Raw genomic sequence first — 112,809 nt, 5'->3', positions numbered from 1 at the left:
GACCAGACCGAGCAGCTCGCCCGCCGTGGTGCAGGCGTCGAACGGCTCGCCGTTGACGCCGGAGTCGATCAGCTGCAGCAGCACCTCTTCCTTGGAACGGAAGTGGACGTACAGGGAGCCGACCGACAGGCCGGCCTGGGTGCTGACGTCGCTCATTGTAGCCGCGTGCACGCCCTTTTTCTCGAAGACGATCTGGGCCGCAGTGAGTATCTGTTTGCGCATCGAGGCCATATGGCGCTCATCTCTTTTGGGCATGGCTGACATTAAAAATGAATGATTATTTATTTTACTTTGAAAGAGTATGCAATGGCTAACACTGAAATCGAAAAACTGGCAGCTGTGATGAACGACTTCGCCGGCGCTGGCGCCGGTGCACCTGGCGCCATCGTCAGCGTGCGGCGCGGCGGCAAATCGCTGCTGCGCGGCGGCTTTGGGCTGGCCAGCCTGGAATCGGGCCTGGTCAACACGCCGTCGACCAAGATGCGGATCGGCTCGACCACCAAGCATCTGGCTTGCACGCTGGCGCTGCTGCTGCGCGACCAGGGCAAGTTGTCGATCGACGAGCCGGTGTCGCGCTGGTTGCCGGAACTGCCGCCGTCCCAGGGCCGGCGCACGCTGCGGCAATTCATGAACCACACCGGCGGCACCCGCGACTACCTCGACCTGTCGCTGCTGTCGAATGGCATGGTGCTGGCGCCGGGTGAGGCGGCGTTCGACTACCAGTGCCGCCAGCACGACGACAACTTCGCCGCCGGGGCCCAGTTCATCTACAACAACGGCGGCTATCGCATGCTGTCGATGGTCATCGAACGGGTGCTCGACATGCCGCTGGCGCAAGCCATGGCCGAGCACCTGTTCGAGCCGCTGGGCATGCACGACACCTCGCTGTGGAGCAGCGATCTCGATCCGCTGCCTGGCAGCGCGGCCACCCACATCGCGCGGCCGGACGGCAGCTTCGGCAAGGGCATCTTCCCGTCGGTGATCCTGGGCGAGGGCGGGGTCGCCTCCACGCTGGACGACATGCAGCGCTGGCTGGCGCACCTGCTGGCGCCGACCTTGTGGCCGGCCTCGCTGTCGATGGAAATGCTGGCGCCAACCGAACTCAACAATGGCCATGTCACCCCCTACGGTTTCGGCCTGATCCGCGAGCAGTGGCGCGGCGTGACGCTGGTGCACCACGCCGGCGGCGTGGTCGGCGGCAGCTGCCAGATGCTGGCGGCGCCCGAGCACGACATCCAGATCGTGGTCATCACCAACCGCAGCGACAAGGCGGCCCCGGCGCTGGCGGAGCAGTTGCTGGCGGCCTTGCTGGACGAGACGCTGGAGGCGGCCGCGGCGCCGGCCGACCCGGCGCTGATCGACAGCTACGGCGGCGACTACTACTGCCGCGCCAGCGGCCGCCACTTTGCCATCGTGCTGCAGGACGGCGTGCTGTGCCTGAAGGACTTCGGCATGCCGCTGCCGCTGCAGCAGGGCAGCGGCGATACCTTGCGCATCAATCTGCTGTCGGTGATTGTGCTGGAAGTGACGGCGCTGCGCGACGCGGAAGGCAAGGTCCACGCCATCGACGTCACCCAGCAGGGACAGCGCATGCGCTGCGAACGGGTGGTTGCCGAGGACCGGGCCGCGCTGACGCTGGCGCCGTTCGCGGGCAACTGGGTCAGCACGGAACTGGGCGCCGACATCGTGATCAAGTCCGAACCGGGCAGCATGCGGATTGCCGGCCTCTACGGCCGCAACAGTTACAAGCTGGAGCCGCTGCTGGCCGACGTCTGCCTGCTCAGCTGCGACGATCCGGCGGTGCCGCTGGCGGGCACGCTGCGCCTGGACGGCGCGGCGGGCGAACGCCGCCGGCTGGTGCTGGATACCGCGCGCACCCGCGGCCTGAACCTGGCCGAGGGGCGCGTCCATGGCTGAGCTACGTCCGCCTGCGCGCCTGATGGCGGCCGGCTTCGGCGCCGGCCCGCTCGGCGCGACGCTGGCCTCCGGCGTGGTGCCGCTGCTGTTCCTGTACTACCTGACCGAGTACGCGCAGGTGCCGGCCGGCGTCGCCGGCGTGCTGCTGGCGCTGCCGAAGTTCGCCGACCTGTTGCTCGACCCCTGGCTGGGCCGGCGTGCCGATGCCTGGGCGCGCGCACTGGGCAGCCGCAGTCTGCTGCTGATGCTGATCGCGTGTGCGCTGCCGGTGCTGAGCGTGTTGATGTTCCTGCCGATGACCGACCTGGCGCTGCCGTTGCGGGTGGCGGCGTTTGGCGTGCTGCTGGTGCTGCAATCGCTGATGCTGACGGTGTTCGCGGTGGCCCACACGGCCATCGCCGGCGACATCGCCGCCGACATGGCAGGCCGCAGCACGCTGATGTCGGCGCGCGCGCTGGGGCAGACGGTGGCGGGGCTGGCGGTGTCGGTGCTGGCGCCGCAGCTGGTGTCGGGCTTCAAGACCTTCCATGGTGGCTACCTGGGCATGGCGCTGGTGCTGGGCCTGGCCTCGATAGCCGCCAGCGGCGCCTGCTGGCTGGTGGTGCGTCGCGTACCGATGCGCGATGGTGCCAGCGCGGAAGCGTCGCTGTCCCTGCTGCCGGCGCTGCGGCGCACGCTGCGCAACCGCGCCTTTTATTGCGTCGTGATGCTGCTCGTGCTGCTGGGCGCCAGCGGCACGGCGCTGTTCGCGGCGCTGCCGTACGCCAACCAGCACCTGTTGCGGGCGCAGCCGGACAACCTGTCGCTGCTGCTGACGCCGATTTTCCTGTCGGTGCTGGCCGGTGTGACGGCGGCGCCGTGGCTGACGCGGCGCGTGGCGCCGCAGACGGTGCTGGGCGGCGCGCTGCTGGCGGCGTTGGCCGGCGTTGCGTGGCTGACGGCGGTGGCACGTAGCAACGGACCAATGATCGCCGCCTCGGTCGTGTTCGGGCTGGCGTTCGGCGTGCTGACCGTGCTGATCTCGACGCTGGCGATGGAAGCGGCCACCAAATCCTCGGGCGAGGGCGAGAGCCTGGGCATGTATCTGGGCATATTGTTTTCGGCGGAAAAACTGGGCCAGTCCCTGGGCGGCATCGTGGTTGGATTCGGCCTGGACTGGGTCGGCGGACTGGGCGTGGACGCACCGCCCGCCGCGCTGTCGCGCCTGGTGGTGGTGTGGATCGGCGCGCCGGTGCTGCCGCTGGTCGCCGCGCTGCTGATGCTGTTGTTACTGACTTCGCGCCTGCGCGCGTTCTGGCATAAGGAAGCTGTTCAATGAAAATCTTCACCTCCGCACTGGTCACAGAGACCAACACGTTTTCCACCTTTCCCACCACGATGGCGGCGTTCGAGGAGCTCGGCATCGTGCGCGGCCCCATCACGTCCGCCGCCTTGACCGAGACCGGCGCGATCGGCGGCCAGTGGCGCCGTCTGGCGCAGCACTACGGCGACGAATTGCACGAGGGCTTGTACGCGATGGCGCAACCGGCCGGCCGCGTGCCTGCGGCCACGTATGCCCAGTTGCGCGACGAACTCGTCGAGCGGGTCCGGCAGGCGATGCCGCTGGACATGGCACTGCTGTTCTTGCACGGCGCCATGGCCGCCGAAGGCGTGGACGATTGCGAAGGCGACTTGTTGCGCGCGGTGCGCGAGGTCGTCGGCGCCGGCTGCGTGATCGGGGTCGAACTGGATCCGCACTGCCATCTCAGCGCCGCCATGACGACGCACGCCGATGCGATCGTGCTGATGCGCGAGTATCCGCATACCGATTTCGAGCAGCGGGCGATTGAATTGTTCGAACTGTGCCGCGCTGCCGCCAGCGGCGCGACCAAGCCCGTCATGGCCGTGGTCGATTGCCGCATGGTTGGTTTTTATCCCACCACATCGGAACCGATGCGTGGACTGGTCGCCGCCCTGTACGAGGCGGAGCGCCGCCCCGGCATCCTGTCGGCCAGCCTGGTGCATGGCTTCCCGTGGGGCGATGTGGCCGACGCCGGCAGCAAGGTGCTGGTGGTGGCCGATGGCGACAGCGCGCTGGCCGCCAGCGTGGCCCAGGAGCTGGCGCAGCGCTTCTACCGCTTGCGTCACGCGTTGCGGCCTACGCTGCAGAGCATCGATCAGGCGCTGGCGGCGCTGCCCGCCGGCGCGGCGCCGTTGATCGTTGCCGATGCGGGCGATAATCCGGGCGGCGGCGCGCCGTGCGACCACACGGTTTTGCTGGCGGCCCTGCTGCAACGGCCCGCGCTGCGCAGCGCGGTGGGCATGCTGTGGGATCCCGAGGCGGTCGAGCTGTGCCATGCGGCCGGCGTCGGCGCGCACTTGCATCTGCGCATAGGTGGCAAGGCTGGCCCTGTATCGGGCCAGCCGCTGGAAGTGGCGGTGGTGGTGCGGGCGATCGCCGTGCGTCATGCGCAACAGACCGCCGGCATGAGCGACCCGCTGGGACGGGCGGCATGGGTGCGCGCTGGCGCCACCGACATCGTGCTGATCAGCCGGCGCCAGCAAACCCTGTCGCCGAGCGCGTTCACCGGACTGGGCGTGCCGCTGCACGAGGCGCAGGTGATCGCCGTGAAATCCAGCCATCACTATTACGCGGAATTCCAGGCGCTGTCCACCGACTGCCACATCGTCGAAACCGGCGCGGCGCTGTCGATGGATTTCGCGCATCTGCCGTATCGAACGCGCGGCCGCGACTATTTTCCCGCGGTCGAGAACCCGGCGCCGGAGCTAGCATGAGCGCGGCCTCTGCAATGAAGACGCGGGAACAGGCACAGGCATGGGACCGCGACGATGCGCTGGCGGGCCATCGGGCGCTGTTCGATTTGCCGCCCGGCCTGATCTACCTCGATGGCAATTCGCTGGGCGCGCTACCCCGCGCCACGCCGGAGCGCGTGAGCCAGGTCGTGCGCGGTGAATGGGGACAAGGCTTGATACGCAGCTGGAACAAGGCAGGCTGGGTCGACCTGCCGCGACGCGTGGGCGACAAGATCGCGCGCCTGGTGGGCGCCGAGGCCGGCGAACTGGTTGTGGCGGACTCGACCAGCGTGAACGTCTTCAAGACGCTGCATGCCGCGCTCGCCATCGCCAGGCTGGATCATCCGGGCCGCCGCCTGATCGTCTCGGAGCGGGATAATTTTCCCACCGACTTGTACATCGCCGACAGCCTGGCCCGCGAGCAGGGCTGCACGCTATTGCTGGTCGACGCCGTCGAGCAGCTGGGGCCGTTGCTGGACGATGGCGAGGTGGCGGTGTTGATGCTTACCCACGTCAACTATCGCACCGGCCGCATGCATGACATGGCGGAGCTCAACCGCCGCGCCCATGCACAGGGCACGCTGGTGTTGTGGGATCTGGCGCATTCAGCGGGCGCGGTGCCGCTGGACCTGCATCGCGACGACGCCGATTTCGCGGTCGGCTGCGGCTACAAATATTTGAATGGCGGCCCCGGCGCGCCGGCCTTCGTGTGGGTCCATCCGCGCCATGCAGAGCGTTGCAGTCAGCCGTTGTCCGGATGGTTCGGCCATGCGGCGCCGTTCCAGTTCACGCCGACTTACACGCCGGCGCCTGGCGTGGGGCGTTACCTGTGCGGCACGCCCGCCGTGCTGGGCATGGCGGCGCTGGAGTGCGGAGTCGACACATTGCTGGCGGCCGGCGATATGCAGGCGCTACGCGCCAAGTCGCTCGCCTTGACGCAGCTGTTTATCGAGCTGATCGATCAACGTTGCGCGGGACATGGCCTGGCGTTGGCGACGCCGCGCACGGTGCATTTGCGCGGCAGCCAGGTTTGCCTGTCGCACCCCACCGATGCCTACGCCATCATGCAGGCGTTGATCGCGCGCGATGTCATCGGCGATTTTCGCGCGCCCGATATTTTGCGCTTCGGCTTTACGCCGCTGTACACGCGCTTTGTCGACGTGTGGGATGCGGTCGACAGGCTGGAACAGGTGCTGTCGTCCGGCGCCGCGCGCGAGGTGCGCTTCCAGCAGCGCGAGGTGGTGACATGAGGGCGACAGAACGCATCGTGCATGAGGAGCGGGCACGGCTCGATTTCTCCAGGGAGATGAGCTACGCGGATTATCTGCATCTGGATCAGTTGCTTGACGCGCAGCGTCCCTTGTCGCCGGACCACAACGAGCTGCTGTTCATCATCCAGCACCAGACCAGCGAGTTATGGATGAAGCTGTTGCTGCACGAGTTGAAAGCGGCCATAGGCTGCGTGGCGAACAACGAGCTCGATAGCGCGTTCAAGATGCTGGCCCGCGTGCGTCAAATTCTGCGGCAGCTGGTGGATGCCTGGAATGTGCTGGCGACGCTGACGCCACCCGAGTACAGCGCCATCCGGCCCTATCTGTCGAACAGCTCAGGCTTCCAGAGTTGGCAGTATCGTTGCGTGGAGTTTTTATTGGGGAACAAAAATGCCGCGATGCTCAAGCCGCACGCGCATCACGCCGGCCGCCTGCTCGAGGTCGAGCTGACCTACCGTCAACCATCGCTCTACGACGAGACCTTGCTGCTGCTCGAACGCCGTGGCTTTGCCATTCCCGCCGAGCATACCCAGCGCGACTGGACCGAGCCTCATGTGGCGAGCCAGGCTGTCGAGCAGGCCTGGCTGGAGGTGTATCGTAGTCCCGAACGGCACTGGGATCTTTACCAACTGGCCGAGGTGCTGGTGGATGTCGAAGAGGCATTCCGGCTGTGGCGCTTCCGTCACGTCAGCACGGTTGAACGCGTGATTGGTTTCAAGCGCGGCACGGGGGGCACTTCGGGCGTTTCCTATCTACGCAAGATGCTTGACGTGGTGCTGTTCCCGGAGCTGTGGACACTGCGCACTGTGATGTAATGAAATACCTTTCAAACCAAAGGAGTTTTCCATGTCGTTAAATACAAGCCTGCCGTTTTCCAGGATCCGGCGTGCGGGCGGTCTGGTGTTCCTGTCCGGCGAGTTGCCGCTGAACGCGGACGGTTCGATCCCCGAGGGAATCTCGGCGCAAACCGAGCTGACCTTGCAGCGCATCGGCGCCACGCTGGCGGACGCTGGCCTGACCTTGGCGGACGTGGTGCAAGTGACGGTGTACCTGAGCCATCAGGAAGACTTCGCCTCATTCAACGAGATCTATCGCCGGCATTTCAGTGCTCCCTTTCCGACGCGTACCACGGTGGTGGCCGCGTTGGTTGTGCCGTCGGCACGCGTCGAGCTGACAGTGGTCGCGGCCGAGCCAACCCCAAGCTGAGCGCGGCCGATGGCACAGGAGATATTGGTGTTGGGCGCCGGCATGGTCGGCGTCAGTGCGGCGCTGGAACTGACGCTGCGCGGTCATGCGGTCACGCTGGTGGACCGGCGCGCGCCTGGACAGGAAACCTCGTACGGCAACGCCGGCGTGATCCAGCGCGAGGCGGTGGAACCGTATGGCATGCCGCGCGATATAGGGACTTTGCTGTCGGTCGCGTTGCGGCGTTCGTTGGACGTGCATTACCACGTCGGTGGATTGTGGTCGGCGTTGCCGCAGTTGTTTAGATACTGGCGCGCGTCGGCCCCGGAGCGGCATCGGCAAATCAGCCGCGAGTACGCCAGCCTGATCGCGCACGCGACCAGTGAGCATGAGCGCTACATGGCGTTGGCCGACGCGCAGGATCTGGTGCGCAAGGATGGCCTGCGCCTGGTCTATCGCACGCCGCAGGCATTCGACCAGGCCTTGCTGGACTCGGAGCGCCTGCAGCGCGAGTACGGAATCGTGTTTGCGCCGATGGATGGCGACGCGCTGTCCGCAGCCGAGCCAGCATTCCGCATTGCGCTGGCTGGTGCGGTGCACTGGCTGGATTCCTGGAGCGTCAGCGATCCCGGCGAGTTGGTGGAGCGGTATGCGCGGCTGTTTCAGCAGCAGGGCGGGCGTCTGCTTGTCGGGAATGCGGAGAGCCTGCGCGCAACCGCCTCTGGCTGGCAGGTCGACACCGTGCAAGGGACGGTAGGCGCCGCGCAGGCGGTGGTTGCGTTGGGCCCGTGGGCCGCGCAGTTGACGCGTCGCTTAGGCTATCGGCTGCCGCTGTTTGTCAAACGTGGCTATCACCGGCATTACACCGGCGGTGACAGCATCAGGCTGCCGATGCTGGATGCCGAGCGCGGCTACGTGCTGTCGCCGCAGCGACGCGGCCTGCGCCTGACCACCGGCGCTGAAATCGCCCATCAGGACGCTCGTCCGACCCCGCACCAGCTGACCGGCGCGGAAGTGGAAGCGCGAGGCTTGCTGGCGCTGGGCGAGCCGGTGGAGGCCGATCCCTGGCTGGGGAGTAGGCCTTGTTGCGCCGACATGAAACCGGTGATCGGCCGGGCGCCGTTGCATAGGGGCTTGTGGTTCAATTTCGGCCATGGGCATCAAGGCTTTACGCTGGGTCCGGCCAGTGGCCGATTGCTGGCCGACCTGATCGAGAACCGCGCACCCTACACCCACGGACAACCGTTTTCGCCAGCCCGATTTGGCGCTTGATGCCGTCCGTCTAGACAAAATGCAAAAAGCCCAGCCGGTAAGGGCTGGGCTTTTTGCTTGGTATTGCTGGTGCCGACTGCCGGTTTCGAACTGGCCACCTGATGATTACAAATCAACTGCTCTACCAAATGAGCTAAGTCGGCGAAACTTGTACGGGGCGAATTATACGCTATTTAATTCGCGTAAGAGTAGGCCGGCCGCCCTTTTTTGGCGGCTCGTTATCGTCGTCCGGGGCGCTTGGCGCCTCGCTCTTGGCTTCCGCAGCAGGGGCCGGAACTGCCGCCAGCACCGGCGCCGGTGCGCTGGTTTCCTGCTCCGTCGGCGACTCGGCAAAGCCCAGTTGCGGTTCGAACGCCATCCCCTGGCCGTTCTCGTTGGCATAGATCGCCATCACGTTGTTGACCGGGACGTAGATCTCCCGCGACACGCCACCGAAGCGCGCGTGGAAGCGGATGCTGTCGTTGTCCATCTTCAGGCCCGAGGTGGCGCCGAAGCTGATGTTGAGGACGATTTCGCCTTTTTTCACATATTCCATCGGCACCGTGGTCGAGGCGTCGACCTTGACGGCGAGGTAGGGCGTATAGCCGCTGTCCGTGCACCACTCATAAATGGCGCGCAGCATGTAGGGCTTGGTTGAGATTTCAGACATGGTATTCCAGACTGCAGTAAAACCCGGCGCGCCGCCCGCTAAGGCAGGCAAACGCGCCGATGGACTTCAAGTAAAACGGTGTGCGTCCGACGAGCGCGCTACGCGCGCTCAACAACTTAACGGCGCATCACCTTTTCCGACGGCGTCAGCGCTTCGATGTAGGCAGGGCGAGAGAAGATGCGCTCGGCGTACTTCATCAGCGGGGCTGCGGTCTTCGACAGTTCGATGCCGTAGTGATCCAGACGCCACAGCAGCGGCGCGACCGCCACGTCCAGCATCGAGAACTCGTCGCCCAGCATGTACTTGTTCTTCAGGAACAGCGGCGCGAGCGTGGTCAGGCGGTCGCGGATTTCTGCGCGGGCCTTGTCGTGGCTCTTGTCGTTGCTCTTGGCGCGTTCGCTTTCCAGCACGTGCACGTGGACGAACAATTCTTTTTCGAAGTTGAACAGCATCAGACGCGCACGGGCGCGCATCAGCGGGTCGGCCGGCATCAGCTGCGGATGCGGGAAGCGCTCGTCGATGTACTCATTGATGATATTCGATTCGTACAGGATCAATTCGCGTTCGACCAGGATGGGCACTTGACCATAAGGATTCATGGTCGAGATGTCTTCCGGCTTGTTGAACAAGTCGACATCGCGCACTTCGAAGTCCATGCCTTTTTCAAACAGGACCAGGCGGCAGCGTTGCGAGAATGGGCAGGTTGTACCCGAGTAGAGAACCATCATTTTTATAGTTCCTTAGAAGAACAAAGGGGGTGACGCCGCGAACGGATCACCCCGGATCGATCGCCCGCCAGCGCGGGCATCGCAAAACAAGCGCCGGCCAGCCGGCGCTCTCGATTATTTAACTTCTTTCCAGAACGACGCGTTCAAGCGCCATGCCAGGAAGGCGAACAGGGCCATGAACAGCACCACCGCTACACCCAGTTTTTTGCGGGTCTGCGCTGCAGGCTCCGCCATCCACTCCATGTAACCGACCAGGTCGGCCACCGCAGTGTCATATTCCAGCTTCTTCATCGTGCCCGGCGTGACTACTTCGAAGCCGTCAAACTGATGAATCTTCTTGCCTTCCTCGTGAGGATCGGCCACTTCCTTCATCTTGACCTTCTGTATGCCCTGCAGTTCCCACAACACATGCGGCATCGCCACATTGTTGACCACCAAGTTGTTCCAGCCGGTCGGGCGGGTGTCATCCTTGTAGAAGGTGCGCAGGTAGGTGTACAGATAGTCGCTGCCGGTGCCGGCGCCCGACGCTTTCGCGCGCGAGATCACCGACAGGTCCGGCGGCACCACGCCGAACCATGCTTTCGCATCTTTCGGATTCATGGTGGTGGTCATCATTTCGCCGACCTTGTCGCCGGTGAACAGCAAGTTCGCCTTGATTTGCTCTTCCGTCAAGCCCAGGTCGCGCAGACGGTTGTAGCGCATCGAGGACGCATTATGGCAGTTCAGGCAGTAGTTGACGAACAGTTTGGCGCCATGCTGCAGCGCGGCCATGTTGTTCGAACGGTCCGGCGCCTTGTCCAGCGCGATGCCGCCTTCGTTGGCCAGTGCCAGGCCCGGCAGCAATGCCAGGATAGCGAGCAGTTTTTTAGGAAAATTCATGTAATGTCCTTTGTGTACTTTAGCCGAGTGGTCGATCAGTGCGCGTGGAACACTACGCGGTCCGGAACCTTCTTGAACGTGCCCATGGCGCTCCACCATGGCATGAACAGGAAGAAGCTAAAGTAAAGCAGGGTGCATACCTGCGAGAACAGCGTGCGGCCTTCGGTCGGCGGCAGGGTACCCAGGTAGCCCAGCGACAGGAAGCAGAAGAAGAACACGCCGTACACGTATTTGTGCCAGCTTGGACGGTAGCGGATCGACTTGACCGGCGACTTGTCCAGCCAAGGCAGGAAGGCCAGGATCACCACCGAACCGCCGAAGAACACCACGCCCCAGAACTTGGCGTCCAGCACCTGCGGCAGCATGCCGACGATGGCCACCAGCGCGATCACGGCGATCGCCGTTTTCACCAGGCTCGACAGGCGCGACTTCAGCCACACGAACACCACGTAGGCGGCGACGAAGAACATCAGCACCCACATGAAGTCGGCGGTGGTGGCGCGCAGCACCGAGTAGAACGCGGTGAAGTACCAGGTCGGCGCGATGTGCAGCGGGGTCTTCAGCGAATCGCCCGGCAGGAAGTTGTTATATTCCAGGAAGTAGCCGCCCATTTCCGGGGCGAAGAACACCACGGTGCTGAAGATCAGCAGGAATACCGACACGCCGAACAGGTCGTGCACGGTGTAGTAAGGGTGCGAAGGAATCGAATCGACCGGGTGGCCGTCGGCGCCCAGGTTTTCTTTCACTTCGATGCCGTCCGGGTTGCTCGAACCGACTTCGTGCAGTGCGATCAGGTGGGCAGCCACCAGACCCAGCAGAACCAGCGGAATCGCGATCACGTGGAAGGCGAAGAAGCGGTTCAGGGTAGCGTCGGACACCACGTAGTCGCCGCGTATCCACAGCGACAGGTCAGGGCCGATCAGCGGAATCGCGCCGAACAGGTTGACGATCACTTGTGCGCCCCAGTACGACATCTGGCCCCATGGCAGCAGGTAGCCGAAGAACGCTTCGGCCATCAGGCACAGGAAGATGGCGAAACCGAACAGCCAGATCAGTTCACGTGGCTTGCGGTACGAGCCGTACAGCAGGCCGCGCGTCATGTGCAGGTAGACGATGATGAAGAAGGCCGAGGCGCCGGTCGAGTGCATATAGCGCACCAGCCAGCCCCACGGCACTTCGCGCATGATGTATTCGACCGAACCGAAGGCCAGGTTGGCGTCCGGCTTGTAGTGCATGGTCAGGAAGATGCCGGTGACGATCTGCAGCACCAGCACCAGCATGGCCAGCGAGCCGAAGATGTACCAGAAGTTGAAGTTTTTCGGAGCGTAGTATTTGCCCCATTGGTCATTCCACAGCTTGGTGAGCGGGAAACGGTCGTCGACCCAGCCCAGTGCTTTTTGTGCGGCCGGAGCATCGGCCGGGAATTTTGTCTCTTTGAAAGCCGCCATGATTTACGCCTCGCCTTTCTCGTCTTTACCAATGACCAGCTTGGTGTCGCTCAGGAACATATGACGCGGGACTTGCAGATTGTCCGGCGCCGGCTTGTTCTTGAACACGCGGCCGGCCATGTCGAAGGTCGAGCCATGGCATGGGCACAGGAAGCCGCCTTCCCAGTCGTCCGGCAGCGAAGGCTGCGGGCCTGGGGTGAATTTGGACGAGGGCGAGCAGCCCAGGTGGGTGCAGATGCCGACCGCGACCAGCAGCTCGGGCTTGCGCGAGCGCCATTCGTTGCGGGCGTACTCGGGGGTGAATTCTTCCGGATTGCGCTTGGAATCGGCGTCGGCCACTTTGCCGTCGGTCTTTTTCAGCGAGGCCACCATTTCAGGGGTACGCTTGATGATCCAGACCGGCTTGCCGCGCCATTCGACGGTTTTCATTTCGCCTGGATTGAGGCTGGAAATATCCACTTCCACCGGCGCACCGGCGGCTTTTGCGCGCTCGGACGGTTGGAACGTGCTTACCAGTGCCCCGGCGGTTGCCAGGCCCACTACACCACCCGCCGCGCCTGTTGCGACGAGCAATCCGCGTCGGCCGGAATCGACCTGCTTTTCGATACTCATACAAACCCCAATCAGTCAAAGTGCGAACAAAATCCGAGAACCGAGAACAAAACCTGAAACTTGTTGAAGCACGAATATAGCTTCTAGCAACCTTAAATTATAAGGTAAGCGTGATACGAATTAAAGCAAAAACGTTGCCGTAACCCCAATTGGCGCGTTTTGCGCACCGTTTTGGACTTGATTTTTTGCGCCCCATGCCCTACTGGCGGAGCGCAAGCGATAGATATTGATGCAAGACAAATTTATAGCGTAATTTGGCGTCCAAATGCGCATGCGGCTAGCGTGTTTGGAATCTAATTGAAAGAATAGTATGATTCAGACGCAGTTTTGTTCACAAATGACCACAGCGAGGATAGTAAAATGGCAATGATGCAGGAATTCAAAGAATTCGCGATGAAGGGGAATGTGGTCGACCTGGCTGTCGGTGTGATCATCGGCGGCGCCTTCGGCAAGATCGTCGATTCCTTGGTCGCCGACATCATCATGCCGCCCATCGGCAAACTGTTCGGCGGCCTGGATTTCGCCAACTACTACATCGGCCTGAACGGACAGGATCCTCACCTGAGCCTGGTCGAAGCGAAAAAGCTGGGCGCGGTGTGGGCCTACGGCAATTTCGCCACCATCCTGCTGAACTTTGTCATCCTGGCCTTCGTGATCTTCCAGATGGTGCGGCTGATGAACAAGGCGCGCACGCTGAGCAGCAAGGAAGTGGCGGCGGCCGAAGCCGCGGCGCCGGCGCCGACGCCGGAAGACATCGTGCTGCTGCGCGAGATCCGCGACTCCCTCAAGAAATAACAAGGCAGCCGTCCACCGGGCGGCGGACTCAAGGCTATGCGACGACTCTGGTTATTGTTTGCGCAAACGGTGACTGTCGTACTGGCACTGTATTTTGTCTACACGGCCGTGGGGCCGGAGCGGCGGGCGCCGGTGCGGGCCCAGCAGATCGGCAGCGCCGACCATCCGGCCGTGATGCTGGAGGCGGCGCCGGGCAAGGCGCCCGGCATCGCGGTCGGCTCCTACCGGGCGGCGGCCGGGCGGGCCATGCCGGCCGTGGTCAACATCATCACCAGCAAGAAACCCAAGCGAGGCAAGCATCCGCTGCTGCGCGACCCCTTCTTCAAGAAATTCTTCGGCGACCGCGACCATGACGGCGAGGGCGACGACGACGAGTCCAGCCTGGGCTCGGGCGTCATCGTGTCCGGCGAAGGCTATATCCTGACCAACAACCACGTGGTCGAGGCGGCCGACGAGATCGAGGTGGTGCTGGCCGACGGCCGCAAGGCCGCCGCCAAGGTGGTCGGCACCGATCCCGAGACCGACCTGGCCGTCATCAAGATCACGCTCGACAAGCTGCCGGTGATCGTGCTGGGCCAGGCCGAGCAGGCGCAGGTGGGCGATGTGGTGCTGGCCATCGGCAACCCCTTCGGCGTCGGCCAGACGGTGACGATGGGCATCATCTCGGCGCTGGGGCGCAACAACCTGCACATCAATCACTTCGAGAACTTCATCCAGACCGACGCCGCCATCAACTTCGGCAACTCGGGCGGGGCGCTGGTCGACGCCAACGGCAACCTGCTGGGCATCAATTCGGCGATCTATTCGCAGTCGGGCGGCTCGGTCGGCATCGGCTTCGCGATTCCGGTGTCGACCGCCAAGTCGGTGATGGAAGCCATCATCAAGTCCGGCCACGTGGTGCGCGGCTGGATAGGCGTGGAGACGCAGGAGATCACGCCGGAACTGGCGTCGAGCTTCGGCCTGAAGCGGCAGAGCGGCGCCATCATCGCCGGCGTGGTGCGCAACGGCCCGGCCGACAAGGGCGGCATGAAGCCGGGCGACATCCTGCTGTCGGTGGATGACCAGCCGGTGGCCGACACCAACCAGATGCTGAATGTGATCGCCCAACTCGTTCCCGGCGGAAAAGCTAAAATGACGGTCTTGCGCAAGAGCCGCGAGACCACGCTGGACATCACGGTCGGCAAGCGTCCGGCCGGCGCCAAATAAGGAACCTTAATGCATCTGCGCGACCTGACTCAATTCCTCAAGGAGCTGGCGGACAATAACAACCGTCCCTGGTTCATCATGAACAAACCGCGCTACGACATCCTGCGCGAAGAATTCCTGCAAGTGGTGACGGACATGATCGTCGAGCTGGGCAAGTTCGATGCGGCCGTCAAGTTCTGCAACCCGAAGAAGGCCATGTTCCGCATCAACCGCGACGTGCGCTTCGCCCACGACAAGAGCCCGTACAAGACGCGCTTCTCGGCCGCGGTGGCGCCGAACGACCTGCGCCGTCCGAGCAAGGCCGGCGGGCCGACCTACTACATGCAGATCGATGGCTCTGGCCGCCTGCTGTTCGGCGCCGGCGAGTACATGCCGCCGCCGTCGCGGCTGAAGGCGCTGCGCCTGCACATGGTCGACGACGCGGCCGGCTTCAGCAAGGTGTTGAAGAACAAGAAGTTGAAAGCCACCTTCGGCGACATCCAGAACGAAGGCAAGCTGATGCGCCCGCCCAAGGGTTTCGACCCCGAGCACGAGCATATCGAGTACATCAAGCTGAAGAGTTTCTTCGTGTGGACCGAGATCGACCTGCCGCTGAACCAGCCGGAGTTGCTGGTGCCGATGATCGCCAGCGGACTGAAGGATGCGTTCCCGCTGGTCGAGTGGATGCGTGCCGCGAAGGAAGAGGAAGAAGAAGCTTAAAAAATCGGGGTCAAGTCTGACATTTGGACACGGCCTCTGCCGTAACAGCCGTTACGGCAGAGGCCGTGTCCAAATGTCAGACCTGACCCCGGCTTATTTTTCGCCGCGCGGGTCGCGCGCCAGCAGGCGCGAGACCATTACCTGCGGCTGGTCGCCGTCGAACAGCACGCCGGCCACCGCGTTGGTGATCGGCATGTCGACGCCCATGCGGGCCGCCAGCTCGCGCACCGCCTTCGAACATGGCACGCCCTCGGCCACATGGCCCAGCTCATGCACGATGACGTCCAGCGGCTTGCCCTGCGCCAGCCCGAGGCCGACGCGGCGGTTGCGCGACAGGTCGCCGGTGCAGGTCAAAATCAAATCGCCCATGCCGGTCAAGCCCATGAAGGTCTCGGTATGCCCGCCCAGCGCGGTGCCGAGCCGGGTGATTTCCGCCAGGCCGCGCGTGATCAGCGCGGCGCGCGCGTTCAAGCCCAGGCCCAGGCCGTCGGCCACGCCGGTGGCGATGGCCAGCACGTTCTTCACCGCGCCGCCCACTTCCACGCCGACCAGGTCCTCGCTCGAATACACGCGGATATTGCCGCCGTGGACGGCCGCCACCACGCAGTCGCGCAGGGCGGCCGAGTCGGAGGCGATGGTCAGCGCGCACGGCAAGCCTTTCGCCACTTCCTGCGCGAACGACGGTCCCGACAGCGCGCCGCCGGCCACGTCGGCGCCCAGCACTTCGCGCACGATCTGGTGCGGCAGCAGGCCGGTGCCGTATTCGAAGCCCTTGCACAGCCAGACCACGTTGGGAATCGGGCGCGACTTCAATTGCTCCAGCAGCGGCCGCAGGCCGGCCACCGGGCAGGCGGCGATCAGCAGGCTGTCCGGGCCGGCCACATGGGCCAGCGCGGCGTCGAAACCGGCCGCCACTTGCAGGCCGGCCGGGAAGGGATGGCCGGGCAGGTAGGCGGTGTTTTCGCGGGCGCGCGCCATGTCCTGCAGGGCGTCGGGATTACGGCCCCACAGCATCACATCGTGGCGCTGCGCCAGCGCCATGGCGACGGCCGTGCCCCAGGCGCCGGCGCCGAGCACCGCCACCTGGCGGACGCCGCCAGCGGTTTTGTTTGGATTATCTTGCATGGGACCTCATTCGGCGCCGGGATGCGCCGCTACGGCAATTATATGCCCCAGACTTCGGAATTCTTGACGTAACCGACCAGGCCGTCGCGATGGCGCACCTTGAGCCAGCCGCCGGCGGCCGCTTCGGTCACTTCCAGCAGCACGCCCTTGTCGGCGGTGAATACGGGCGCGGCGCTGTCTTCCGGCGTGGCGCGGATCTTCAGATTGGGCGTGCGGATGATGACGTTGCGCTTGGCGGTCAGGCCCTTGGCCTCGGTCCAGGCCAGTTCGCCGTTGACGTCGCGCACCTTCAGCCATTCGCCATAGGCCAGCACCACTTCCAGCGGTGCGCCGCGCGGCACGACGAACAGCTTGCCGCCCTTGGTCGATGGCGCGTCGTACAGAATGACGGGTGCGGCGCCCACCGTTTTGAAGTCGAACGCGTGGCTGGCGCCAACGGCCAGCAGCATGGTCAGACCAGCGATCAAACGGGGAAATGTCATGGCTTACCTTGCAGATGGACAGCGCGCAGCAGGCGCGGCATGTCGGGGTGATACCGCTGCCGGACATGGCGCCCGGCAGCGAAGTACTTCGTAACGCTTAGTGCGTGGTCGCGGCGCCGTCGGCGGCTGCTGGTGCCTTGGCGGCATCGGCGATGGCTTGCAGACGCTGCTGGTAGAACACTTCGAAGTTGATCTCGGCCAGGTGCACTGGCGGGAAGCCGGCACGGGTGATCACGTCGGCGATGTTGGCGCGCAGGTAAGGGTAGACGATGTTCGGGCAACCGATGCCCAGCAGCGGATCGAGCTGCTCTGCAGGGATGTTGCGTGCCTCGAAGATACCGGCTTGCTTGCCTTCAACCAGGAAAGCGACTTTGTCCTTGACCTTGGCGGTCACGGTGATGGTGACGGTCGATTCGAACACGCCATCGGCCAGCGGCTCGGCGCCGACGTCCAGTGCGACTTCGATGGTTGGCGCTTCCTGTTCCAGGAAGATAGCCGGGGAGTTCGGTTGTTCCAGCGACATGTCTTTCAGGTAGACGCGTTGGATTTGGAATACTGGTTGCAGGTTTTCGTCAGACATGGAACGCTTTCGTTATAGTGAAAACGAGCGGCATCAGCCGCTCAGAATAAGTTTGCTTGGTATGAAGCTCAAATCAAACGCGAGGGCAATTGTATCAAAACCATTATGGTTTCAAACTATTTCTGCGGCCCTCTCGTTGTATTTGGGGGTGATTAGCCATTTAACAAGGGGGACAGGCCGCCAGCTTGATCCAGCGCATACAAATCGTCGAAACCGCCGACATGGGTGTCGCCGATGTAGATCTGCGGCACGGTGCGGCGGCCGGTCTTCTGCATCATCAGCACGCGCTGCTCCGGGTCGAGGTCGACGCGGATCTTTTCCAGGCCGGTCACGCCTTTCGATTCCAGCAGGCGCTCGGCGCGCACGCAGTAGGGGCAGACGGCGGTGGTGTACATGATTACTCGGGCAGTCATCTCGCGCTCCTTATTTGGCCAGCGGCAGGCCGGCTTTTTGCCATGCGGCAATGCCGCCGTCCAGGTTGACGACGTCGGTGAAGCCGGCTTGGGCCAGTTTGGCGGCCGCCGACGAGGCGCGCGCGCCGGTCTTGCAGACCACGACCACGCTCTTGGTCTTGAACTTCGCCAGCTCGCCTACGCGCTCGGACAACTCGTTCAGTGGGATATTCTTGGCTTCTGGCAAGTGACCAGTGGCAAATTCCGCCGCATCGCGTACATCTACAATGGTGGCTTTGCTGCGGTTAATCAACAGCGTCACCTCTTGCGCCGAGGCGCGTTTGCCGCGCTGCGTCAGTACCGGCCACAGCAGGGCGCCGCCCGAGAGAACAGCGATGGCGATGAAGAAAATATTGTCAATGAAGAATTTCACGGGGTTCCAATGGTTTAAGTCAATGCGCGCATTATAAAATAGAAGCTGGAAGAGTTCTCGCAGTACCGGTATTCCGTTTCGTTCAATCCTTTTTTGAAGATAGTTCACATGTATAAAATCGTATTCATGCGCCATGGCGAGTCCACCTGGAACCTCTCGAACCGCTTCACCGGCTGGACCGACGTGGACCTGACCGAGAAGGGCATCGCCGAAGCCAAGGCCGCCGGCAAGGTGCTGAAGGAGTCCGGCTACACCTTCGACCTGGCCTACACCTCGGTGCTCAAGCGCGCGATCCGCACGCTGTGGCTGGCGATGGACGAGATGGATATGATGTACCTGCCGGTCAAGAACGACTGGCGCCTGAACGAACGCCACTATGGCGCGCTGCAAGGCCTGGACAAGGGCGAAACCGCCGCCAAGTACGGCGACGACCAGGTGCTGGTCTGGCGCCGCAGCTACGACACGCCGCCGCCGGCGCTGGAAGCGGGCGACGACCGCGCCTCCTTCAACGACCCGCGCTACGCCGGCCTGGACAAGTCGCAGATCCCGCTGACCGAATGCCTGAAGGACACTGTGGCGCGCGTGATGCCGGTGTGGGACGAGGAAATCGCCCCGGCCATCCGCGCCGGCAAGAAGATCATCATCTCGGCCCACGGCAACAGCCTGCGCGCGCTGATCAAGATGCTCGACGGCATCAGCGACAACGACATCGTCGGCCTCAACATCCCGAACGGCCAGCCCCTGGTCTACGAGCTGGACGAGAACCTCAAGCCTATCCGTCACTACTACCTGGGTGACGCCGACGCCATCGCCGCGGCCCAGGCTGCCGTCGCCAACCAGGGCAAGGCCAAGTAATTTGTCGCATTCATCCTTCCGAGGCTGGCGCGGCGCCGCCACCAGTGCGGCGCTGCTGCTGACATTGATGCTGAACGGGGCGCAGGCCGCGCCGTTCAGCAAGACCACCGAGCGCAGCAAGCAGAAAGCGGCGGCCGAGGCCGAACGCGCCAGCCTGCAGCAAAAACTCAGCGCGCTGAAAAAAGACATCGGCAAGACCGAGAGCGCCAAGGACGACGCCGCCGACACGCTGGCCGCGTCCGAACAGGCGATCTCCGACGCCAACCGCTCGCTGCGCGACCTGGCGCAGGAGCAGGGCGACACCAACACCAAATTGCAGCAGCTGTCCGTCGAGCACGACAAGCTGGCGGCCACGGTCGCCACGCAAAAGCAGCAGCTGGCCAAGCTGCTGCGCGAGCAATATGTGGCCGGCAACGAGGACCGCATCAAGCTGCTGCTGTCCGGCGACAACCCCAACCGCATCAACCGCGACCTGCAAATGATGTCCTACGTGTCGCAGGCCCAGGCCCGGCTGCTCGACTCGCTGCGCGCCAACCTGAAGGCGGTCGAGGTCAACCAGGCCGAGGCGCAGAACGCCAAGGACGAGCTGCAGGAAATCGCCGCCGAGGAAATGGAGCAGAAGGCCAGGCTGGAGCAGGAAAAGACCCGCCGCGCCGCGCTGCTGGCCTCGCTGTCGAAAAAACTGGCGGCCCAGCGCAAGGAAGCCGGCAACGTCGAGCGCGACGAACAGCGCCTGACCGGCCTGGTCGACAAGCTGGGCAAGCTGATCCAGGAGCAGGCGATCGCCGCCGCTGCCGAGAAAAAACGCCAGGAGCAGTTGGCCGCCGCCCGCGCGGAGGCCAAAGCCAAGGCCGACGCCGAAGCGCGCGCGCTGGCCAAGGCCAAGGCGGCCGAAGCCGAACGCCAGCGCCTGGCCAAGGCCAACGCCGCCAAGTCCGGCACCATCAAGCCGGTGCCGACCAAGCCCGACGCCATCGACGCCGACGAGCCGAAAGTGGCGCAACAGCCGCCACCGAAAGCGGTGGAGCCGGCCAGACCGGCGCCGCGCGACGAGGAGCCATCCAAGCCTGCGGCCAGGGCGGCCGACATCGCGCTGGCGCCGTCGGTGCCGTCCGGCGCGCCGTTCGTCAGCCTCAAGGGCCAGCTGCGCGCCCCCGTCAGCGGCAAGATCGCCGCCAAGTTCGGCACCAAGCGCGGCGAGGGACCGACCTGGAAGGGCGTGTTCATCCGCACCGGCGAAGGCGCCGAGATCCGCGCCGTCGCCGGCGGCAAGGTGATCTTCTCCGACTGGCTGCGCGGCTTCGGCAATATGATCATCGTCGACCACGGCGGCCAGTACTGGAGCATCTACGGCTATTGCGAGTCGCTGCTGAAACGCGTGGGCGACCCCGTCAAACCCGGAGACTCGATCGCCAGTGCAGGTAACAGCGGCGGTAACGAAGAATCGGGGCTATACTTTGAGCTTCGCCATCAGGGCACAGCATTCGATCCGGCTGGCTGGGTCAAGTTTTAAGGTTCGCGGAAAAAATGGGCAACAAAGTCAAGAGCATCGGCCTGATCGGCCTGGGTATGGTGGCTGGTGTCGCCGTCTCCTTGCAGTTTTCCGCCATCGCGCAAAAAGTCACCGGCTCGCCGCTGCCGCTCGAAGAGCTGCGCCAGTTGTCCGACGTGTTCGGCCTGATCAAGACCGACTACGTCGAAAACGTCGACGACAAGAAGCTGCTGACGGAAGCCATCTCCGGCATGGTGTCCTCGCTCGACCCGCACTCGGTCTACCTCGACAAGAAAGCCTTCCGCGAAATGCGCGAGACCGTCGCCGGCAAGTTCGTCGGCATCGGCATCGAGGTCGGCATGGAGGACGGCTACATCAAGGTGGTCTCGCCGATCGAGGATTCGCCCGCCTTCAAGGCCGGCGTCAAGACCGGCGACCTGATCACCCGCATCGACGGCACGCCGGTCAAGGGCCTGTCGCTGGACGAAAGCGTCAAGAAGATGCGCGGCGAGCCGCACTCCAAAGTCACCATCACCATCAGCCGCAAGGACGAGGACAAGCCCGTCATCCTGAGCATCCTGCGCGAGGAAATCCGGGTCCAGAGCGTCAAGGCCAAGATCGTCGAGCCGGGCTACGCCTGGCTGCGCATCTCGCAGTTCCAGGAGCCGACCGTCGAGGACATGGCCAGGAAGATCACCGCCCTGTACGCGCAAGACCCGCACATCAAGGGCCTGGTGCTGGACCTGCGCAACGATCCGGGCGGCGTGGTGCCGGGCGCGATCGGCGTCTCGTCCGCCTTCCTGCCCAAGGACTCGGTGATCGTCTCGACCAACGGCCAGCTGCTCGACTCCAAGCAGACCTTCTACGGCCGCAGCGAGTTCTACGCGGTGCGCGGCAAGGGCGACCCGCTGGCCAAGCTGCCGGCGGCATTGAAGGACGTGCCGATGGTGGTGCTGGTCAACGCCGGTTCGGCGTCGGCCTCGGAAATCGTCGCCGGCGCGCTGCAGGACTACAAGCGCGCCACCATCATGGGCACGCAGACCTTCGGCAAGGGCTCGGTGCAGACGCTGCGCCAGCTGACCGCCGACACCGCCGTCAAGCTGACCACGGCGCGCTACTACACGCCGCATAACCGCTCGATCCAGGCGCGCGGCATCGTGCCGGACCTGATGGTCGACGAGACCGCCGACGGCGACGGCTTGAACAGCCTGCGCCTGCGCGAATCCGACCTGCAAAAGCACCTGAACAACGACAAGGATCCGGCCGGCGACGGCGCCGTGCAGAAGGCCCTGAGCGCGCAGCGCGACGAGCTGGAAGACGAGCAGCGCCTGGCCAGCGCGGCCAAAAAAGCCAAGCCGGTGGAATTCGGCTCCAAGGACGACTTCCAGCTGGCGCAGGCGATCAACCATTTCAAGGGCTTGCCGGTCAAGCTGTCGAAAGTGGAGGCGACGCCGGCCCCGGGCGGCGACGTCGGCGAGATCAAGTCGGACAGCAAGGCGGAAAAAAGCGTCGACAAGGGCGCCGCCAAACCCGCCGTCAAGCCCGACGTCAAACCCAAGGCCGGCGACAAAAAGCCCGCCTTGAAACAACCCCTTACCCAGTAACGGCGCGCGCCGCCGCCGGCCCAGGACGATGAACGACACGCAACTGCTGCGCTATTCGCGCCATATCCTGCTCGACGAAATCGGCATCGAAGGCCAGCAGAAGCTGCTGGCCGCGCAGGCGCTGGTGATCGGCGCCGGCGGCCTTGGTTCGCCGGCCGCCATGTACCTGGCCTCGGCCGGCGTCGGCCACATCACGCTGGTCGACAACGACACCGTCGACCTCACCAACCTGCAGCGCCAGATCGCCCACACCACGGAGCGGGTCGGCCAGTCCAAGGCCGCCTCGGCGCGCATCACGCTGCAGCAGATCAATCCCGACATCACCGTCACCGCGCTGAACGAACGCGTGGACGACGCCCGCCTGGCCGAACTGGTCGCGCAGGCCGACGTGGTGCTCGACTGTACCGACAACTTCGCCACCCGCCACGCCGTCAACCGCGCCTGTGTCGCGCTGGGCAAGCCGCTGGTGTCCGGCGCGGTGATACGCTTCGACGGCCAGGTCAGCGTGTTCGATCCGCGCGGCGGCGCGCAGCCCTGTTATTCCTGCCTGTTCCCGCAGGACCAGCAATTTGAAGACGTGGCCTGTTCCACCATGGGCGTGTTCGCGCCGCTGGTGGGCGTGGTGGGCGCGATGCAGGCGGCGGAGGCGCTCAAGCTGTTGATGGGCGTGGGCGCCTCGCTGGCCGGGCGCCTGTTGATGTTGGACGGTCTGCACATGGAGTGGACCAGCATAGCGGTGGGGCGCAACGGCGATTGCCCGGTCTGCGCGACGAAAAAAAACTAACCCGAGGAGAAGGTCTTGTTGATGAAACGCTGGTCGATGAAACGATACGCTGTACTGCCGCTGGCATTGGCCGCGGCATTCGCTGCGCAGGCAGCCACCACCACCAAGTACCTGATCATCGCCGAAAACGGCAAGCAGATCGGCGAGCAGGTGGCCGAGCACCAGGACGACGGCCTGACCAAGGTGCGCTTCATCTACAAGAACAACGGCCGCGGCCCGGAACTCACCGAGCAGTTCCGCATGGGCGCCGACGGCCTGATGACCGAATACAGCGTCAAGGGCAACTCCACCTTCGGCGCCGTGGTCGACGAGCGCTTCGAACGCAAGGGCGGCCAGGCCGAGTGGAAGTCGACCTCGGAGCAGGGCAGCAAGGCCGTCAGCGGCCCGGCCGGCTACCTGCCGCTCAACAGCTCCTTCGAGATCGTCTCGGCCTACATCACCGCGCTGGCCGCCGCGCCGGAACACAAGCTGGCGCTGCTGCCATCGGGCACGCTGTCGCAGACCGTGCTCGATACGCTGGAGATCAGCAGCGCCACCGGCGCCAAACAAACCGTGCAGCTGGTGGCGCAGACCGGCGTCGGCCTGTCGCCGGCGTTCTACTGGGCCACCTCCGGCGCCGCCCCGCGCCTGTTCGGCGTGATCATCCCCGGCTTCGCCAACATGCTGGAAGAGGGCTGGCAGGGCGCCGCCCCGGCCCTGGCCGCGCGCCAGAAGCAGGCCGAGAGCAAGATGCTGGAAAGCCTGGCCGCCAAGCTGCAGCATCCGCTGAGCGGCGTGACCCTGGTGCGCAACGCCCGCGTGTTCGACAGCGACAAGGCCACCGTCGGCGCACCGTCCGACATCTACATGCTGCGCGGCCGCATCACCGCCGTGCTGCCGGCCGGCTCGCCGTCGCGCGGCGCCGACAACACCATCGACGCCGCCGGCCGCATCGTGCTGCCTGGCCTGTTCGACATGCACGGCCACGTCGACCGCTGGTCCGGCGCGCTGAACATGTCGACCGGCGTCACCAGCGTGCGCGACATGGGCAACGACAACAAGCAGCTGCAGGCGATGCTGGACGAAACCGCCGCCGGCAAGCTGCTGGCGCCGCAGGTGGTGCCGGCCGGCTTCCTCGAAGGCGAGAGCCCGTTCAGCGCCAACAACGGCTTCGTCATCAAGGATCTGCAAGGCGCCAAGGATGCGGTGGACTGGTACGCGCAGCGCGGCTATCCGCAGCTGAAGATCTACAACTCCTTCCCGAAAGCCATCCTGAAAGACACCGTGGCCTATGCGCACAGCCGCGGCATGCGCGTGTCCGGCCACATCCCGGCCGGCCTGCGCGCGCAGGAAGCGCTGGACGCCGGCTACGACGAAATCCAGCACATCAACCAGGTGCTGCTGAACTTCCTGGTCAAGCCGGACACCGAAACCCGCAACCTGAACCGCTTCCTGCTGCCGGCTGAAAAAGTCGCCGACATGGATTTCAACTCCAAGCCGTTCAAGGACTTCGTCGCCGGCCTGGCCAGGAAGCAGATCTCGATCGACCCGACCATGTCGGCCTTCGCCTTCATCCAGCAGAAGGACGGCGACGTCAACCTGCCATACGCCGCCTTCGCCGCCAACATGCCGCCGGACGTGGCGCGCAGCTTCGCCGTGGGCGGCATGAAGATCGAGGGCGACGCCACCCTCAAGCGCTACCAGAAGTCCTACGCCAAGATGGTGGAATTCGTCGGCATCATGTACAAGGCCGGCGTGCCCATCGTCGCCGGCACCGACGACATCCCCGGCTTCACGCTGCATTCGGAGCTGGCGCTGCTGGTCAAGGCCGGCCTGACGCCGGCCCAGGCCTTGCAGGTGGCCACCCGCAACGGCGCCCGCTACACCCGCACCAGCAATGACCGCGGCAGCATCGCGGCCGGCAAGCTGGCCGACCTGGTGCTGGTGGACGGCGACCCGACCAGGGATATCGCCGACCTGCGCAAGGTGTCGGCGGTGATCACGCGCGGCTACGTCATCTATCCGCAGGAGATCGACGCCGCGCTGGGCATCGCACCCTTCGTCAAGGATGCGCCGCAGGCCGCCAGAACCTCCCCGGCCGTGGCGGACATGAACGGCGGCGGCAACGACGGCGCGCTGCGCCGTATCGACGCCACCGCCCGCCAGCGCGACTGAGCCACGTAAAACGCGGTAAAAGCCGGGCGCGCGGAGCGCCCGGTTAAGCCCTGGTTAAGCCTCCCGGCGCAAAAATCGTATTGGGGTGTCGCTGGCACCGATTCGGCCTTATACTCTGCACTCATTTAAATTTGTTATCGAATATGAAAAAACTCTCCATCCCTCGCCGCGCCGCCGCGCGCGGCTTCACGCTGATTGAAATCATGGTGGTGGTGGTCATCATGGGTGTGCTGGCCGCGCTGGTCGTGCCCAAGCTGCTCAGCCGCACCGGCGAGTCGAAAGTGGCCGCCGCCAAGGTCGATATCGCCACCGTGATGCAGGCGCTGAAGCTGTACAAACTCGATAACCAGCGCTACCCGACCACCGAGCAGGGCCTGCAGGCGCTGCTGACCAAGCCGACCGCCGGCCCGGCCGCCAGCGGCTGGAAAGCCGGCGGCTACCTGGAAAAAATGCCGAAAGACCCTTGGGGCAATCCATACCAGTTCCTGTCGCCCGGCATCAAGGGCGAGATCGACGTGTTCTCCTATGGCGCCGACGGCGCCCCGGGCGGCACCGGCGATGACGCCGACATCGGCTCCTGGGACAACTGATCGCACGGGGACCACGGCTCATGCGCGCCGGCCGCGGGCGTGGCTTCACGCTGATCGAACTGCTGGTGGTGATGGTCATCCTGGGCATCACGCTGGGCCTGGTGTCGCTCAACGCGCTGCCGGGCCAGAAGCAGTTCCTGCGTGAGGATGCGCAGCGCGTCGCCTTGCTGCTGCAGCTGGCGCGCGACGAGGCCATCGTGCGCAACCGCCAGATCGCCTTCGAGGCGGGCACCGACGGCTACCGCTTCCTGATCCGCAACGACAAGCAATGGGACCTGGTGGTGCAGGACGACCTGCTGCGCGAACGCGAATTCAAGCACGCCCCCGTCACGCTGATACTGGACCCACCGCCCAGCGTGCCGTCGGCCAACCTGCGCATCGTCTTCGGCCGCGAGCCGGTCGACAAACCTTTCGTGCTGACCCTCAGCGGCGGCGACGCCAGCGTCGCCATCCGCGCCGACGGCATCGGCCATTTCACGGTGGACTAGATGCGCACATCCCGACAACGCGGCTTTACTTTGCTGGAAGTGCTGGTGGCCTTGGTCATCGTCGGCACCGCGCTGGGCGCATCGCTGCGCGCGGTCGGCAGCCTGGCGTCCAACAGCAGCGGCCTGCGCAGCGCCATGATGGCCACCTGGTCGGCCGAGAACCGCCTGGTGCAGCTGCGCCTGACGCGCCAGTTCCCGGCGGTCGGCAAGCAGACCTTCGAATGCCCGCAGGGCGACATGAAGCTGATGTGCGAAGAGGAAGTGATCGCCAGCCCCAATCCGCGCTTCCGCCGGGTGGAGGTCAGCGTCTACGACCAGGCCGCGCCGGAGCGCCGCATCATCAAGCTGGTCCAACTGGTACTGAATCAATGACGCGCCGCTTGCACCGCTTGCGCCGCGCGCGCGGCTTCACGCTGATCGAACTGCTGGTGGCGATTTCCATCCTGGCCATCGTCGCGGTGCTGGGCTGGCGCGGGCTGGATGGCATCATCCGCTCGCGCGGCGCGCTGACCGCGCAGATGGAGCAGACGCGCGGCCTGCAACTGGCCTTCGCCCAGCTGCAAAGCGACAGCGCCAACCTGGCGCCGCAGACGCTGATCGGCACCCGCGCGCTGCTGCGCGCCGAAGACAACCGCATCACGCTGGTGCGCCTGGTGCTGGCCGAGAACGACGCCACGCGCTTGCAGGTGGTGTCCTACCGCGTGCGCGACGGCGTGCTGACGCGGCGCGAATCGGCCGGCACGCGCGACCTGGCGCAGCTGGACGCGTTGTGGGAGGCCGCCAACAGCGACCTCGATCCGGCCGCCAGCGTGGCGCTGCAATCGGGCGTGCAGCGCATGGCGATGCGCTTCTGGACGAACCAGGGCTGGGTGCAGGCGGCCGGGGTGATGCCGGCGCCTGCCGCACCCGCCGCCGTTGCCGCCGCCGGCGTGCCGAGCGGCCTTGAGGTGTCGATGGTGCTCGACGGCCAGGAAGTGCCGATGATTAAATCCTTCCTGCTGGGGGCGCTGTGATGCGGCGGCGCCAGCGCGGCGTGGCCGTCGTCACGGCGCTGCTGTTGACGACGCTGGCGGTGACGATCGTCGCCAGCCTGTTCTGGCAGCAGCAGGTGCAGGTGCGCTCGATGGAGAACCAGCGCCTGCAGCTGCAGACCCGCTGGATCGTGCGCGGCGCGCTGGACCTGAGCCGGCTGGTGCTGTACCAGGACTATCTCGACTCGCAGCAGGCATACACGCAGCCGGGCGGCATCTGGGCCACACCGCTGGAGGAAACGCGGCTGGACGACTACATCGAACGCGAACGCGCCGAGGCGGAAAATTTCAACGCCACCCTGTCCGGCAAGATGATAGACGCGCAGTCGCGTTACAATCTTGCCAATCTGGCCGAGAACGGCAAGCCGAAGCCGGTGGAGGTGACGGTGTTCGAACGCCTGCTGACCAATCTGCGGCTCGATCCGTCGCTGGCGCAGGCGGTGGCGAAGCTGGTGGCGGATGGGCAGTCGGTGCAGCCGCCGCAGCAGGGGCAGCCAAGCGTGCCGGCGAAGACGATCGGCCTGCTGCGGGTCGAGGACCTGCTGGCGGTGAGCGGCTTTACGCCGCAAACGATAGAGCAGCTGCGCGATTTCGTCATCATCCTGCCCGTGCGTAATACGAAGTTGAACGTGAATACCGTGCCGGCCGAGTTGATGTCGGCGATGATAGACAAGATGTCGGTGTCGGAGGCGGCGGCGATGGTGAACGCGCGCAAGCGCGCCTATTACCGCACCACCGCCATCTTCGATGCGCTGCCGCAGATAACGGCCGGCACGAAGCCGATGGTGGATTACGACGTCAAGAGCAGCTACTTCCTGGCCTACAGCCGGGTAAGGCTGGACCGGGCGGCGCTGGACACGCAGTCGCTGTTGGAGCGGGCGGGCAACGGCATCACGACGGTGGTTTGGATACGGGAAAATTAGAACAGCTATGTACGACAGCGTGAACGAAAGCGAGACCCTTTGACTACACTACTTATCCGCTATCCGGCCAAGGCCAGCGTCGACAGCGGCGCGGCCCAGACCTGCCCGTTCGCGCTGGTGGGCGACGGCGGCAATCTGCTGCAACAGGGCGCGTCCGCGCTGGGCAACCTGGCGGACCTGGTGGCTTCCTCGCGGCGCGTGGTGCTGCTGCTGGCCGCCGCCGACGTCACCCTGCTGCGCGTGGTGGCGCCACCCTTGTCGGCCGCGCGCCTGAAGGCCGCGCTGCCGGCGCTGGTGGAAGAACAGGTGCTGGGCGATCCGGCCGACTGCGTGCTGGCGGCCGGCCCGGCCGACGCCGAAGGCGGCCGCACGGTGGCGGTGGTGCAGCGCAGCTGGATCGAGGTGCTGGTCAAGGCGCTGCTGGCGCAGGGCGCGCACCACGTCTCGGTGCTGCCGGCGCAACTGTGCCTGCCGTTCCAGCCGGGCTCCGTCTCGGCCGCGCTGAGCACCGGCGACAGCGGTTTCGAACTGATACTGCGCCAGTCGCAGACCATGGGCCTGGGCCTGACGCTGCCGGCGCAGCCGCAGGCCGCGCTACAGACGCTGCGGGCGATGGCGGGCGACGAGCCGGTCACGCTGTACCTGGCGCCGCCGCAGATGGCGCAGTTCGCGCCGCTGGTGGCGGGCATCGAAGCCGGCCATGGCATCACGCTGATGGAAGACCACTGGGCACACTGGGTGGCCGCCTCGCGCACTGCGGGGCTGGACCTGGCGCCGGCGCTGGGCGCCAGCGGCGCCAACGCGCGCCAGTGGCAGCGCTGGCGCTGGCCGCTGCGCATCGCCTTGCTGGCGCTGCTGGTCAACGTGGCGGGCCTGAACATCGAATGGCTGCGCCTCAAGCGCGAGGCCTCCGCCATCAGCCTGTCCATGCTGCAGACATTCAAGGCCGCCTATCCCAAGGAGGCGGTGATACTCGACCCGGCCGCGCAGATGCGCAAGAATATCTCGCTGGCCAAGGCCGACGGCGGCCAGCCGGCCGCCGATGAATTCACCGCGCTCAGCGCCGCCCTCGGGGAAGCGCTGGGCGTGTTGCCGCGCAAGGACATCATCGCCACGCTGGAGTACCGCGAGCGCGCATTGCAGATCAAGGTCAAGCCCAACACCGTCGACGCGGGCGCGCTGGCGCAGCTGCGCTCCGCGCTGGCGGCGCGCAAGCTGGACCTGTCGGAAGCGACGCCGGGCACCTGGCAAATACGTCCGCTGAACGGCGCGGGCGGAGGAAAATCATGAGCAAGCTGACCCAAACCATACAAGACTACCGCGCCCGCGCCTCGGCCTTCTGGATCGAGCGCACCGAGCAGGAACGCAAGTTCCTCGGCGTCGGCGGCGCCGTGCTGGGACTGGCGCTGTTTTATTCGCTGCTGGTCGCGCCGGCGCTGGACGGCGGCGCCAAGCTGCGCAAGTCGCTGCCGGAGCTGCGCCAGCAGGCGGCCGAGTTGCAGGCGCTGGGACTGGAAGCGGCCGCGCTGCGCGGCCAGAACACCATCGCCCCGGCGCCGATGACGCGCGAGATGCTCAACACCGGCCTGGCCGCGCGCGGCCTGACGGCGCAATCGGTGGCCGTCACCGGCGAATACGCCAAGCTGCAGCTGAACGGCGTGCCCTTCCCGGGCCTGATCGTCTGGCTGGACGCGATCCGCACCGAAAGCCGCATCGCCGTGTCGGAAGCGAACATCAGCGCGCAGGATACCGCCGGCATGGTCAACGCCACGCTGACGCTGCGCCAGAATGCGAGCGGCCAATGACGCAAAAAGGCTGTCCATGAAGCGCGCCGTGCTATGGTTGCTGACCGTCGCGCTGAGCGTGGCGGCGACGCTGGCGGTGTTCTTCCCGGCGGCCTGGCTGGGATCCCTGGTGGAGCAGCGCACGGGAGGCCGTTTGACGCTGGGAGACGCGCAGGGTACGCTGTGGCGCGGTTCGGCCTTTATCGGCGGCGCGGCCGGCGGCAACAGCCCGGTCACGCCCTTGCTGCCGGGCCGTTTCAGCTGGAAGATTTCGCCGCTGGCGCTGGTCGGCATGGTCGACCTGCAGCTGGAGAACAGCGCAGCGCTGGCGCAGCCGCTGACCTTCAAGGGCAGCTGGTCGCAATGGCAACTCAGTCCGTCGGCGCTGCTGCTGCCGGCCGAAGGCCTGGCCGGACTGGGCGCGCCGCTGAACACGGTGGCGCCCAGCGGCACGATGCGGCTGTCGTGGACCGCGCTGGAGCTGGCGCTGGTCGACCGCCAGGCGACGATCAACGGCCGCACCACGCTGGAGATGACGGACATGGCTTCGCGGCTGTCGTCGGTGCGGCCGCTGGGCAGCTATGCGCTGGCGCTGGACTGGCATGGCCAGTCGGCGGCGCTGACGCTGAAGTCCGTCAAGGGACCGCTGTTGTTGAGCGGGACCGGCAACCTGAATAACGGCCGCCTGCAGTTTTCCGGGCAGGCCGAGGCAGCAAAAGGATTTGAGGAGCAGCTGGCCAACCTGTTGAATTTGCTGGGCCAGCGCAAACCGAATAGTGAGCGCAACATCATCGCTTTAGAGTTCCACTAAGTTCAGATAAAAGTTCAGACAATGAAAAAACAGTCCGTGAGCAAATCCAATCTTCCCGCGCTGCGCCGCCTGAGCGCGGGCGCGATGCTGTGCTGCGCAACCAGCGTGGCGCCGGTCGTCGCCCCCTTGCTGGCCATGCTGCCGCTTGCTGCCCACGCCGCGGCCGACGACGCCGCGCTGAACTTCGTCGGCGCCGACATCGAGTCGGTGATCAAGGCGGTCGGCCACTACACCAACATCACCTTCGTCATCGACCCGCGCGTCAAAGGCACGCTGACGGTGGTGTCGGAGAAGCCCGTCACCAAATCGCAAGCCTTCGGCCTGCTCACTTCCGCGCTGCGCCTGCAGGGCTATGCTGTGGTCAGCGGCGACGGCTACGCCAAGGTGGTGCCGGAAGCGGACGCCAAGCTGCAGGCCGGACCGACCCAGGTCGGCGCCAGCCAGGCCTCGGCCAAGGGCGACCAGATCGTCAGCCAGATCTTCCACCTGAACTATGAGTCGGCGGCCAACGTGGTGACGGTGCTGCGTCCGCTGATCTCGCCGAACAACACCATCAACGCCAACCCGGGCAACAACACCGTGGTCGTCACCGACTACGCCGACAACGTCAAGCGCCTGGCCAAGATCGTCGCCGCGCTGGACGCGCCGGCCGTCGCCGACCTCGATGTGATCCCGGTGCGCTACGCCATCGCCAGCGACCTGGCGGCCATGGTCAACAAACTGATGGACTCCGGCGCCGGCGCCGGCGACGCGGGCAAGGTCAGCGTGCTGGCCGATCCGCGCACCAATTCGCTGGTGCTGCGGGCGCCGTGGGCGGCCCGCTCCAACCTGGCCAAGTCGCTGATCGCCAAGCTCGATCAGCCGACCCAGGAACTGGGCAACGTCCACGTGGTCTACCTGAAGAACGCGGAAGCGGCCAAGCTGGCGCAGACGCTGCGCTCGGTGGTGTCGGGCGACACCTCGGCGCCCAACGCCACCGGCGTCAGCGGCGGCGGCCAGGGCGGCCTGACCCAGGGCCAGGGGCAGGGCGGGCAAAGCAGCAATACCGGCGGCTTCGGCGGCAACAGCAGCGGCGCCGGCAGCAGCAGCGGCCCGACCAACCCGCTGCTGACCGGCACCGGCCAGACGCCGGGCGGCGGCGGCGGCACGGCCGGCTACATCCAGGCCGATTCCACCACCAACACCCTGATTATCACCGCGCCGGAATCGGTGTACCGCAACCTGCGCGCCGTGATCGACATGCTCGACGTGCGCCGCGCGCAGGTCTACATCGAATCGCTGATCGTCGAAGTCTCGTCCGACAAGGCGTCCGAGTTCGGCGTGCAGTGGGTCGGCGCGACCGGCAACGAGAACAGCACCTACCGCGTCGGCGGCCTGCAGTCGTATTCGAGCGGCGGCAACAACATCGGCACGCTGGCCACCCAGCTGCTCAACAAGGGCACCGCGAGCACCAGCGGCCCGGCGCTGCCGGGCGCAGGCCTGACCATCGGCGTGTTCAAGCAGGTCGCCGGCGGCCTGGGACTGGGCGCGCTGGCGCGCTCGCTGGAATCGGACGGCAACGCCAACGTGCTGTCGACGCCGAACATGATCACGCTCGACAACGAGCTGGCCACCATCTCGGTCGGCCAGAACGTGCCGGTGCTGACCGGCCAGTTCACCACCACCTCCGGCACCAACAACAATCCGTTCCAGACCATCGACCGCAAGGAAGTGGGCCTGACGCTGAAAGTGCGTCCGCAGATTTCCGAGGGCGGCACGGTCAAGCTGGCGATCTATCACGAGACGTCGAGCGTCGACAAGACCACGCTGACGGCGACCGCCGGCATCACCATCAACAAGCGCGTGATCGAGAACAACGTCATCGCCGACGACGGCCAGATCATCGTGCTGGGCGGCCTGATCGAAGACACCGAAGGCGACGGCGTGAACAAGGTGCGCGGCCTGGGCGACATTCCGGTGCTGGGCAATCTGTTCAAGTACCAGAACCGCAGCCGCAAGAAAACCAACCTGATGGTGTTCCTGCGCCCCGTGGTGATCCGCAACAAGGAGCAGAGCACTTCGCTGGCGAGCGACCGCTACGACTACATGCGCGCGCAGCAGGACGCGATCCAGCCGCCGGAAAGCATCCTGGTCAAGGACTATGGCCAGCCGACGCTGCCGGTGCTGAAGGACGGCGCGCCGGTCGGCGGCACGACGATGGCGCGTCCGCTGCCGTCCTCGCCGATACCGCTGCGCGAGCCTGGCGCCGCCGAACCAGCCAAGCAAAAGTGATATGAGCAATCTCCTCCCTTACGCCTTCGCCCGCGACTTCGTCGTGCTGGCGCAGCAGAGCGACGAAGCCGAACACACGGTGGACGTGCTGGTCTGCGGCGCCACCGCGCCGGCCGCCATCGCCGAAGTGTCGCGCCGTTTCGGCCGCGTCCAGCTCAAGAGCATGCCGCGCGCCGACCTGGAAACCGCCATCGCCGCGGCCTACGCCAGCTCGGGCGGCAACGCCTCGATGGTGGCCGAGGAATTCGACGCCGACCTCGATCTGACCAAGCTGCTGCAGGACGTGCCGGCCATCGAGGACCTGCTGGAATCGTCGGACGACGCGCCGGTGATCCGCATGATCAACGCGCTGCTGACGCAGGCGCTGCGCGACAGCGCATCGGACATCCACATCGAGCCGTTCGAGCAGACCTCGGTGGTGCGCTTCCGCGTCGACGGTTCGCTGCGCGACGTGGTCCGTCCGCGCAAGGCCATCCACGGTTCGCTGATCTCGCGTATCAAGATCATGGCGCAGCTGGACATCGCCGAGAAGCGCCTGCCGCAGGACGGCCGCATCACGCTGCGCATCGGCGGCAAGCCGGTCGACGTGCGCGTCTCGACGCTGCCGACCGGCCACGGCGAACGCGCGGTGCTGCGTTTGCTGGACAAGGAAGCGGGCCGGCTGGACCTGAACCACCTGGGCATGAGCGAGGCGATGCTGCCGCAGTTCGATGCGCTGATCAACCAGCCGCACGGCATCGTGCTGGTGACGGGGCCGACCGGCTCCGGCAAGACCACCACGCTGTACGCCGCGCTGTCGCTGCTGAACGCCGCCACCACCAACATCATGACGGTGGAAGACCCGATCGAGTACGACTTGAACGGCGTCGGCCAGACCCAGGTCAACCCGCGCATCGACATGACCTTCGCCAAGGCGCTGCGCGCCATCCTGCGCCAGGATCCGGACGTGATCATGATCGGCGAGATCCGCGACCTGGAAACCGCGCAGATCGCGGTGCAGGCTTCGCTGACCGGCCACCTGGTGCTGGCGACCTTGCACACCAACGACGCCGCCGCCGCCGTCACGCGATTGCTGGACATGGGCATCGAGCCCTTCCTGCTGTCGTCGTCGCTGCTGGGCGTGCTGGCGCAGCGGCTGGTGCGCAAACTGTGCGGCAGCTGCAAGAGCTTCGACGGCCAGCAGTGGCACGCGGTGGGCTGCGAGCATTGCGGCCATACCGGCTACCAGGGCCGGGTCGGCGTCTACGAATTCCTGCAGACCACGGAGCAGATCCGCGCGCAGATCCACAACCGCGCTTCCGAGGCCGAGGTCAAGACGGCGGCGGTGGCGGGCGGCATGCAGACCATGCGCGAAGACGGCGAGCGCTGGCTGGCCGCCGGCATCACCACGCAGGCCGAACTGCTGCGCGTGACCAAAGACTAGGCGACCGACGATGCCCGCATTCCGTTATGAAGCCGTCGACGCCGGCGGCGCCACCAAGAAGGGCGTGCTCAATGCCGACAGCGCGCGCTCGGCCCGCTCCGAGCTGCGCACGCAAGGCCTGGTGCCGCTCAAGGTGGACGCCATCGCCGCGCAGGTCGACGCCGCCGGCGTGACCAAGAGCCGCGGCTTCGGCGAGCGCCTGTCGGCCACCGAGCTGGCGCTGTTCACGCGCCAGCTGGCCAGCCTGCTGGAGGCGGGGCTGCCGCTGGAGCAGGCCTTCACCGCCTTGCTGGAGCAGGCCGAACGTCCTTATATGCGCGACCTGATCGCCTCGATCCGCTCCGAAGTGATAGGCGGCGCCGCGCTGTCCGACGTGCTGGGACGGCATCCGCGCGACTTCGCCGAGATCTACCGCGCGCTGGTGGCTTCCGGCGAGCAGATCGGCCAGCTGTCGCGCGTGCTGTCGCGCCTCGCCGACTACATCGAGCGCCGCAACGCCCTGATCCAGAAGGTGCGGCTGGCCTTCACCTATCCGGCCATCGTGACGGTGGTGGCGTTTTCCATCGTGATCTTCCTGCTGACCTACGTGGTGCCGCAGATCGTCTCGGTGTTCGCCAACACCAAGCAGAAGCTGCCCATCCTGACCATCGTCATGCTGGCGGTGTCTGACTTCGTGCGCAACTACGGCATCGTGGTGGCGATCCTGCTGGTGGGCGCGTGGTTCATGTGGCGCCGGGCGCTGCAGAATCCGGCGCTGAAGCGGCGCTGGCACACCTGGCTGCTGACCGCGCCGCTGTACGGAAAATTCGAGCGCAGCCTGAACACGGCGCGCTTCGCCAGCACGCTGGCGATCACCACCGGTTCCGGCGTGCCGATACTGCGCGCGCTGGAGACCAGCCGCGATACGCTGTCCAACGTCGCCATGCGCGAGCTGGTGGGCGAGGCCAGCGACGCCGTGCGCGAGGGCGTGAGCCTGGCGCGTTCGCTGTCGGCGCAAAAGCATTTCCCGCCCATGCTGATCCACATGATCCGCGCCGGCGAAATCACCGGCGAGCTGCCGGCCATGCTGGACCGCGCCGCCGCCGCGCAGGAAGCCGACCTGGAACGCCGCACGCTGACCATCGCCGGCCTGCTGGAGCCGGCGCTGATCCTGGCGATGGGCGTGGTGGTGCTGCTGATCGTGCTGGCGGTGCTGATGCCTATCATCGAAATCAATCAGCTGGTACGCTGACAGAGGAAGCAAGAGAATCATGAAGCGTTTGCCATTAGTCGTTACCGTTCTTGCCGTGGTGCTGTTGTCGGCCTCGCTGGCCTATTGGGGACTGCAGTTGTTCAAGCCGCAGCAGCGCGCCATCGCCGCGCCGCCGCAGCAGGCCCCCATGGCCCTGAACATCGAGGCCGCCAAGGGCCTGTTCGGCGGCCAGATCACCGTCGCCGCCGTCAGCAACTACCAGCTCAGGGGCGTGATCGCCGCGCGCGGCGAAGACAGCGCCGCCATCATCGTGGTCGACGGCCAGCCGCCGCTGGCGCTGGGCGTGGGCCGCGAGGTGGTGCCCGGCGTGACAGTCAAGGAAGTGCATCCCAAGTATGTGGTGCTGTCGGAAGGCGGGGCGCTCAAGCGCGTGGAGCTGGTCGCCGATACCGGCGCTGGCGCCGCAGCGGCCGGCGGCCAGCCGCCGTCGCTGCTGCCCGGCCCGGGCCAGCAACCCCTGCCGCCGATCGCGCCGCCGACACCGCAGGCGCCGCCGCAACAGCCGCCGCAGCCACCGCAGCGGTCCAGCGTGTCGTCCACCATCGTTGCTCCCGTTCCCGGTTCCGACCGCACCCAATAGGACATCCCCATGGTCATACCCCGTACCCTGGCCGCAGCTTTTTGCTGCGGTTTTTTGTTGGCGGCCGCAATCGGCCTGCCTGCCGCCGCGCAAACCCCGACGTCGACCGCCACCTCGGTCGCGCCTGACGCTTCGATCAAGCCGCGTCCCAAGGTCGCGCTGGTGCTGTCCGGCGGCGGCGCGCGCGGCTTCGCCCACATCGGCGTGCTGCGCGCGCTGCAGGAGCTGCGCGTGCCGGTCGACTTCGTGGTCGGCACCAGCATGGGCAGCGTGGTCGGCGGCGCCTATGCGGCCGGCAGTTCGGTCGAACAGCTGGAGCAGCTGGCGCGCCGCACCGACTGGAACGCCGTGGTGGCGGATCGTCCGCCGCGCGATGAGCTGGTGTATCGCCGCCGCGAGGAGGATTTGCTGCTGCCGTCGCGCATCGAGTTCGGCGCCAAGCTGGATGGCGTTTCGCTGCCGCCGGCCGCCGCCGGCAACGAGGCGCTGGAGCTGGCGCTGACCCGCGTGCTGCCGCACGGCGCGCGCGACAAGCCGGTCAACCTGCTGCAATTGCCGTTCCGCTCGGTGGCCTCGGACCTGGTCACGGGCGAGCTGGTGGAACTGAACGACACGCCGCTGTTCCTGGCGATGCGCGCCTCGCTGGCGGTGCCGGGCGTGTTCGCGCCGGTGCGGGTCAACCAGCGCTTGCTGGTGGACGGCGGCCTGGTGCGCAACCTGCCGGTCGACGTGGCGCGCGAGATGGGCGCCGACATCATCATCGCCGTCAACGTCGGCACGCCGCTGGCGCAGGAGAAGGAGTTGATCAGCGCGGTCAGCGTGGCGCAGCAGATGCTGCAGATCCTGACCGAACAGAACGTGCAGCGCTCGCTCAAGGAGCTGCGCCGCGACGATGTGCTGATCGCGCCCGACCTGGGCGGCATCGGCTTCCTCGATTTCGCCCGCCACGACCGTGCGATGAAGGCCGGCGAGGCGGCGGTGCGCTCGATGAGCGCGCAGCTGGTCAAGCTGGCGTTGCCGGAGGCGCAGTATGCGGCGTACGAAATCAAGCGCCTGTCGGCGCCGGTGGGCATAGACCAGCCGGTGCGGCTGGCCAAGCTGGAGGTGGCGCCGAGCGGCCGCATCAATCCGAAGGAACTGGAAGTGCAGTCCGGCCTGCAGCTCGGGCAGCTCGTCACCAACGAGCAGGCGCAGGCGGCCGGCAACCAGCTGTTCGGCCGCGGCGACCTGGCGCGGGTGGAAACCGAAGTCCATGACGACAAGGATGGCCGCAGCGTGCTGATCAAGCCGACCGAGGCCGACTGGGCGCGCAGCCGCCTGCGCGTGGGCCTGGAGCTGAGCAGCGATTTCACCGAGAACAATGCCTTCGAGCTCAAGGTGATGCATGTGCTGTCGTCGCTGAACGACTGGGGCGCCGAGCTGCGCACCGTCGGCCGCGTCGGCACCGAGCGCGCGGTGGGCGTGCAGTTCTGGCAGCCGCTGGGCGCCGGTTCGCAATGGTATGTGGCGCCGGCGCTGCAATACAATTCGGCGGCCGTCGATATCTTCAACGAGACCGGCTTCCGCCAGGCGCGCTATGCCTACAACAGCCAGAGCGGCAGCGTGGCGCTGGGGCGCCAGCTGGGCCATTGGGGCGACATACGCTACGGCGTGTCGCGCGAGAAGCAGGTGTACCACCAGAGCATACCGGAAGACCGCACCGAGCTCAGCGAGATACAGACCATCCAGCGGCTGAGCTTCAACATCGACAGCCTCGACACGGTGGCCTTTCCGACGCGCGGCACGCTGTTCTCGCTGGACTGGGAGCGCCTGATGCACAGCGGCGCCAGCGGCGCCGTGCCGACGCGCCAGAGCGTGCAGGGCTTGCAAGCCTTCCATGTGGACCGCTGGGCCGGCCATGTGTATGCGGAATGGTCGCGCAGCCAGGGCAGCGGGTCGGCGAACAACCTGGGCGGCTTCCTGCGCCTGTCGGGTTCGACGCCGCAATCCATCATCGGCGACCGCACGCTGCTGGGACGGGTGGTGATGGCGCGCAGCATAGGCGCGATGCCGGCCGCGCTGGGCGGCGATGTGCGGCTGGGCTTTTCGCTGGAGGCGGGCGGCGCGTACAGCCCGACCAGCCCGTTGCGCTGGGGTTCGCTGCACCAGGCGGCCAGCGGCTTCTTCGCGGTCGATACGCGCTTCGGTCCGCTGTACCTGGGCGCCGGCACCACCAAGGGCGGCAACAGCAGCGCCTATCTGTTCCTCGGCCCTATCTGGTAGCGGCGGTTGTCGACGGCGCCGGCGGCGCAGCGCGGCGCAGCGCGGTGAAGGCGGCGAATTCCCAGGAGCGGAAGCCGACCAGCAGCGTGAAGCCGTCGCGCTCGTGCGGCGCCAGCTTGCGGTCGCTCTGGTGCAGCCGCGCCAGTTCGCCGGCCAGCTGCTGGATGCGGCCCACCAGTTCCTCGGCGCTGGGCAGCGACAGCCGCGCGGGCAGGCACAGCAGCGTTTCGCCGGCGCCGTCGAAGCTGCCGCCGAAGTAATCGTGCACCGCGTGCTCGCGGAAAAATTGCTGCACCGGGCCGTCCGGCAGCCAGCGGAAGGCGTTCGACACGCGCAGGCGGTAGCGGTTCATCGGCTTGAGTTCGATCACGCCCAGCCGGTCCAGCTCGGCCAGCAGCATGATGCATTCGGGCTCGGTCAGGTTGTAGGTTTCCAGCACCTGCTCCAGCGTCCAGTGGCCCAGGCAGCAGATCGCCATCAGCAGCAGGTGCGGCTGCGCCAGCAGCGATTTTTCCTGGGTCAGCGTCAGCGCGTCGGCCTGCGGCGTGGCGTCGGCGGCGCCGCGCAGCACGTCCTCCATCGCCACCCCGGCCGCCTTGCAGATCTGCGCCAGCCGCGACAGCGACATGTCCTGCTGGCCGAACATGCGCTTGACGCTCGATTCGCTCATGGCGATCCGTTCGGCCAGCATTTTGTAGGTGACGCCGGCGGCCCGCATCTGGGTCCGCAAGACTTGCAGCAGCAATTCCGGTGAGCTCATACCCTGCCTTGGTAAAAAAACAAAAGGTATCGTAGCACGGTACCGGATGGCGTGAAAAGCAAAGCTTGGAATAATCGGGTGGTACATCGGACGGAAGTGGGGGACACTAGGGCACGCTGTCCCTCGCAGCAGGGATGGCACCGGACAAGCGGAGAGCGGGCGCCACCACCGGCGCCCGCCGACGCCTACTTTTCCTCCGGATCCGGCTTCAGGCTGATCCTGGCCAGCAGGCGCTTGGCCGCCTGGCGGTCGGTCGCCGCCGGCTTGGCGTGCGGGCCGGCGCCGCCGGCGCGCGCCTTGGCCGCCAGCGCCACCGGATTGCGCGGCGGCTTCTGCGACGGCTCGACCCGTATCGTCATCTTCTGCCGCGTCGCCAATGCCTTGTTCGCCATGACCCCGACTCCCTACAAGACGTAGCGCGACAGGTCTTCGTTGACCGCCAGCGCATCGAGCCGCGCGTTCACGTAGGCCGCGTCGATGGTGATCAGCTTGCCGCTGTCTTCGCTGGCCGTGAAGGACAGTTCTTCCAGCAGCTTTTCCATCACCGTGTACAGGCGGCGGGCGCCGATGTTCTCGGTGCGCTCGTTAACCGAGTAGGCGATCTCCGCCAGCCGCGTGATGCCTTCCGGCGCGAATTCGATGGTGACGTTCTCGGTGGCCAGCAGCGCCTCGTACTGCTTGGTCAGGCAGGCGTCGGTGCTGGTCAGGATGCGCTCGAAATCGGCGATCGACAGCGACTCCAGCTCGACCCGGATCGGGAAGCGGCCCTGCAGCTCAGGGATCAGGTCCGACGGCTTGGCCAGGTGGAAGGCGCCCGAGGCGATGAACAGGATGTGGTCGGTCTTGATCATGCCGTACTTGGTGTTGACGGTCGTGCCTTCGACCAGCGGCAGCAGGTCGCGCTGCACGCCGGCGCGCGAGACGTCGGCGCCGCCCACTTCCGAGCGCGAGGCGATCTTGTCGATCTCGTCGAGGAAGACGATGCCGTTCTGCTCGACGTTCTGGATGGCCTTCTGCTTCATCTCGTCGTCGTTGACCAGCTTGGCGGCTTCCTCGTCGATCAGCACCTTCATCGCTTCCTTGATCTTGACCTTGCGCGCCTTCTTGCGGCTGCCGCCGATGCCGGAGAACATGGACTTGATCTGCTCGGTCATTTCCTCCATGCCGGGCGGGGCCATGATTTCCATCTGCGGGCCGTTCTCGGCCAGCTCGATCTCGATTTCCTTGTCGTCCAGCTCGCCCTGGCGCAGGCGCTTGCGGAAGGTCTGGCGGGTGCTGTCGCCTTCCTTGCCTTCCTTCGGCGCGTCGGTCGGCGCGGCCTGGTGGAAGCCGAAGTCGCGCGCCGGCGGCAGCAGGATGTCGAGCACGCGGTCTTCGGCCGCATCCTCGGCGCGGGCGCGCACCTTGGCCATCTCGGCCGAGCGGGTCTGCTTGACGCCGATGTCGATCAGGTCGCGGATGATGGTGTCGACGTCGCGGCCGACGTAGCCGACCTCGGTGAACTTGGTGGCTTCGATCTTGATGAAGGGCGCGTCGGCCAGCTTGGCCAGGCGGCGCGCGATCTCGGTCTTGCCGACGCCGGTGGGGCCTATCATCAGGATGTTCTTCGGCGTGATCTCATGGCGCAGCGGCTCTTCCACCTGCTGGCGGCGCCAGCGGTTGCGCAGCGCGATGGCGACCGCCTTCTTGGCGTTGCCCTGGCCGACCACATGTTTGTCGAGTTCGCCGACGATTTCCTTCGGAGTCATGTTCATGCTGGTTCCAGTGTCTCGATGATGTGGTTCAGGTTGGTGTAGATGCACAACTCGCCGGCGATGGTCAGTGACTTTTTGACGACTTCCGACGGCGACAGTTCCGTATTTTCCACCAGCGCCTTGGCCGCCGACTGGGCGTAGGTGCCGCCGGAGCCGATGGCGCCGATGCCGTCTTCCGGCTCCAGCACGTCGCCGTTGCCGGTGATCACCAGCGTCGATTCGCTGTCGGCCACCAGCAGCATCGCCTCCAGGCGGCGCAGCACGCGGTCGGTGCGCCAGTCCTTGGCCAGCTCGACCGAGGCGCGCAGCAGGTTGCCCTGGTGTTTTTCCAGCTTGCCTTCGAAGCGGTCGAGCAGGGTGAAGGCATCGGCGGTGCCGCCGGCGAAGCCGACCAGGACCTTGCCCTGGTAGACCTTGCGCACCTTGCGGGCCGTGCCCTTCATGACGATGTTGCCCAGCGTGACCTGGCCGTCGCCGCCCAGCGCGACCTGCTTGCCGCGGCGCACGCACAGGATGGTGGTGCCGTGAAATTGTTCCATAGTTACCTCAAAGTAATGACGCGGACTGCTTCAAGACTGAAAAATGGGGTTGGACCTGGAAATTGCAAGTTTCAGTATTTATGCGGGTAGATGCGGGCGATGTCGGCATAGCCCAGCAGGCGCAGCAGCGCCGTCACCAGGTGGTTGACGTCGCGGAACTCGATCTTCTTGCCCAGCGGCGCCAGGCTGGCGTGCAGCTGGTTGGCGCAGGCGTAGTCGATGCGCGTCAGGCGCGAGCAGTCGAACACCAGGGTCTGGTACTGATCAGCATAGTGCTGGATCTGGCCGAGTAAAGGGCCGAGCTGGCCCTCCAGCTGCGGCGGCAGCATGAAGCGGTCGGGCGCGGCCGAAACGGAGGCCGCCGGCCGCTGGGCCGTGGCGGTGGCCACCTTGTGCGGCGCCACGAACGATGGCGGCGACACTTCGAAGGTGACGCAATAGTCCATGCCGGTCTCCTCGAATTCCTTTTCGCGGTTGAGCAGTTGCAGCAGTTCCAGCAGCAGCAGCCACGGCGCCTCGGTATCGTCGCGGCGGCCGATGGCGATGCCGTCGCGTATCAGCGCGGCCAGGCCGTCGGCGCCCACCAGGATCAGCTCGCGCTGCCGGGCCTGCAGCTTGCGCAGGGCGTCGAGCAGCAGCGCGCAGCCGGCCGGCTCGACCGCCGTCACGCGGCTGAACTCCAGCCGCAGCAGCGGGCTGTCGGCGGCGGCCAGGCGCAGGCGCTCCAGCTGGGCGGCGATATGCGGGTCCAGCGTGCCGGCGAAGGCTTCGGTCGGCGTCAGGCCGGCCCAGCCGGGCGAGGCGGCGGCCAGCGCGGCCGGCGCGTTCCACGGCGGCGGCGAGGTTTCGAAGGTGCTGGCGTAGTCGATCGACAGGTTGTCGAAGCGGTCGCGCTGGCCGCCCACCTGGTACAGGTCGAACAGCATCCACCAGACGGTGCGGTCGCCGTTGGCGTCGGCCAGGCTGGCGCTGAGCAGCTGTTCGGCCACGGCGGCCTGGCCGTTGGCGTACAGGATGGCGATTTCCTCCACGACCGGCGCGGTTTCGGCGGCCACGGCCAGCTGCGGCAGGTCGTCGTCGCGCAGCAGCAGGGTGGTGGGGATGTCGGCCAGCGCCTCGGTGTCGGGGCCGCCGTCGGCGTGGGCGGCGGCTTTGGGGCGGGCGGGCCGGGCGGCGCGCTGGCTGCCCCAGGCAGGTTCGGGTTCGTTGAAGATGTCGAAGGTCATCGCCGATTCGATGGCGTCGATCTTCATCGCGGTGGCGCGGGCGATCTCGCGCTGGCGGGCCTGCTGTTGCTGGCGTTCGAGCTCGCTGTTGGCGGCCAGGCGCGCGGCCTCGTCATCGTCGCCGGGGTTGGGCTGGGTGGCGGCGTCGGTCTTCTTGAAGATGGAGAACAGTCCCACGCTGATCCTCATGGTTGGCCGTAAAAAAAAGCACGCGGCTGCGTGCTTTTTTTAACGTCGTCGCGAATTAATCGCCGTACAGTTTCTGCTTCAGTTCGCGGCGCTGCTGGGCTTCCAGCGACAGCGTCGCGGTCGGACGGGCGATCAGGCGTGGAATGCCGATCGGTTCGCCGGTTTCTTCGCACCAGCCGTAGTCGCCGCCATCGATGGCGACGATCGATTGCTGGACCTTTTTCAGCAGCTTGCGCTCGCGGTCGCGGGTGCGCAGTTCCAGCGCGTGTTCTTCTTCGATGGTGGCGCGGTCGGCCGGGTCCGGCACCAGCACGGTTTCGCGCAGGTGTTCGGTGGTTTCGCCGGCATTTTTCAACAGCTCTTTTTCAAGCGCTTGCAGCTTGGCTTTGAAAAAGGCCATTTGCGCCGGATTCATATAATCCTTTTCATCCATCTTCAGAATTTCTTCTTCGGTCAGGATGCGGTCGGCGGCGGCGGGGGTCGATTTATTAGTTTTGGTGGTCATAACTTCGCTTACCTTCGATACGACAGAGTTTTCAATTAATCAGCCCGGAGTTTGTGGCTATTTAGCCATCCCCACAAAACCCGGATAGTTTATACCAGACATTGTTCTAAACCGCTAATAAAGATATCTTTCGGCAGATTTTTACCGATAAATACCATTTTGCTGCCACGAACGTCGTTTTCTCCCCATTTGGCGCCCAGGTCGCTGCCCATGATCTGGTGCACGCCCTGGAACACGACCTTGCGATCGGCGTCTTTCATGAACAATACGCCTTTGTAGCGCAGCATGCGAGGACCGTAGACATTCACCAGGCCGCCGAGGAACTCATCGAGCTTGGCGGTGTCGAACGGGCGTGTACTTTTGAACACAAAAGCGGCGATATCGTCGCTGTGGTGCGCGTGGTGGTGGTTGTGGCCGTGTTCCTCGTGGTGGTGGCCATGGTCGTGCGTGTGATGGTGGCCGCAGTGCTCGTCGTGCACGTGGTCGTCGTCGTGGGCCTGGTCGGTTTCCAGGAAATCCGGGTCCAGTTCCAGCTTGTCGTTCAGGTTGAAGCCCTTCAGGTCCAGCACCTCGGACAGCGGGGCGCGGCCGAAATCGGCCGTGCTGATCGGTGCGCGCGGGTTGATGCGCTTGAGGCGGGCGGTCAGCGTGGCGACCTCGTCGGCGCTGACCAGGTCGGTCTTGGACAGCAGCAGCTTGTCGGCGAAACCGACCTGGCGCTGGGCTTCCTCGTGCTGGTCCAGCTGGTCCATGGCGTGGCGGGCGTCCACCACCGTGACCACGGCGTCAAGCATGTAGTGAGTGCCCACTTCCTCGTCGACGAAGAAGGTCTGCGCCACCGGGCCGGGATTGGCCAGGCCGGTGGTCTCGATGACGACGCGGTCGAAGTGCAGTTCGCCGGCTTCGCGCTTCTGCGCCAGGCCGCTGAGGGCGACGATCAGGTCGCCGCGCACGGTGCAGCAGATGCAGCCGTTGTTCATCTCCACGATCTGTTCGCCGCTGTCCTGCACCAGGATTTCATTGTCGATGTTTTCCTGGCCAAACTCGTTTTCGATGACGGCGATACGCATGCCATGCTGTTCCTGCAGGATGCGGTTCAGCAGCGTGGTCTTGCCGGCGCCGAGAAAGCCGGTGAGGATGGTGGTCGGTATCAGTGCCATGGTGCTTACCAGTCTGGTCTAGGAGGAAACCCTAGATGGGGATCAAATGCAGAAATGCAACCGGTCGATTATGCCGGAATTCGGCCCGGGCTAGCAATTCGTCCGATTGAGCAACGTCAGTACGAGGGTGCGCTATTTCACCTTGGCGCGCGGATGGGCCTTGTCGTACACCTCGGCCAGGTGCTGGAAGTCCAGCGCGGTGTAGACCTGGGTCGAGCTGATGCTGGAATGGCCCAGCATTTCCTGCACCGCCCGCAGGTCGCCCGAGGACTGCAGCACGTGCGAGGCGAACGAGTGGCGCAGCATGTGCGGGTGCACGTGCACCGGGGCGCCGTGGGCCGCGCCATGGGCCTGCAAACGCTGTTGTATCACCCGCGGCGAGACCCGCGTGCCGCGTGTGCTGAGGAACAGGGCGTTGCCGCCGTCGGCGGGCGCCGGCCGCACGGCGAGCCAGGCCGCCAGCGCGTCGAGCGCGGCGGCGCCCACCGGCACCACGCGCTGCTTGTTGCCCTTGCCGGTGACGACCACTTCGCGGTTGTCCAGCGCCACCCAGCCGAGCGCGTCCTTGCCGGCGGTCAAGTCCAAGCCGGCCAGCTCGGACACCCGCAGGCCGCTGGAATACAACAGTTCGAACATGGCGCGGTTGCACAGCTCGGCCGGCCCGGGGGCGGCGCCGGCGTGCGGGCGGGACGGCGCCACCAGCTGCACGGCGTCGTCCACCGACAGCGCGCGCGGCAGCGTCCTGGCGCGCTTGGGGGCGCGCACGCCCTGCACCGGGTTGGCCGCCAGCGCGGTCTGGCCGCCCAGCCAGTCGAAAAAGCCGCGCCAGCTGGACAGCTTGCGGGCGATCGAACGGGGATCGAGGGCGCGCGCGTGCAGCTTGGCGGTCAGGCGGCGGATGGTGAAATGGTCGATTTGCTGCCAGTCCTGGCCGGCGGACAGCCCGGCCACGAGTTTGGCCAATTCGTGCAGATCGCGCCCGTAGGCGCTGACGGTGTGGGGCGACAGCCGGCGCTGGTCGCGCAGCTGGGCCAGGTAAGCGTCGATCCAGGCCAGTTTGCGGTCGGGATCGGCGCTCATGGCGGCGTCGCTCAGGCCAGCAGCCAGGCCAGCGCGGTGCTGGTGGTTTCGCCGATGTGGACCAGGAAATCGGTGGCCATCAGCGAGGTGAAGCGCGCCGGGTCGGACGAGCCGAGGATCAGCAGGCCGAAGGCGTTCTTGTTGCCCGGCTTGCGCAGCGGGATGATGACGGTGGACGTGATGCCGGTGGCGTCTTCCAGCCAGCGCACGGCTTCGAAATCCTTGTTGGTGCCGCAATACGGCGCCATCAGGCTGTTGGCGAAGATGCGCGCATCTTCCGACACGCCGTTGACGAACCATTCGCCCAGGTAGTCCGGGGCGGTGTCCCAGATGCGCAGCGTGGCCTGCGGCACATCAAAACTCGACTTCAGGCCGCTGACCACCGCGTGTGGCATGGAACCCACATCTTCGGCTTCCAGCAACACCTTGGTCCAGCGGTGGAACTTGTTGGCGATCGCTTCGTTTTCCGACGCCAGGCGCATCAGATTGCTCATGCGCAGTTCCAGCGCCTTGTACTTGTCGCGCATCACTTCCATCTGGCGCTCTTGCAGCGACACGGCGCGTCCCGTCAGCGGGCTGGCCAGTTTGATTTCCCCCAGCAGTTCAGCATGCTCTTCGAAGAAATTCGGGTGTTCGGTCAGGTATTGCGCGACGAGGGTGTGATCCAGTGGGACAGTCATTGAGGTACTTTATTGGCGAAGGTGGAAAGGCATAGCCATTCTAAACGAAAAAAAACGGACATGGTTGCCCATGCCCGTCATTCCCCAACCCAAGCGCCGGCAGTTCTTGCCGACTGCGCGGCTTAGAAGTTGTGGTGGATACCGAGGCTGTAGAAATTCAGCGTGGTAGCTGCCTTCTTGTTCGAGGCATCGACATACAGGTAGGTGCGGGCCGACAGGTTGTAGTCGTAGCCGACCGAGGTTTGCTTGGTCTTGACCAGGGCCGGGTTGCCCAGGCTGTTGTCCGGGGTCTTCTGGCCGTAGCCGAAGCGCACCATGCCGGCGCCGACGGTGTAGTTGGCGCCCAGGATCCAGGCCTTGGTCTTAGGATTGATCAGGGTGCTGCTGGCCTGGTCCTGCTTCTGGTAGGAACCCATCAGTTTCAGGTCGTTGACCGGCTTGAACGACGCGCCGATCGACCACAGTTTGGTTTCGATGGCGTTTTTCTCGTAGGCTGCGTAGGCGGCGAACGGGCCGCTGTTGGCGGTGGCGCTCAGCGAGTAAGGCGTGGTCAGCGGCGCTGCGTTGGCGGCGAACTGCGGCGCGGCGGCCGTGCCCTTGCCGATGATGGCCGGGCTGTTGTTGGCTTCCTTGGCGGCGACGGTGGCGTTGAACTGGAAGATGCCGCCGATCACAGGGGTGTTATAGAACACGGCGTTCGAGAAACGGTTGCCCGAGTTGCCGACCTGGCTCAGCGGATCGCTGGTGTAGCCGGCCACTTGCAGGTCGGTCTGGTAGCCGGCCACGGCTGGCAGGCCGCTCCATGGTTCGAAGGCGGTGCTGGTTTCCTGGAAGGCGGTCAGGCCACGGCCCAGGCGCACGGTACCGAAGTCGCCCTGCAGGCCGACGCGGCTCTGGCCCTGGAACAGCGGACGGCTGTTGGCGCCGGAGGTGTTTTCGATGGTGCCGGTGTCCGGCTCGTAGCGGATTTCCAGCTGGAAGATGGCTTTCAGGCCGCTGCCCAGATCTTCGACGCCTTTGAAACCGAGTTTGTTGTTGTCGCGCTTGCCGACCATGGTGGTGGTGCCAGTGCGTTTGGAAATGCCAGCATCTACAGTGCCATAGATGGTCACGGACGATTGCGCGTATGCGCCAGCAAACACGCCCATGAGAGCCAGAGCCACTAAAGATTTTTTCATTTGAGTTATTCCTTTATGAGTGAACATGCATACTTCCAAAGCTAGCGGATCGCATACTTCGACCCTCGGATGATAGGAACCTTAATATCTGACCGGGTCGAACACGCTGGATTGGTTGATTATGACGGCTAGTTTTGGTCGAAAGCCAAAGAAACCGGGCTTCTTGTTGTATTTTTGAAACGCTTGATACGCAGGCCATTTGCGCCTGTTTTCCTATTATTTCCTTTCATTCAGGCATCAAAACAGCTCTAGCGTACAGGGCGGAGCGGGGTGGGGCGCTTGTGCGAAATCAAAGCCGCCCGCAGATTGTTTAGGGTGTGGCGCGGATCGCACGCTACACTCATAAGTAGCAACGGTCGCCGGAACCTGCACAGACAGCGTAGCTGCACCGCCCGCTCCATGAATCGGACTAATAGTGAGACGATGGCTAATCGCGAAGAATTAGGGATCATCAGGGGGGCCCGCGCGGGAGATGCGGTATGCCAGCTGGCGTTGGGCAAGCTCTACCTGTTCGGCGGCGCCAGCTTGCCGCTCAGCCTGCCCACCGCGCTGCACTGGCTCAACCGTGCCGCCCTGCAGGAGCAGGATGAAGCCTGGATGTTGATCGGCAGCTATGTCCCTTTCGAGCACGCCCAGCATTGCCTGCCGGCCGTGCTGTCCTGGTACGACCGCGCCTACGATGCCGGCGTCGAGCAGGCCGGCCTGGTGCTGGCGCAACTGGTACTGAATCAAGCGGCGTCGCCCGCGGTGCGGCACGAGGCGTCGCATTTGCGCCACAAGGCGCTGCAGGCGCTGGAGACGGCCGCCCGCGCCGGTTCGGCCGAGGCGCAATGGCTGCTGGCCCACCAGTCCGGCGCGCAGCCGCCGTCGGCCGCGTCGCCGGCGCCGCAGCCGGCCAGGCGCGGCCCGGGCAGTCCGCCGTCGCACCGGGCCAGCGCCCGCCAGCAGTGGCTGGCGCGGGCGGCCGACAGCGGCCTGGCCGCCGCCCAGTACGCGGTGCTGGAGCAAGCCTGGCACGGCGATCGTGCGGCGTTTTTACAACGGGCGCTGCCGCTGGCGCGCAAGCTGCTGGCCGACGCCCCGGCCGACGCTGAAGCGGCCCGCGCCGTCGACTGGCCGCTGGCGACAGCCCAGCTGACCTTGCTGGCGCGCTGCGCCGAGCTGTACGACCAGCACCCCGAGCACCGCAACGCGTTGCACCACTGCCGCGAACTGGCCGCCCACGGCGGCGACCGCCACGCCCAGCTGGCGCTGGGCCTGTGGTTCGCCCGCATGGACGGCGACGGCAAACGGCAGGCGGACGGCATAGCCGCCGTCAATTTCAAACGCGCGATACGCTGGCTGACGCAGGCCGGCGAGCAGGGCCTGGCCGAAGCCTGGTACGCCTTGTCGCGCATCTATCTGAAACCGGAGTTTTCCCAGCGCAGCGTGGCCGAGGCCCAGGGCTACCTGGAGCGGGCGGCCGACATGGGCCATGGCCTGGCGCAACTGGAATGCGGCATGTATGCGTGGCGCAACCGCCGCACCGATGAAAACAGCGACGTGCGCGCCGCCTATTGGCTGCAGAAGGCGGCGGCCCAGGGCTGCGCGGAGGCAGAGGCGGCGCTGGCGCGCATCGGCGCGGCGCCCAAGGCGTCGGCCTGGGCCGACGCGATTCTCGGCGGCATGCCGCGTGAAGTATTGGAAAGCCAGCCCTTGCTGGCGGCGCGGCTGGAGCTGGCCGGGTTGTTCGGCCTGAGCCGGGCGGAGGCGCTGCTGCTGGATGTGAAGGCCGCCGACCAGGGCCATTGCCTGGTGGTCGACATCCGCGCCAGCTACGGCCGCAGCAAGCGGCGCCTGGTCCTGCTGCGCACCGCGCGCGAGCGGCAGGCGCTGGACCGCATCGGCCGCCTGTTCGACCAGATCGACAACGGCCCCGACGGCCCGGAAGGGAACTACCGCCAGCGCCTGTACCGGCTGAAAACCTGGGGCCCGCCGGCCGAAGACCGGCTGGCGGCCTGAGTTGGCGTCGGCGCCGGCTTAAATCTCGATCTCGCCTTCGAACACCGTCACCGCAGGGCCGGTCAGCAGCACCGGCTGGCCCATGCCTGCCCAGCTGATCGACAGCTGGCCGCCGCGCGCATCGACGCGCACCGGGCTGTCCAGCAGGCCGCGGCGGATGCCGGCCACCACGGCCGCGCACGAGCCGGTGCCGCAAGCCAGCGTTTCGCCGACGCCGCGCTCGAACACGCGCAGCCGGATGTGGCCGCGGTCGACGATCTGCATGAAGCCGGCGTTGACGCGGTTGGGGAAGCGCGGATGGTGTTCGATCAGCGGCCCGGTCAGCTCGACCGGCGCGGTGTCGACATCGTCGACCACCTGCACCGCGTGCGGGTTGCCCATCGAAACCACCGACATCAGCACGCTCTCGCGCGCGCCGCCCAGTTCCAGCACCAGCGGCCACAGCGTGTCGTCGGCCTGGCGCTCGCCGTGCAGGCCGTCGGCGTCGAAAGGCACGCGCTGCGGTTCCAGCACCGGGGCGCCCATGTCGACCGTGATGCTGCCGTCCAGCTCCAGCCGCGGCGCGATCACGCCGGCCTTGGTTTCCACGGTGATGCTGCGCTGCGCGGTCAAGCCTTTTTCCGAGACAAACTTGACGAAGGCGCGCGAGCCGTTGCCGCACTGCTCGACCTCGCCGCCGTCGGCGTTGAAGATGCGGTAGCGGAAGTCGCAGCCCGGCTGGGTAGGCTTTTCCACCAGCAGGATCTGGTCGGCGCCGACGCCGAAGCGCCGGTCGCCCAGCAGCTTCCATTGCGCTGGCGAAAAGTCGATGTGCTGGTTGATGCCGTCGATGACCACGAAGTCATTGCCGGCGCCGTGCATTTTGGTGAATTTGAGTTTCATCTGTGCCTGTGTTTACTTGGAACGCTGGTACAGCGAAGGTTCGCCGTTCGGGCGCGTCTTGAACCGTTTGTGCGTCCAGAAATATTCGGCCGGCGCTTCGCGCACGCGTTCCTCGATGAACTCGTTCATGCGGCGGGTGGCGGCGACCATGTCGGGACCAGGGTAATTGTCCCACACCGGATAGAATTTCACACGCCAGCCCTGGTAATCGGGCAGGAAGGTGGCGATCACCGGCATCACCTGGGCGCCGGTGGTGGCGGCGATGCGGGCGGTGGCTGTCAGCGTGGCCGCCTCGATGCCGAAGAAGGGCACGAACTCGGCATCCTTCTCGCCGAAGTCCATGTCCGGCAGCATGAAGTAGGGCAGCTTGTCGCGCAGCGCGCGCAAGATGGGCTTGATGCCGTCCTGGCGGGTGAACAGCTTGACCGGCTTGAAGCGGGCGCGGCCTGCGCGCAGCACCTGGTCGAAGGTGGCGTTCTTTTGCTGCACATACATCGACGAGGCGCTGGCCACCATGGCGATCGAGGCGCCGGCCACGTCCAGGCAGACGAAGTGCGGGCATAGCAGGATGGTCGGCCTGGACGTCATTTCTTCCACCGGCACCGGGCCCGGCTCGACCTTGATCAGGCGCTTCAGTCTTTCCTCCGACGCCCACCACAGGATGCCGCGTTCCCACACGCTGCGCGAATAGGCCTGGAAGTGGCGGCGGGCGATGCCGATGCGCTCGGCCTCGCTCAGCTCCGGCATGCACAGGCGCAGATTGGTCAGCGTGATATGGCGGCGCGAGCGCATCACCAGAAACAGCAGGCTGCCGACGGCGTCGCCGAAGCGGCCCAGCACCGGCAGCGGCAGCCAGTGCAGCAGCCACATAATCCCCAACAGCAGTTTCATGCCTGTTCTCCCGCCGTTGGCGCCGAGGCAGGCGCGTCTATGCCGGCCGGCACCTTGTAGCGGTTGTAGCTCCAGAAATACTGGCTGGGACTGCGCGCGATCAGGCGCTCCATGGCGTGGTTGATGGCCTGGGCCTGGTCGGCGGCGCTGCCGTCCAGCGTGCCGTCGAAGGGCACGAAGCGGATCACATAGCCGCGCCCGGCCGGCAGGCGCTCGGCGTAGGTGACGATGATGGTGGCGTCGCCCAGCTGCGCCAGCTTGGCGGGCAAGGTCATGGTGTAGGCGTCGCGGCCGAAGAAGGTGGCCCACACGCCTTCGCCTTCCTGCGGCACCTGGTCCGGCAGCAGGCCGATCGGCTTGCCTTTCTTCAGGCATTTGGCCAGCATGCGCACGCCGGACATATTGGCCGGCGCCAGCAGCAGGTTGTCGCGCGCGCGGGCGCCCTCGATCAACGGCTTCAGCGCGGCCTTCTTGGGCGGGCGGTACATCACCATCAGCTCGGTGCGCAGGGCGATTTCCTGGGCGACGATTTCAAAGCAGCCCAGGTGGGGCGTCAGGAAGACGATGCCGCGTCCCGCGTCCAGCTCGGCCTGGACGATGGTCCAGTTCTCGTCGCTGGCGTGGCGCGACACGCGCTCGGGCCTGGCGCACCAGATGAAGGGCAGTTCGACGATGCTCTTGCCGGCCTCGGCGATGGCGGCCGATAGGTGCCGGGAATAGCCTGCCTGCGCCAGGTTGTCGCGCATGCGGCGGCGATAGGATGGCGAGCTCAGGTAGACCAACCAGCCCAGCACGCTACCCAGCGCGTGCAAAAACGGCAATGGGAAGATGGAAAGAAATCGAAAAATTGGAACAAGCATGAGTAATTCGTCTAATAGAAGGAGATTTTGGCCTCTGTTGCCGTGCCAAAATTTTTTAAGAAGCGTAAAATACCACGTATGTAGGATCCGCTGAGTTAACAGACAACTTGCGAAGCGGAATATAAATGTCGCTAAAGCGTCGCAAGCCGTATTGGTTAGCGACAAAACATTCTCAACCAGTATCAGGAGCTTGCGATGTCAAACGATTATCTTTTCACTTCCGAATCCGTGTCCGAAGGCCACCCGGACAAGGTAGCCGACCAAATTTCCGACGCCATTCTGGACGCCATCCTGGCCCAGGATCCGAAAGCCCGTGTGGCCGCCGAAACCTTGTGCAATACCGGCCTGGTCGTGCTGGCCGGTGAAATCACCACCCACGCCAACGTTGATTATATTCAAGTCGCGCGCGAAACCATCAAACGCATAGGCTACGACAACACCGACTACGGCATCGACTACAAAGGTTGCGCCGTGCTGGTGGCCTACGACAAGCAGTCGCCGGACATCGCCCAGGGCGTGGACGAAGGCGCGGGCATTGATCTGGATCAAGGTGCGGGCGACCAGGGCCTGATGTTCGGCTACGCCTGCGATGAAACGGCCGAGCTGATGCCCGCCGCGATCCACTACGCGCACCGCTTGGTCGAGCGCCAGTCGCAGCTGCGCAAGGATGGCCGCCTGCCATGGCTGCGTCCGGACGCCAAATCGCAGGTCACGCTGCGCTACGTCAACGGCCGTCCGGTGTCGGTGGACACCGTCGTGCTGTCGACCCAGCACGCGCCGGAAATGCAGCACAAGCAGATCGAAGAAGCGGTGATCGAAGAGATCATCAAGCAGGTGCTGCCGCGCGAATGGCTGGTCGACACCAAATACCTGGTCAACCCGACCGGCCGCTTCGTCATCGGCGGTCCTCAGGGCGATTGCGGCCTGACCGGCCGCAAGATCATCGTCGACACCTACGGCGGCGCCAGCCCGCACGGCGGCGGCGCGTTCTCCGGCAAAGATCCTACGAAAGTGGACCGTTCGGCCGCCTACGCCGCCCGCTACGTGGCCAAGAACGTGGTGGCCGCCGGCCTGGCGCGCCAGTGCCAGGTGCAGGTCAGCTACGCCATCGGCGTGGCCCGTCCGATCAACATCACGGTCTACACCGAAGGCACGGGCGTGATCCCGGACGACAAGATCGCCGCGCTGGTGATGGAGCATTTCGACCTGCGTCCGAAAGGCATCGTGCAGATGCTGGACCTGTTGCGTCCGATCTACGCCAAGACCGCCGCCTACGGCCACTTCGGCCGCGAAGAGCCGGAATTCACGTGGGAACGCACCGACAAGGCCGCGATCCTGCGCGCCGCAGCCGGCCTGAAGTAATCGTCGTCCGCTGAGTCAAACGCCCCGGCCTGCGCCTGCAGCCGGGGCGTTGTCATTTGGGCCGCAGCGGCGGCGGCGGCGGCGGATTGGGGGGCAAGTATCGGTCGCGCTTGTCGCGGTCCATGGTGTGCTCCTGGAGTGGGTTACTGGGGATGCCAGCTGGCGTTCAATTTTTGCTGCGTCTTCAACCTCAAGCGCTCGCTCAGCAGCAGATCGTAGGGAAATTCGTCCGATTCGACTTTGTACCGGTTGCGCAGCGTCAGCAATTTCTCCTCGAACTCGGCGATGGAAAAAGCGGCGTTGACTTTCATTCGGATAATCAGCGAGTCGATGTCGGCCCGCAGCGCGGCCAAGCTGCTGACCGAGGCCGCGTGGACTTTGAGCCGCTTGGCGACGGAAAGTTCCTTGGACACGATGGCGAGCAAGGTGCTGACGGACGTAAACACCGGCCATAAAAAAGTGTAGTCGCTGTTTTTCCAGAACACGAGGCCGGTGAGCGCGGCGCCGCCGGATGAGATCGCCACGGCGATCTTGGTTACGCTGTCCAGCCAGGTCCAGCGCGCCAGCAGCGCCGTTTCAAGCTCTTCGGTGTAGCTGGCGTTGTATAGCAAATGATGGGTTTCATTCCAGATCGCATCGCGCGGGTTGGGTGCCATGGCGTGCTCCGGGCAAAAAAGATCACTATAGGCTGTCGCCATATGGTCTATTTGCGCGCTCTCAAACCGGAATTTCTTGCGCCTGTCATGCCCAACGGTGCTAAAATGCGGCTTCCGAGGAGCGTTGCGACGAATCACGAATTCGCCAGGCTCGGAGTCCCAAACCGCGCTCACGTTACTTTTTTCAACACATGAAAGGAGGGCGTGATGAACGCCGTACTCAAATCCGCACAAGACTACCTGGTAGCCGATATTTCCCTGGCCGCCTGGGGCGACAAAGAAATCAAGATTGCCGAAACTGAAATGCCGGGCCTGATGGCGATCCGCGAGGAATTCGCCGCATCGCAGCCGCTGAAAGGCGCGCGCATCACCGGTTCGCTGCACATGACCATCCAGACCGCCGTGCTGATCCAGACGCTGGAAGCGCTGGGCGCCAAGGTCCGCTGGGCTTCGTGCAATATCTACTCGACCCAGGACCACGCCGCCGCCGCCATCGCCGCCGCCGGCACCCCGGTGTTCGCCATCAAGGGCGAAACCCTGGACGAATACTGGGACTACACCCACCGCATCTTCGAATGGCCAGCCGACGCTGCCGGCAACGCGGTCTACTCGAACATGATCCTCGACGACGGCGGCGACGCCACGCTGCTGCTGCACCTGGGCGCGCGCGCTGAAAAAGACATCTCGGTCCTGGCCGCGCCTGGCTCGGAAGAAGAGATCTGCCTGTTCAACGCCATCAAGGCCCACCTGGCCATCGACCCGTCGTGGTACTCCAAGCGCCTGCCGCACATCCTGGGCGTGACCGAGGAAACCACCACCGGCGTGCACCGCCTGTACCAGATGCATAAGGAAGGCAAGCTGGCCTTCCCGGCGATCAACGTCAACGACTCCGTCACCAAGTCCAAGTTCGACAACCTGTATGGCTGCCGCGAATCGCTGGTCGACGGCATCAAGCGCGCCACCGACGTGATGATCGCCGGTAAGGTCGCCGTGATCGCCGGCTACGGTGACGTCGGCAAGGGCTCGGCCCAGGCCATGCGCGCGCTGTCGGCGCAAGTGTGGGTGACTGAAATCGATCCGATCTGCGCACTGCAGGCCGCGATGGAAGGCTACCGCGTCGTGACGATGGACTACGCCGCCGAACACGGCGACATCTTCGTCACCTGCACCGGCAACTACCACATCCTGACGGAGAAGCACATGCTGGCCATGAAGGACCAGGCCATCGTCTGCAACATCGGCCACTTCGACAACGAGATCGATGTCGCTTCGCTCAAGAAGTACACCTGGGACAACATCAAGCCGCAGGTCGACCACGTGATCTTCCCGTCGGGCAAACGCATCATCCTGCTGGCCGAAGGCCGCCTGGTGAACCTGGGTTGCGGCACCGGCCATCCGTCGTACGTGATGTCGTCGTCGTTCGCCAACCAGACCATCGCCCAGATCGAGCTGTTCGCCAACACCGACAAGTATCCGGTCGGCGTGTACGTGCTGCCTAAGCACCTGGACGAAAAAGTGGCGCGCCTGCAGTTGAAGAAACTGAACGCGCAGCTGACCGTGCTGACCGAAGAGCAAGCGGCCTACATCGGCGTGACGCAAGAAGGTCCGTACAAGCCAGACCACTACCGTTATTAATCTGCCGGTATGAAGCGGGGCCGGCAGATTAGCCGGCCCTGTTTTTATCCAGTCCTCCTTGCAGCGAGTTCATTTTATGCGTTTGGTCCTTACCTGGTTAATCAATGCAATTGCCTTGCTGGCAGTGCCCTACCTGATGCATTCCGTCGATGTCACAAGCATAGGCGCAGCCCTCGTCGCGGCTCTTGTACTGGGCCTGGTCAATACGCTGATACGCCCCGTGCTGCTGTTGCTGACGTTGCCCGTGACCGTGGTGTCGCTGGGTTTGTTCATCTTCATCATCAACGGCTTCATGTTCTGGCTGGTCGCCCAATGGGTGGACGGCTTCCACGTCGACAGCTTCGCTTCGGCGATCGGCGGCGCACTGTTGTACAGCGTGATTTCCTGGGCCCTGTCTACCTTACTTTTGAAGAAGTCAGATGGCTAATCATAATTTCAGTATCGAGTTCTTTCCGCCGAAGACGGCGGAGGGCGCGGAAAAGCTGCGCGTCACGCGCGCCAAGCTGTCCGAGCTCAAACCCAAATATTTTTCCGTGACCTTCGGCGCCGGCGGCAGCACGCAGCGCGGCACGCTCGACACCGTGGTGGAAATCCTCGCCGCCGGTGAAGACGCCGCGCCGCACCTGTCCTGTGTCGGCGGCACGCGCGAGTCGATCCGCGAGATCCTCACGGAATTCAAGGCCCACAACATCAAGCGCATCGTCGCGCTGCGCGGCGACCTGCCGAGCGGCTACGGCGCGTCCGGCGAGTTCCGCTACGCGAACGAGCTGGTGGAGTTCATCCGCCAGGAGACCGGCGAGTGGTTCCACATCGAAGTGGCGGCCTACCCGGAAGTGCACCCGCAGGCCAAGTCGCCGCAGGACGACCTGCTGGCGTTCGAACGCAAGGTGAAGGCCGGCGCCAATGCCGCCATCACCCAGTACTTCTACAACGCCGACGCCTACTTCCAGTTCGTCGACCAGACCCGCAAGATCGGCATCGACGTGCCCATCGTGGCCGGCATCATGCCGATCACGAACTACACGCAGCTGATGCGCTTCTCGGACATGTGCGGCGCCGAGATTCCGCGCTGGGTGCGATTGAAGCTGGCCAGCTTCGGCGACGACAGCGCCTCGATCAAGGCCTTCGGCCTGGACGTGGTGACGGCGTTGTGCGAACGCCTGCTGGCGGGCGGCGCGCCAGGCCTGCACTTCTACAGCATGAACCAGGCCGCGGCTACCACCGCGCTGTGGCAGCGCTTAGTTTAATTCGGTGACGATGCGGTCCAGCGCCACATCGTGGCCGTCGCTGTCGAACCGCACCTGCAGGCACTGGTAGGCTATGCCCAGTGTCTGCGGGCGCGGCGAGCGCGCCAGCGTGCGGTCGTAGAAGCCGCCGCCATATCCCAGCCGGTAGCCTTGCGGACTGAAACCCAGGCACGGCACCAGCAACGCCGGCGGATACGCCTGCTGCAAACGCAGGTCGGCCGGCACCGCCACCCCCATCGCATCCTTGACCATGTCCTCGCCGATGCGCCATTCGGCAAACTCCAGCGCCGCATGTTTTTCCACCACCACCGGCAGCAGCAGCCGCGCGCCCAGGCGCTCCAGCTGCGCGTAGGCCGGCTGCAGATCCGGCTCGTCGCGCAGCGGCCAGTACACGCCCAGCGCCGCCGGCCGCGCGGCCTGCCACCATGCGATCACCTGTTCGCCGATCTCGCGGTCCCACGCGGCGCGCGTGGAGGCGTCCAGCGCGCGCCGAGCGGCCAGCAATTGCTTGCGTAAATCGGCCTTCGCCATAGGGGGCGGGGCTGGTGGTTCCGTCGTGGCGCGTGGTATTCTAGGGTCGCTGGTCATAGGTTCAGATTTTCAAGACTTTAGAGAGTTGCACATTGATTTCCGCTTTGAAATGGATAGCCGGCGCCGCCGCGATGACCGCCGTGGCATTAACCTCCCTGGCCCATGCCGACGACCTGGGTGACGACGGCCGCAGGGCGGACGACTCCTTCCTGCTGCTGCGCGACGCCGTGCGCCAGGACGACGCCTCCAAGGCCGATTTCTACGCCGCCCGCCTGGGCGATTATTCCATTCCGTCTTACGTCGATTATTATCGGCTGAAACCGCGCCTGAAAGATGCCTCGTACGCCGAAATCCGCGATTTCATGAAGCGCTACGAAGGCCAGGCCATCGTCGACCGCCTGCGCAACGACTGGCTGCTGGACCTGGGCCGCAAGCGCGACTGGGCCACCTTCGACGAGCAGCTGCCGCTGTTCGTGCTGAACGACGACACCCAGGTCAAATGCTACGCGCTGCAATCGCGCGCGCTCAAGGGCCAGAAGGTGGCCGGCGAAGCGCGCGAGCTGCTGACCGCGCCGAACGGCTACGGCGAGCCGTGCGCGGGCCTGATCGCCACGCTGTACCAGGCCGGCCAGTTCAACATCGACGACCTGTATGCGCAGTTGCGCCTGTCCGGCGAGTACAACGCCACCGGCCAGGCCCGCCGCCTCGCCGCGCTGCTGGGCGGGAACGAGAAGAAGGCGGTGCAGGCGGTCGACCTGCCGGCCATCGCGCTGGCCAAGGGCGTGGGCAGCGGCCGCGTCGAACATGAGATCTACATCGTCGCCATCGGCCGCATGGCCAAGACCAGCACCAAGCTGGCGGTGCTGGCGCTGAACAAGGCCTCCTCCAAACTGAGCCCGCAGGAACAGCAGGAAGCGTGGGCCGCGGTGGCGCTGCAGTCGTCGTATTCGCTGTCGCAGGACACCACCGAGTACTGGCAGAAATCGAACGGCGCCGCGCTGTCCATCGACCAGCTGCAATGGAAGACCCGCATCGCGCTGCGCAACGGCGACTGGAAGCAGGTGGAGAAGAACATCCGTTCCATGCCGTCGTCGCTGCGCGCCGATCCGGCCTGGGTCTACTGGCTGGGCCGCTCGCTGATGGTGCAAGCCGGTTCCATCCAGGCCACCGGCGAAGCGATGCAGCTGTTCCGCAGCATCGCCGACCAGTCCAACTTCTACGGCCAGCTGGCGCTGGAGGAAACCGGCAAGCTGATTACCATCCCGCAGCCAGGCCTGCCGATCGGCCAGTCCGAAATCGCGCCTATCGCCGCCAATCCCAACTTCCAGCGCGCCATCAAGTTCTTCAGCATGCGCCTGCGCTTCGAAGGCACGCGCGAATGGAACTGGGGCCTGCGCGGCCTGAGCGAACGCGAACACCTGGCCGCCGCCGAATTCGCGCGCCAGAACAATATCCTCGACCGCATGGTCAACACCTCGGACCGCACCCGCATCCAGGTCGACTACACGCAGCGCTTCCCGTCACCGCACATCGACATCATGCACCCGACCACGCAGACGCTGGGCCTGGACAAGGCCTGGGTGTACGGCCTGATACGGCAAGAGTCGCGCTTCATCATGGACGCGCAATCGCACGTCGGCGCCTCGGGCCTGATGCAGGTGATGCCGTCCACCGGCCGCTGGGTCGCCAAGAAGATCGGCCTGGCCGATTTCGCGCAGGACATGCTGAGCGACGTGCGCACCAACATCCTGCTGGGCGCGAACTACCTCAACATGGTGCTCGGGAATATGGACGGCTCGCAGGTGCTGGCCACCGCCGCCTACAACGCCGGGCCGGGCCGCCTGCGCTCGTGGCGTTCGACGCTGGTCAAGCCGATGGACAGCGCGGTCTTCATCGAATCGATCCCGTTCGTCGAGACCCGCACCTATGTCAAGAACGTGATGTCGAATACGACCTACTACGCGGCGCTGTTCGAAGGCCGCCCGCAGTCGTTGAAGGCGCGGCTGGGCACCGTCGCGCCGCGCGGCTACACTGAACAGGAACAGCAGGAGTCGAGCTTCGGCTCGCGCTAAACACCACACCAACCTTGGACGCATCATGCAGACCACACAACTTGATCCCAGCCTGTCGCAAACCCTGGCCGCCGCGCGCGAGCCGGGCCTGACGCTCGTCATCGGCAACAAGAACTATTCGTCGTGGTCGATGCGTCCGTGGGTGGCGATGACCGCCTTCGGCATCCCGTTCCAGGAAGTGCGCGTGCTGCTGGACCAGGACGACACCGCCAACCGCATCTGCGGCTATTCCGCCAGCGGCCGCGTGCCGGTGCTGCTGGCCGGCGAGATGACGATCTGGGACAGCCTGGCGATCTGCGAATACCTCGCCGAGCAGTTCCAGGAGCTGCACCTGTGGCCGCAGGACGTGGCCGCGCGCGCGATGGCGCGCTCGGTGTGCGCCGAGATGCATGCCGGCTTTGCCGACCTGCGCACCTCGATGTCGATGAACATCCGCGCCAGCTATCCGGGCAAGGGCCGCACCAACGGCACCCAGGCCGACATCGGCCGCATCAGCGAAATCTGGGAAGAGTGCCTGTCCCGCTTCGGCCACCACCAGTTCCTGTTCGGCGACTTCTCCATCGCCGACGCCTACTACGCACCGGTGGTGATGCGCTTCCGCACCTACGGCGTATCGCTGGCGCCGGCGCTGGACGCCTACTGCCAGCGCGTGCTGGCCCATCCCGCCGTGGCCCGCTGGGTCGAGGAGGCGATGGCCGAGACCGAAACGGCGCCCAAGCACGACGCCGAAATGCCGGACTGACGACCATGCGGATTTATGTAGTCGGCGGCGCCGTGCGCGATGAACTGCTTGGCCTGCCGGTCAAGGACCACGACCACGTCGTCGTCGGCGCCACGCCGGACGACATGCTGGCCAAGGGCTACCGCCCGGTCGGCAAGGACTTCCCGGTGTTCCTGCATCCGAAGACGCAGGAAGAATATGCGCTAGCCCGCACGGAACGCAAGACCGCGCCGGGCTACAAGGGCTTTGTGTTCCACACCTCGCCGGACGTCACGCTGGAAGACGACCTGGTACGCCGCGACCTGACCATCAACGCCATCGCCCGCGCCGACGACGGCACGCTCACCGACCCATACGGCGGCCGGCGCGACCTGGAGCTGCGCATCTTCCGCCACGTCTCCGAAGCGTTTGCCGAAGACCCGGTGCGCATCCTGCGCGTGGCCCGCTTCGCCGCCCGCTTCAGCGATTTCCGCGTGGCGCCGGAAACCAATGCGCTGATGCGGCAGATGGTGGAGCAGGGCGAAGTCGACGCGCTGGTGCCGGAGCGCGTTTGGCAGGAGCTGGCGCGCGGCCTGATGGAGCACAAGCCATCGCGCATGCTGGAAGTGCTGCGCGACTGCGGCGCGCTGGCGCGCATCCTGCCGGAGCTGGACGTGCTGTGGGGCGTGCCGCAGCCGGAGAAGTGGCATCCCGAAATCGACACCGGCATGCACATGCTGCAGGTGATCGACTGCGCGGCGGAAGCGGGCCATGAACTGGCCACGCGCTTCGCCTGCCTGATGCACGACCTGGGCAAGGGCGCCACGCCGCCGGAGAACTGGCCGGCGCACCACGGCCACGAAGGCCTGGGCGTCAAGCTGGTGGAGCAGGTGTGCAAGCGCCTCAAGGTGCCCACCGAATGCCGCGACCTGGCCGTGATGACGGCACGTGAGCACGGCAACGTCGGCCGCGCCTTGCAGCTGCGCCCCAACACCATCGTCACCCTGTTCGAGCGCTGCGACGCCTTCCGCAAGCCGGCGCGCTTTTCGCAGATGCTGCTGGCGACTGAATGTGATTCACGCGGCCGCATCGGCCCGAACGCCAGCTTCCGCGACGCGCCCTTCCCGCAATTGGCTTATCTTGAGACGGCGCTGGCTGCGGCACGCGGCGTCAACGCCGGCGAGATCGCGCAAGGCTGTGCGGCCACTCCGCAGCGCATCCCGGAGCTGGTGCACCGCGCCCGCGTGTCGGCGGTGAAGCTGGCGCTGCGCGCCGGCGACGCCGACGGCGAGGACGAAGGCGGCATGCCGATACCATGAGCGCCATCGACCTGTTCCAGAATCCGCTGCGCCGCTGGGGCAAGCACCAGGATGGCAAGCGCCGTCCGACGGTGCTGGTTAAGGAGCTGCGCGAGCGCGACCGGCGGCGCATGGTCAAGCATTTCATCGGGCTGGAAGACAGCGACCGCCTGCTGCGCTTCGGCACCGTGCTGCCGGACGAGCAGGTGGAGAACTACGTCAACCGCATAGACTTCTCGCGCGACATGGTGTTCGGCGTGTACAACCGCATGTTCAAGCTGGTGGCGGTCGGCCACCTGGCGTTCGCGCCGCGCGACGAGTCGCAGAACGGCATCACCGAGAAGGAGCGGGTGGCGGAGTTCGGCGTATCGGTCAGCCGTTCGGCGCGCGGCCTGGGCATCGGTTCCAAGCTGTTCGAACGCGCCGCCATCCACTGCCGCAACAACGATGTCGATACGCTGTACATGCACTGCCTGTCTTCCAACAAGACGATGATGCACATCGCAAAAAAAGCCGGCATGGAAATCCATCGCGACTACGGCGAGGCGGACGCCTATCTGAAACTGCTGCCGGCCAATCCGGCCAGCATGCTGCAGGAAGCGCTGGACGAGCAATTCGCCACGCTGGACTACACCCTCAAAGCCAACAAGCGCATCGCCGCTAAATGGTTCGGCCGTCTCACCGGCCGAAAATAAATCTCTCCCCGCTAGAACCTTTGCTGCGCGGCCGGGTATGAACGGTCGGACAAGATACGCAACCGGCAGCAAAAAACCACTAATCCCGTGTCGTCGATGACTTATTTTTGCAGCACGCAGTTGCAGGCGCCGGACATGGCCGTCTGCCTTCGCCTGCTGCTGTTGTCGCCTGCGCTGGAGGAGTGCGTGGTCAGGGCAGGGCTGCAGGAATGGATGACGCGCCAGCTGGCGGCCAACCACGGCGGCCTGCCTTTGACGCGCGCCGGCCCGGTGCTGGTGTCGACGGCGGTTTTCGGCCTGCTGCACCTGGGCTCCGGCTGGCAGCATGCGCTGGCGGTGCTGGCGCCGGGTCTGGCGCTGGCGCTGCTCTACCAGCGCAGCCGAAGCTGGACCTGGTGCGCGCTGGCGCACAGCGCCATGAATGCCTTTGCGATCTCTGTCTGCGGCTTTTAGATAAAAACTTCAGGAGAGTGTCATGACAGGCTTGTTATCAAGGGTATTCCGGCTGCGATGGGCTGCGGTCCTGCTGGTCGGTGTGATGGGGCAGGGCGTCAACGCGGCCGATGCCTTGAACGGCAAGAGCCTGTATCTGAACGGGCCGGTGGGCGGCGGCGCTTCGTGCACCACCTGCCACGGTGCCTCGCCGGCGAATAACGTCAACAACATCCAGGCGGCGGCCAACCAGCCGTCCGTCATCCAGAACGCCATCGCCGCCAACAAGGGCGGCATGGGTGGTCTGTACAACGGCAAATTCAGCGCGGCGGAACTGGCCGACCTGGCGGCCTTTATCGGCAACCCCAATGTGGTCGCGGCGCCGGCTGCCTCGCTGGCGCCGGCCAGCCTGGCCTTCAGCGGCACCACGATCGGCCAGACCGCCGCTCCGCTGGCCGCCACCTTGAGCAATACCGGCAATGCCGTGCTCAATATCGGCACCATCTCCATCGGCGGCGCGGCGGCGGGCGACTTCAGCGTCGCCGGCGGCACTTGCGCCAACGGTCTCGCCGTCGCGGCGGGCGCCAGCTGCACCGTGCAGGCCAGCTTCAAGCCCACGGCTGCGGGCGCGCGTGCGGCTTCGTTGACCATCACGCATAACGCCACGGGCGGCAGCAGCAGCGTTGCGCTCAGCGGCAACGGCAACGCCACGCCGCAGGCCACCATCGCGCTGTCTGCGGCCAGCGTCAATTTCGGCACGCTGTTGACGGGCACTCCGTCGCTTGTATCGACCATCACGGTCAGCAACAGCGGAACGGCCGCGCTGAACTTCACCTCCATCGCGCTTGGCGGCGCCAATGCGAGCATCATCACGCAGGGCGGCAGCTGCGCCGTCGCCGCGCCGGTGCCGGCGGGCGGTAACTGCACGGTGACGCTGCAGGCGTTGCCCGTCGCTGCGGGCGCCTTCACCGCCAGCTTGACGCTGGCTTCCAATGCATCCAACGGCAATGCGACGGTCGGCGTGTCCGGCGTGGCCGCCACGCCAGCGCCGGCGCTGACGGCGACGCCGTCGGCCATCGCCTTCGGCTCGCAGACCATCGGCGCGGCCGCTGTGACGCAGACGGTCACGCTGGCCAATACCGGCAATGTCGTCATCAGCTTCAGCAAGATCGGCTTGAGCGCCGCCAGCGCGGCCAGCTTCAGCCTGGGCGCCAGCGATTGCGGCGCGACCCTGGCGGTGGGCGCCAGCTGCGCGGTGCCGGTGCGTTTCGCTCCGACGGCGGAAGGCGCTGTGTCGGCGGCGTTGGCGGTCAGCTCGAACGCGACGGCACTGCAGGTCGGCGTCACCGGCACGGGCACCAAACAGGCCACGGCAACGCCGGTGCTGTCCGAAACCGGTCCGATTGTTTTTGCAGATACGCAGGTCGGCAGCAGCGCGGCGGCACACACGACGACGCTGTCCAACAGCGGTAACGCCTCGCTGGCTATCTCCACGCTGACGTTGGGCGGCAACCAGCCGGGCGACTTCGTCCTCGGCGGCAGCTGCGTCGCCGGCGGCACGGTCGCTCCCGGCGCCAGCTGCACGCTGACCACTGCGTTGAAGCCCATCGCCGCAGGCGCCCGCAGCGCGGACCTGCTGCTGGTGACGGACAGCGGTGCGCAGTTCCACCTGGCCTTGAGCGGCAACGGCGTCGCCGTTGTCATCACCACGCCGTCGCTGACGATTGCGCCGCAAAGCTTCGACTTCGGCGCCGTCGTCATCGGCGCCACCGCACCGACGCGCCGCTTCACGCTGACCAACAGCGGCAGCGCCGCCGTCACGCTGGCCAGCGCCACCTACACCGGCCCCTTCGCCGCCGTGGCGGACAGCACCGGCTGCGCGGCCTTCCCGGTCACGCTGGCGCCTGGCGCCTCGTGCGATCTGGTGGTGAGCTACACGCCGCTCAATACAGGCAGCAACAGCGGCAGCGTGGCGATACAGTCCAGCGTCGCCGGCAGCAGCTGGACCATCGCGCTGAGCGGCCAGGGTACGGCAGCGGCGGCGGGTGCCGCACCGTCGAACCGGGGCGGCGGCGGTTGCTCGGCATCGGATGACGTCAACGACCCGATGATGGTGTTCCTGGTGATCGCAGCGGCAATCGCCATCGGCTGGCGCCGCCGTCAGTCCAAACGCGTTGGAGGCTGAGATGAAATCGCAATCGATCTTCATGCTGCTGGCTGCGGCCGCAGCGTTGAGCGTCGCCCCGGCGCTGGCATTGGAAAAGGGCGCCACCGCGCCGCAGTTCGACCTGCAAGGGCTGGACGGCGCAGTGAAGCTGGCCAGGCTGCAGGGCAAGGTGGTGTACGTGGACTTCTGGGCTTCGTGGTGCGGTCCCTGCCGGCAGTCCTTCCCGTGGATGAACGAGATGCAGGCCAAGTACGGCGCTAAAGGCTTGCAGATCGTCGGCGTCAACGTCGACGCCAACAGCGCCGACGCGCGCCAGTTCCTGAGCACGACGCCGGCGCGCTTCGCGATCGGCTTCGATCCGCAGGGCGCCACGCCGCGCAGCTACGGCATCAAGGGCATGCCGAGCAGCGTGTTGATCGGCCCGGACGGAAAGGTGCTGCTGGAGCATTCCGGCTTCCGCGAGGCCGACCGCGCCGAGCTGGAAAGCAAGATCCAAAACGCCCTGGGAGCCGTCAAATGAAAACGCTGCTGTTGATCGCGCTGGCGGCCGGCCTGTCCGGCTGCGCCTCGCTGGGGCAGGTGCAGCCTTGGGAAAAGGGCACGCTGGCGCGTACCGAGATGACGTTTAGCGACGGCCATATGTTCACACGCTTCGACGACCATATCTACACCAGCCGCGAGGCTTCGTCCGGCGGCGCCGGTGTGGGTGGCGGCGGTTGCGGCTGCAATTGAGGACTACCATGACGAGTAACGACGACAAGGCATCGGGGCGCGGCCTGGCCGCCTCCATCATGACGGCGGCGATGCTGCTGCCCGGCGTGCAGGCACATGCCGAAACGCCGCCGGCCAACGGCAGCATCACGCTGGGCTACTTGAACTACAAGGACAGCCAGTCCGGCCTGGACCGCATCACCGTGCATTCTCCGTCGGTGGCGATCACGGCGCCGGTGGCGGGCGTTTGGAGCATAGGCGCATCGCTGGTGTCGGATGATGTGTCGGGCGCTTCGCCGCGCTATCACACCGCCATTTCGGGCGCGTCGCACATGCAGGACCACCGCACGGCGGGCGATGCATCGGCCACGCGCTACTTCGAACGGGGCACTGTGACCGTCGGCGCGGCGTATTCGACCGAGCATGACTACGTGTCGCGCGCGTTGTCGTTGCAAGGCAGCCTGGAAAGCGAGAGCAAGAACACCACGTGGACCGTCGGCATCGGTCACGCGGACGATCGCATCGACCCGGTCAACAAGATCGTCAGCAACGAGAAGAAGCGCACCAGCAGTCTGCTGCTGGGCGTGACGCAGGTGCTGACCGCCAACGACATCGCCCAGCTGACGCTGACGCACGGCCAGGGCGAAGGCTATTTCTCCGATCCGTACAAGGCGCTGGACAATCGCCCGCGCAGTCGCAACGAGACCACGTTGCTGGCGCGCTGGAACCATCACCTGGCATCGACCGGCGGCACCAGCCGGCTGTCCTACCGCTACTACCGCGACAGCTTCGGCGTGCGCGGGCATACGCTGGGCGCCGAGTATGTGCAGCCGTTGTCGCAGGGCTGGACCGTGACGCCGGAGCTGCGGCTGTATTCGCAGAGCGCGGCCAGCTTCTACTACGATCCGCTGTACGACGCCAAGCTCGGGGCGCCGTTCCCGCCCGGGTACAACGGCAGCGGGTATATGTCGGCCGACCAGCGGCTGTCCGGTTTCGGCGCGGCGACGCTGGGGCTCAAGGTCAGCAAGCAGTTGGACAAGCTGTGGTCCATCGACGTGAAGGCGTCGGTGTACCAGCAGCGCGGCAGCTGGCGGCTGTTCCACGACGGCAGCCCGGGCCTGGATGCGTTGCGGGCGCAGACGATACAGATAGCGATCAACCGGCAGTGGTGAACGCAAAATGATAGATGCAATACATCGCACCACGTTCGAAGCGATGGCCAGCCGCTGCGAATTGCGGTTTGCCGCGCCGGACGCGCACATGGCGGCGTTGCTGGCGCAGCAGGCCATGGACGAGGTGCGGCGTATCGAGACCAAGTATTCGCGCTACCGGCCGGACAGCATCGTCTCGCGCATCAATGCTGCGGCAGGCAAGGCTGCGGTGCGGTGCGACGACGAAACCATGTCGCTGATCGGATACGCGGCGGCGCTGCACGGCGCCAGCGAGGGACTGTTCGACATCACCTCCGGCGTGCTGCGGCGGGCCTGGGATTTTCGCAAGCCCGAGGTGCCGCGCAAGGAGGTGCTGGAGCCCCTGCTGGCGCTGGTCGGCTGGGACAAGGTCGATTGCGGCGCGGGGGAGGTGGCGCTGCGGCTGGCAGGCATGGAGATCGATTTCGGCGGCTTCGGCAAGGAGTATGCGGCGGACCGCGCGGCGGCGCTGCTGGCCGATGCGGGCGTGCGGCACGGCTACGTGAACCTGGGCGGCGACATGCGTTTCATCGGTCCGCGCCTGAACGGGCAGCCGTGGAGCATCGGCATCCAGGATCCGCGCGATCCGGACAGCGTGATCGCCAGCATCCCGGTCAGCCAGGGCGCGCTGGCCACCAGCGGCGACTACGAGCGTTACTTCGAGCTGGATGGGCAGCGCTACTGCCACATCCTCGATCCGCGCGATGGCATGCCGGTGCGTTACTGGCGTTCGGTCAGCGTGCTGGCGCCGATGGCGACTGCGGCCGGCAGCTGTTCGACCATCGCGATGCTAAAGCAGGAAGATGGGCTGAGTTTTTTGAATGCGTCGGACATGGGGTATCTGGCCGTGGACGATCAGGGACAGATGCTGTTCAGGGATGTTTGAATAGGATAGAGATGATGAACAATTGGATGACGCGCCTGATGGCAATGCTGGTGGCGGTGATCGCGCTGGCCACCGGTGCACGGGCGGATGATTTCCTGGAGCCGGACCAGGCCTTCCAGCTCAAGGGCGAGTTGGTGGATGCGCATACGGTGCGGCTGTCGTGGGCGATCGCGCCGGGGTATCACCTGTACCGGGATCGTTTGAGTTTCAAGGCGGACGGCGCGCAGATTGCCGCACCGGCGCTGCCGGCGGGGCTGCGCAAGTTCGACGCCAACTTCAACAAGGAGATGGAGACTTACCAGGACAAGCTGGTGGTCGATCTGCCGCTGACGGCGAAGGCTGCGTTCACGCTGCAGGTGGGCTATCAGGGCTGTGCGGACGCGGGCCTGTGCTATTCGCCGGCGACGCAGAGTTATCGCGTCGATCCGTCGGCGCCGGGCAAGCTGGTGGCGGTTGATGCGCCGCCGGTGGCCGCAGTCGCCGCGCCCGTCGCGGCGCCCGCCCATGAAGACGATAGCTCCCTCGCCCAGCGCACGCTGCAAAGCGGCAGCGCGTGGCGTATCGGCCTGGCCTTCCTCGCCTTCGGCCTGCTGTTGTCGTTCACGCCGTGCGTGCTGCCGATGGTGCCCATCCTGTCCTCGATCATCGTGGGCGAGGGCGCTGTGTCGCGCGGCCGTGGCTTCTCGCTGGCGCTGGCCTACTGCCTGGGCATGGCGCTGGTCTACACCTCGCTGGGGGTGGCCGCTGGTTTGGCTGGCGAAGGACTGGCCGGCGCGCTGCAAAAGCCGTGGGTGCTGCTGACCTTCGGCGCGCTGCTGGTCGGCCTGGCCTTGTCGATGTTCGACGTCTACCAGTTGCAGCTGCCTAGCTCCCTGCAGAGCCGCTTGAGCGCCACCAGCGGCAACATGGGCGGGGGCCGGTTCGCCGGCGTGTTTGTCATGGGCGCCTTGTCGGCCTTGATCGTCGGCCCGTGTGTGGCCGGGCCGTTGGCCGGCGCGCTGCTCTACATCAGCCAGACGCGCAACGTGTGGACCGGCGGCTGGGCCTTGTTCTCGATGGCGGTCGGCATGAGCGTGCCGCTGCTGCTGACGGGGATCTCGGCCGGCAGCCTGCTGCCGCGCGCCGGCGCATGGATGAACGGCGTGAAGAAAATTTTCGGCCTGCTGCTGATCGCGGTGGCGATCTGGATGGTGACGCCGGTGTTCCCGGTGACGGTGATGATGGCGTTGTGGGGCGTGTTCGCGCTGCTGTGCGCCGTGTTCCTGCATGTGTTCGAGCCGCTACCTGCGAAGAGCGGTGCGGGCCTGGGCGCGTATGTCGGCAAGACGCTGGGACTGGCGTTCCTGGTCGGTGGCCTGTTTGAACTGGCAGGCGCCGCCAGCGCCGGCCGCGACGTGCTGCAACCGCTGGGGCATCTGAGCCTTGGCCGCACAGAGGGCGCTGCGCCGGCCGGCGATGAGATCCGCTTCAGCCGCATCAAGACCGTGGCGGAGCTGGATCAGGTGCTGGCGTCGAGCGCCACGCCGGTGATGCTGGACTTTTACGCCGACTGGTGCGTGTCCTGCAAGGAGATGGAGCGTTTCACCTTTTCCAAGCCGGCCGTCAGCGGCAAGTTGAAGCAGGTGCGCTTGATACAAGTGGACGTCACCGCCAACAGCGCCGACGACAAGGCCTTGATGAAGCGCTTTGGTTTATTCGGGCCGCCGGGCATCATCCTCTTCAACGGCGGCAAGGAGATCCCGAACAGCCGCGTGATCGGCTTCCTGGCGCCGGAACCTTTCGTCCAGCACCTGAGTCGCCACCTCACTTCCTGAGCGGCGCTGCCTTCTTCTGTTGAGCATCCAGATCAATGCCCACCGCCTTCTCCGCAGTGGCGTTGATCGCAGCAAAGCGCACATACCCGTTGAACAGCAGGTAAAGGCCTGTTTTAAATTCGCCAGGTTTTCGGGGAGCATGCAGAAGGCGATAAATTCCGCCTCATCCGCCAGCGTCGGCTCGTTGCCGCAGTGGGCGGTAGGAAAGTTTGCACGCCACTCGGCCTTGCTCCGTTTGTACACGGCATAGGCGAGAGCGCCGGGAACATCGTAGTCGCCTTTGACGAGCTCGGCATATATGTTCAGCATTGGCTAATCCTGAAATCCGGCCGACCGCGCATCCGGCCCGTCATCCTCCTTTATACCAGCGGCAGCGCGGTGGTGTCCTTGATGCGCTGCAGGGCGAACGAGGATTTCACGTCCAGCACCGCCGGGTGGCGCAGCAGCGTCGCCATCATGAAGCGCGAGAAGTGGTCCATGTCTTCCACATGCACCCGCAGCAGATAATCCATCTCGCCCGTCATCGCGTAGCAGGCCACCACCTCCGGCCACTGCTCCACCGACACCGCGAAATCCGCACGCGGCGACACCGGCGCGTTCGGCGCGCCCAGCGCGCGGGCGTTGCTGTGCGCCGCCGCTTCGCTGTGCTTCTCCAGCCGCACGTTGACGTAGGCCAGCAGCCCCAGGCCGATCTTGTCCGGGTCCAGCAGCGCCACATATTGACGGATCACGCCCGCCTCTTCCAGCCGCTTGATGCGGCGCAGGCAGGGTGACGGCGACAAGGCCACCAGCTCCGCCACATCCTGGTTCGACAGCCGGCCGTCGGCCTGCAAAATTGACAAAATTTTACGGTCAGTTTTGTCCAGCGCAATTTTGGTCATAAATACCTCAATAATTCATGGTTCAGGCAATATTATTGCGCAGAACCGCGATCCGTGGGAATTGTTTGCAATTTAATGCTGGCAGAGCGGGACTATACTGTGCGCTATTCAAAGAAGGAGACTCGCATGAAATTTACGCCTTGGGATAACCCGATGGGTACCGATGGTTTTGAGTTTGTCGAATACGCAGCACCCGATCCTAAGGCTCTGGGCGCACTGTTCGAGAGCATGGGCTTTACCGCTATCGCCCGTCACCGCCACAAGGATGTGACCCTGTATCGCCAGGGCGACATCAATTTCCTGATCAACGCCGAGCAGGACTCCTTCGCCCAGCGCTTCGCCCGCCACCACGGCCCGTCCGTGTGCGCCATCGCGATCCGCGTGCAGGATTCCGCGTTCGCCTACAAGCGCGCGCTGGAGCAGGGCGCCTGGGGCTTCGACAACAAGACCGGCCCGATGGAGCTGAACATCCCCGCCATCAAAGGCGTGGGCGATTCGCTGATCTACCTGGTCGACCGCTGGCGCGGCAAGAACGGTGGCGAGCAAGGCGCCATCGGCGACATCAGCATCTACGACGTCGACTTCGTCGCCATCCCTGGCGCGGTCGCCAACCCGGTCGGCCATGGCCTGACCTATATCGACCACCTGACCAACAACGTCCACCGCGGCCGCATGAAGGAATGGGCGGACTTCTACGAGAAGATGTTCAACTTCCGCGAAGTGCGCTACTTCGACATCGAAGGCAAGCTGACCGGCCTGAAGTCGAAAGCCATGACTTCGCCGTGCGGCAAAGTGCGCATCCCGATCAATGAATCGTCGGATGACAAATCGCAGATCGCAGAATACCTGGACGAGTATCACGGCGAAGGCATCCAGCACATCGCGCTGGGCACCGACGACATCTACTCGTCCGTCGAAGGCATGAAGAAAACCGGCATCGCCTTCCAGGACACGATCGAGACCTACTATGAGCTGGTCAACCGTCGCCTGCCTAACCACGGCGAGTCGCTGGAAGACCTGCGCCGCCTGCGCATCCTGATCGACGGCCATAGCAACGAGACCGAACGCGAACTGCTGCTGCAGATCTTCAGCCAGAACGTGATCGGCCCGATCTTCTTCGAGATCATCCAGCGCAAGGGCGACCAGGGCTTCGGCGAGGGTAACTTCCGCGCGCTGTTCGAGTCGATCGAGCTGGATCAGATCAAGCGCGGCGTGCTGAAAGACCCTACCGCCGCATAAGAACAAGGGTGTAAAGCCGGTAGTCCCGCACAGAACGGGGCGCAGGCCTGTGGTACCCTATAAAAAACCACATTTTTCCGCTCCGCCGTCTCCACAAGGGCCGGCGGATCGCGCGTTAAAGGGCCAATCCGGCCCTGTAGCGCATGGCTTAAAGAATAATGGAGACACAATGAACGCACCTCACAAGGGCTCGCAACTGGAGCCGGGCACGCACTCGGACAACGCGCATTCGGATAACGATATTTCGCTAGACGACAAGTGGACGCTGGAACGCGGCCGGGCCTTCATGACCGGCACCCAGGCCCTGATCCGGCTACCGATGATGCAGCGCGAACGGGACCTGAAGGCAGGCCTGAACACCGCCGGCTACATCACCGGCTATCGCGGCTCTCCCGTCACCAGCGTCGACATGACGGCGATGAAAGCCAAGAAGTACCTGGACGCCCACCACGTCAAGTTCCATCCCGGGATGAACGAAGACCTGGCCGCGACCGCGGTCTGGGGCACGCAGCAAACCAATCTTTTCCAGGACGCCAAATACGACGGCGTCTTCTCCATGTGGTACGGCAAAGGCCCCGGCGTCGACCGCTGCGGCGACGTCTTCAAGCACGCCAACAACGCCGGCTCCGCGAAGAACGGCGGCGTGCTGGTGCTGGCCGGCGACGACCACGCGGCCAAGTCCTCGTCCACCGCCCACCAGTCGGACCACATCCTCAACGCCTGCGGCATACCGGTGCTGTACCCGTCGTCGGTGCAGGAATACATCGACTACGGCCTGCACGCCTGGGCCATGAGCCGCTACACCGGCCTGTGGGTGTCGATGAAGTGCGTCACCGACATCATCGAATCCGGCGCCGTGGTGGACTTCGATCCGGACCGCGTCAAGATCGAACTGCCGACCGACTTCGAGCTGCCTGAAGGCGGCCTGAATATCCGCTGGCCGGACACCGTGCTCGATATGGAAGTGCGGATGAACAGCTACAAGTGGTACGCCGCACTGGCCTACTGCCGCGCGAATAAGCTGAACAAAATTATCTGGGATTCGCCGAAGCCGAAGATCGGCATCATCACCGCCGGCAAATCCTACCTGGACACGCGCCAGGCGCTGGCCGACCTGGGTATCGACGAGCAGGCCGCCGCCGACATCGGCATCCGCCTGTACAAGATCGGCATGACCTGGCCGCTGGAGGCGGACGGCGTGCACGAATTCGCCAAGGGTCTGGACGAGATCCTGGTGGTGGAAGAGAAGCGCCAGATCCTCGAATACGCGCTGAAGGAAGAACTGTACAACCTGCCGGACGGCGAACGTCCGCGCGTGGTCGGCAAGTTCGACGACACCGGCGAATGGAGCAACAAGGGCAAGACCGGCCACGGCGACTGGCTGTTGCCGGCCACCTATGAGCTGAACCCGGCGCAGATCGCGCGCGCCATCGCCTCGCGCATCGCCCACTACTGCGCCGGCCATCCGGTGGCGCAGCGTGTGCAGGAGCGCGTGGCCTTCCTGGAAGCGAAGGAACTGGCGTTGAAGACGCTGTCGGTCAAGCCGAATCCGCAGACCGACCGCACGCCGTTCTTCTGCTCCGGCTGCCCGCACAACTCGTCGACCAAGGTGCCGGAAGGTTCGCGCGCGCTGGCCGGCATCGGCTGCCACTACATGGTGCTGTGGATGGACCGCGAAACCTCGACCTTCACCCACATGGGTGCGGAAGGCGTGACCTGGGTGGGCCAGGCGCCGTTCACCAACGAGAAGCACGTCTTCACCAACCTGGGCGACGGCACCTACTTCCACTCTGGCATCCTGGCGATCCGCGCGGCGGTGGCGGCCAAGGTCAACATCACCTACAAGATCCTGTTCAACGACGCCGTCGCCATGACCGGCGGCCAGGCCTTCGACGGTCCGCTGGACCCGGGCATGATCTCGCGCCAGATCGCCGCCGAAGGCGTCACGCCTATCATCGTCGTCACCGACGAACCGGAAAAATACCCATCCGACTACAAGTGGGCGGAAGGCGTCACCGTGCGCCACCGCAGCGAGTTGATGGACGTGCAGCGCGAACTGCGCGACAAGCCGGGCGTGTCGGCCATGATCTACGACCAGACCTGCGCCTCCGAGAAGCGCCGCCGCCGGAAGCGCAACGAGTATCCGGATCCGGCCAAGCGCGCCGTCATCAACGAAGCAGTCTGCGAAGGCTGCGGCGACTGCTCCGTGCAGTCCAACTGCCTGTCGGTGGAGCCGCTGGAGACGGACCTGGGCCGCAAGCGCCAGATCAACCAGTCGTCCTGCAACAAGGACTTCTCCTGCACCACCGGTTTCTGCCCGAGCTTTGTGACGGTGGAAGGCGGCGCGCTGAAGAAGCCGAAGAAGGCGGCGGTGGGTGAGGGGCCGCAAGCCGTGCTGCCTACGCCTGTGCTGCCGTCGACGGAAACGCCGTACGGCATCCTGATCACCGGCATCGGCGGCACCGGCGTGGTGACGGTGGGCCAGATCCTGGCTGTCGCCGCGCACGTCGAAGGCAAGGGCGCCATCGTGCTGGACATGAGCGGGCTGGCCCAGAAGGGCGGCCCGGTGATGTCGCACGTGCGCCTGGCGGACAAGCAGTCCGACCTGCACTCGACCCGCGTCGGCACCGGCAGCGCCGACCTGGTGGTGGGCTGCGACCTGATCGTCACCGCCTCGCGCGACGCCTTGTCGCGCATGGGCGAAGGCCGCACGCACGCGATGATCAACTCGACCGGCTCGTCGACGGCGGCGTTCGTGAAGAATCCGGACTGGCAGTTCCCGGACGCTTCCTCGCGCGGCGAAATCGTCAAGGCCTGCGGCAACGAGCTGGTGGACTTCGTCGACGCCGGCCAGATCGCCACGGCGCTGATGGGCGACTCGATCGCCACCAATATGTTCATGCTGGGTTATGCGTTCCAGAAGGGCCATGTGCCGCTGAGCGAAGCGTCGCTGATCAAGGCGATCGAGCTCAATGGCGTGTCGGTGGGCTTCAACAAGTCGGCCTTCAACTGGGGCCGCACCGCCGCGCACGACCTGGCTTCCGTAACGAAGCTGACCACGCCGGCCAAGGTGATCGAGTTCAAACGCATCCAGACGCTGGACGACATCGTCGCCCGCCGCGTCGAGCTGCTGACCGCCTACCAGGACGCGAATTATGCTAAACAGTATAAATCGTTTGTCGACCAGGTTCGCGCGGAAGAGGCCAAGCTGGGCAAGACCACCCGCCTGAGCGAAGCCGTGGCGCGCTACTACTACAAGCTGATGGCGTACAAGGACGAGTATGAAGTCGCCCGCCTGTACACCGACGGTGCATTCCAGCAGAAGATCGCCGGCATGTTCGAAGGCGACATCAAGCTGAAGTTCCACCTGGCGCCGCCGCTGCTGGCCAAGCACGATGCCGACGGCCACCTGATCAAGCAGGAATTCGGCCCGTGGATGATGAAGGCCTTTTCCCTGCTGGCCAAGTTCAAGGGCTTGCGCGGTTCGGCGCTGGACATCTTCGGCTACACGGCGGAGCGCAAGATGGAACGCGCGCTGATCGGCGAGTACCGCGACACCGTGTCCTCGCTGCTGCCGAAGCTGACGGCCGAGAACCTGTCGCAGGCCGTGGCTATCGCCAGCATCCCTGAAGACATCCGCGGCTACGGCCACGTGAAGGAGCGTCACTTCAAGGCGGCCAAGCAGAAGGAAGCTGCCTTGCTGGCGGCCTTCGGCAAGCCGGCCGGCACCACAGACCGCGCGGCCTGACCGGCGCGCGTCTGAAAACGGAAGACCGATGGTCTTCCGTTTTTTTTCGTCCGTTCCGGTTGCGGCTTCAGGGGGCGTCGGCCTTGTCCTTGCCGGCCCGGATGCGCGCCAGCTTTTCGTTGGCGCTCTTCACGTATTCTGCGATGCCGGGCAGGCCGATCACGGCGCGGCGCCGGTCGACCGCCGCAACGCTGTCGATTTCACCGGGCGGCAGTTCGGCGATACCGGAGTCGCGCACCATCAGCTGGCTGCCGTAGACCTGTTTGCCCTTCTGTTTCAGGCTGATGCGGTCGGACAGATAGGCAAATTCCTTGCGGCTGTCGGCGTCGCCGGCGATGGAGCCCTGGATCAGTTTCAGCACCCGCATCTGGAAGCGGACGTCGTGGTCCGCATGCTGCGCCAGCAGCCAGGCCGCGCGGGCGGTCGGCGCATCGTAGCGCGCCGCATCCGGCCAGCCGCAACGGCGGATGATGGCCTTGAGCGCGCCGGTGTGGCGCTTATCGGTACGCAGCAGTTCCGCATCCAGCGAGGTGTCGCCGGGCGGCAGTTGATTGACGCGCAGGCGCAACGCCTGGTCGCGGTCTATCATGGTGCGTATCTGCTGCGGCACGGCGACGCAATCGGGCCCGGCCTGGGCCGGCAAGACCTGCGCCAGCCAGAGCAGCGCGGCAAGCCATACAAGGCGCCTGCTCATAGGGTGGGACGATCGACGTGGCTGTTGATCAGTTGCAGAAAGCGCCGGTAGTCGCCGGAGTCGCCGACCTCCGCCATGCGCAGCGGCCGCTCCGGCCGGCGCCACGTAAAATCGGGCTCGCCGGCGATCAGGAAGCTGCTGAAAGCATCGAGCAGCAGCGTTTCCGGCACCAGCTCTTCGACCCACAGGAACTGGCCCATTTCGTTTACCTCAAGGAAAACATACTCGCCCTGCGGCGTCACGACGAAGTCCAGGCAGCCGAACGCCAGGCCCAGCTTGTGCATCAAGGCCAGGCACTGCTCGCGCAGCGCCGCAGGCAGTTCGAAGGCGCTGGCCGTGAGCTCCTTGTTTTCGGAGGAGACGCGCCAGTCCTCCTTGTCTTGCGCGTGCAGCGCGACGGCGACGCAGTGCTGGCCCATGATGGTCACGCGTAGTTCGACGTGCTTTTCCACGTACTCCTGAAATACGCCTGGGCAGGCGCGCAGCAGCGCGTCCGACGGCAGGTCGGCCTCGGTCAGGATGCGGGTGTAGGAAATCAGTTGATGATCGCCGAAGTGCCAGCTGTAGCCGCGCAACGGCTTGTAGATGGTCTGGCGCGGCGCGTTGGCGCGCAGGAAGGCGCGGATGTCGTCGGGCGAGTTGGTGGCGACGGTGGCCGGGATGCGCAGCCCGACCTGCTGCGCCGCGTCCAGTTGCACCAGCTTGTTGTCCGCGTGCGTGCTGTGGCGGATGTCGTTGACCCAGAACGCGTCCTGGCCCGGCAGCGGCAGCGAGGTGCCGGCCCAGCGGCCGATCTCGCGCGCGACGAATTCCCGGTCGAGCGCCGCGACGTTTTCCCCCGGCGTTTGCGGCGGCCGGATGCGGCGGTGCCAGACGGTGTCGAAGCGGCTGGTCTGGTCGAAGCTGTCGTAGGCGTCGCGGATCGAGAACGCGTGCGGCTGGCCGGGGCGGAACGTGAAGGTGGCGCTCTGGTGCGATGGAAAATCGCCGGTGTGCCAGGTCTGGCTGGCGACGTTCTTGCGCAGCAGTGCGGCTTGCACCGCCGCCGCGTGGACATCGCCGGGTATGGTGTGGATCAATATGGTCATGGTCGTGGTCGGAAGTCCCCCCGCCGGGACGGGGGGAGTGTTTCAGGGATTAGAAGTCAACGCGGCCGTCGAGGCGCACGCCGGTGCGGCCGGTCGAGGAGCCGTCTTTGTAGTCCACGCTCCAGTCGGTGGTGGTGCCGCCGGACACTTCGACGATTTCTTCGACTGCCAATTCGCGTGCCAGGCGGCGGGCCAGGATGGCGTCGTTGGCGTTGTGCTGAGTGGTTTTTTGCATGATGATTTCCATTTTCTAAATGAAGGCCGATAAACGGTCGGCCGTGCCGTATCCGCCGGGCCCATCCCGGCGCGATTGGTGTCGTCAGTCCGTGGGCGGACTGACATCGCTTGCAGCATGCTGGCGCCGGTCGGCCACGATGCGGCCGCCGGCCAGTTCGATCACGCGATGCGCGCTGCGTATCGTTTCCGGCCGGTGGGCGGCGATCACGCGCGTCAGCCGCAGCGTGTTGATGTAGCGGTTGACCTGGCGCTCGTTGTCGATGTCGAGTTCGCTGGTGGCCTCGTCCAGGAACAGGATGCGCGGCCGCTTGTACAGCGCGCGCGCCAGCAGGATGCGCTGCCGCTGGCCGCCCGACAGGTTGCTGCCCAGGTCGCCGATCAGGGTGGCGTAGCGCATCGGCATGCGGGCCACTTCGTCGGCCACGGCGGCGCTGGCGGCGCAGGCGGCGATCCAGTCGGGATCGGCGTCGGCGTCGAAGAAGCTGATGTTGTCGCCGATCGAGCCGCTCAGCAGGGCGTCGTTCTGCATCACGGTGCCGATCAGGCGGCGGTAGGCTTGCGGGCCCAGGCGCGCCAGCGGTACGCCATCGATCAGCACCTGGCCGGTGCTGGGTTCCAGCAGGCCCAGCATCAGTTTCAGCAGCGTGGTCTTGCCGCAGCCGGACGCCCCCACCAGCGCCACCGAATCGCCCGGCGCGATGGTCAGGTCGATCTCTTCGAGCAGCCAGGGCTCGTGCTCAGCGTAGCGGAAGCTGACCCGGGCCAGCGTGATCGCCGGCGGCGCCCCGCCGCTGTCCGGCAGCGCGAGCAGGGCGGCGGCGCCCTGGCTTTCCGGCGCGCTCAGCACGATGTCCGCCAGCCGCTCCAGGTACAGCGACAGCATGTTCATTTCCTGCCATTTGTCGATCAGCGCATACATCCGGGTGGTGAAGGTGAGCTTGTAGCTGATGAAGGCGAACAGCATGCCGACCGAAAACGTGTTGTCCATCGCCAGCCGCGCGCCCAGCCAGATGACGGCGATGTTCTCCAGTCCCGCCAGCAGGGTGTGGGCGCCGCTGAAGCCCAGGTTCAGTTTCTGCACGGCCAGCCCGCGCTCCGTGGCGGCGCTCAGTGCCTGCTGCCAGCGCACCTGGCGGCCGCTCTCCTGGCTGAACAGCTTGATCGCCTGCATGCTGCGTATCGATTCGAGAAACAGCGTCTGTTCCTTGGCCTTGAGCAGGATCTGTTCTTCGCTGGCGGCCAGCAGCGGCCGGTACATCACGGTGCGCAGCACGAAGTAGGCGGCCAGCGCGCATCCGATCACCAGGCACAGCCATGGGCTGTAGGCCAGCATCACCAGCAACGCCAGCAGCGCCAGCGTGCCGTCGATGATCGCCTCGACGAATGCGTTGCCGAGGATTTGCTGGATCTGCTGGATGGCGCCGAAGCGCGACACGACGTCGCCCGTGTGGCGCCGCTCGAAGAACTCCATCGGCAGCCGCATCAGGTGGGCGAACACATTGGCCATCCATTGCAGATTGATCTGTGTGCTCAGGTGCACCACCAGCCAGGAGCGGAACACGCCCAGCGCGGTCTGGATCAGCAGCAGCAGCGTGAAACCGGTGGCCAGCAGCGTCAGCAGGTCGCGGTCCGCCACCAGCAGCACATCGTCCACCACCAGCTGCATGAAGAAGGGGCTGACCAGCGCGAACAGTTCCAGCGCCAGCGCCAGCAGCGACAGCTTCAGCAGGGCCGAGCGCCAGCCCAGCAGCGATCCCATCAGGCGGCGCAGGCTCAGCGACTGCCGCTGGCGCACCGGCGTGAAGCCGGGCGTCGGCGTCAGCTCCAGCGCGATGCCGGTGAAGCTGGCGGACGCCGCCTCGGCGGACAGCTGCCGCGCGCCGCGCGCCGGATCGTGGATCTCGATGCTGCGCAGCGCGCCGGTGGCGCTGCGGCGGACCTTTTTCAGCACCACGAAATGGTTCAGCTCCCAATGCAGGATGCACGGCAGCTGCAGGTGCGGCAGGCCGTCGAGCTCGACCCGCAGCGGCCGGGGCGCCAGGTTGAGCTGGGACGCCACGTCGATCAGGTGCTTGAGGCTGGCGCCGCGCTGGCTGAAGCCGTGGCGCCGGCGCAGGTTGGGCAGGTCGAGCTGGTGGCCGTGGTAGCCCGCCACCATGCCGAGGCAGGCGAGGCCGCATTCGGCCGCCTCGCTTTGCAACAGCAGCGGCAGGCGCCGGCTGCCGCGCCAGCGCAGCGTCAGCTCGTCCAGTGCGGCGGCGCTCATGCCAGCCGTCCTTTCAGGCTGTAGAGCGGCGCCAGCAGCCACTCGATCAGCGAGCGGCGGTCTTGCAGGATATGGGCTTCCAGCCGCATGCCGGCGGTCAGCGCCACCGGTTTGCCATATGCCTGCACCGCTTGCCGCGCCAGCCGCACCCGCACCCGGTACAGGCCTTCGGTCTCGGCGGCGCCGCCGCCCGCCAGCGCCGCCGGCCATTCCTGCGGCGACAGCGCCGTGCGGGCAATGTCGATCACCGTTCCCTGGTACTGGCCGAATCTCTGGTGCGGGAAGGCGGCGTAGCGGATCAGGACCGCCTGGCCCGGCTCGATGAAGCCGACCGCGCGGCTGGGCACATACAAGTGCGCTTCCAGCTGCGCATGGGCCGGCAGTATCGTGAGCAGCGTCTGGTTGCCCACCATCTGGCCGGGCTCGGCCAGGATCGCCGTCACGGTGCCGGCTTGCGGCGCCGTGACCAGGAACTGGCGTCCCGCTTGTGCTGCCACGCTGGCTTGTTCCAGCTCCATGTCCTGGCGGCGCAAACCGCTCTGTTCGCGGGCCACCCGCAGCGCCAGTTGCCGGTGCTCGGCGCGGGCGTCGGCCAGCGCGCGGCCCAGCGTCAGGCGCTCCCTTTGCATGGCCAGCAGGCGGCCTTGCTGGTCGAGCCGCTCGTCGTCTTTCTTTTGCAAAGCGCTTTCCGAAATAAATCCCTTTTCCCGGACTTGTTTATTCCGCTGATATTCCGTGTCTGCCGCTTTGCCGCGCTCCAGTTGAATCGCCATTTCCTTTTCAAGCTGGGCGATTTCGGATTCCATGTTCACGATGGATGCTGATAATTGACTGGCCTGCGCGGCCGCCAGCGTCGAATTCTGCTGGCTTTCCTCGTCCAGGCTGCGCTGGCGGGCGCGCAGCGTATTCAATATCGCGGCATGGCTTTCGGTCGGATTGGGCGTGGCCCCGGGACTGTTGAAGATCAGCTCGCTAGACAGGCCGAACAGCACTTGCCCGGCCGTCACGGCCTGGCCTTCCCGCACGTGGCGCGCCTGTACGATGCCTGCTTGCGGCGGCTGAATCTTGATCAAGCCCAGATCGGGAACCAGCATGCCCGTGACCTGGACCCGCTGGGTGTAGTGCCCGAACAATAAAAAAGCCAGCAGCGAAATAATGCAGGCTGCGGCAAAGACGGAATAAAACATAAAGGAAAATGGTTGGCGCAAAACGATATTCCCCAGCCACGCCTCTTTATTTGAACTTGCGACTTCCGGGCGAAATAATGGAAGGGGGTTTTCGTTTTTCATGAAGTATTAATCAATGTTGTTTTTTAATAATATTTCCCTCATGTCGAATAAGTCAACGCCGCCAGCCGTGTTTAAAATATAATATTATCGAATATCAATATTATATTTTCGTAAATAAAAAAATATACTGAAGTGAAATATTGCCTTATTCGTAAACCGCATAAAAAAACGCGGATAAATTCGTTCCCGCAGCATGGCGCGCTTGGTAAGGTTGCGTCCCTTCCTTACCCTGTACACCTCAATGAAAACAAAATTCGAATTGAAGCCGCTGGCGGCGGGAGCTATCGCCCTGCTGTGCGGCGCTGCCGGTTCATCCCTGGCGCAAGCACAGGAGGCGGCCGCAGTTACCGCTGCGCCGCCCGCCGTCGTCGTCACCGGTTCGCGCATTCCGCGCGCCAGCCTGGAAGGACCTTCGGCCGTCACCGTCATCACCGGCGAGGACATCACCAAGCAAGGCTACAAAAACGTGTTCGATGCGCTCAGCAACCTGACGCAGAACAGCGGCTTCACCCAGGGCGCCGACTTCGGCAACACCTTCACGCCATCGGCCAACACCATCAGCCTGCGCGGCCTCGGACCCAACCACACGCTGGTGCTGCTCAACGGCCGCCGCCTGGCGGACTTCCCGATCGCCTACGAAGGCACGGTCAACTTCACCAACCTGGCCAATATTCCATCGAGCGTGATCGACCGTGTCGAGATCCTCAGCGGCGGCGCCTCCGCGGTCTACGGCTCGGACGCGATCGCCGGCGTGGTCAACATCATCCTGAAGAAAAAGGCCAGCGGCCTGGACGTCAATCTGAAGGCCGGCGGCACCACGCGCGGCGGCGGCGGCGACCAGCGCCTGCAGCTGACCGGCGGTGAAAGCTTCGGCAAGCTCAACACGCTGTTCAGCGCTGAATTCCTGGAGCGCGATCCGCTGTGGAGCCGCGAGCGCGAATTCATGAGCGCCAAGGTGGGCGTGGCGCCGACGCCTCTGCTGTGGCGCAAGAACGTCGACACCGGCAAGTACATCGATCCGGGCGACACCTGCGCCAAGCTGGGCGATCTGTTCGGCGGCAGCACCGTCAAGTACACGGCCAAGGCGGGCAGCTATTGCGCCAGCCCGAAAGTGTCGCCGACCTACTGGACCACGCAGACCAAGAACAGCAGCCAGAACCTGTTCGGCAGCGCCAACTACGAGCTCTCGCCGTCCGTCACCCTGTTCGCCGAGGCGCTGTATGGCCAGAACCGCAGCGCCAACAACACGCGCGGTCCGTCGTGGACTTCGGTGTCGACCGCCGACACCTATTTCTGGAACCAGAACACCAAGACCAACGAGGCCTGGAACCGCTACATCTCGCCGGAGGAAATCGGCGGCGTGCAGCGCTACAACCGCAGCTGGGACGACCAGGCTTCTTCGCTCTCGTTCGGCGCCAAGGGCACGATCCCCGGCACCAGCTGGCAGTACGAGGCCGGCTACACGGCCTCGCTGTACAAGAGCGAGAGCCACACGCCGCGCGCGCTGTCCAACATCGACAGCTTCTTCCTCGGCCCCAAACTGGGCGTGGACGCGGACGGCGTGCCGATCTACGCGCCCGATCCGGCGCGCCTGAGCAAGCGCCTGACGCCGGCGGAATTCGACAGCATCACCGGCACCGCGGTCAGCAACGACAAATCGTGGACCAACACCGTCAGCGTCAGCGCCAACGGCGAAGCGTTCAACTTGCCGGCCGGCCCGGTCAAGCTGGCGACGGTGGCGGAGCTGGGCAAGCAGGGCTTCTCGAATACGCCGGACCCGCGCATCAACCAGGGCTACTTCAATACGGTGACGCCGTCCGACGTGACGGCCGGCACCCGCAAGCGCTATGCGCTGGGCGTGGAGGCGAACGTGCCGCTGCTGGAGAAACTCGATGCCACCGTGGCCACCCGCTACGACCGCTACAGCTTCGCCGGCCGCAGCGACGGCAAGCTGGCCTACAACGCCGGCCTGGAATGGCGCCCGGTCACGCAACTGCTGCTGCGCGCGAACCATGCGACCAGCTTCCGCGCGCCGGACATGAACTACATCTACAAGGCGCGCGGCACCGGCTACTACTCGTCGACCACCGACTACTACCGCTGCGCCAAGGCCGGCCAGCCGGTCGATACCTGCGAGTTCGCCAATATATCGCCGGGGTCGAACTACGTGCAGTCCGGCAGCAAGGACCTGCGCTCGGAAAAAGGCCGTTCGTCGGGCCTGGGCGCTGTGTGGTCGCCGAGCGCCAACTTCGATGTGTCGCTGGACTACTGGAACATCAAGATCGACGACCTGGTCACGAACCTGAGCGCCGACAAGCTGCTGCGCGACGAATCGAACTGCCGCATCGCCGGCGACCTGACCTCGCCGACCTGCGCCGACACCATCGCCCGCATCGTCCGCAATCCGTTGACGGCGTTGAACAAGCCGGGCGAGATCAAGGAAATCCTGGTCAACCCGATCAACGCCGCGTCGACCAGCGTCAGCGGGATCGACGTCAGCGCCAAGTACGTGCTGCGCACCCAGGCTTATGGCGTGTGGATTTCGAAGGTCAATTATTCGAAGACGCTGAGCGCCAAATCGCGCCAGTTCTCCGGCGACGACCTGCGGGACGACCGCGAAGACCTGGGCAACTCCGACTGGCGCGACAAGCTTAACGCCAGCCTGACGTGGAACCAGGGCGCCTGGTCGAACACACTGTTCCTGCAGCGCTACGGCAAGGTGCCCAACGGCGGCGGCACGGCTTTCCTGTCGCCGACCACGCTGGCCAACGCCAGCGTCGTGTATCGCCTGAACCCGCGCACCACGGTGTCGGTGGCGGTCAACAATCTGTTCAACAAGGTCAAGGCGGACACCAGCGGCGGCTGGCCGTACTACCCGGTCGGCAATTACAGCCCGACCGGCCGCCAGGGCTGGGTCGAGCTGAACTACCACTTCGGTTCTTAAACAGGCCGGTGCTGCGCGACCAGTGCGCGCAGCGCCGGATCGCTGATCTCGAATACCTCGAAGATGCCCAGTGCCGCCATCGCCGGCACCGCATCGATGATGTCGGCCCGCGCTTCGTCGCGGGCTTTTTCCGTGCTGTCCTGCGCCTGCAGGGTGCGGGCGTTGGCCAGGAAGGCGCCGACGGTGCCTTTGCGGACGGTGACGCCGTTGAATTCTCCGGTGTTGACGTGGTCCGGCAGTATGTCTTGTGCTCGCATGATGCAATCTCCTGTGGGTTGGTGAGGACTCCATCTTGACGGCTGCGCGCTGGCCTGGCTTGCGTGGAAATGCCATAATGTGTCGCATGCAAGCCAAACATTCCCCGGTCATCGATCCCGCCCGCGCCGATGCCGGCGACGGCCCGCTGCTGTTCGCCGCGCTGTCGTCCGGCGGCATGCGGACCACGGCAGCCCACAGCCACGCGCGCGGCCAGGCCATCGGCGCCTTGAGCGGCCTGTTGACCATCGCCACCGAGCGCGAGCGGCTGGTGGTGCCGCCCGGGTATGCGATCTGGATCCCGCCGCACCATCTGCACGGCCTCGATGCGCACGGGCCGGTGAGCGCGTGGAGCGTCTACCTTGCGCCTGCTGCTTGCGCGGCGCTGCCGGCGCAGCCGCAGGTGTTCCAGGTATCGGGCTTGCTGAGGGAGGCGGTGCTGCGCGCCGGCGCGTGGCCGGCGGCAGGCTTGATGGCCGCGCCGACCCCGGCGCAGGAGCGCATCGCGGCGGTGATCCTCGATGAGCTGTCCGCCGCGCCGCGCGAGCAGCTGGTGCTGACCATGCCCACCGACCGCCGCCTGCTGAGGATCGCGCAGGCGCTGGCCGCCGATCCGTCCGATCCGCGTTCGCTGAACGAATGGGCCGGGTGGGCCGCCGTCGCGCCGCGCACGCTGACGCGGCGTTTCGTGTCGGAGACCGGACTGTCCTTCTCCGACTGGCGCCAGCGCGCGCGCCTGATGCGCGCGGTGGAGTTGCTGGCCGCCGGCCACGCCGTCACCGGCGTCGCGCTGGAACTGGGCTACGACAGCCTGAGCGCCTTCATCGCCATGTTCCGCCGCGAGATGGGCGTGGCGCCCGGCGGATTCGCCGCCTCCCACGCGGCGGCGCTGGCGCTGGCGTAGAACCTACACCCCGGCCTTGAGCGCCGCGGCGTGGCCGGCATACTCGGTCAGCCAGTACAGCAGCGCCAGGGCGGGGAAGGCCATGCCGGTCAGCAGCGCGGCGTGCCAGCCGTGGGTGGCGTACATCCAGCCGCCCAGCGCCGAACCGAGCGCGCCGCCGGCGAAGAACAGCGCGAAGTACACGCCGTTCAAGCGGCTGCGCACCTCCGCGCCCAGCGTGAAGATGGCGCGCTGGCCCAGCACCAGGTTGGCCGCCACGCCCATGTCCAGCACGATCGAGGCGATCACCAGCATCGCCAGCGCCACGTTGCGCAGCCCGGCAAGCTGCGGCGCCACCATCGGCAGCGCGAAACCGATCACGCCCAGCGCCAGCGCGGCGGCGGTGGCCATCAGCGTGTGGCCGGCGTCGGCCAGGCGGCCGGCGATGGGCGAGGCCACCGCGCCGGCCATGCCGACCAGCGCGAAGACGGCGATGCCGGTCTGCGACAGGTGGAACTGCGGGCCGGCCAGCATCAGCGGGGTGACGGTCCAGAACAGGCTGAAGGCGCCGAACAGGCCGGCGTGGTAGGCGGCGCGGCGGCGCAGCAGCGGCGTGCGCAGGAACAGGTGCCACAGGGACGCCATCAGCGCCGGATAGGCGATCTTCGCGGCCGGCGCGCGCAGCGGCAGTTTGGCGCGCAGCACCAGCGCCACCGTCAGCACCACCACGGCGGCGCCGCCGAACACCACGTGCCAGTTGCTCCAGTCGGCGATCAGGCTGGCGGCGGGGCGGGCCAGCATGATCCCCAGCAGCAGGCCGCTGACCACCTTGCCCACCGTGTGGCCGCGCGTGGCTTCCTTCGACAGGTGGGCGGCGAACGGCACGATGATCTGCGCCGCCACCGAGCCCAGGCCGATGCCCAGCGCGGCGGTCAAAAACATCCACGCGCTGGTGCTGAACGCGGCCAGCACCAGCATGGCGGAAGTGAACAGCAGGCCGCCGACGATCAGGCGGCGGTTTTCCAGCAGGTCGCCCAGCGGCACCACGAACAGCAGGCCGAGGGTGTAGCCGATCTGCGTCAGCGTGACGATCAGGCCGGCCGCCTGCGGCGACAGCCCGGTGGCGGCGCTGATCGGGCCGACCAGGGTTTGCGCGTAATACAGGTTGGCGACGATCAGGCCGGTCGCGGCGGCCAGCAGCAGCACCATGCCGGGGCTGATGTCGTCTTGTGCGGTATTGCTCATGATGGATTCCATGGAAGAGTGGGAATGCGCAGATTCTAGGCAAAAACCGGGCAAAGATAATCAGGGCATAATGCTTCCATACTTTTCACTTTATATGAACAATCATGGACAGACTCAAGGCCATGCAGACCTTTGTGCGCATCGTCGAGGCCAACAGCTATACGCGGGCCGCCGAAACGCTGAACCTGCCGCGCGCCGCGCTGACGGCGACCATCAAGAAACTGGAAGCCTTCCTCGGCACCCAGCTGCTGCAGCGGACCACGCGCCGCCTGTCGCTCACGCCGGACGGCGCCGACTACTTCCAGAAGTGCCTGGAGATCCTGCAGGCGGTGGAGGATGCGGAAGGCGCTTTCCGCGGCCAGGGGCGCAGCAAGCCGCAGGGCAAGCTGCGGGTGGAGTTGCCGGGCGCCGTAGGCCGCCACGTGGTGATGCCGCACCTTCCCGCCTTCTGCCGCGAGTATCCGGAGCTCGACCTGTTCGTCAGCCTGAACGAGCGGGTGGCGGACCTGACGCGGGAAGGCCTGGATTGTTCGCTGCGCGTGGGCGAGCTGCAGGATTCGGCCATGATAGGCCGGCGCATCGGCAACATGGGCTTCCTGACCTGCGCCGCGCCGTCCTACCTGGCCGCGCACGGCGTGCCGCAGGCGCCGCGCGACTTGCGCGGGCATCGCGGCGTGACGCATTTCTCCGGCCGCACCGGCCGCCCCTTCGATTGGGAGTACGTGGTCGACGGCCGCGTGGTGACGGTGGATGTGCCGGGCGCGATCGCCGTCACCGATCCGGACGCCTACATCATCTGCGCGCTGCATGGCATGGGCGTGATCCAGGCGGCGCGTTACCAGGTGCGCCAGCACTTGGCCAGCGGGGCGCTGGTCGAGGTGCTGGCCGCGACGCCGCCGACGCCGATGCCGATCTCGCTGCTGTATCCGCAGGGCCGCATGGCGTCGCCGCGGCTGCGGGTGTTCGCCGACTGGATCGCCGGCGTGTTCCAGGCCGACCCCGACCTGCAAACCTAAATTGTAAGAAAGATTGCTCAATAGACAGCGCTGCCCTATTGCGCACTATAATTTTGCGATGAAAATTCTTCCCATCGTCCTGGCCGCCTCATTGGCGCTGCCCCTGTTGAGCGGCTGCGGCGGCGATACGCACCCTGCGGCGGCCGTGCCGCCCCAGCCTGTCGATCCCGTCACCCCGCCCGAGCCGCCGCCCATCCTCCCTCCCGACTACAGCGGCGATTGGTTCGTGCTGGCCTCGCATTGCGAGAAGCCGCGCCCCAATGCCTGGACCGAGGTGCAGGGCACGCTGACCGACGAGAAAAAATGGCTGCGCTCCTTCCTCGACGGCACCTACCTCTGGTACAAGGAGATCCCTTCCAGCCTCAAGATGGAAGACTACCCGCGCGTGGTGGACTACTTCGCCGCCCTGAAAACGCCGCTGGTCACGGCCTCGGGCCGCCCCAAGGACCGCTTCCACTTCACCTATCCGACCGACGTGTGGCTGGACCTGTCGAGGAGCGGCGTTGAGCTGGGCTACGGCCAGACCTGGGTGCGCAACGCCGATCCGGCCGCGCCGCGCACCTGGGCGCTGACCATGGTGGCGCCGGATTCGCCGGCCGGGCTGGCCGGCCTGCAGCGCGGTGACAGCCTGGTCTCGGTCGACGGCGTCGCCATCGGCGACACCAGCACCGAGGGCAAGGCCAAGATCAACGCCGGCCTGTTTCCGGCCAAGGCCGGCGAAACCCACCAGCTGGTGCTGGACCGCGCCGGCACGCTGATCGCGGCCGCGCTGACGTCGCAGCAGGTGGCCAAGCCGCCGGTGCAAAACGTCAAGGTGCTCGACACCGACAGCGGCAAGGTCGGCTACCTGCAGTTCAACGAACACAATGCGGTGGCCGAGAGCCAGCTGGTGAAGGCTTTCACCACATTCAAGAGCGCCGGCGTCGCCGACCTGGTGCTGGACATGCGCTACAACGGCGGCGGCCTGCTGAACGTCGCCAGCGAGCTGGCCTACATGATCGCCGGCCCGGGCCAGACCGCCGGCAAGGTGTTCGAGCAACTGCGCCCGAACGACAAGACCAAGAAGGATCCGCCGCAGGACTTCCTGGCCACGGCCATCGGCTACAAGGCGCCGGAGCCGGTGACGCCGGGAGCGCCGCTGCCCTACCTGGGCCTCAAGCGCGTGACCATCCTGACCACGCCCGGCACCTGCTCGGCCAGCGAGTCCGTCATCAACAGCCTGCGCGGGATCGATGTCGAGGTCACGCTGATCGGCGGCGAGACTTGCGGCAAGCCGTATGCCTTTATGCCCGCCAGTAACTGCGGCACCACCTATTTCGCGATTCAGTACCAGGGCGTGAACCAGAAGGGCTACGGCGACTACGCCGACGGCTTCGCGCCGACCTGCCAGGTGAGCGACGACCTGACGCGCGCCCAAGGCGATACGGCCGAAGGCATGCTCGCCACGGCGCTGAGCTACCGCGCCAACGGCGCCTGCCCGGTGACGGCGGCGCTGCGCAGCCACGCGCGGGCCGGCGCCATGCAGCTGGTGCGGCCGGAAGTGAAGGAAATTTCGATCCGCGAACGCTGACGCGCCAAGCCGACTATAATTTCCCGCGTATCCGATGCCCGGCGGGTAGCTCCCGCCGGGCATCGGCCATTCAACCCTTGCTGGAAGCCTGTCCATGATACGTTCCGCCATTCTGCTTGCCTTTGCCGCCACCTCTTCCCTGGCCGCCGCCGCGCCGGTCGCCGCTCCCCTCAGCACGGTCGCCGAACGCTCCGGCTTCCAGAACACCGGCCGCTACGACGAAGTCGTCGACCTGTGCGGGCGCTTCCAGAAGGCCTATCCGAAACAGGTGCGCTGCTTCGAGTTCGGCCGCACGCCGGAAGGCCGGCCGATGCTGGCGCTGGCCGCCACCCGCACCGGCGCGCTGACCGCCGAGCAGGCGAAGAAGCGCGGCGTGCCGGTGCTGCTGGTGCAGGGCGGCATCCACGCCGGCGAGATCGACGGCAAGGACGCCGGCTTCCTGGCGCTGCGCGAGGCGCTGGAGAACAAGGCCGCGCCGGGCGCGCTGGACAAGCAGGTGCTGTTGTTCGTCCCGGTGTTCAACGTCGACGGCCATGAGCGCTTCGGCAAATGGAACCGCCCGAACCAGCGCGGCCCGGTGGAAATGGGCTGGCGCACCACGGCGCAGAACTACAACCTCAATCGCGACTACGTCAAAGCCGACGCGCCGGAAATGCAGGCCATGCTGGCGCTGGTGAACGCCTGGGATCCGCTGGCCTACGTCGACCTGCACGTGACCGACGGCGCCAAGTTCCAGCCGGACGTGTCGATCCAGGTCGAGCCGGTGCACGGCGGCGACGAGCAGCTGAAGCAGGCCGGCCTGGCGCTGCAATCCTCGGTGATCGCCGACCTCAAAGCGCAGGGTTCCGATCCGAAGCCGTACTACATCTCGTTCGCGGCGGACGACGATCCGGCCTCCGGCTTCGTCGACAGCATGTCGACGGCGCGCTTCTCGACCGGCTACTTCCCGATGCGTAACCGCTTCGCGATGCTGGTCGAAACCCACTCGTGGAAGGACTACCCGACCCGCGTGCGCATCACCCGCAACACCATCGTCTCGCTGCTGTCGCAGGTCGCCGCGCACGGCAAGCAATGGCAGAAGATGACGCAGGACGCCGACGTGCGCGCCGCCGCCATGGCCGGCGCCGATTTCCCGATCAGCTACCGCACCACCTTCAACGCCAAGACCATCGAGTTCCCAGGCTACGAATACACGCGCAGCCACTCGGAGGTGTCGGGCGGCCTGATGACGCACTACGACGAAACCAAGCCGCAGATGTGGAGCGTGCCGCTGCGCGACGAAGTGGTGCCGGACCTGAAGATCGCCGCGCCCAAGGGCGGCTACCTGGTGCCGCTGGCCGATGCGGCCCGCATCGGCGCCAAGCTGAAACAGCACGGCATCGTCTTCAAGGTGGTGGCGTCGGACCAGATGTCGGCCGAGGTGGAGAGCTTCCGCGCGGCCAAGGTCAAATTCGGCGCGCAGTCGTTTGAAGGCCATCAGTCGCTGGCGGTGGAGGGCGACTGGGGCCGCGAGCGCCGCAGCGTGGCGAAAGGTTCGCTGTTCGTGCCGATCGCCCAGCCCAAGGCGCGCCTGGTGATGACGATGCTGGAGCCGCGCGGCGCCGACTCGCTGCTGGCCTGGGGAGAATTCAACAACGCCTTCGAGCGCAAGGAGTACATGGAGGAGTATGTGGCCGAGGACGTGGCGCGTGAGCAGCTGGAAGCCGATCCCGCACTGCGCGCCGAGTTCCAGAAAAAACTGGACAGCGACGCGGAGTTCAACACGAGCCCGGCCAAGCGCCTGGAGTTCTTCGCCCGCCGCCACGCCTCGTGGGACGAGCGCTACAACCTCTATCCGGTGCTGCGCACGGCGCAGAAGTACTAGACCGCGATATTGACGCCGCCGCCCGATTGCCGGGCGGTGGCTTCTTCCATCTTCTGCTTCATGATCTGGTTCACCTTGGCCATGATCGCGGCCTGCTCCTGCGGCGACTTGGCCGCCAGCGACTGCGGCGTCTCGCCCAGGCTTTTCAGGATCATTTCCATCATCCGCTCCGCCGGCGATTTCTTCATATAGCTGTCCAGCTCCTGCGCGGCGGTCGGCTGCCTGGCCGCCTCCAGCGCGGCCTTGAAGTCGGCGCCGCCGTCGGTTTTCTTGCGCTGGCCGCTGGCCGCCACGCTGGCGTCGGCGAGTGCCTTGGTATCGATTTTCATGGCTGTATTCCCCTGTTGGTGGTTATTTGCGCAATATAGCGTAAATTGCATGAGCGGAGGGCGGAAGAATGCCGGCGCCGCCCGTCACGGTTTTCGACCGTTCGGCCAGCACCTTGCGCCGTTCGTGTGCCGGCGATGGCGATGAGTGGAGGGCGGCGCTACGCTGGCTCCTCCTCTCACCGGAGTCCGAGCCCATGCTATCGCTGAAACAGCTGAACAAAACCTACGACAACGGCGTCCACGCCATCGACCATATCAGCCTGGAGATCCCCGCCGGCCTGTTTGGGCTGCTGGGGCCCAACGGCGCCGGCAAGTCCTCGCTGATGCGCACCATCGCCACCTTGCAGGATGCCGACAGCGGCACCATCCACTTCAACGGCGTCGACGTCGTCGCCGACAAGGCCGCGCTGCGCCGCCAGCTCGGCTACCTGCCGCAGGACTTCGGCGTCTATCCCAAGGTCAGCGCGCTGGAGCTGCTGAACCACTTCGCCGTACTGAAAGGCCTGACCCATCGCGGCGAGCGCAAGGAGGCGGTGGAAGCGCTGCTGCAGCTGACCAATCTGTGGGAAGCGCGCAAGCGCGCCGTGGCCAGCTACTCGGGCGGCATGCGGCAGCGCTTCGGCATCGCGCAGGCCTTGCTGGGGGCGCCCAAGCTGGTGATCGTCGACGAGCCGACCGCCGGCCTCGATCCCGATGAGCGCAACCGCTTCCTCAACCTGCTGGCGCGCATCGGCGAGAACGTGGTGGTGATCCTGTCGACCCATATCGTGGAGGACGTGACCGACCTGTGCCCGCGCATGGCGATGATCGCCAAGGGCAGGGTGCTGATCGAGGGCGCGCCGCAGGCCGCCATCGCCACGCTGCGGGACCGGGTCTGGCGCCGCAGCGTCAGCGACGGCGAGCTGGCCGAATACCAGCAGCGCTGCACCGTGCTGTCGAGCCGCCTGGTGGGCGGCCGGCCGCAGATCAACGTGTACGCCGACAGCCAGCCGGACGAAGGCTTCCGCCGCGTCGAGCCGGACCTGGAAGACGTCTACTTCCTGCAACTGCGGGCCGCCTGAGGAGAACGCGATGTGGCAGGAATTTTTCCGTTTCGATCTGCGCTACCAGCTGCGCCAGCCGCTGCTGTGGGTACTGACCTTGCCGCTGATGGCGGCGGCCTTCCTGACCGCCGGCAGCAGCAGCTTCCGGCTGGGCGGCGGCATCGGCAACGTCCATCTGAACGCGCCGGTGGTGGTGGCCAACCAGCTGGGCGTGTTGAGCATGATCGCCATGTTCCTGGTGGCGGTGTTCATCGCCGGCGCCGTGCTGCGCGACAGCGACGCAGGCATCGCCGACCTGCTGTACGCGACGCCGATGCGCAAGCGCGACTACCTCGGCGGCCGTTTCATGGCGGGCTACGCGGCCTGCCTGCTGGTGTTCGTGCTGGTGGTGCTGGCGATGGTGCTGGGCTCCGCCACCTCCGGCGCCGATCCCGAGCGGCTGGGGCCTGTGTCGGCCGCACCCTACCTGTGGAGCTTCGCGTTCTTCATCGTGCCCAACCTGCTGTTCGTGGCGGCGCTGCTGATGCTGCTGGCGGTCGCAGCGCGGTCGATGCTGACGGTGTACGTCGGCGTGCTGGGATTTTTCGTGCTGTGGGCGATGGCGGGCCTGCTGGCCAGCCGGCCTGCGGGCGCCGCCGTGGCGGCGCTGCTCGATCCCTTCGGCGTGCGGGCGCTGTCGCAGGCAACGCGCTACTACAGCGGCGCCGAGATGAATACCAGGCTGCCCGCCATGAGCGGCCTGCTGCTGATTAACCGCCTGCTATGGTCGGCGCTTGCCCTGGCCCTGTTGGCGGCCACTATCCGGCTGTTCAAGCCGCAGCGCGCCGGTACTGCCGCGCGCTGGAATGGAAGGTTCGCGCGCATGGTCCGCCGGCTTGCGCCGCAGGCCCCGGCGGCATCCGCTGTAACGGCGCCGCGCGCGCAGTGGCGTCCCGTGGCGCCGCGCTTCGGCGCAGCCGCCGCGTGGCGGCAGTTCTGGGCGCTGCTGCGGCTCGACGCCGCCGGCGTGCTGAGAAGCGTGCCCTTCCTGGTGATGCTGTTGCTGGCGCTGGCCAACTTCATCGTCAACGTCAGCGTCGGCGGCATGCGCTTCGACAGCGTGCCGTATCCGCTCACGCGCCTGATGCTCGATGAGCTGAGCGATGGCCTCAATTTCGTGCTGTCCATCGTCCTGCTGTTCTACAGCGGAGAGCTGGTCTTCAAGGACCGCCAGGCCGGGATCGCCGACTTGAGCGAGGCGCTGCCGGTGCCCGGATGGCTGCCGCTGCTGTCCAAATGCGGTGCGCTGGTCGCCGTGATCGCCGTGTTCCTGGGCGCCGGCGTGCTGGCCGCCATCGCCATGCAGGTGATCAAGGGCGGCGCGCCATTGGAACCGCTGCTGTACCTGCAAGGGACGCTGCTCAACGCCGGCTACTTCGTGCTGCTGGCGATGGCCTTGCTGGCAATACAGGTGCTGGTCAATCACAAGTTCATCGGCTATGCCTTGTCCATCCTGCTGGTCTGGCTCGACCCGCTGCTGGGCGCACTGGGACTGGAGCACCGCCTGTATCGCTACGCCGCGCTGCCGCAGCTGGCGTACTCCGACTTGAACGGCTACGGCGGCTTTGTCGCGGGGTGGCTCTGGTTCGCGCTGTATTGGGCGCTGTTCGCGGCGGCGCTGCTGATCGTGGCGCAGGCCTTGCAGCAGCCCGCCCGCGCCGCCGGCTGGCGCCTGCGCTGGTCGCGCGCAGCGGGCCGTCTGCGTGGCGCGGGCGGCTGGGCGCTGGCCGCCAGCCTGGCCGGCTTCGCCGTCACCGGAGGCTGGATCTACTACAACACCAATGTGCTGAACCGCTACCAGTCCAGCGCCGAGCTGCTCGACGAACGCGCCACCTACGAAAAGCTGTATCGCCAGTATCAGGAACAACCGCAGCCCGGCATCACGGCGATCAAGGCCGATGTCGCCATCTATCCGACGCAGCGCAGGCTGGCGATACGCGGCAGCTACCGCCTGACGAATCGCGGTACGACGCCGATAGCCACGCTGCGCGTGCAGACCGACACCGCCGCCAGCACCAGCTTCCCGCATTTGCCGCCGTACAGCGCGATCGTCGACGATCAACGCTTCGGCGTGAAGGCGATCAAGCTGAAGACGGCGCTGGCGCCTGGCGCGGTGCTGGATCTCGATTTTGTCGTCGATGTACGCCACGACGGCTTCACCAACAGCGGCAAGCCCGATGGCCTGAACCTGAACGGCACTTACTTCACCATCGAGAACTACTTCCCGCGCCTGGGGTACAACCCGTCGCTGGAAATCGAAGACCGCGGCGAACGGCGCCGGCGCGGCCTGGGCGAACCGCACGGCATGCCCGACCTGGACGACCTGCGCGCCCGCAACAGCAACTACTGGAAGCAATGGGGCATCGACGCCGACTTTGTCGACTTCGACACCACCGTGTCCACCAGCGTCGACCAGACGGCCATCGCGCCGGGCACGCTGCAGCGCAGCTGGGAACGGGAGGGCCGCCGCTATTTCCACTACCGCATGGAGCGTCCGGTGCTGCCGTTTTTCTCCTTCCAGTCCGGCCGCTGGCAGGTGCGCAACGCGCAGGCGGACGGCGTGGCGATCGAGGTGGACTACGACGCCCGGCACGCCTGGAACATCGACAGCATGACCGCCGGTGCGCGCCAGGCCTTGCAGTACTACGCGGCGCAGTTCGGCCCCTATCCGGACCGGCAGCTGCGCATCGTCGAGTTCCCTCTGTACCAGCAGTACGCGCGCAGCTTCCCCGGGCTGATACCGTTCTCGGAATCGCTGGGCTTCGTCAGCGACCTGCGCGATCCGGAAGGCGTGGACCATGTGTTCTACGTCACCGCGCATGAAGTAGCGCACCAGTGGTGGGGCGACCAGGTGATCGCCGCCAACGTGCAGGGCAGCGGCCTGCTGACCGAATCGCTGGCCGAGTACTCGGCGCTGATGGTGGTGGAGCGGCAGTTCGGCGCGGACAAGGTGCGCCACATCCTGCGCTTCGACCTGGATGCCTACCTGAGCGGCCGTGGCAAGGAGCTGGGCGAGGAACGGCCGCTGTACCGCAGCGAGAACCAGGCTTACATCGAGTACCGCAAGGGCAGCCTGGTGTTCTACCGGCTGCGCGACGAAATCGGCGAGACGGCGCTGAACCGCGCGCTGAAGGCCTTTCTGGACCGGCACCGCTACCGCAGCACGCCGTATGCGACCAGCCGCGATCTGCTGGCCTTCATCCGCGCCGAAACGCCGGCCGGCAAGCAGCAGCTGATCACCGATCTGTTCGAGCGCATCATCCTGTACGACAACCGCATGGTGGCGGCCGATGCGCGCCGCCGCGCGGACGGCCGCTGGGATGTGACGCTGAAGCTGCGCTTGGCGAAACTGGAAGCGGACGGCAAGGGCCGCGAGACGCAGCGCGCCTATGACGAACCGGTGGAGGTGGCGGTTTACGCCGGCGGTTCAACGCGGCGCGAGCTGTATCGCGGCAAGCATCAGCTGCGCGCGGGCGACGCCACGGTGACGGTGACGGTCGACCAGTTGCCGGCCGAAGCGGCGCTCGATCCCCGCCAGCTGCTGATCGACCGCAATGTGGCCGACAACCGCAGGCCGGTGCAGCTCACAGCCGATTGAATTGTTTGAACAGGATGGCGCGGCGGCGCGACATGGCGACCCTCAGGTCGCCCTGCAGCGTCAGCGCCATGCCGCCGGCCGGCGCCGGCGCGATGCCGGTGACGCGGGCGAGGTTGACGATCTGGCTGCGGCTGATGCGCATGAATTTTGCGGCATCGAGCCGCGCCTCCATTTGCGACAATGAACGCAGCAGCAAGGGGCGGTGGTGGTCGAAATACACGCGGGTGTAATTGCCCTCGGACTCGAACAGCACGATGTCGTCCAGCGCGACGAACCAGCAGCGCTCTCCATCCTTGATGAATACCTTGCCGTCCGGCGGCGCGCTTGCGGCTGCGGTGACGGCGGGCGCCGATGCCGATGCCGATGCCGGAGCGGGCAAGCGCTTTTGCAGCGCCTGCGCCAGCCGTGGCGGATCGACGGGCTTGAGCAGGTAGTCGAGCGCGCTGACGTCGAAGGCGCGAATGGCGTAGCGGTCGTAGGCGGTGGTGAAGATGACGGCGGGCGGCTGCTCCAGCGCCGTCAGCAAATCGAAGCCGCTACCATCGGGCATTTGCACGTCGAGGAAAATCAGCTCCGGCGACAGGCGCGCGATCTGCTGCAGGCCTTCCTGCACGCCGGCGGCCTCGCCGACGATCTCCACCTGCGGATGTTCCAGCAGCAGGCGCCGCAATTCGTCGCGGGCCAGCCGTTCGTCGTCGATGATCAGTGCGCGCATGCGCTCTCCTTGGGCAGTGTCACGGTGGCGACGACCCAGCCGTCTTCCTCGGCCAGCCGGCAGCCGGCGCCCGGGCCGAACAACAGCACCAGCCGTTTGGCGGCATTGGCCAGGCCCAGTCGCGTGGACGTGCTGTCCGCCGCCAGCCGTCCCTGGTTGGCGACGCGCAGCAGCACCGCGCCGCTGCCGGCCTCGCGCTGCGCGGCGATGCGCACCTGGCAGGGGGCGACGCTGCGCTCCACGCCGTGCTTGATGGCGTTCTCCACCAGCGTTTGCAGCAGCATCGGCGGCAGCATCACGCCTTCCAGGCCGGGGGCGATTTCCTGCACCAATTGCAGGCGTTCTTCAAAGCGCAGCTTCTCCATGCCCAGGTAGGCTTGCAGCGCCGCCAGTTCCTCGTCGAGCCGCATGGTGTCCGCCATGCCGGCCTGCAGATTGTGCCGCATCATGCCCGACAACTGGCCCATCGCGCGCGCGGCGGCCGGCACATCCTGGAACATCAGCGCGCGGATGCTGTTCATGCTGTTGAAGAAAAAATGGGGATTGACCTGCGCCTGCAGGGCGCGCAGTTCGGCGTCCTTGACGTGGATTTCCAGTTGCAGCTTTTCGATTTCCAGCTGCGTGGCGCGGCGCCGCGACAGCGCCAGCGTGTAGAGCAGGGTCCACAGCGCGAACAGCGCGAACCACAGCACGGCGAGGATGGCCAGCGTGGCCGCCAGCTCGTCGTTGTCCTTGAGGATGGCGCCATTGCGGAACAGGAGCTCGGCCAGCACCACCGACGCGGTCTGCACCACGCCGAGCGCTGCCAGGCCGGCGGCGATGCGCGCCAGCGGCAGCCCGCGCGGGCGTTCCAGCCAGCGGGAGCGGCGCAGCCAGGCGCGCCAGCCGTGCGACAGCGCGAGCCCGGTCAGCGCGCAGAAGATCTTGGCGACCGAGAACCACAGCACGTAGACCGTAAAACCCTTGCCCCACGAGGAGTAGACGCCCAGCGCCGCCAGCGCGCCCCAGCCCGCGCATTGCGCAAGCCAGTAGTCGCGGCGGCTGCCGGTCAGGGTGTCGGGCTGCATGCGGTGGCGGTCAGCCCTGTTGCAGCGGGATGATGCCTGGCACGGTGGCCGGCGTCGAGCATGGCTCTTCGTCGAAGGCGATGTCGCCCAGCGGGTTGGCCTGGCCGTCGGCCTTGATATCCTTGAAGCCGAACAGGTCGCGGTCCATCAGGTGCGACGGCACCACGGTCGACAGCGACGAGAAGATGTTCTCCACGCGGCCGGGGAATTTCTTTTCCCAGTCGCGCATCAGGCCCTTGATCTGCTTGCGCTGCAGGTTCTCCTGCGAGCCGCACAGGTCGCACGGGATGATGGGGAAGCCTTTGACCTCGGCATAGCGCTCGGTGTCTTCTTCCTTCACGTAGGCCATCGGGCGTATCACCATGTGCTTGCCGTCGTCGGACACCAGCTTGGCCGGCATGCCCTTGAGCTTCCCGCCGAAGAACATATTCAGGAAGAAGGTCTCCAGGATGTCGTCGCGGTGGTGGCCCAGCGCGATCTTGTTGCAGCCCAGTTCATCGGCCACGCGGTACAGGATGCCGCGGCGCAGGCGCGAGCACAGCGAGCAGGTGGTCTTGCCTTCCGGGATCAGGCGCTTGACGATGCTGTAGGTGTCCTGGTTCTCGATGTGGAAGGGGATGCCCAGCTGCTTCAGGTAGGCCGGCAGGATGTGGTCGGGGAAGTTGGGCTGCTTCTGGTCCAGGTTGACGGCGACGATCTCGAAGTTGATCGGTGCGCGTTCGCGCAGCGTCATCAGGATGTCGAGCAGCGCGTAGCTGTCCTTGCCGCCGGATAGGCAGACCATGACCTTGTCGCCGTCTTCGATCATGTTGAAATCGCCGATGGCCTGGCCGACCAGGCGGCACAGGCGCTTGTGCAGCTTGTTGTTCTCCAGCGCGATCTTCTCGGCGGACTTGGCGGAGGCGGCCGGGGCGGCCGCTACGTTGTCGAGTACTGCGTTCATACGGTTTCCTTGATCTTGAATACTTCCACGCCCACGCCTTCGCAGTCCGGATAGACGTCCGGCTTCATGGTCGATACGCGGGCCGCGCGCACGCGCGGGTGCGCCAGCATGGCGCTGACGATGTCGTCGCACAGGCTTTCCTGCAGCTGGACGTGGCCGCGCGCCATCAGCTTGGCGATGGAGTCGCGCATGAAGTCGTAGTCCACCACTTCCTCCAGCTGGTCGTGGACCGGCGTGGAGACGGCCAGCGGGATGTACAGGTCGACGTTGATCAGCAAGCGCTGCTCGCCCTTCTTCTCGAACTCGTAGACGCCGATGTTGATCAACACTTCGTAGTTGCGCAGGAACAGGCGACGGCAGTCGTTCAGTTGCGGGTGTATCAGGGCGGACAGCATAGTTTTACCTTCTTCAGATTGAATTCGTTTGGCCAGCTCATTTCGCCAAAAACATCACGTCGCGCGGCAGCGGCATCAGGTGCTGGCCGCCGTCGACCAGCAGGGTGGCGCCGGTCAGTGCGCGTGCCGTGGCAGCGTAGACCACGCTGTCGGCGATATCTTCCGGGGTGCTGGAGCGGCCCAGCGGGGTTTGCCGGTGCGCGTTGGCGAAACCGGCGTCGGTCTGGTCGCCGGACACCATGGTGATGCCGGGCGCGATGCCGACCACCCGCACCGCCGGCGCCAGCTGCTGCGCCAGCATCGTGGTGGCGGTGTGCAGCGCCGCCTTGGACAGGGTGTACGACAAAAAATCAGGATTGAGATTGTACAGTTTTTGGTCGAGCAGGTTGATGACCACGCCTTGTTCGCCGGCCGCCAGGGCCGCGTGCAGCGCCTGCGCCAGGATCACCGGCGCGGCGACGTTGGCGCGCATGTGGGCGTCGAGGCGGGCGGCGGTGAAGTCGGCGGCGCTGTCGTACTCGAACAGCGAGGCATTGTTGACCACGCAGCGCACCGCGCCCAGCGCGGCCACGGCCTGCGGCAGCAGGGCGCGCACGGCCGCTTCGTCGGCCAGGTCGCAGCGCAGGGCGACGGCGCGGCGACCCAGGGCCTCGATGGCGGCGACCGCCTCGCGCGCCTCGGCCTCCGACGCGCGGTAGTGCACCGCCACGTCCCAGCCGGCGCGCGCCAGGCCCAGCGCGATGGCGCGGCCGATGCGGCGGCCCGCGCCGGTGACGAGGGCGACGGGGGCGGTGGATGGATTGTGCTGTGCTGTCATGTGCTGTCTGAGTGTGAAAATGGCGGCCCGGCGCGCCGATTCGCTACAATGCCGGTTATGTCCCTACCTGTACCTTCAAGCGACGCGCTGGCCGCGTCCCACGCCCTGTCGCACCTGATCGCCGCCGAAATCTCGCGCAACGACGGCGCCATCTCCTTCGCCCGCTATATGGAACTGGCGCTGTACGCCCCCGATCTGGGCTACTACAGCGGCGGCTCCGCCAAACTGGGCAAAGATGGCGATTTTACAACCGCGCCCGAGCTCACGCCGCTGTTCGGCGCGGCGGTGGCGCAGGCCGCAGCCGCTATTATCGCCCAAAGCGCGCCGCAGATCCTCGAATTCGGCGCCGGCACCGGCAAGCTGGCCTTCGACATCCTGACCGAGATGGCCGTCGCCGGGGTGGCGGTCGAGCGCTATTTCATCGTCGAACTGTCCGGCGAGCTGCGCGCGCGCCAGCAGGACAAGCTGCGCGATTTCCCGCAGGTGGTGTGGCTCGATGAATTCCCCGACGCCTTCGACGGCGTGGTGGTCGGCAACGAGGTGCTCGATGCGATGCCGGTCCACCTGATCACCCGCCACCCGCAAGGCTGGCAGGAATTGCAGGTGACGGTGCGCGACGGCCGCTTCGATTATCTCGAAGTAGCGGCCGGCCCCGAGCTGCTGGCGCAGATCGCGCTGCAGATCCCGGAGCACGACAGCCTGCCGGTCGGCTACGTGACCGAAGTGCACGGCGTGGCCTGCGGCTTCATGGCGACGCTGGCGCGCATGCTGCGCAACGGCCGCGCCAACGCCGCCTTCCTGTTCGACTACGGCTTCCCGGCGCACGAGTACTACCTGGGCCAGCGCGCCACCGGCACGCTGATGTGCCACTACCGCCACCACGCGCACCCGGATCCTTTCTACTATCCGGGCCTGCAGGACATCACGGCCCACGTCGATTTCACGGCGATGGCGCTGGCGGCGCAGGAGGCGGGCGCCGAGGTGCTGGCCTATCTGAACCAGGCCGGCTTCCTGATCGGCGCCGGCGCCGGCGAGCTGCTGCTGCGCACCGACCCTTCCGACGCGCTGCGCTATCTGCCGCAGGCCAAGGCGCTGCAAAAGCTGCTGTCGCCGGCGGAGATGGGCGAATTGTTCAAGGTGCTGGTGATCGGCAAGAACGTAGTCTTGCCGGACGCCATCGCCGCCCATGACCGCAGCCATCGCCTGTAGACTGAATGTCACAATGGTCGGAATAGCAAGGCGATTCCTTGCTTGATCGCTGAGTTTTGCCGCGCCAGATCGGCTATGATGAATGACGCGCGCTCGCTGGACAATTATTGGAACGATGGCAAAGATACACACACACTATGACAACCTGAAGGTGTCGCGCATGGCGCCGCAGGAGGTCATACGTGCCGCCTACAAGGCGCTGAGTCAAAAATACCATCCGGATAAAAACCCGGGGGATGAGAAGGCTGCGCGCATCATGGCCATACTCAACAGCGCCTACGACACCCTGTCCGACGCCCAGCGCCGCAAGGAGCACGACGAGTGGATCGCGGCCGAGGAGTGGGAGATCGAGTGGCTGGAGAGCACCCGCCACGAGGACGGCCATGGCCACGGCCACCGCGGCGACAAGCACCGCCACGACGCGCCGGACCGGGCCTGGAGCCCGGAACCGGTCGACGACGGCCCGCGCCCGCGCCGGCCCGCCGCATGGAAGTGGTGGGGCGGCCTGGCGGCCAGCCTGCTGGTGGGCTGGGTGGGCGGCGTGGCCATGGTGTCCGAACCGCGTCTGTTGTCGTCCGCGCTGGCCTCGGCCTGGGGCGGCAAGGTGGATGAGGGCGGCAGCCGCGCGGTGCAGCGCGCCGCCGTGCGCGATCCCAAGGCCGAGATGCGCGAAGCCTGGGCTTCCACCCAGCCCTACTATCCCGAAGCGAACGGCAGCCGTCCGGCGCCGATCCGGGTGCAGGCGCTGTCGCAGGTGATCCTGCCGAATGCGGCCGCCGACTGCGAGAGCGAGACGCAGACGCTGGTGGCGCCCAACGGCGAGCCGTGGCCGACGCAATCCGGTTACATGGCCGGCTTCCCGGTCGGCAACCGGGGCGACGATATGCAGCTGATGCTCGACAACGCCGGCAACGCGTCGGCGGTGTTCATCAAGATCTACGATACGGAGCGCCATTCCAACGTGCGCTACGCCTATGTGCAGGCGCACGACAAGCTGGTGGTCGACAAGCTGTCCAACGGCAAGTACGAAATCCGCTACCAGAACCTGGACGTGGGCGCCAACCAGAGCGGCTGCGCAGCGGCCAGCCGCACGGCGGCGGCCAGCACGGCCACGCCGGCCGCGCCGGTCAACAACTAGACCTTCCTAGAACTCTTCCCACTCCGAGCCCATGTCCGCCTTGGCCTTGGCGGCGGGCTTGGGGGCGGCCGCCGGTTTGGCCGCCGGCTTGGCCGCTGCCGGCTTCGTCGCGGCGGGCTTGGCCTCGTCCAGCTTGAACACGCTGACCGAGGCCGACAAGGTGGCCGCCTCGTCCTGCATGCTTTGCGCGGCGGCCGCGGCCTGCTCGACCAGCGCGGCGTTCTGCTGGGTCATCTCGTCCATCTGCGAAATCGCCTCGTTGACCTGCTCGATGCCCAGGCTCTGCTCCTGGCTGGCCGAGGTGATCTCCGCCATGATGTCGGCCACCTGCTGCACCGAGGTGACGATCAGGCCCATGGTCTGGCCGGCCTCGTCGACCACGGCGCTGCCGCCGTCGACCTTTTCCACCGAATCGTCGATCAACACCTTGATTTCCTTGGCCGCCGTGGCCGAGCGCTGCGCCAGGCTGCGCACCTCCGACGCCACCACCGCGAAGCCGCGTCCCTGTTCGCCGGCGCGCGCCGCCTCCACCGCCGCGTTCAGGGCCAGGATATTGGTCTGGAACGCGATGCCGTCGATGACGCCGATGATGTCGACGATCTTGCTGGAGCTGGCCTTGATCGAGCCCATGGTGTCGACCACCTGGGCCACCAGTTCGCCGCCGCGCGTGGCCACCGACGACGCCGAGATCACCAGCTGGTTGGCCTGGCGGGCGTTGTCGGCGTTCTGCTTGACGGTGGAGGTCAGCTCTTCCATGGTGCTGGCGGTCTGCTCCAGCGAGCTGGCCTGCGATTCGGTGCGGCCCGACAGGTCCATATTGCCGCTGGCGATTTCGCCCGAGGCCTGGTTGATGGTGCCGGTGCTGCGCCGCACTTCGTGCACGGTGCGCGCCAGGCTGGCGTTCATGTGCTGCAGCGCGTCCAGCAGCTGGCCGGTTTCGTCGCCGGCGTTGACTTCGATGCGGGTGCTCAGGTCGCCGGCCGCGACCGACTTGGCGATCGCCACCGCCTCCTCCAGCGGGCCGGTGATCGAGGCCGTGATCCACACGGCCAGCGCGCCGGAGACGATCAGCGCCACCACGCCCAGCACTACCATCATGGTGCGCGAGAAGTCGATGTGGCCGGTGGCCACCTTGCCGCCGTCCTCGATATCGCTCTTTTGCTGCTTGACCATGCCGCCGGTCAGCTCTTCCAGCGAGTCGAGCAGGGGGAAGGTTTCGCTGTTCATCAGCGCAGCCGCCTTGTCGCGGTCGTCCGCCTCGACCAGGTCGGCCACCTTCAGGAAGGAGGTGTTGTAGGCGGTGCGCGCCGCCTGGATCTTGCCCAGCAGCGCTTTCTCGTCCGGGGTGTCGGTCAGCTGGACCAGCGTGGCCAGGGCGGCGTCGATGGCCTTCTTGTCCTGGTCGATGCGCTCGTAGCTTTTGGCGCGCTGGGCCTTGTCGGTGATGACGAACAGGGCCAGCACGCGGCGCGCATCCTCGCGCGCGGCGGCGTCGATGGTGGCGGCGGCCGAGGCGCTGGGCCAGTCGCGCTCGACGATGCCCTTGCTGCTCTGGCTGATGGCGCCGAAGCGGCCGATGGCGGTGACGATCATGATGAGCATCAGCAGCACGACCAGGCCGAAGCCGGCGCCGAGGCGGGTTTTGATTTTAAAGTCGGTCAGTTTCATGGGGCGGTGGTCGGGTAGGGGGTCAGGTGGCTGCTGCGGCGACGTCCATCAGGCCCATCTCGGCGCTGGACATCAGTTTGTCGATATTGACCAGGATCAGCATCCGTTCGTCGATGGTGCCCAGGCCTATCATGTAGTCGGAGCTGAAGGCGGTGCCCATCTCCGGCGCCGGCTTGACCTCCTCGGGCATGAGCGTGGTGACGTCGGACACCGAGTCGACCACCATGCCCACCACCCGGCCGCCGATGTTGAGGATGATGACCACGGTGAACTGGTCGTACACCGGCTCGCCCAGCTTGAACTTGATGCGCATGTCCACCACCGGGATGATGATGCCGCGCAGATTGATCACGCCCTTGATGAACTCGGGCGCGTTGGCGATGCGGGTGACGGTTTCGTAGCCGCGGATCTCCTGCACCTTGAGGATGTCGATGCCGTACTCCTCGGCGCCGAGGGTGAAGGCGAGGAATTCCCTGCCGGCGATGTCCGATGCGCTTTCTTGCATGATTGTGGTCCTTGAAATGTTGATCTGACCGCTGATCGTCTTGGTCGCCGACAGCGCCGCAAACCTTACAATGACGGCCCTAGCGTATCAGAGTCGGGGCCCGATGACGAGCGCGGCCCGGCCCGATAAGGGCGAAAAGAACACGCATGTTGCTAGCAATTTCGAAGGGGGTTGTCACAGGGGGGGAATCTGATTATGCTAGGCCTAAGACAGCCACGGGCCCAGCCCCAGGAGACGCGCATGACCGATTCCAACGCCGCAGACGACAACTGGCTGATCCAGGAGGACGAGGAAGCGGCGCCGGTTGCCGGCTCGGGTTCCCCGGACCAGCGCCTGTGGCGGGTGCTGATCGTCGACGACGATGTCGATGTCCACGCCGTCACGCGGCTGGCGCTGCGCAACGTTTCCTTCAAGGGCCGCGAGCTGGAGCTGTTCTCGGCCTACAGCGGCCGCGAAGCCTACGACTTCCTGCGCGACACGCCGGACATCGCGCTGGTGCTGCTGGACGTGGTGATGGAAACCGACGACGCCGGCCTGCTGCTGGCGCGCCGCATCCGCGAGGAGCTGCACAACGCCATCGTGCGGGTGGTGCTGCGCACCGGCCAGCCGGGCCAGGCGCCCGAGCAGCGCGTCATCATCGAATACGACATCAACGACTACAAGGCCAAGACCGAGCTGACCACGCAGAAGCTGTTCACCACGGTGATCTCGGCGCTGCGCGCCTACGAGAGCCTGAACATGCTCGAACGCAGCCGCATCGGCCTGGGCAAGATCCTGGCCGGCGCCACCAATCTGTACCAGATCCATTCGCTGCGCGAATTCGCTTCCGGCGTGCTGAACCAGGTCAGCGCCATCCTCGATGTCGGCGCCGACGGCGTGCTGTGCCTGATGCAGGGCGACACCGGCGTCACCAGCGTGGTGGCGGCCACCGGCGGCTACGCCCAGCTGAGCGAAGCGGAGCTGATGCCGACCGGCCATCCGCTGTGGCCGACCATCGCCAAGGCCTTCGCCGAAAAGAAAAGCCAGTTCGACCATCCGGCCAATGTGCTGTTCATCCACACGCAGGAAAACCGCGAGGTGGCGATTTCGGTCACGCCGCCGTGGCCGCTGGCGCAGATCCAGCGCGACCTGCTGGAAGTGTTCTGCCAGCGCATCGCCGCCGCCTTCGACAACCTCTACATGTTCGGCCAGCTGCGCAAGGCGCAGGAGGCCACCGTGGTGGCGCTGGCCGACCTGGCCGAGTTCCGCGACAGCGGCACCGGCGGCCATGTGCGCCGGGTGCAGATGCTGTCGTCGTCGCTGGCGCAGCGGCTGGCCGCGCGCGGCGTGTATCCGGACGAGCTGACCCCGCAGCTGCTCGACATGATAGGCCTGGCCAGCATCCTGCACGATGTCGGCAAGGTCGCCACGCCGGACCACATCCTGCTCAAGCCCGGCATCCACACGCCGGAGGAACGGGCCGAGATGCAGACCCACGCGGCGGTCGGCAAATCCATCCTGGAGCGCGCCGCCAACATGGTCGACGGCGTCAGCTACCTGACCTACGGCGCCGAGATCGCCGGCGGCCACCACGAGCACTACGACGGCAACGGCTATCCCAACCAGCTCAAGGGCACGGACATTCCGGTCTCGGCCCGCATCGTCGCCGTGGTCGACGTGTTCGACTCGCTGCTGCACGAGCGCCCGTACAAGGACCCGTGGCCGCACACCGAGGTGATGACCTATATCACCGACCGCGCCGGCAAGCAGTTCGACCCCGAGGTCGTGGCCGCGCTGCTGGACCTGATCGAGCGCGACCCGACCATCGGCCATACGCCGGACTAGGCTGCGCGCCCGCGGGCGGCAGCACGCCAGGACCATGCCATGCCTACCCATACGTCACCGTCCGACAGCGAGCTGCGCCCGGTGCAGGGCTTGGCACGGACTGCGCTGCTGAAGAAGCTCAGCGGCGACGAAGGCATGTTCGCGCTGGGGGCCTCGGTGGCGCGCGTGGTGCAGCTGGCCGACTCCGACGACCAGGGCACGCAGAGCCTGGCCTACTACGTACTGTCGGACGTGGCGCTGACGCAGAAGGTGCTGCGGCTGGCCAACACGCCGACCTACCGCGCCGCCGGCGGCACCGCCGTCACCACCATCTCGCGGGCGATTTCCCTGCTCGGCTTCGACAACGTCAAGACCACGGCGATGGCCATGCTGCTGGTCGATACGCTGGTCAACAGCAAGCACGCGCACAGCGTGCGGGTGGAGCTGGAGGCGGCGCTGTGCGCCAGCCTGGTGGGGCGCGAGATGGCCCGCTTCAGCGTCTACCAGGGCGCCGAGGAGGCGGCCATCGGCGCGCTGTTCAAGAACATCGGCGCGCTGGTGGTGGCCTCGCACGAGCATGGGCTGTTCCGCGAGATCGCGCTGCTGACGGCGGCCGGCAAGCTGACGCAGGCGCAGGCGGCGCTGCAGGTGCTGGGCTGCAGCTACGACAGCCTGTCGGCCGCCATCCTCAACGAATGGAAGATCCCGGACGTGATCGTGCGCTCGCTGGCGCCGCTGCCGCCCGGCGCGCTGAAGCCGGCCGCCGGCCGCCAGGAGTGGATGCGCCAGGTGGTGTCGTTCAGCATGGAGACGGCGCGCCTGCTGGCGCGCCGCCTGGGCCCCGACAGCGTCGAGGGCAGGGCGCTGGCGCAGCGCTACGGCGCCGCCCTCAATCTCGACCATGAGCGCCTGGCGCAGATGTTCGCCACCGTCGCGCGCGACATGGACGGCTTGCTGGAGAGCTTGCAGATGGGCGGCCACGCCGATCCCGACGAGGGCGGCCCCGGCCTGCCCAGCGTGCTGGCGCAGGCGGCGATGAGCGCGGCCGAGCCGGCGCAGGGCAGCCACCCGAGCGGCAAGCCGTACAACGCGCGCGAGCAGCTGCTGGCCGGCGTGCAGGAGGTGACGCAGATGCGCGCCGGCGGCCACGGCAAGGTCAACGATATCATCCAGGCGGTGCTGGAGACGCTGTATCGCGGCATGGGCTTCCGCTTCGCCACCGTGTGCCTGAAGGATGTGCGCAGCGGCCAGTACCGGGCGCGGGTGGCGTTCGGCGAGCGGCATGTGGAGCGCCAAGCCGGTTTCGTGTTCCCCACCGCCAGCGGCGATGACTTGTTCCATCTGGCGATACAGAACAACGCCGACCTGATGATCGCCGACGCCAGCGCGCCGAAGATACGGGCGCTGCTGCCGGAATGGCACCGCCAGCTGCTGCCCGACGCCCGCAGCTTCATCGTGCTGCCGCTGGTGGTCAATTCGATCCAGCTGGGCCTGTTCTACGCGGACCGCGCGCTGCCGGCGCCGGAGGGCGTGCCGCCCGACGAGACCTCGCTGATCCGCGCCCTCAAGGGCCAGGTGCTGGTGGCGCTCACGCCGGGCTGAGGTCGGCCCCGGCCATGCTTTCGCTGCGCACCATGGCCTCGAACTGCGCCACCGGCATCGGCCGCGCGAACAGATAGCCCTGCGCCTCGTCGCAACCCTTGGCGCGCAGGAAGCTGCGCTGGGCCTGGGTCTCCACGCCCTCGGCCACCACGCCCAGGCCCAGCGAGTGGGCCAGCGCGATGGTGGCGGCGACGATCACGGCGTCGTTCGGGTCGCTCTCGATATCCTTGACGAAGCCGCGGTCGATCTTGATGCGGTCGATCTCGAACAGCTTCAGGTAGCTCAGCGAGGAATAGCCGGTGCCGAAGTCGTCGATCGCCACCTTGATGCCGCGCGAGCGCAGTTCCACCAGCAGCGCGCGGCTGCGTTCCGGATCCTGCATCGCCGCCGATTCGGTGATCTCCAGCTCCAGCAGGGCCGGGTCGATGCCGTGGGTGTCGAGCAGGCGGTCCAGGTGGGGCAGCAGGCCGGCGCCGTGGCACTGGCGGGCCGACAGGTTGACCGCCAGCCGCAGGTGCGACAGCCCCGGCGCGCGCCACGAGGCCAGCAGGTGGCTGGCGCGTTGCAGCACCCAGTCGCCCAGCGGCAGGATCAGGCCCGATTCCTCGGCGATCGGGATGAAGCGGTCCGGCCCCACCATGCCCAGCTCCGGATGGTGCCAGCGCAGCAGCGCCTCGGCGCCGATGATGCGGCCGGACGCCAGTTCGATCTGCGGTTGCAGGTAGAGCTCGAATTCGTTGTGCTCCAGCGCCTGCCACAGGCGGTTTTCCAGCAGCAGGCGTTCGTGGGTGGCGGTGTTCATCGCGGCCGAGAAGAACTGGAAGTTGCCGCGCCCCTGGCTCTTGGCGGCGTACATCGCGGTGTCGGCGTGGCGCAGCAGGGTGCTGCCGTCCTCGCCGTCGGACGGGAACATGGCGACGCCGACGCTGGCGCCGCTGTGCACGGTCTTGCCCTGCAGGTGGTAGGGCGAGCCCAGCGAATCGACGATGCGCACGGCGATGTTGGACGCCTCGTCCGGCGTGACGCTGCCGGAGGTGACGACGATGAATTCGTCGCCGCCCAGGCGGGCGATGGTGTCGACTTCGCGCAGCAGCTCCTGCAGGCGCTGGGCGACGGCGACCAGCAGCAGGTCGCCGGTCTGGTGGCCGTGGGTGTCGTTGATTTTCTTGAAGTGGTCGAGGTCGATGAACAGCACCGCCGCCGCGCCGCCGCTGCGGCGGGTCTGCGCCAGCAGCTGGTCGAGGCGCAGGTTCAGCGACAGGCGGTTGTCGAGGCCGGTCAAGGTGTCGTGGTGGGCCAGGCGGTGGATGCGCTCCTGCGCCAGCTGCTGCTCGGTCAGGTCGTGCAGGATGGCGACGAACAGGTGCTCGTCCGGCAGCTCCACCTCGCTGACCGACATCGCCAGCGGGAATTCGTTGCCGTCGCTGCGCCAGCCGGTCAGCTCGTATTCGTGGGTGACGCCGCAGGCGATCATGCGCAGCAGGCCGGCCGCGTCCAGGCCGGCGGCGTCGCCGACGCCGACCGGGATCAGGCGGTCCAGCGGCAGTGCCGTCATGTTTTCCGGCGCGTAGCCGAACAGGCGGCCGGCGGCGGCGTTGGCCGACATCAGCAAGCCGTTGCCGTCGATGGTGAGGATGGCGTCGGCCGCCTTGTTGAGGATGGCCTGCAGGCGCGCCTCGCGTTCGCGCAGGCGCGCGGTGCTGTCCTTGACCTGGGCCTGGATGCGCGCGCGCTCGCCGCTGATCAGCATCATCAGCGTGCCCAGCAGGCCGGTCAGCAGCAGGCCGCAGGTCAGCACGGTCCAGCTCTGCCAGCCGCGCTGCTGCTGCAGATAGGCCGGGGTGGGCGCCAGCGTCAGTTCGTAGATGCGGCCGCCGAAGTGCAGCTGGCGCTGGAAGTCGCCCTGCTCGGCGGCGCGTTGCAGGCTGTCGCGCACGACGCGGCGCGGGCCGTCGTCGTCCATGTCTTCGAAGCGTATCAGGAAGTGGCCGAACTCGGAGCGCCGCAGCGCCTGGTCGAGGTAGGCGTCGAACTGCATCGAGATCAGCAGCGAACCGATGGCCTGGTGGCGGTTGTTATTGGGGTAAACGGTTTGCAGCAGCAGCAGGCCGGCGCTGGACTGCGAGGGGATCAGCAGCAGCGGCGCGGTGGCGGTGGGCTGGCCGGACTGGATGGCGCGCTCCAGCGCGGCGCGGCGCTGCGGGTCGGACAGCAGGTCCAGGCCCTGGTAGGCGCGGCTGGCCTCGGGCTCGATGAAGGTGGCGACGAAGTAGCGCTCGCGCTGCACGGCGGTGTGCAGCGTGCCGTCTTCGCTGCGCTGGCGGATCTCGAAGCCCGGCGCCACGTGGGCGCGGGCCCAGGCTTCGAAGGCGGGGCGTTCGCTGCCGGCCACCGGCGTCAGCCACGACATCGACAGCAGCTCGGGGCGCTGGTCCAGGTAGCCGTGCGCCAGGTTGCCGAAATCCTCGGGGCTGAGCGTGCGGCGCGGATCGTTGAGCGCCTTGGCCATCGCATAGATGAAGCGCTCGTGTTCGCTGAACTGCGCCTGCAGCAGGTCGCCGGTCTGCTGGGCCTTGAGGCGGAAGGCTTGCATCTGCTGGTTGTTTTCCCAGCGGTCGGCTTGCAGGTAGATGGCGATGAAGGCGGCCGCCGACAGCAGCAGCGGCAGGCCGACCAGCAGCCGGCGGCGCGACCACAGCGCGCGCGGGCGGCCGATGACGATCCAGGTCAGCGGCGCCGCCAGCAGGATGCCGATGGTGTCGCCCATCCACCAGGCCAGCCAGTCGAGGAAGATGCTGTCCCATTGCAGGATGCCGAGCAGGCCCATGCCGGTCAGCGAGACGGTGCTGCTGACCACGGTGACGCCGGCGGCCAGCAGGATGAAGCGCACCACGTCGCGGCCGGAGCCGATGCCGGGGTCGATATAGCGGCGGAACAGGGTGCTGCCGGCCCAGGCTTGCAGCGCCGCGCCCAGCGCCGCGGAGAGGGCGCCAGCCAGCGCGGTGGCGCCGATGCCGTCCGGGCTCATGGAGGGATAGACCAGGTTGACCGCCAGCGAGCCGAGCGCCACGGCGGGCAGCAGGGCGCGGCCGCCGATCACGCAGCAGGCCAGCGCCAGGCCGGCCGGCAGGAAGATCGGCGAGGCATAGCCAGGCGGCAGCGCCAGCAGCAGGCCGAGACGGCCGGTGACGAAGTAACAGGCCAACAGGCCCACATTGGCCAGCACCAGGCTGCGCAAACTACCGCTACGGTTGTTCAACTGCGGGGCTCCAGATCTCACTATCGTCAGCCGATTGTATAGGAATTTGTGCAACGTAAAAACAACACTTGCACTTTTGCAGTTGGTGCAGTTAAAATCTCGCCCCGAAGCAGACAGTTCATCCGGATGACGCGAAATAACGTTGAGAAGGGTTGACAGGTCAAAGTAGTTGCTTCATACTCTGCGGTTCCTCGCGGAGGGGTGGCCGAGTGGTTAAAGGCGACAGACTGTAAATCTGTTCTTTCGAGTACGCTGGTTCGAATCCAGCCCCCTCCACCAAGTTTTTGCAAAAAGACTGGGTATGCAAGAAGTTACGCAAGTAGATGAAGTAAGAATTGAACAATCCTCGCGGGTGTAGCTCAATGGTAGAGCAGAAGCCTTCCAAGCTTACGACGAGGGTTCGATTCCCTTCACCCGCTCCAGTGTTGTTGCAATGCAGTAGTACCCCATAAGCCCTTTTAGCTCAGTGGTAGAGCACTCCCTTGGTAAGGGAGAGGCCACGTGTTCAATCCACGTAAAGGGCACCAGAATTCGCAGTATCCCGCAGTACCGCAGCATATAAACACATACGCAGCAATATCAAGACAGTCGGGCGCACGCCCGGGCAATCACACCAAATCGTTAGGAGTCTAAAATGGCAAAAGAGAAATTCGAGCGGACCAAGCCGCACGTTAACGTCGGCACCATCGGCCACGTCGACCACGGCAAGACCACCCTGACCGCTGCGATCGCAACTGTTCTGTCGAAGAAATTCGGCGGCGAAGCTAAAGCATACGACCAGATCGATGCTGCTCCAGAAGAAAAAGCACGCGGCATTACCATCAACACCGCTCACGTCGAATACGAAACCGCTGGCCGTCACTACGCTCACGTTGACTGCCCAGGCCACGCCGACTACATCAAAAACATGATTACCGGCGCAGCGCAGATGGACGGCGCGATCCTGGTTTGCTCCGCAGCTGACGGCCCTATGCCACAGACCCGCGAGCACATCCTGCTGGCCCGCCAAGTTGGCGTTCCATACATCATCGTGTTCCTGAACAAGTGCGACCTGGTCGACGACGCAGAACTGCTGGAACTGGTTGAAATGGAAGTGCGCGAGTTGTTGTCGAAGTACGACTTCCCAGGCGACGACCTGCCTATCGTCAAAGGTTCGGCACGTATGGCGCTGGACGGCGACACCGGCCCAATGGGCGAGCAAGCCATCATGGCCCTGGCTGAAGCACTGGACACCTACATCCCTACGCCAGAGCGCGCAGTGGACGGCGCCTTCCTGATGCCAGTTGAAGACGTGTTCTCGATCTCGGGTCGCGGTACCGTTGTTACCGGTCGTATCGAGCGCGGCATCATCAAGGTCGGCGAAGAGATCGAAATCGTTGGTATCACCGACACCGTCAAGACCACTTGCACCGGCGTGGAAATGTTCCGCAAGCTGCTGGACCAGGGTCAAGCCGGCGACAACGTTGGTCTGCTGCTGCGCGGCACCAAGCGTGAAGACGTACAGCGTGGTCAGGTTCTGGCGAAGCCAGGCTCGATCAAGCCGCACAACCACTTCACCGGCGAGATCTATGTTCTGTCGAAAGACGAAG

Annotated in this window: 101 protein-coding genes, 4 tRNA genes and 1 riboswitch (1 of these 106 only partly in view); of the genes, 61 read left to right on the top strand and 44 right to left on the bottom strand. The window is 65.9% G+C overall.

Features of this window, described 5'->3' with window-relative positions:
• Positions 1–231, bottom strand: the start of a protein-coding gene (locus DUGA2_RS21405; RefSeq protein WP_070271502.1) for a TetR/AcrR family transcriptional regulator. The gene continues 375 nt to the left of window position 1, outside the view; only the first 231 of its 606 coding nucleotides appear in the window; the start codon lies at positions 229–231; its stop codon lies off the left edge, out of view.
• A 75-nt stretch (positions 232–306) separates the two neighbouring features.
• Between DUGA2_RS21405 and DUGA2_RS21400 the strand changes: the two genes are divergently transcribed.
• Genes DUGA2_RS21400 through DUGA2_RS21370 form a run of 7 tightly spaced genes read left to right on the top strand, consistent with a single transcriptional unit; the run spans position 307 to position 8,438 of the window.
• Positions 307–1,917 carry a serine hydrolase gene (locus DUGA2_RS21400; RefSeq protein WP_168167809.1) on the top strand — a complete coding sequence of 537 codons (1,611 nt, stop codon included), beginning with the start codon at positions 307–309 and terminating at the stop codon, positions 1,915–1,917.
• Positions 1,910–3,235 (top strand): MFS transporter, encoded by a 1,326-nt coding sequence (locus tag DUGA2_RS21395; RefSeq protein WP_070271500.1) that lies wholly within the window; start codon positions 1,910–1,912, stop codon positions 3,233–3,235. The genes DUGA2_RS21400 and DUGA2_RS21395 overlap by 8 nt, the downstream gene beginning before the upstream one ends.
• Positions 3,232–4,692, top strand: coding sequence for a M81 family metallopeptidase (locus tag DUGA2_RS21390; protein WP_070271499.1), 1,461 nt, complete (start codon positions 3,232–3,234; stop codon positions 4,690–4,692). Before DUGA2_RS21395 ends, DUGA2_RS21390 begins: the two co-directional genes overlap by 4 nt.
• Positions 4,693–4,706: 14 nt before the next feature.
• Positions 4,707–5,960 carry a kynureninase gene (gene kynU, locus DUGA2_RS21385; RefSeq protein ID WP_070271498.1) on the top strand — a complete coding sequence of 418 codons (1,254 nt, stop codon included), beginning with the start codon at positions 4,707–4,709 and terminating at the stop codon, positions 5,958–5,960.
• Positions 5,957–6,796: a tryptophan 2,3-dioxygenase gene (gene kynA / locus DUGA2_RS21380; protein WP_070271497.1), complete on the top strand. Its 840-nt coding sequence runs from the start codon at positions 5,957–5,959 to the stop codon at positions 6,794–6,796. The genes kynU and kynA overlap by 4 nt, the downstream gene beginning before the upstream one ends.
• A 31-nt stretch (positions 6,797–6,827) precedes the next feature.
• Positions 6,828–7,187, top strand: coding sequence for a RidA family protein (locus DUGA2_RS21375; RefSeq protein WP_070271496.1), 360 nt, complete (start codon positions 6,828–6,830; stop codon positions 7,185–7,187).
• 9 nt (positions 7,188–7,196) lie between these two features.
• The gene (locus DUGA2_RS21370) at positions 7,197–8,438 is read left to right on the top strand and encodes an FAD-binding oxidoreductase (protein WP_070271495.1); all 1,242 of its coding nucleotides are present in this window, start codon (positions 7,197–7,199) and stop codon (positions 8,436–8,438) included.
• Positions 8,439–8,505: 67 nt separating this feature from the next.
• Here the strand turns inward: DUGA2_RS21370 and DUGA2_RS21365 are convergent.
• The 6 genes from DUGA2_RS21365 to petA all read right to left on the bottom strand — a co-directional run bounded on the left by DUGA2_RS21365 (position 8,506) and on the right by petA (position 12,754).
• Positions 8,506–8,581: transfer RNA gene (locus tag DUGA2_RS21365), tRNA-Thr, on the bottom strand.
• A gap of 26 nt (positions 8,582–8,607) precedes the next feature.
• Positions 8,608–9,087, bottom strand: a complete 480-nt coding sequence (locus DUGA2_RS21360) for a ClpXP protease specificity-enhancing factor (RefSeq protein ID WP_008443911.1) — start codon at positions 9,085–9,087, stop codon at positions 8,608–8,610.
• A 116-nt stretch (positions 9,088–9,203) separates the two neighbouring features.
• The gene (locus tag DUGA2_RS21355; protein ID WP_008443913.1) at positions 9,204–9,815 is read right to left on the bottom strand and encodes a glutathione S-transferase N-terminal domain-containing protein; all 612 of its coding nucleotides are present in this window, start codon (positions 9,813–9,815) and stop codon (positions 9,204–9,206) included.
• A 114-nt stretch (positions 9,816–9,929) separates the two neighbouring features.
• Positions 9,930–10,694 (bottom strand): cytochrome c1, encoded by a 765-nt coding sequence (locus DUGA2_RS21350; RefSeq protein ID WP_008443915.1) that lies wholly within the window; start codon positions 10,692–10,694, stop codon positions 9,930–9,932.
• 35 nt (positions 10,695–10,729) lie between these two features.
• On the bottom strand, positions 10,730–12,142 hold the full coding sequence (locus DUGA2_RS21345; RefSeq protein ID WP_070271494.1) for a cytochrome bc complex cytochrome b subunit: 1,413 nt from the start codon (positions 12,140–12,142) through the stop codon (positions 10,730–10,732).
• 3 nt (positions 12,143–12,145) lie between these two features.
• Complete coding sequence (gene petA, locus DUGA2_RS21340) at positions 12,146–12,754, bottom strand: ubiquinol-cytochrome c reductase iron-sulfur subunit (protein WP_008443934.1); 609 nt, start codon at positions 12,752–12,754, stop codon at positions 12,146–12,148.
• A gap of 360 nt (positions 12,755–13,114) precedes the next feature.
• On the opposite strand from petA, the gene mscL reads away from it, so the two are divergent.
• Genes mscL through DUGA2_RS21325 form a run of 3 tightly spaced genes read left to right on the top strand, consistent with a single transcriptional unit; the run spans position 13,115 to position 15,454 of the window.
• A complete protein-coding gene (gene mscL, locus DUGA2_RS21335; protein ID WP_070271493.1) occupies positions 13,115–13,549 on the top strand; it encodes a large conductance mechanosensitive channel protein MscL in 435 nt (144 codons plus the stop codon).
• 36 nt (positions 13,550–13,585) lie between these two features.
• Complete coding sequence (locus DUGA2_RS21330; RefSeq protein WP_070271492.1) at positions 13,586–14,755, top strand: Do family serine endopeptidase; 1,170 nt, start codon at positions 13,586–13,588, stop codon at positions 14,753–14,755.
• A 9-nt stretch (positions 14,756–14,764) separates the two neighbouring features.
• On the top strand, positions 14,765–15,454 hold the full coding sequence (locus tag DUGA2_RS21325; RefSeq protein WP_070271491.1) for a DUF2461 domain-containing protein: 690 nt from the start codon (positions 14,765–14,767) through the stop codon (positions 15,452–15,454).
• Positions 15,455–15,547: 93 nt separating this feature from the next.
• On the opposite strand, the gene DUGA2_RS21320 is transcribed toward DUGA2_RS21325, so the two are convergent.
• From DUGA2_RS21320 to DUGA2_RS21300, 5 genes are all read right to left on the bottom strand, one after another.
• On the bottom strand, positions 15,548–16,579 hold the full coding sequence (locus DUGA2_RS21320; protein WP_070271490.1) for an NAD(P)H-dependent glycerol-3-phosphate dehydrogenase: 1,032 nt from the start codon (positions 16,577–16,579) through the stop codon (positions 15,548–15,550).
• A 38-nt stretch (positions 16,580–16,617) separates the two neighbouring features.
• A complete protein-coding gene (locus tag DUGA2_RS21315; RefSeq protein WP_070271489.1) occupies positions 16,618–17,061 on the bottom strand; it encodes an SH3 domain-containing protein in 444 nt (147 codons plus the stop codon).
• A gap of 97 nt (positions 17,062–17,158) precedes the next feature.
• On the bottom strand, positions 17,159–17,641 hold the full coding sequence (gene secB / locus DUGA2_RS21310; RefSeq protein WP_008443948.1) for a protein-export chaperone SecB: 483 nt from the start codon (positions 17,639–17,641) through the stop codon (positions 17,159–17,161).
• Between the two features lie 152 nt (positions 17,642–17,793).
• The gene (gene grxC / locus DUGA2_RS21305) at positions 17,794–18,054 is read right to left on the bottom strand and encodes a glutaredoxin 3 (RefSeq protein ID WP_070271488.1); all 261 of its coding nucleotides are present in this window, start codon (positions 18,052–18,054) and stop codon (positions 17,794–17,796) included.
• 10 nt (positions 18,055–18,064) lie between these two features.
• Positions 18,065–18,466 (bottom strand): rhodanese-like domain-containing protein, encoded by a 402-nt coding sequence (locus tag DUGA2_RS21300; protein WP_070271487.1) that lies wholly within the window; start codon positions 18,464–18,466, stop codon positions 18,065–18,067.
• Positions 18,467–18,574: 108 nt separating this feature from the next.
• On the opposite strand from DUGA2_RS21300, the gene gpmA reads away from it, so the two are divergent.
• The 18 genes from gpmA (at position 18,575) to DUGA2_RS21210 (ending at position 38,770) form a co-directional block, all read left to right on the top strand.
• Positions 18,575–19,321, top strand: a complete 747-nt coding sequence (gene gpmA, locus DUGA2_RS21295; protein ID WP_070271486.1) for a 2,3-diphosphoglycerate-dependent phosphoglycerate mutase — start codon at positions 18,575–18,577, stop codon at positions 19,319–19,321.
• 67 nt (positions 19,322–19,388) lie between these two features.
• Positions 19,389–20,834, top strand: coding sequence for a peptidoglycan DD-metalloendopeptidase family protein (locus DUGA2_RS21290; protein ID WP_070271557.1), 1,446 nt, complete (start codon positions 19,389–19,391; stop codon positions 20,832–20,834).
• Positions 20,835–20,848: 14 nt separating this feature from the next.
• Positions 20,849–22,417, top strand: coding sequence for a S41 family peptidase (locus DUGA2_RS21285; protein ID WP_070271485.1), 1,569 nt, complete (start codon positions 20,849–20,851; stop codon positions 22,415–22,417).
• Positions 22,418–22,445: 28 nt separating this feature from the next.
• Positions 22,446–23,201 carry a HesA/MoeB/ThiF family protein gene (locus DUGA2_RS21280; protein WP_070271484.1) on the top strand — a complete coding sequence of 252 codons (756 nt, stop codon included), beginning with the start codon at positions 22,446–22,448 and terminating at the stop codon, positions 23,199–23,201.
• 21 nt (positions 23,202–23,222) lie between these two features.
• Positions 23,223–25,355 (top strand): amidohydrolase family protein, encoded by a 2,133-nt coding sequence (locus DUGA2_RS21275; protein ID WP_070271483.1) that lies wholly within the window; start codon positions 23,223–23,225, stop codon positions 25,353–25,355.
• Between the two features lie 143 nt (positions 25,356–25,498).
• Positions 25,499–25,945 (top strand): type II secretion system major pseudopilin GspG, encoded by a 447-nt coding sequence (gene gspG / locus DUGA2_RS21270; RefSeq protein WP_070271482.1) that lies wholly within the window; start codon positions 25,499–25,501, stop codon positions 25,943–25,945.
• 20 nt (positions 25,946–25,965) lie between these two features.
• Entirely contained in the window at positions 25,966–26,433 is a 468-nt protein-coding gene (locus DUGA2_RS21265; RefSeq protein WP_070271481.1) for a GspH/FimT family pseudopilin, read from the top strand.
• Positions 26,434–26,805, top strand: coding sequence for a type II secretion system minor pseudopilin GspI (gspI, locus tag DUGA2_RS21260; protein WP_070271480.1), 372 nt, complete (start codon positions 26,434–26,436; stop codon positions 26,803–26,805). It abuts the gene before it with no gap.
• On the top strand, positions 26,802–27,446 hold the full coding sequence (locus DUGA2_RS21255; RefSeq protein ID WP_070271479.1) for a type II secretion system protein J: 645 nt from the start codon (positions 26,802–26,804) through the stop codon (positions 27,444–27,446). Before gspI ends, DUGA2_RS21255 begins: the two co-directional genes overlap by 4 nt.
• On the top strand, positions 27,446–28,387 hold the full coding sequence (gene gspK / locus DUGA2_RS21250; protein WP_070271478.1) for a type II secretion system minor pseudopilin GspK: 942 nt from the start codon (positions 27,446–27,448) through the stop codon (positions 28,385–28,387). The genes DUGA2_RS21255 and gspK overlap by 1 nt, the downstream gene beginning before the upstream one ends.
• Positions 28,388–28,426: 39 nt before the next feature.
• Complete coding sequence (gene gspL, locus DUGA2_RS21245; protein WP_070271477.1) at positions 28,427–29,677, top strand: type II secretion system protein GspL; 1,251 nt, start codon at positions 28,427–28,429, stop codon at positions 29,675–29,677.
• Positions 29,674–30,192, top strand: coding sequence for a type II secretion system protein GspM (gene gspM / locus DUGA2_RS21240; protein ID WP_070271476.1), 519 nt, complete (start codon positions 29,674–29,676; stop codon positions 30,190–30,192). The genes gspL and gspM overlap by 4 nt, the downstream gene beginning before the upstream one ends.
• Positions 30,193–30,208: 16 nt before the next feature.
• The gene (locus tag DUGA2_RS21235) at positions 30,209–30,982 is read left to right on the top strand and encodes a type II secretion system protein N (protein WP_070271475.1); all 774 of its coding nucleotides are present in this window, start codon (positions 30,209–30,211) and stop codon (positions 30,980–30,982) included.
• 21 nt (positions 30,983–31,003) lie between these two features.
• A complete protein-coding gene (gene gspD, locus DUGA2_RS21230; RefSeq protein WP_070271474.1) occupies positions 31,004–33,253 on the top strand; it encodes a type II secretion system secretin GspD in 2,250 nt (749 codons plus the stop codon).
• 1 nt (position 33,254) lies between these two features.
• A complete protein-coding gene (gene gspE / locus DUGA2_RS21225) occupies positions 33,255–34,676 on the top strand; it encodes a type II secretion system ATPase GspE (RefSeq protein ID WP_070271473.1) in 1,422 nt (473 codons plus the stop codon).
• Positions 34,677–34,686: 10 nt separating this feature from the next.
• Entirely contained in the window at positions 34,687–35,907 is a 1,221-nt protein-coding gene (gene gspF / locus DUGA2_RS21220) for a type II secretion system inner membrane protein GspF (protein WP_070271472.1), read from the top strand.
• Between the two features lie 19 nt (positions 35,908–35,926).
• Entirely contained in the window at positions 35,927–36,508 is a 582-nt protein-coding gene (locus tag DUGA2_RS21215; protein ID WP_070271471.1) for a type II secretion system protein N, read from the top strand.
• A 9-nt stretch (positions 36,509–36,517) separates the two neighbouring features.
• Positions 36,518–38,770: a patatin-like phospholipase family protein gene (locus DUGA2_RS21210; protein WP_070271470.1), complete on the top strand. Its 2,253-nt coding sequence runs from the start codon at positions 36,518–36,520 to the stop codon at positions 38,768–38,770.
• Here DUGA2_RS21210 and DUGA2_RS21205 read toward each other — a convergent pair.
• The 10 genes from DUGA2_RS21205 to DUGA2_RS21160 form a co-directional block, all read right to left on the bottom strand.
• On the bottom strand, positions 38,760–39,530 hold the full coding sequence (locus DUGA2_RS21205) for a helix-turn-helix transcriptional regulator (protein WP_070271469.1): 771 nt from the start codon (positions 39,528–39,530) through the stop codon (positions 38,760–38,762). The genes DUGA2_RS21210 and DUGA2_RS21205 overlap by 11 nt on opposite strands.
• A 185-nt stretch (positions 39,531–39,715) precedes the next feature.
• Positions 39,716–39,922 (bottom strand): hypothetical protein, encoded by a 207-nt coding sequence (locus tag DUGA2_RS21200; RefSeq protein ID WP_008443981.1) that lies wholly within the window; start codon positions 39,920–39,922, stop codon positions 39,716–39,718.
• Positions 39,923–39,934: 12 nt separating this feature from the next.
• The gene (gene hslU, locus DUGA2_RS21195; RefSeq protein ID WP_070271468.1) at positions 39,935–41,284 is read right to left on the bottom strand and encodes an ATP-dependent protease ATPase subunit HslU; all 1,350 of its coding nucleotides are present in this window, start codon (positions 41,282–41,284) and stop codon (positions 39,935–39,937) included.
• On the bottom strand, positions 41,281–41,823 hold the full coding sequence (gene hslV, locus DUGA2_RS21190) for an ATP-dependent protease subunit HslV (RefSeq protein WP_070271467.1): 543 nt from the start codon (positions 41,821–41,823) through the stop codon (positions 41,281–41,283). The genes hslU and hslV overlap by 4 nt, the downstream gene beginning before the upstream one ends.
• Before the next feature lie 71 nt (positions 41,824–41,894).
• Positions 41,895–43,238 (bottom strand): STAS domain-containing protein, encoded by a 1,344-nt coding sequence (locus DUGA2_RS21185; protein WP_070271466.1) that lies wholly within the window; start codon positions 43,236–43,238, stop codon positions 41,895–41,897.
• A 55-nt stretch (positions 43,239–43,293) separates the two neighbouring features.
• Positions 43,294–43,743, bottom strand: a complete 450-nt coding sequence (gene dksA, locus DUGA2_RS21180; protein ID WP_070271465.1) for an RNA polymerase-binding protein DksA — start codon at positions 43,741–43,743, stop codon at positions 43,294–43,296.
• A gap of 89 nt (positions 43,744–43,832) precedes the next feature.
• A complete protein-coding gene (locus DUGA2_RS21175) occupies positions 43,833–44,903 on the bottom strand; it encodes a GTP-binding protein (protein ID WP_070271464.1) in 1,071 nt (356 codons plus the stop codon).
• 132 nt (positions 44,904–45,035) lie between these two features.
• Complete coding sequence (gene xerC / locus DUGA2_RS21170) at positions 45,036–45,983, bottom strand: tyrosine recombinase XerC (protein ID WP_070271463.1); 948 nt, start codon at positions 45,981–45,983, stop codon at positions 45,036–45,038.
• A gap of 11 nt (positions 45,984–45,994) precedes the next feature.
• A complete protein-coding gene (locus tag DUGA2_RS21165) occupies positions 45,995–46,663 on the bottom strand; it encodes a DUF484 family protein (RefSeq protein ID WP_070271462.1) in 669 nt (222 codons plus the stop codon).
• A 122-nt stretch (positions 46,664–46,785) separates the two neighbouring features.
• On the bottom strand, positions 46,786–47,841 hold the full coding sequence (locus DUGA2_RS21160) for a porin (RefSeq protein WP_070271461.1): 1,056 nt from the start codon (positions 47,839–47,841) through the stop codon (positions 46,786–46,788).
• A gap of 423 nt (positions 47,842–48,264) precedes the next feature.
• Here DUGA2_RS21160 and DUGA2_RS21155 point away from each other — a divergent pair, with 423 nt between their 5' ends.
• The gene (locus DUGA2_RS21155) at positions 48,265–49,842 is read left to right on the top strand and encodes a tetratricopeptide repeat protein (RefSeq protein ID WP_070271460.1); all 1,578 of its coding nucleotides are present in this window, start codon (positions 48,265–48,267) and stop codon (positions 49,840–49,842) included.
• 18 nt (positions 49,843–49,860) lie between these two features.
• Here DUGA2_RS21155 and dapF read toward each other — a convergent pair whose 3' ends face one another.
• Genes dapF through DUGA2_RS21140 form a run of 3 tightly spaced genes read right to left on the bottom strand, consistent with a single transcriptional unit; the run spans position 49,861 to position 52,475 of the window.
• Positions 49,861–50,724 (bottom strand): diaminopimelate epimerase, encoded by an 864-nt coding sequence (gene dapF, locus DUGA2_RS21150; protein ID WP_070271459.1) that lies wholly within the window; start codon positions 50,722–50,724, stop codon positions 49,861–49,863.
• A 12-nt stretch (positions 50,725–50,736) separates the two neighbouring features.
• Complete coding sequence (locus tag DUGA2_RS21145) at positions 50,737–51,615, bottom strand: lipid A biosynthesis acyltransferase (RefSeq protein WP_070271458.1); 879 nt, start codon at positions 51,613–51,615, stop codon at positions 50,737–50,739.
• Positions 51,612–52,475 (bottom strand): lysophospholipid acyltransferase family protein, encoded by an 864-nt coding sequence (locus tag DUGA2_RS21140; protein WP_070271457.1) that lies wholly within the window; start codon positions 52,473–52,475, stop codon positions 51,612–51,614. Before DUGA2_RS21140 ends, DUGA2_RS21145 begins: the two co-directional genes overlap by 4 nt.
• Before the next feature lie 195 nt (positions 52,476–52,670).
• On the opposite strand from DUGA2_RS21140, the gene metK reads away from it, so the two are divergent.
• Positions 52,671–53,837, top strand: coding sequence for a methionine adenosyltransferase (metK, locus tag DUGA2_RS21135; protein WP_070271456.1), 1,167 nt, complete (start codon positions 52,671–52,673; stop codon positions 53,835–53,837).
• A gap of 143 nt (positions 53,838–53,980) precedes the next feature.
• On the opposite strand, the gene DUGA2_RS21130 is transcribed toward metK, so the two are convergent.
• Positions 53,981–54,631: a hypothetical protein gene (locus DUGA2_RS21130; protein ID WP_168167808.1), complete on the bottom strand. Its 651-nt coding sequence runs from the start codon at positions 54,629–54,631 to the stop codon at positions 53,981–53,983.
• Positions 54,605–54,672: riboswitch (S-adenosyl-L-homocysteine riboswitch) on the top strand. (Overlaps the previous gene by 27 nt.)
• A 28-nt stretch (positions 54,673–54,700) precedes the next feature.
• Between DUGA2_RS21130 and ahcY the strand changes: the two genes are divergently transcribed.
• The 3 genes from ahcY to metF all read left to right on the top strand — a co-directional run bounded on the left by ahcY (position 54,701) and on the right by metF (position 57,375).
• On the top strand, positions 54,701–56,128 hold the full coding sequence (gene ahcY, locus DUGA2_RS21125; protein WP_070271454.1) for an adenosylhomocysteinase: 1,428 nt from the start codon (positions 54,701–54,703) through the stop codon (positions 56,126–56,128).
• Between the two features lie 76 nt (positions 56,129–56,204).
• A complete protein-coding gene (locus tag DUGA2_RS21120) occupies positions 56,205–56,555 on the top strand; it encodes a phage holin family protein (protein ID WP_026334838.1) in 351 nt (116 codons plus the stop codon).
• Complete coding sequence (metF, locus tag DUGA2_RS21115) at positions 56,548–57,375, top strand: methylenetetrahydrofolate reductase [NAD(P)H] (RefSeq protein ID WP_070271453.1); 828 nt, start codon at positions 56,548–56,550, stop codon at positions 57,373–57,375. Before DUGA2_RS21120 ends, metF begins: the two co-directional genes overlap by 8 nt.
• Here the strand turns inward: metF and DUGA2_RS21110 are convergent.
• The gene (locus tag DUGA2_RS21110) at positions 57,367–57,906 is read right to left on the bottom strand and encodes a 5-formyltetrahydrofolate cyclo-ligase (protein ID WP_070271452.1); all 540 of its coding nucleotides are present in this window, start codon (positions 57,904–57,906) and stop codon (positions 57,367–57,369) included. The two genes, metF and DUGA2_RS21110, sit on opposite strands and share 9 nt — an antisense overlap.
• 92 nt (positions 57,907–57,998) lie before the next feature.
• Here DUGA2_RS21110 and DUGA2_RS21105 point away from each other — a divergent pair, with 92 nt between their 5' ends.
• The 11 genes from DUGA2_RS21105 to dsbD all read left to right on the top strand — a co-directional run bounded on the left by DUGA2_RS21105 (position 57,999) and on the right by dsbD (position 69,871).
• A complete protein-coding gene (locus tag DUGA2_RS21105; RefSeq protein ID WP_070271451.1) occupies positions 57,999–59,978 on the top strand; it encodes a lytic transglycosylase domain-containing protein in 1,980 nt (659 codons plus the stop codon).
• 25 nt (positions 59,979–60,003) lie between these two features.
• Positions 60,004–60,720, top strand: a complete 717-nt coding sequence (locus DUGA2_RS21100) for a glutathione S-transferase family protein (RefSeq protein ID WP_008444036.1) — start codon at positions 60,004–60,006, stop codon at positions 60,718–60,720.
• Positions 60,721–60,725: 5 nt separating this feature from the next.
• On the top strand, positions 60,726–61,997 hold the full coding sequence (locus DUGA2_RS21095; protein WP_070271450.1) for a multifunctional CCA addition/repair protein: 1,272 nt from the start codon (positions 60,726–60,728) through the stop codon (positions 61,995–61,997).
• Positions 61,994–62,671: a GNAT family N-acetyltransferase gene (locus DUGA2_RS21090; RefSeq protein WP_070271449.1), complete on the top strand. Its 678-nt coding sequence runs from the start codon at positions 61,994–61,996 to the stop codon at positions 62,669–62,671. The genes DUGA2_RS21095 and DUGA2_RS21090 overlap by 4 nt, the downstream gene beginning before the upstream one ends.
• A gap of 135 nt (positions 62,672–62,806) precedes the next feature.
• Complete coding sequence (gene mrtJ, locus DUGA2_RS21085; RefSeq protein WP_229214742.1) at positions 62,807–63,124, top strand: JDVT-CTERM system glutamic-type intramembrane protease; 318 nt, start codon at positions 62,807–62,809, stop codon at positions 63,122–63,124.
• Positions 63,125–63,146: 22 nt separating this feature from the next.
• Positions 63,147–65,288, top strand: a complete 2,142-nt coding sequence (locus tag DUGA2_RS21080) for a choice-of-anchor D domain-containing protein (protein ID WP_083296396.1) — start codon at positions 63,147–63,149, stop codon at positions 65,286–65,288.
• A gap of 1 nt (position 65,289) precedes the next feature.
• Entirely contained in the window at positions 65,290–65,790 is a 501-nt protein-coding gene (locus tag DUGA2_RS21075) for a TlpA disulfide reductase family protein (protein WP_070271446.1), read from the top strand.
• Entirely contained in the window at positions 65,787–66,002 is a 216-nt protein-coding gene (locus DUGA2_RS21070) for a DUF4266 domain-containing protein (RefSeq protein ID WP_070271445.1), read from the top strand. The genes DUGA2_RS21075 and DUGA2_RS21070 overlap by 4 nt, the downstream gene beginning before the upstream one ends.
• A gap of 8 nt (positions 66,003–66,010) precedes the next feature.
• Entirely contained in the window at positions 66,011–67,153 is a 1,143-nt protein-coding gene (locus DUGA2_RS21065) for a DUF3570 domain-containing protein (RefSeq protein ID WP_070271444.1), read from the top strand.
• 7 nt (positions 67,154–67,160) lie between these two features.
• Complete coding sequence (locus DUGA2_RS21060; RefSeq protein ID WP_070271443.1) at positions 67,161–68,057, top strand: FAD:protein FMN transferase; 897 nt, start codon at positions 67,161–67,163, stop codon at positions 68,055–68,057.
• A gap of 11 nt (positions 68,058–68,068) precedes the next feature.
• A complete protein-coding gene (gene dsbD, locus DUGA2_RS21055; RefSeq protein WP_070271442.1) occupies positions 68,069–69,871 on the top strand; it encodes a protein-disulfide reductase DsbD in 1,803 nt (600 codons plus the stop codon).
• A gap of 359 nt (positions 69,872–70,230) precedes the next feature.
• On the opposite strand, the gene DUGA2_RS21050 is transcribed toward dsbD, so the two are convergent.
• Positions 70,231–70,752, bottom strand: coding sequence for an Lrp/AsnC family transcriptional regulator (locus DUGA2_RS21050; RefSeq protein WP_008444048.1), 522 nt, complete (start codon positions 70,750–70,752; stop codon positions 70,231–70,233).
• A gap of 126 nt (positions 70,753–70,878) precedes the next feature.
• Between DUGA2_RS21050 and hppD the strand changes: the two genes are divergently transcribed.
• Both hppD and DUGA2_RS21040 read left to right on the top strand, forming a co-directional pair.
• Entirely contained in the window at positions 70,879–71,991 is a 1,113-nt protein-coding gene (hppD, locus tag DUGA2_RS21045; RefSeq protein ID WP_008444050.1) for a 4-hydroxyphenylpyruvate dioxygenase, read from the top strand.
• A 169-nt stretch (positions 71,992–72,160) separates the two neighbouring features.
• Positions 72,161–75,739, top strand: coding sequence for an indolepyruvate ferredoxin oxidoreductase family protein (locus DUGA2_RS21040; protein ID WP_070271441.1), 3,579 nt, complete (start codon positions 72,161–72,163; stop codon positions 75,737–75,739).
• 67 nt (positions 75,740–75,806) lie between these two features.
• Here the strand turns inward: DUGA2_RS21040 and DUGA2_RS21035 are convergent, their stop codons facing one another.
• The 5 genes from DUGA2_RS21035 to DUGA2_RS21015 form a co-directional block, all read right to left on the bottom strand.
• Positions 75,807–76,433 carry a DUF6624 domain-containing protein gene (locus DUGA2_RS21035; RefSeq protein WP_070271440.1) on the bottom strand — a complete coding sequence of 209 codons (627 nt, stop codon included), beginning with the start codon at positions 76,431–76,433 and terminating at the stop codon, positions 75,807–75,809.
• A complete protein-coding gene (locus tag DUGA2_RS21030; RefSeq protein ID WP_070271439.1) occupies positions 76,430–77,521 on the bottom strand; it encodes a hypothetical protein in 1,092 nt (363 codons plus the stop codon). The genes DUGA2_RS21035 and DUGA2_RS21030 overlap by 4 nt, the downstream gene beginning before the upstream one ends.
• 49 nt (positions 77,522–77,570) lie before the next feature.
• The gene (locus tag DUGA2_RS21025) at positions 77,571–77,756 is read right to left on the bottom strand and encodes a hypothetical protein (protein ID WP_141753333.1); all 186 of its coding nucleotides are present in this window, start codon (positions 77,754–77,756) and stop codon (positions 77,571–77,573) included.
• 84 nt (positions 77,757–77,840) lie between these two features.
• Positions 77,841–80,024 carry a peptidase domain-containing ABC transporter gene (locus tag DUGA2_RS21020; RefSeq protein ID WP_070271437.1) on the bottom strand — a complete coding sequence of 728 codons (2,184 nt, stop codon included), beginning with the start codon at positions 80,022–80,024 and terminating at the stop codon, positions 77,841–77,843.
• On the bottom strand, positions 80,021–81,118 hold the full coding sequence (locus DUGA2_RS21015) for an HlyD family secretion protein (RefSeq protein ID WP_229214741.1): 1,098 nt from the start codon (positions 81,116–81,118) through the stop codon (positions 80,021–80,023). The genes DUGA2_RS21020 and DUGA2_RS21015 overlap by 4 nt, the downstream gene beginning before the upstream one ends.
• 436 nt (positions 81,119–81,554) lie before the next feature.
• Here DUGA2_RS21015 and DUGA2_RS21010 point away from each other — a divergent pair, with 436 nt between their 5' ends.
• Positions 81,555–84,257, top strand: a complete 2,703-nt coding sequence (locus DUGA2_RS21010; RefSeq protein ID WP_070271436.1) for a TonB-dependent receptor domain-containing protein — start codon at positions 81,555–81,557, stop codon at positions 84,255–84,257.
• Here DUGA2_RS21010 and DUGA2_RS21005 read toward each other — a convergent pair.
• Positions 84,254–84,514, bottom strand: coding sequence for a hypothetical protein (locus tag DUGA2_RS21005; protein WP_070271435.1), 261 nt, complete (start codon positions 84,512–84,514; stop codon positions 84,254–84,256). The two genes, DUGA2_RS21010 and DUGA2_RS21005, sit on opposite strands and share 4 nt — an antisense overlap.
• Before the next feature lie 77 nt (positions 84,515–84,591).
• Between DUGA2_RS21005 and DUGA2_RS21000 the strand changes: the two genes are divergently transcribed.
• Positions 84,592–85,416, top strand: coding sequence for a helix-turn-helix domain-containing protein (locus tag DUGA2_RS21000; RefSeq protein ID WP_070271434.1), 825 nt, complete (start codon positions 84,592–84,594; stop codon positions 85,414–85,416).
• 3 nt (positions 85,417–85,419) lie between these two features.
• On the opposite strand, the gene DUGA2_RS20995 is transcribed toward DUGA2_RS21000, so the two are convergent.
• Entirely contained in the window at positions 85,420–86,640 is a 1,221-nt protein-coding gene (locus DUGA2_RS20995) for an MFS transporter (protein WP_070271555.1), read from the bottom strand.
• Between the two features lie 104 nt (positions 86,641–86,744).
• Between DUGA2_RS20995 and DUGA2_RS20990 the strand changes: the two genes are divergently transcribed.
• The 3 genes from DUGA2_RS20990 (at position 86,745) to DUGA2_RS20980 (ending at position 91,090) form a co-directional block, all read left to right on the top strand.
• Positions 86,745–87,656: a LysR family transcriptional regulator gene (locus DUGA2_RS20990; RefSeq protein ID WP_070271433.1), complete on the top strand. Its 912-nt coding sequence runs from the start codon at positions 86,745–86,747 to the stop codon at positions 87,654–87,656.
• Between the two features lie 58 nt (positions 87,657–87,714).
• Positions 87,715–89,226 carry a S41 family peptidase gene (locus DUGA2_RS20985; RefSeq protein WP_070271432.1) on the top strand — a complete coding sequence of 504 codons (1,512 nt, stop codon included), beginning with the start codon at positions 87,715–87,717 and terminating at the stop codon, positions 89,224–89,226.
• A 94-nt stretch (positions 89,227–89,320) separates the two neighbouring features.
• Positions 89,321–91,090: a M14 family metallopeptidase gene (locus DUGA2_RS20980; RefSeq protein WP_070271431.1), complete on the top strand. Its 1,770-nt coding sequence runs from the start codon at positions 89,321–89,323 to the stop codon at positions 91,088–91,090.
• Here DUGA2_RS20980 and DUGA2_RS20975 read toward each other — a convergent pair.
• Positions 91,087–91,419 (bottom strand): hypothetical protein, encoded by a 333-nt coding sequence (locus DUGA2_RS20975; protein WP_070271430.1) that lies wholly within the window; start codon positions 91,417–91,419, stop codon positions 91,087–91,089. The two genes, DUGA2_RS20980 and DUGA2_RS20975, sit on opposite strands and share 4 nt — an antisense overlap.
• Positions 91,420–91,613: 194 nt before the next feature.
• On the opposite strand from DUGA2_RS20975, the gene DUGA2_RS20970 reads away from it, so the two are divergent.
• Entirely contained in the window at positions 91,614–92,480 is an 867-nt protein-coding gene (locus tag DUGA2_RS20970; RefSeq protein WP_070271429.1) for an ABC transporter ATP-binding protein, read from the top strand.
• Between the two features lie 10 nt (positions 92,481–92,490).
• On the top strand, positions 92,491–96,099 hold the full coding sequence (locus DUGA2_RS20965) for a M1 family aminopeptidase (protein WP_070271428.1): 3,609 nt from the start codon (positions 92,491–92,493) through the stop codon (positions 96,097–96,099).
• On the opposite strand, the gene DUGA2_RS20960 is transcribed toward DUGA2_RS20965, so the two are convergent.
• Genes DUGA2_RS20960 through DUGA2_RS20940 form a run of 5 tightly spaced genes read right to left on the bottom strand, consistent with a single transcriptional unit; the run spans position 96,086 to position 100,036 of the window.
• Entirely contained in the window at positions 96,086–96,814 is a 729-nt protein-coding gene (locus tag DUGA2_RS20960) for a LytTR family DNA-binding domain-containing protein (protein WP_070271427.1), read from the bottom strand. The genes DUGA2_RS20965 and DUGA2_RS20960 overlap by 14 nt on opposite strands.
• The gene (locus DUGA2_RS20955; protein WP_070271426.1) at positions 96,802–97,881 is read right to left on the bottom strand and encodes a sensor histidine kinase; all 1,080 of its coding nucleotides are present in this window, start codon (positions 97,879–97,881) and stop codon (positions 96,802–96,804) included. Before DUGA2_RS20955 ends, DUGA2_RS20960 begins: the two co-directional genes overlap by 13 nt.
• Before the next feature lie 10 nt (positions 97,882–97,891).
• Positions 97,892–98,824 (bottom strand): tRNA 2-thiocytidine(32) synthetase TtcA, encoded by a 933-nt coding sequence (gene ttcA / locus DUGA2_RS20950; protein WP_070271425.1) that lies wholly within the window; start codon positions 98,822–98,824, stop codon positions 97,892–97,894.
• Positions 98,821–99,219: a dihydroneopterin aldolase gene (locus DUGA2_RS20945; protein ID WP_070271424.1), complete on the bottom strand. Its 399-nt coding sequence runs from the start codon at positions 99,217–99,219 to the stop codon at positions 98,821–98,823. Before DUGA2_RS20945 ends, ttcA begins: the two co-directional genes overlap by 4 nt.
• Before the next feature lie 37 nt (positions 99,220–99,256).
• A complete protein-coding gene (locus DUGA2_RS20940) occupies positions 99,257–100,036 on the bottom strand; it encodes an SDR family oxidoreductase (RefSeq protein WP_070271423.1) in 780 nt (259 codons plus the stop codon).
• Positions 100,037–100,093: 57 nt separating this feature from the next.
• Here DUGA2_RS20940 and DUGA2_RS20935 point away from each other — a divergent pair, with 57 nt between their 5' ends.
• Together DUGA2_RS20935 and DUGA2_RS20930 are read left to right on the top strand one after the other, a co-directional pair.
• On the top strand, positions 100,094–101,245 hold the full coding sequence (locus DUGA2_RS20935; protein WP_070271554.1) for a class I SAM-dependent methyltransferase: 1,152 nt from the start codon (positions 100,094–100,096) through the stop codon (positions 101,243–101,245).
• Between the two features lie 115 nt (positions 101,246–101,360).
• Positions 101,361–102,383: a J domain-containing protein gene (locus DUGA2_RS20930; protein WP_070271422.1), complete on the top strand. Its 1,023-nt coding sequence runs from the start codon at positions 101,361–101,363 to the stop codon at positions 102,381–102,383.
• A 6-nt stretch (positions 102,384–102,389) separates the two neighbouring features.
• Here DUGA2_RS20930 and DUGA2_RS20925 read toward each other — a convergent pair whose 3' ends face one another.
• Both DUGA2_RS20925 and DUGA2_RS20920 read right to left on the bottom strand, forming a co-directional pair.
• Complete coding sequence (locus DUGA2_RS20925; protein ID WP_070271421.1) at positions 102,390–104,051, bottom strand: methyl-accepting chemotaxis protein; 1,662 nt, start codon at positions 104,049–104,051, stop codon at positions 102,390–102,392.
• A gap of 22 nt (positions 104,052–104,073) precedes the next feature.
• Positions 104,074–104,556 (bottom strand): chemotaxis protein CheW, encoded by a 483-nt coding sequence (locus tag DUGA2_RS20920; RefSeq protein ID WP_070271420.1) that lies wholly within the window; start codon positions 104,554–104,556, stop codon positions 104,074–104,076.
• Positions 104,557–104,796: 240 nt separating this feature from the next.
• On the opposite strand from DUGA2_RS20920, the gene DUGA2_RS20915 reads away from it, so the two are divergent.
• Together DUGA2_RS20915 and DUGA2_RS20910 are read left to right on the top strand one after the other, a co-directional pair.
• Positions 104,797–106,380: a DUF3369 domain-containing protein gene (locus DUGA2_RS20915; protein ID WP_070271419.1), complete on the top strand. Its 1,584-nt coding sequence runs from the start codon at positions 104,797–104,799 to the stop codon at positions 106,378–106,380.
• A 39-nt stretch (positions 106,381–106,419) separates the two neighbouring features.
• Positions 106,420–107,961 carry an HDOD domain-containing protein gene (locus tag DUGA2_RS20910; RefSeq protein ID WP_070271418.1) on the top strand — a complete coding sequence of 514 codons (1,542 nt, stop codon included), beginning with the start codon at positions 106,420–106,422 and terminating at the stop codon, positions 107,959–107,961.
• On the opposite strand, the gene DUGA2_RS20905 is transcribed toward DUGA2_RS20910, so the two are convergent.
• Positions 107,948–111,220, bottom strand: coding sequence for an EAL domain-containing protein (locus DUGA2_RS20905; protein WP_070271417.1), 3,273 nt, complete (start codon positions 111,218–111,220; stop codon positions 107,948–107,950). The two genes, DUGA2_RS20910 and DUGA2_RS20905, sit on opposite strands and share 14 nt — an antisense overlap.
• 195 nt (positions 111,221–111,415) lie before the next feature.
• Between DUGA2_RS20905 and DUGA2_RS20900 the strand changes: the two genes are divergently transcribed.
• From DUGA2_RS20900 to tuf, 4 genes are all read left to right on the top strand, one after another.
• Positions 111,416–111,499, top strand: a tRNA-Tyr gene (locus DUGA2_RS20900).
• Between the two features lie 69 nt (positions 111,500–111,568).
• A tRNA-Gly gene (locus DUGA2_RS20895) sits at positions 111,569–111,642 on the top strand.
• 30 nt (positions 111,643–111,672) lie between these two features.
• A tRNA-Thr gene (locus DUGA2_RS20890) sits at positions 111,673–111,747 on the top strand.
• 107 nt (positions 111,748–111,854) lie between these two features.
• On the top strand, positions 111,855–112,809 hold a 955-nt coding region (gene tuf / locus DUGA2_RS20885), incomplete at its 3' end, for an elongation factor Tu (RefSeq protein ID WP_070271416.1).

The organism is Duganella sp. HH101, assembly GCF_001758795.1.
GTDB classification, from domain to species: Bacteria; Pseudomonadota; Gammaproteobacteria; order Burkholderiales; family Burkholderiaceae_D; genus Rugamonas; species Rugamonas rivuli.
This window is presented reverse-complemented; position numbering and strand designations above follow the sequence as displayed.

Excerpts from the sequence above, each read along its gene's own strand:
- DUGA2_RS20965 (WP_070271428.1), top strand. The coding sequence starts at position 92,491 with ATGTGGCAGGAATTTTTCCGTTTCGATCTGCGCTACCAGCTGCGCCAG.
- DUGA2_RS21315 (WP_070271489.1), bottom strand. The coding sequence starts at position 17,061 with ATGACATTTCCCCGTTTGATCGCTGGTCTGACCATGCTGCTGGCCGTT.
- DUGA2_RS21215 (WP_070271471.1), top strand. The coding sequence starts at position 35,927 with ATGAAGCGTTTGCCATTAGTCGTTACCGTTCTTGCCGTGGTGCTGTTG.
- kynU (WP_070271498.1), top strand. The coding sequence starts at position 4,707 with ATGAAGACGCGGGAACAGGCACAGGCATGGGACCGCGACGATGCGCTG.
- DUGA2_RS21090 (WP_070271449.1), top strand. The coding sequence starts at position 61,994 with ATGAGCGCCATCGACCTGTTCCAGAATCCGCTGCGCCGCTGGGGCAAG.
- gspE (WP_070271473.1), top strand. The coding sequence starts at position 33,255 with ATGAGCAATCTCCTCCCTTACGCCTTCGCCCGCGACTTCGTCGTGCTG.
- DUGA2_RS21290 (WP_070271557.1), top strand. The coding sequence starts at position 19,389 with ATGCTGAACGGGGCGCAGGCCGCGCCGTTCAGCAAGACCACCGAGCGC.
- DUGA2_RS21000 (WP_070271434.1), top strand. The coding sequence starts at position 84,592 with ATGTGTCGCATGCAAGCCAAACATTCCCCGGTCATCGATCCCGCCCGC.
- DUGA2_RS21320 (WP_070271490.1), bottom strand. The coding sequence starts at position 16,579 with ATGCAAGATAATCCAAACAAAACCGCTGGCGGCGTCCGCCAGGTGGCG.
- DUGA2_RS21370 (WP_070271495.1), top strand. The coding sequence starts at position 7,197 with ATGGCACAGGAGATATTGGTGTTGGGCGCCGGCATGGTCGGCGTCAGT.
- DUGA2_RS21005 (WP_070271435.1), bottom strand. The coding sequence starts at position 84,514 with ATGCGAGCACAAGACATACTGCCGGACCACGTCAACACCGGAGAATTC.
- DUGA2_RS20985 (WP_070271432.1), top strand. The coding sequence starts at position 87,715 with ATGAAAATTCTTCCCATCGTCCTGGCCGCCTCATTGGCGCTGCCCCTG.
- DUGA2_RS20980 (WP_070271431.1), top strand. The coding sequence starts at position 89,321 with ATGATACGTTCCGCCATTCTGCTTGCCTTTGCCGCCACCTCTTCCCTG.
- DUGA2_RS21015 (WP_229214741.1), bottom strand. The coding sequence starts at position 81,118 with ATGCTGGTTCCCGATCTGGGCTTGATCAAGATTCAGCCGCCGCAAGCA.
- DUGA2_RS21345 (WP_070271494.1), bottom strand. The coding sequence starts at position 12,142 with ATGGCGGCTTTCAAAGAGACAAAATTCCCGGCCGATGCTCCGGCCGCA.
- mrtJ (WP_229214742.1), top strand. The coding sequence starts at position 62,807 with ATGGCCGTCTGCCTTCGCCTGCTGCTGTTGTCGCCTGCGCTGGAGGAG.
- secB (WP_008443948.1), bottom strand. The coding sequence starts at position 17,641 with ATGTCTGACGAAAACCTGCAACCAGTATTCCAAATCCAACGCGTCTAC.
- DUGA2_RS21030 (WP_070271439.1), bottom strand. The coding sequence starts at position 77,521 with ATGACCATATTGATCCACACCATACCCGGCGATGTCCACGCGGCGGCG.
- DUGA2_RS21025 (WP_141753333.1), bottom strand. The coding sequence starts at position 77,756 with ATGCAAAAAACCACTCAGCACAACGCCAACGACGCCATCCTGGCCCGC.
- DUGA2_RS20990 (WP_070271433.1), top strand. The coding sequence starts at position 86,745 with ATGGACAGACTCAAGGCCATGCAGACCTTTGTGCGCATCGTCGAGGCC.
- gspD (WP_070271474.1), top strand. The coding sequence starts at position 31,004 with ATGAAAAAACAGTCCGTGAGCAAATCCAATCTTCCCGCGCTGCGCCGC.
- gspM (WP_070271476.1), top strand. The coding sequence starts at position 29,674 with ATGAGCAAGCTGACCCAAACCATACAAGACTACCGCGCCCGCGCCTCG.
- hppD (WP_008444050.1), top strand. The coding sequence starts at position 70,879 with ATGAAATTTACGCCTTGGGATAACCCGATGGGTACCGATGGTTTTGAG.
- DUGA2_RS21280 (WP_070271484.1), top strand. The coding sequence starts at position 22,446 with ATGAACGACACGCAACTGCTGCGCTATTCGCGCCATATCCTGCTCGAC.
- DUGA2_RS21360 (WP_008443911.1), bottom strand. The coding sequence starts at position 9,087 with ATGTCTGAAATCTCAACCAAGCCCTACATGCTGCGCGCCATTTATGAG.
- DUGA2_RS21110 (WP_070271452.1), bottom strand. The coding sequence starts at position 57,906 with ATGGCGAAGGCCGATTTACGCAAGCAATTGCTGGCCGCTCGGCGCGCG.
- DUGA2_RS20925 (WP_070271421.1), bottom strand. The coding sequence starts at position 104,051 with ATGAAACTGACCGACTTTAAAATCAAAACCCGCCTCGGCGCCGGCTTC.
- DUGA2_RS20970 (WP_070271429.1), top strand. The coding sequence starts at position 91,614 with ATGCTATCGCTGAAACAGCTGAACAAAACCTACGACAACGGCGTCCAC.
- xerC (WP_070271463.1), bottom strand. The coding sequence starts at position 45,983 with ATGAGCGCCGATCCCGACCGCAAACTGGCCTGGATCGACGCTTACCTG.
- DUGA2_RS21355 (WP_008443913.1), bottom strand. The coding sequence starts at position 9,815 with ATGATGGTTCTCTACTCGGGTACAACCTGCCCATTCTCGCAACGCTGC.
- DUGA2_RS21070 (WP_070271445.1), top strand. The coding sequence starts at position 65,787 with ATGAAAACGCTGCTGTTGATCGCGCTGGCGGCCGGCCTGTCCGGCTGC.
- DUGA2_RS21175 (WP_070271464.1), bottom strand. The coding sequence starts at position 44,903 with ATGGCACTGATACCGACCACCATCCTCACCGGCTTTCTCGGCGCCGGC.
- hslV (WP_070271467.1), bottom strand. The coding sequence starts at position 41,823 with ATGGAACAATTTCACGGCACCACCATCCTGTGCGTGCGCCGCGGCAAG.
- metK (WP_070271456.1), top strand. The coding sequence starts at position 52,671 with ATGTCAAACGATTATCTTTTCACTTCCGAATCCGTGTCCGAAGGCCAC.
- DUGA2_RS20955 (WP_070271426.1), bottom strand. The coding sequence starts at position 97,881 with ATGCAGCCCGACACCCTGACCGGCAGCCGCCGCGACTACTGGCTTGCG.
- DUGA2_RS20920 (WP_070271420.1), bottom strand. The coding sequence starts at position 104,556 with ATGCAAGAAAGCGCATCGGACATCGCCGGCAGGGAATTCCTCGCCTTC.
- DUGA2_RS21210 (WP_070271470.1), top strand. The coding sequence starts at position 36,518 with ATGGTCATACCCCGTACCCTGGCCGCAGCTTTTTGCTGCGGTTTTTTG.
- DUGA2_RS21050 (WP_008444048.1), bottom strand. The coding sequence starts at position 70,752 with ATGACCAAAATTGCGCTGGACAAAACTGACCGTAAAATTTTGTCAATT.
- DUGA2_RS21375 (WP_070271496.1), top strand. The coding sequence starts at position 6,828 with ATGTCGTTAAATACAAGCCTGCCGTTTTCCAGGATCCGGCGTGCGGGC.
- DUGA2_RS21140 (WP_070271457.1), bottom strand. The coding sequence starts at position 52,475 with ATGCTTGTTCCAATTTTTCGATTTCTTTCCATCTTCCCATTGCCGTTT.
- DUGA2_RS21255 (WP_070271479.1), top strand. The coding sequence starts at position 26,802 with ATGACGCGCCGCTTGCACCGCTTGCGCCGCGCGCGCGGCTTCACGCTG.
- dapF (WP_070271459.1), bottom strand. The coding sequence starts at position 50,724 with ATGAAACTCAAATTCACCAAAATGCACGGCGCCGGCAATGACTTCGTG.
- hslU (WP_070271468.1), bottom strand. The coding sequence starts at position 41,284 with ATGAACATGACTCCGAAGGAAATCGTCGGCGAACTCGACAAACATGTG.
- DUGA2_RS21020 (WP_070271437.1), bottom strand. The coding sequence starts at position 80,024 with ATGAGCGCCGCCGCACTGGACGAGCTGACGCTGCGCTGGCGCGGCAGC.
- DUGA2_RS21235 (WP_070271475.1), top strand. The coding sequence starts at position 30,209 with ATGAAGCGCGCCGTGCTATGGTTGCTGACCGTCGCGCTGAGCGTGGCG.
- DUGA2_RS21325 (WP_070271491.1), top strand. The coding sequence starts at position 14,765 with ATGCATCTGCGCGACCTGACTCAATTCCTCAAGGAGCTGGCGGACAAT.
- DUGA2_RS20910 (WP_070271418.1), top strand. The coding sequence starts at position 106,420 with ATGCCTACCCATACGTCACCGTCCGACAGCGAGCTGCGCCCGGTGCAG.
- DUGA2_RS21265 (WP_070271481.1), top strand. The coding sequence starts at position 25,966 with ATGCGCGCCGGCCGCGGGCGTGGCTTCACGCTGATCGAACTGCTGGTG.
- DUGA2_RS20960 (WP_070271427.1), bottom strand. The coding sequence starts at position 96,814 with ATGCGCGCACTGATCATCGACGACGAACGGCTGGCCCGCGACGAATTG.
- DUGA2_RS21035 (WP_070271440.1), bottom strand. The coding sequence starts at position 76,433 with ATGAGCAGGCGCCTTGTATGGCTTGCCGCGCTGCTCTGGCTGGCGCAG.
- DUGA2_RS21095 (WP_070271450.1), top strand. The coding sequence starts at position 60,726 with ATGCGGATTTATGTAGTCGGCGGCGCCGTGCGCGATGAACTGCTTGGC.
- DUGA2_RS21330 (WP_070271492.1), top strand. The coding sequence starts at position 13,586 with ATGCGACGACTCTGGTTATTGTTTGCGCAAACGGTGACTGTCGTACTG.
- DUGA2_RS21155 (WP_070271460.1), top strand. The coding sequence starts at position 48,265 with ATGGCTAATCGCGAAGAATTAGGGATCATCAGGGGGGCCCGCGCGGGA.
- kynA (WP_070271497.1), top strand. The coding sequence starts at position 5,957 with ATGAGGGCGACAGAACGCATCGTGCATGAGGAGCGGGCACGGCTCGAT.
- gspG (WP_070271482.1), top strand. The coding sequence starts at position 25,499 with ATGAAAAAACTCTCCATCCCTCGCCGCGCCGCCGCGCGCGGCTTCACG.
- DUGA2_RS20930 (WP_070271422.1), top strand. The coding sequence starts at position 101,361 with ATGGCAAAGATACACACACACTATGACAACCTGAAGGTGTCGCGCATG.
- DUGA2_RS21185 (WP_070271466.1), bottom strand. The coding sequence starts at position 43,238 with ATGAGGATCAGCGTGGGACTGTTCTCCATCTTCAAGAAGACCGACGCC.
- DUGA2_RS21400 (WP_168167809.1), top strand. The coding sequence starts at position 307 with ATGGCTAACACTGAAATCGAAAAACTGGCAGCTGTGATGAACGACTTC.
- DUGA2_RS21350 (WP_008443915.1), bottom strand. The coding sequence starts at position 10,694 with ATGAATTTTCCTAAAAAACTGCTCGCTATCCTGGCATTGCTGCCGGGC.
- gspK (WP_070271478.1), top strand. The coding sequence starts at position 27,446 with ATGCGGCGGCGCCAGCGCGGCGTGGCCGTCGTCACGGCGCTGCTGTTG.
- dsbD (WP_070271442.1), top strand. The coding sequence starts at position 68,069 with ATGATGAACAATTGGATGACGCGCCTGATGGCAATGCTGGTGGCGGTG.
- DUGA2_RS21395 (WP_070271500.1), top strand. The coding sequence starts at position 1,910 with ATGGCTGAGCTACGTCCGCCTGCGCGCCTGATGGCGGCCGGCTTCGGC.
- gpmA (WP_070271486.1), top strand. The coding sequence starts at position 18,575 with ATGTATAAAATCGTATTCATGCGCCATGGCGAGTCCACCTGGAACCTC.
- DUGA2_RS21065 (WP_070271444.1), top strand. The coding sequence starts at position 66,011 with ATGACGAGTAACGACGACAAGGCATCGGGGCGCGGCCTGGCCGCCTCC.
- DUGA2_RS21145 (WP_070271458.1), bottom strand. The coding sequence starts at position 51,615 with ATGAAACTGCTGTTGGGGATTATGTGGCTGCTGCACTGGCTGCCGCTG.
- petA (WP_008443934.1), bottom strand. The coding sequence starts at position 12,754 with ATGAGTATCGAAAAGCAGGTCGATTCCGGCCGACGCGGATTGCTCGTC.
- grxC (WP_070271488.1), bottom strand. The coding sequence starts at position 18,054 with ATGACTGCCCGAGTAATCATGTACACCACCGCCGTCTGCCCCTACTGC.
- DUGA2_RS21100 (WP_008444036.1), top strand. The coding sequence starts at position 60,004 with ATGCAGACCACACAACTTGATCCCAGCCTGTCGCAAACCCTGGCCGCC.
- DUGA2_RS21160 (WP_070271461.1), bottom strand. The coding sequence starts at position 47,841 with ATGAAAAAATCTTTAGTGGCTCTGGCTCTCATGGGCGTGTTTGCTGGC.
- DUGA2_RS21165 (WP_070271462.1), bottom strand. The coding sequence starts at position 46,663 with ATGACTGTCCCACTGGATCACACCCTCGTCGCGCAATACCTGACCGAA.
- DUGA2_RS21275 (WP_070271483.1), top strand. The coding sequence starts at position 23,223 with ATGAAACGCTGGTCGATGAAACGATACGCTGTACTGCCGCTGGCATTG.
- ttcA (WP_070271425.1), bottom strand. The coding sequence starts at position 98,824 with ATGAACGCAGTACTCGACAACGTAGCGGCCGCCCCGGCCGCCTCCGCC.
- ahcY (WP_070271454.1), top strand. The coding sequence starts at position 54,701 with ATGAACGCCGTACTCAAATCCGCACAAGACTACCTGGTAGCCGATATT.
- DUGA2_RS20915 (WP_070271419.1), top strand. The coding sequence starts at position 104,797 with ATGACCGATTCCAACGCCGCAGACGACAACTGGCTGATCCAGGAGGAC.
- DUGA2_RS20975 (WP_070271430.1), bottom strand. The coding sequence starts at position 91,419 with ATGAAAATCGATACCAAGGCACTCGCCGACGCCAGCGTGGCGGCCAGC.
- DUGA2_RS20995 (WP_070271555.1), bottom strand. The coding sequence starts at position 86,640 with ATGAGCAATACCGCACAAGACGACATCAGCCCCGGCATGGTGCTGCTG.
- DUGA2_RS21075 (WP_070271446.1), top strand. The coding sequence starts at position 65,290 with ATGAAATCGCAATCGATCTTCATGCTGCTGGCTGCGGCCGCAGCGTTG.
- DUGA2_RS20935 (WP_070271554.1), top strand. The coding sequence starts at position 100,094 with ATGTCCCTACCTGTACCTTCAAGCGACGCGCTGGCCGCGTCCCACGCC.
- mscL (WP_070271493.1), top strand. The coding sequence starts at position 13,115 with ATGGCAATGATGCAGGAATTCAAAGAATTCGCGATGAAGGGGAATGTG.
- DUGA2_RS20940 (WP_070271423.1), bottom strand. The coding sequence starts at position 100,036 with ATGACAGCACAGCACAATCCATCCACCGCCCCCGTCGCCCTCGTCACC.
- DUGA2_RS21080 (WP_083296396.1), top strand. The coding sequence starts at position 63,147 with ATGACAGGCTTGTTATCAAGGGTATTCCGGCTGCGATGGGCTGCGGTC.
- dksA (WP_070271465.1), bottom strand. The coding sequence starts at position 43,743 with ATGACCACCAAAACTAATAAATCGACCCCCGCCGCCGCCGACCGCATC.
- DUGA2_RS21040 (WP_070271441.1), top strand. The coding sequence starts at position 72,161 with ATGAACGCACCTCACAAGGGCTCGCAACTGGAGCCGGGCACGCACTCG.
- DUGA2_RS21390 (WP_070271499.1), top strand. The coding sequence starts at position 3,232 with ATGAAAATCTTCACCTCCGCACTGGTCACAGAGACCAACACGTTTTCC.
- DUGA2_RS21010 (WP_070271436.1), top strand. The coding sequence starts at position 81,555 with ATGAAAACAAAATTCGAATTGAAGCCGCTGGCGGCGGGAGCTATCGCC.
- DUGA2_RS21285 (WP_070271485.1), top strand. The coding sequence starts at position 20,849 with ATGGGCAACAAAGTCAAGAGCATCGGCCTGATCGGCCTGGGTATGGTG.
- DUGA2_RS21120 (WP_026334838.1), top strand. The coding sequence starts at position 56,205 with ATGCGTTTGGTCCTTACCTGGTTAATCAATGCAATTGCCTTGCTGGCA.
- DUGA2_RS21060 (WP_070271443.1), top strand. The coding sequence starts at position 67,161 with ATGATAGATGCAATACATCGCACCACGTTCGAAGCGATGGCCAGCCGC.
- gspF (WP_070271472.1), top strand. The coding sequence starts at position 34,687 with ATGCCCGCATTCCGTTATGAAGCCGTCGACGCCGGCGGCGCCACCAAG.
- DUGA2_RS21200 (WP_008443981.1), bottom strand. The coding sequence starts at position 39,922 with ATGGCGAACAAGGCATTGGCGACGCGGCAGAAGATGACGATACGGGTC.
- metF (WP_070271453.1), top strand. The coding sequence starts at position 56,548 with ATGGCTAATCATAATTTCAGTATCGAGTTCTTTCCGCCGAAGACGGCG.
- gspI (WP_070271480.1), top strand. The coding sequence starts at position 26,434 with ATGCGCACATCCCGACAACGCGGCTTTACTTTGCTGGAAGTGCTGGTG.
- DUGA2_RS21205 (WP_070271469.1), bottom strand. The coding sequence starts at position 39,530 with ATGAGCTCACCGGAATTGCTGCTGCAAGTCTTGCGGACCCAGATGCGG.
- DUGA2_RS20945 (WP_070271424.1), bottom strand. The coding sequence starts at position 99,219 with ATGCTGTCCGCCCTGATACACCCGCAACTGAACGACTGCCGTCGCCTG.